This is a genomic window from Luteimonas campi (assembly GCF_051162505.1).
Lineage (GTDB): Bacteria > Pseudomonadota > Gammaproteobacteria > Xanthomonadales > Xanthomonadaceae > Luteimonas.
In genome coordinates, this window is the sequence record NZ_JBNWEM010000006.1 from 57,672 (window position 1) to 172,632 (window position 114,961).

Genomic DNA, 114,961 nt, shown 5'->3' on the forward strand with positions numbered 1-114,961 from the left:
CGAGCATGTCGAAGGCCCGCATGTGTTCCGCCGCGGCGACTGGTACTACCTCACCGCGGCCGAGGGCGGCACCGGCGAGCAGCACGCGCAGATGATCTGGCGCAGCCGCAGCGTCACCGGCCCCTATGAGGCGTGGGACGGCAACCCGACCCTGACCCAGCGCGACCTCGATCCGGCGCGCGCAGGCCCGGTCACCTCCACCGGCCATGCGCAGTTCGTCGAACTGGCCGACGGCAGCTGGTGGGCGGTGTTCCTGGCCACGCGCCCCTACCGAGGCAACCAGTACAACCTCGGCCGCGAGACCTTCCTGCTGCCGGTAGAGTGGCGCGACAATTGGCCGGTGATCCTGCGGCGCGGCGAGCGCGTGCCGATGGTGGTCGAACGACCCGTGCTGCCGCGCGGCGAACAGCCGCTGCCGACCAGCGGGCCGATGGTCTGGACCGAGAGCTTCCGCACCGACGTGTTGCCGCATGCGTGGGTGCTGCTCGATCCGCCGGCATCCCCATGGTTCTCCACCGGCACCGATGGTCTGCGGATCACGCCTTCGGCCACGCCGCTGGGCGGACACGGTGTCGGTGATGGCCAGCCCGCTTTCGTCGGCCATCGCCTGCAGCACCATCGCGCCAGCTTCGCCGCCACCCTCGATGCGAGCGCGCTCGATGCGGGCGAGCTGGCCGGACTGGCGCTGCTGCAGAACGAGCGCCATCACTACGTGGCCGCGATCGAGCGCCACGGCGACGAGGCATCGCTGGTACTGCTGCGGCGCGCAGGCGAGGATGATCCACCGCACGGGCGCGAGCTGGTGCGCATCGCGCTCGCGTCGCTGCCCGCGCAGCTCTCGCTGCGCATGCGCCTGGACGGCCCGCGCCTGGACGTCGACTACGCGCTGGCGCCCGAGGCCTGGCAGCCGCTGGCCGGACAGCTCGATGCCAGTCTGCTCAGCGTCGAGACCGCCGGCGGATTCATCGGCAACACCTTCGGCCCCTATGCGGTAAAGCGAGACGGCGCGCCGTAGGGATCTGTTCAAGGGGATGGCGGCCGGCGCCGTGGCCGCGCCGCTGGCCAGCCTCGCGTCGCCACCAGATCCCTGCCTCGCGACCGTTCCGCGCTGGGCCAAGGGCGCGCATCGCCGCGACCGATCATCGGCCTGCCCTCCGGGCAGGTCGTTCCTCGCCCGACCATCGGCCGCGTACCCGTTCCCGCCTCCGCTGCGCTACCGGCACTGCGATCGGGCTGATGTGCGCGACAGCGCTTGCAGGGTTTCCATTGCCGTCTGCGCCTGCCCGACTGGAACGAACAGATGATCGTGGCGGACACCAGCCACCATGTTGCAGCTGATTCCGGCCCGTGCGAGCGCCTGCGAAACCGCAGCGGTCAGGCCGACGGCGGCCAGATCCGAGTGGACGGTCAGGGTGATCCAGGCGGCGGTGAATGCGACGGGCCAGCCCCGGGCCAGGGCCAGTTGTTCCGGAACGATGAGCGACAACCCCTCGCGTTCGCGGATCGACGCCACGACCAAGGCCGGGTCGACCGTGGATCCGGCCGGCAGCGTCACGAACGCGTAGCGGCCGGCGTCGAGCTCCGGCCGCAGCTGGACCAGCAGTTCTTCCAGTACCGAGACCGTCTCCATTCTCCCTCCGACGGGGCTGCAGGCAGGCGGCTGCCGCGCTACATCCCGGCGTAGTTCGGCCCGCCGCCGCCCTGCGGCGCCACCCAGACGATGTTCTGGGTCGGGTCCTTGATGTCGCAGGTCTTGCAGTGCACGCAGTTGGCGAAGTTGATCTGCAGGCGCGCCGCGTCGCCTTCGCCCACGAACTCGTACACCGCGGCCGGGCAGTAGCGCGCCTCCGGCCCGGCATATTCCTTCAGGTTCACCTCGACCGGGATCGAGGCGTCCTTCAGCGTCAGGTGGCTGGGCTGGTTCTCGTCGTGGATCGTGCTCGACAGGAACACCGAGCTCAGCCGGTCGAAGCTCAGCACGCCATCGGGTTTCGGATACGGGATGCGCGCATGCTGCGCGGCCGGCTCCAGGCAGGCGTGGTCGGGCTTGTTCCGATGGATCGTCCAGGGTGGATTGCGGATGCCGAGCTTCGGCAGCAGCCACTGCTCGATGCCGGTCATCAGCGTGGCCAGCGTGCGCCCCTTCTTGAACCACTGCTTGAAGTTCTTCGACTGGCGCAGCTCGCCGTAGAGCCAGCTGGCCTCGAAGGCCTGCGGATAGGCGGTTAGCTCGTCCTGCGCGCGGCCCTCGCCGATCGCCGCGAACGCGGCCTCGGCGGCGAGCATGCCGGTCTTGATCGCGGCGTGGCTGCCCTTGATCCGGCTGGCGTTGAGGAAGCCCGCCTCGCAGCCGACCATCGCGCCGCCCGGGAACACGAGTTTGGGCAGCGACAGCAGGCCGCCGGCGGTGATCGCGCGCGCGCCGTAGCCGATGCGCTTGCCGCCTTCCAGGTGCTTGCGGATCGCCGGATGGGTCTTCCAGCGCTGGAACTCCTCGAACGGGCTCAGGTACGGGTTGGCATAGTCCAGCCCGACCACGAAGCCGACCGCGATCTTTCCGTCTTCCGCGTGGTACAGGAACGAGCCGCCGTAGGTGTCGCCGTCCAGCGGCCAGCCGGCCGTGTGCACTACCAGCCCCGGCTGGTGCTTGCCCGGATCGGCCTGCCACAGCTCCTTGATGCCGATGCCGTAGCTCTGCGGGTCGCGGCCCTCGTCGAGCTTGAACTTCGCAATCAGCTGGCGGCCGAGGTGGCCGCGTGAGCCTTCGGCGAAGATCGTGTACTTCGCGTGCAGCTCCATGCCGAGCTGGAACTCGGCCGTGGGCTGGCCGTCCTTGCCCAGGCCCATGTTGCCGGTGGCTACGCCGCGCACCGCGCCGGCCGCGTCGTACAACACTTCATCGGCGGCGAAGCCAGGGAAGATCTCCACGCCCAGCGCTTCGGCCTGCGCGCCGAGCCAGCGCGTCACCGCGCCGAGCGAGACGATGTAGTTGCCGTGGTTGTTGAAGCAGTCGGGCAGGAAGAAGGCCGGTGTGGCCTTGGCCTTGTCCTCGTCCAGGAACAGGAACTCGTCGCGCGAGACCGCCTGCTTCAGCGGCGCGCCGCGCGCCTCCCAGTCGGGGAACAGCTCGGCCAGCGCGCGCGGATCCATGATCGCGCCCGAGAGGATGTGGGCACCTGGTTCGGATCCCTTCTCGAGCACGCAGACCGACACCTCGCGCCCGGCGTCGGCGGCCAGCTGCTTGAGGCGGATGGCAGTGGCCAGGCCGGCAGGACCGGCGCCCACGACCACCACGTCGTATTCCATCGACTCGCGCGGGCCGTACTGTTCCAGCAATTCCTGAGGCGTCATGTCGATCCGGGTCCGTGCCGTCGGGTGGGGACGTTGTGCCGCATTTTAGGCCAAGTCAGCCATCGAGGCCGCCCATGCACAGGTACTTGAGTTCGAGGTAGTCGTCGATGCCGTGACGGGAACCTTCACGCCCCAGCCCCGAGGCCTTGATGCCGCCGAACGGCGCCACCTCGGTCGAGATCAGCCCCTCGTTGATGCCGACGATGCCGTACTCCAGGCGGTCGGCCACCCGCATCACGCGGCCGATGTCGCGGCTGTAGAAGTACGAGGCCAGGCCGAAGGGCGTGTCGTTGGCCAGCGCGATCGCCTCGCCCTCGTCGCGGAAACGGAACAGCGGCGCCACCGGGCCGAAGGTCTCCTCGGCGAAGATCTTCGCTTCGCGCGGCACCTCGCCCAGCACCGTCGGCTGGAAGAAATTCCCGCCCAGCGCGTGCGCGTCGCCACCGGCAAGCACGCGCGCGCCGCGCGCGACGGCGTCCTCGATGTGCTCGCGCGTCTTGGCCACGGCATTGCCGTCGATCAGCGGCCCGATCGTCACCCCCGCCTGCGTGCCATCGCCGACCACCAGCGCCGACACTGCTGCCACCAGCCGCTCGGCGAAGGCGTCGTAGACGCGCTCATGCACCAGGAAACGGTTGGTGCACACGCAGGTCTGTCCCGCATTGCGGAACTTGGAGGCCACCGCGCCCTGCACCGCGGCGTCGAGGTCGGCGTCCTCGAACACGATGAAGGGCGCGTTCCCGCCCAGCTCCATGCTGGTCTTCTTGATGTCCGGCGCGCACTGCGCCAGCAGCTGCGCACCGACCTCGGTGCTGCCGGTGAACGAGAGCTTGCGCACGACCGGACTGGAGGTCATCTCCGCGCCGATCGCGCTCCCCGGACCGGTGATCACGTTGCACACGCCCGGCGGCAGGCCCGCTTCCTCGGCCAGCGCGGCCAGCGCGAGCGCGGAGAACGGCGTCTGGCTGGCGGGGCGGATCACGCCGGTGCAGCCCGCGGCCCAGCCCGCGCCGGCCTTGCGGGTGATCATCGCGGCGGGGAAGTTCCACGGGGTGACCGCGGCGAACACGCCGACCGGCTCGCGCAGCACGATCAGCCGGCGGCCCGGCAGCGGCGCCGGGATGGTTTCGCCGTAGACGCGCTTGCCTTCCTCGGCGAACCATTCGATGAAGCTGGCCGCGTAGGCGATTTCGCCGCGTGCCTCGGCCAGCGGCTTGCCCTGCTCGGCGGTCATGATCCGCGCCAGGTCCTCCTGGTGCGCCTGCATCAGCTCGTACAGCCGGCGCAGGACGGCGGCACGCTGCTTCGCGGTCTGCGCGCGCCAGGCCGGCAGCGCGCGCCGCGCCGCATCGATCGCGCGCGCGGCGTCCTCCCGCCCCAATGACGGCACCCGGCCCAGGACGGCGCCAGTGGCCGGGTTGGACACCTCGATGGCCGCGCCGTCGACCGCTTCCCAGCGGCCGTCGATGTAGTTCGCCTCGCGCAACAGCGAGGGCTCGCGCAGGGTGGAGAGGAATGCCGGGTCAGCCATGGATCACCTTGTCTGGGCGGGTGGAGGCGCGCGATCGCGCCTGCATCGACGTCACGCCACCAGCTCCTCAAGCTGGCGCGCGATCACCATGCGCTGCACGTCGCTGGTCCCCTCGTAGATCTGGCACACGCGCACGTCGCGATAGATGCGCTCGACCGGGAACTCGGTGACGTAGCCATAGCCGCCGTGCACCTGCAGCGCGTCCGAACACACCTTCTCGGCCATTTCCGAGGAGAACAGCTTGGCCATCGAGGCCTCGCGCAGGCAGGGCCTGCCCGCATCGCGCAGCGCCGCCGCGTGCAGCACCATCTGCCGCGCGACCTCGATGCGCGTGGCCATGTTGGCCAGGCGGAAGGCGATGGCCTGGTGCTCGATGATCGGCTTGCCGAAGCTCTGGCGCTCGCGCGCGAACGCATGCGCGGCGGCCAGCGCGGCGCGCGCCATGCCCACCGACTGCGCAGCAATGCCGATGCGGCCACCCTCGAGGTTGGACAGCGCGATGCGATAGCCCTGCCCGGGCTCGCCCAGCAGCTGGTCGTCGGCGACGAAACAATCATCGAGCTGGATCTGGGCGGTGTCGGAGGCCGACTGGCCCATCTTGTCCTCGATCCGCGCCACCGCGTAGCCGGGGCTGTCGGTGGGCACGATGAAGGCGCTGATGCCCTTCTTGCCGGCCGCCGGATCGGTGACCGCGAACACGATCGCCACGCCGGCATGGCGGCCGGAGGTGATGAACTGCTTGGTGCCGTCCAGGCGCCAGCCGCCATCGACGCGCCTGGCGCGGCAGCGCAGCGCGGATGCGTCCGACCCGGCCTGCGGCTCGGTCAGGCAGAAAGCGGCCAGCATCTCGCCGCGTGCCATCGGGCGCAGGAAGCGCTGCTTCTGCGCGTCGCTGCCGTACTTGAGCACGGGCATGCAGCCGACCGAATTGTGCACGCTCATGATGGTGCTGATCGCGCCGTCCCCGGCCGCGATCTCCTCGATCGCGAGCGCGTACGAGACGTGGTCGACCCCGGCGCCGTCCCATTCGGCCGGCACCAGCATGCCCAGCAGGCCCAGGCCACCCATCTGCTGCAGCGCATCGGCCGGAAACCGGTGCTCGCGCGCCCAGTGCGCGGCGTGCGGCACGATCTCCTGGCGCGCGAACTCGCGGGCCAGGCCGCGGATCATCTCCTGCTCTTCGCTCAACAGCATCGCGCTCTCCTCGGACAGGGCCAGGCCGCGCTCACGGGCGGAACCGGAAGCCGGAGCCGGCGGCCTGCAGCAGCCGGGCCGGCGGCGTGAAGCGCGCGCCGAGCGTCTGCGCCAATTGCTCGAGCCGCGCCACGAAGCGCTGGCTCCCGATCGCATCAATCTCGGCCGCCGGGCCACCGAGATGGGCCGGGAAGGCCCAGCCCAGATGCGCACCCAGGTCGATCTCGTCGGCGTGCGCGATCACGTCCTCGGCCCAGCAGCGCGCCGCCTCGAGCAGCTGTACGTACAGCAGGCGTTCGCGCAGCTGCGCATCGTCGGGCTGCGGTTGCGTTGCGTCCGGTGCCACGAGGCCCGCCAGGGTGGTGGCGTCCAGGTGCTTGGGCGCGCCTTCGGGATAGGCGTAGAAGCCCGCCCCGCTCTTCCTGCCGCGCCGACCCTGCGCGACGAGCGCGTCGATGATGCCGTTGACCGGCCGATGACGGTCCTCGCCCACCGGACCGGGTTCGCGCGCGCGGAAGAAGTGCGCGATGTGCTGGATGACGTCGATGCCCACTTCGTCGGCGAGCGCCAGCGGCCCCACCGGCATGCCGAGCTCGACGCCGGCGCGCTCGATCCGCGCGGGCTCCACGCCATCGGCCAGCATGCGGATGCCTTCGCGGTAATAGGCGTCCACGCAGCGCGTCGTGTAGAAACCGTAGCCGTCGTTGACCACGATCGGCGTCTTGCGGATCTGCCGCACGTAATCGAGCGCGCGCGCCAGGGTCTGCTCCGAGGTGTGCTTGCCGACGATGACCTCGACCAGGGCCATCCGCGGCACCGGCGAGAAGAAGTGCAGGCCGATGAAGTTCTGCGGCCGCACGCTGGCGCGCGCCAGTTCGTCGATCGGCAGGGCCGAGGTGTTGGTGGCGAAGATGCCGTCCCCGCCGAGCACGGCCTCGGTGCGGCCGATCACGTCGGCCTTGATCGCCTCGTCCTCGGCCACCGCCTCGATCACCAGGTCGCAGCCGGCCAGCGCATCGATGTCCTGACCCGCTTCGATCCGCGCCAGCGCCGCATCGCGCGCCGCCGCCGCGAGCCGGCCCTTGTCCACGTCGGCCTGCCAGGCGCGCGCGATCGCCTCGCGGCTGCCGGCCGCGATCTCGGCGCTGCGGTCGACCAGGACCACGTCGATCCCGGCCAGCGCCGAGACCTGGGCGATGCCCGCGCCCATGAAGCCGGCGCCGAGTACGCCGAGGCGTCGCACGCGGCTCGGCGCGATGCCGGCGGGGCGGCGCGAAAGCTTGTCGGCCGCCTGCTTCGCGAAGAAGCCGGTGCGCAGCATGTTGCGCGAGACCGCCCCGCGCAACAGCGGCATGAACGCGTCCAGTTCCACCGCCAGGCCTTCGTCCAGAGGCAACGCAAGCCCGCGCTCGACCGCATCGAGGATCGCCAGCGGTGCCGGCTGGTGTCCGCGCGTGCGCGCCAGCACCCGTTCGCGCTGATGCGCCAGCGCCTGCAGCGCGTCGGCATCGAGCGCTGCATGTGGGCGGCCCTGCATCACCCGGCCGTCATCGATCGCCGCGCGCGCCGCCGCGACCAGGTCCGCAGCCGGGACCACCGCGTCGAGTACGCCCAGGCGGCGCATGGCGGCCACATCCATCGGCTTGCCTTCGAGCAGCAGCGGCAGGCTGCCGGCGACGCCGATCAGCCGCGGCAGGCGCTGGGTGCCACCGGCGCCGGGGAGCAGGCCAAGGCCGACTTCCGGCAGACCGTAGCGCGCCGCTGCATCCTCGCTGGCGATGCGATGGTGGGTGGCCAGCAGCAGCTCCAGGCCGCCACCCAGGGCAGTGCCCGGTGTCGCGCCCACCACCGGCTTGTGGGCGAGTTCGATCCGGCGCAGCAGGGCGCCGATCGCGGCGATCGCCGCCCGCGCGTCCGGCTCGGCCACCTCGGGCGATGCGAGTGTCGCGATCTCGGCCAGGTCGGCACCGGCGACGAAGCTGGGCTTGGCGCTGGTGATGACGATGCCGCGCACCTGCGGGTCGTCCAGCGCCCGGGAGAATTCGGCCTCCAGTGCGGCCAGCAGCCCGGCGTTGAGCACGTTCATGCTGCGCCCGGGCATGTCGATGGACAGCACGGCGATGCCGCCGGCCTGTGTGGTGTTGATCATGTCGATGTCTGTCGCGGGGGGAGAGGACGTACGGCGCGCGCCTATGCGGCCCTGGCGCCTGCGATGCGCGCCAGCGTCGGCTCGCGGCCGCCCGCGGTGGCGAGCAGCAGGCGCGCGCGCTTGAGCAACAGGTGCGGCAGCGCTTCCTCGCTGAAGCCGATGCCGCCATGCACCTGGATGTTGGTGGAGGCGTTGTCCAGCGCGGCGTCGGCTGCCACCAGCAGCGCGCAGTCGACCTGGAATCCCGCATCCGGGCGCGCCTGGTCGACCGCCACCGAGGCAAAGCCGACCTGGTCGCGGGCGTTGCGTGCGGCGATGGCCATGTTGGCGCAGTGGTGCTTGATCGCCTGGAAGCTGCCGATCGGCCGCCCGAACTGGCGTCGCTCGCCGGCATAGGCCACCGCCTGCTCGAGCGCCAGCGCGGCGATTCCGGCCAGCGCCGCGGCATCGTTGAGCCGCAGCCGGGTCAGGCCCGCGGCGTCGAGCCTCGCGACTTCGTTGCCGGGCGCCTGGCTTGCCAGGAGATCGGCATGCCACAGCTCGGTATCGATCGCGTCGCGCAGCGCCGGCAGTTCGTGGACGCTAGCTGTGTCTTCGCCGCGCAGCAGGAGCAGACTCGCATGCGCGTCATGCACCAGGGTCACGCCTGCCTTGCGCCACCATCCTGCGGCGACGCGCACATCGACAAGCGGCGCACTGCCGGCGCGGGGGCGCGCATGCGCCGCGCCGATCGTCGCCAGCACCGAAGGCGACACCAGCCCGCGGCCGAGTTCCATCGCGATCAGCGCCTCTTCCGCAGCGCCCAGGCCGGCGCCGCCTGCGGCTTCCTCGCGACCGATGCCGAACAGGCCGATGCCCTCGAGTTCGGCCCACAGCGCAGCGTCCTCGCAGTGGCGGGCATGCACGCTCTCCAGCGGCAGCAGCCCGTGCAGCGAGTCGGCGAACATCTCGGCCACTGCGCGCTGCTCGAGACAGGGGTGGTAGCGGAGTCCTGGACTCATGCGTCTTCCGGATGACGAGGCTTGAGCCGCATCTTGCGGCCCGGTGGTGGTGGCGCAATGCGGCGACAGCCGAATGACGCACTGCGCAAAGATTGCGTCGCCGCTGGTCAAAGCCACGCGCGGCGTGCCGGGCGCTCCGGGCACCGCACACGCTGGCGCACGGCGCAAACATTGCGTCGCCCGGCATCAATCCCGCGCCTGCGGCGATCCGGGATGCTAGTCCGCACAGGGCGCGACGGCGCCGCCCGGGGGACGGAATCACGTGGAGTTCGGTTGGTCGGCGGAGGAACAGGCGCACCGCGCCAGGGTCCGCGATGTGCTCGGGCGTCTGCTCCCGCCGGACTGGGAGCAACAGTCCGTGCACGGTCCCGGCAGCGACTGGCAGACCGACTACTCGCGCGAGTTCTGCGCTGCACTGGCCGAAATGGGCCTGCTGATCCCTCACTGGCCACAGGAGTTCGGTGGCGAGGACGCCGCGGTGTGGCACCAGTTCATCCTGGGCGAGGAGATGTGGGCTGCGGGAGAGCCGCGTGGTCCGCAGTACATGAACATCAACTGGATCGGGCCGGTGCTGATGCGCTTCGGCACTCCCGACCAGCAGACGCGCTACCTGCCGGCGATCCGCGAGGGGCGCGCGATCTGGTGCCAGGGCTTCTCCGAGCCGTCGGCCGGTTCGGACCTGGCCGCCTTGCGCACGCGCGCGGTGCCGGTGGACGGGGGTTACCGGGTATCGGGCGCCAAGGTCTGGACGTCCTATGCCGGACACGCCGACACCTGTTTCCTGCTCGCGCGCGTACCGGCCGACGAAGGCGGCGCCAGCGGCAAGGCCGGCATCGTCATCCTGCTCACCGACATGGCCTCGCCCGGCATCCAGGTCAAGCAGATCCCGGCCCTGATCGGCGAGGGCGACATCCACGAGGTGTTCTTCGACGAGGTCTTCGTGCCGCAGGCGGACCGCCTCGGCGAGGAAGGCCAGGCCTGGGAGATCATCAACTACGCGCTGCAGAACGAACGCGTGGGCATCGCCCGCTACGAGTTCTCGCGTCGCATGCTCGACCGCGCGGTCGCGCGGCTGAAGGCGCAGGGACGCTGGCAGGACCCGGCCGTACAGGAACGCGCGGGCCGCGCGCTGATGCTGTGCGAAGCCGCGCGCCTGCTGGTCTACCGCATCGTCGACGGCAAGGCGCGCAACCTGCCGGCCGACGCCTTCGGCGCGGTGGCGCGCTGGTCGGTGGTGCTGGCCGACAACGGCGTCAACGAATTCCTCACCGAATTCCTGCCCGAGGGCCTGCTTGACGATCCGGTGCAGGTGGCCCACCACCAGCGCGCGATCGCCGCCGGCATCGCCTCCGGCGCTGCCGAAATCCAGCTCAACCTCATCGCCCGGCGCTGGCTGGACCTGCCCTCGGAGCGCGCGCGCCCATGAAGTTCGCACTCACCGACGATCAGGCCAGCGTGCTCAACGAGCTCGAGCGCATGCTCGAGGGGCTGCCGGCGCACACCGAACCGGTGGTGGCACCCTACAGCGATGCGCTCGATGCGGCACTGTCGGAATCGGGCTTCCTCGACATCGCCCGCGAGGACGGCTTCGGCATGCTGGACGCCGCGCTGCTGGTCGAGCGCCTGGCGCGCGCGCCGCATATCGTCGAGGCGGCGGTGTCGGCCATCGTAGGGCCGGCGATCGGCCTGGAGCCCGGCCTGCGGCCGCTGGCGCTGGTGGTCGGCGATCCCACCCGTCCGACCCGCTTCCTGCCGCGCGCGCGCATGCTGGTGGCCGACATGGGCGACCACGCGCTCGCGATCGACGTCGATCCCGCGCGCGTGCAGCCGGTCGGGAGCCTGTTCGCCTATCCCTATGGCCGTCTCGATTCGATCGAGGGGCTGGCCACGCGCCGCATCGACGATGTCGCGACGCTGCGCCGCCGCTGGCGCATCGCGCTGGCCGCCGAGATCGCCGGCTGCATGGCCGGCGCGCTGGCGCTGGTGGTCGAGCACGTCAAGGCGCGCAATGCCTTCGGCCGACCGCTGGGCAGTTTCCAGGGCATCCAGCATCGCCTGGCCATGGCCGCCGAGAGCGCGGAATCCAGTCGCTGGCTGGCGCTGCGCGCGGCCTGGTCGGACGACGAAGGCGATGCTGCGCAGGCAGCCGGCTTCGCCCAGTCGCGCATCCACGCGCTGAGCTACGACCTGCACCAGTTCAGCGGCGCTATGGGGCTGACGCTGGAGTACCCGCTCCACCTCTGGACCTACCGCTTGCGGGCGTTGGCCGGGGAACTCGGCGGAGCGGGCGCGCAGGCGCGCGCCGCTGCAGCCGCCGCATGGCCGGACCACGCCGCATGACCGAGAGCCACACCGAATTCCGCCGCCGCGCCCGCGCCTGGCTCGAGGCCAATGTCCCGCGCGACCCCGCTCCCCGCGACGGCCTGGCCGCGCGCGAGTTCAGTCTGCGCTGGCAGCGCACCCAGGCCGAGGGCGGCTGGGCGGGCGTGTCCTGGCCGAAGGAGGCCGGCGGCCAGGGGCGTTCGGTAAGCGAACAGATCATCTGGTTCGAAGAGTGCGCCCGTGCCCGCGCCCCGTCGCCGCTGGGGCCGGGCTTCGTCGGCCTCAACCATGCCGGTCCGACGATCAATGCCTGTGGCGACGCCGCACAGAAGGCGTTCCACCTGCCGAAGATCCTCGGTGGCGAAGTGCTGTGGTGCCAGGGCTTCTCCGAGCCCAACTCCGGCTCCGACCTCGGCAGCGTCCGCACCCGCGGGCGGGTCGAGGGCGACGAACTGGTCATCGACGGGCAGAAGCTGTGGTCCAGCTATGCCGACATCGCCGACTGGCAGGAAATGCTGGTGCGCACAGACCCCGATGCGCGGAACTCCGCCGCGCTGTCGTGGGTGATCGTGCCGATGGACGCGCCCGGGATCACCGTGCGTCCGATCCGCACCATGGCCGCGAGCCGCACCTTCTGCGAGGTGTTCTACGACGCGGTCCGGGTGCCGCTGTCGAATATCGTCGGAGGCTTGGGCAACGGCTGGGCGACCGCGATGTCGACGCTGTCGTTCGAGCGCGGCACGGCCACGCTGGCGCTGCTGATCGAGACCGTCTCGCGCGTCGACGACCTGCTGTCCGACTGCCCCGCTTCGCGTCCGGCGATGCGGGCGACGCTTGCGACCCTGCGCGCCGAAGGCCAGGCCATCCTGGCCTCCACCTACCGCTTCGCGCTCGATTCCGAACACGGCACGCCCGACGCCAGCGGCTCGATGATCCGCCTGGCCTTCGCCGAGTTCGCGCAGCGCGTCACCGCAGCTGCCGTGGACCTGTACGGCATCGATGCGCCGCAGGTCGTCGGTGCGCACGGCTGGGGCCACGAGTACCTGCACGCGTTCTCCGAGACCATCGCCGGCGGCACCGCGGAGATCCAGCGCAACATCATCGCCGAGCGGGTGCTGGGACTGCCGAAAGAGCCGCGCTGAGGCCGGCTCGGGGCGCCGCCACGGCGCCCGCCCCTTGGATCCCGTGGCCGACCGCAGGCGCCTGCTCAAACCGACGCGCCCGTGCCGGTACTGGCGACTCAGGAGAGGGTGGATGGTCGCCAGGCGCGAAGCCTGCGCGCGTGCGCTCAGCGGCGCGCGTTCGGATCCGGGTTCCAGCGCGGCTTGCGCTTCTCGGCGAACGCCCTGGGACCTTCCTCGAAGTCGGGATGCGACCAGTGCGATTTCAGCAGCTCCCACCCGCGATCGTGCGCGGCTGGATCCGGCATCTCGGTCGCGCCCCAGATCGCGCGCTTGGTCAGCGCCATCGCCTGCGGCGAGTTCTCCAGCAGCGCCTCGGCGAGTGCGCGCGCCCGGTCCCGCGTCGACGCGGGATCGGGTTCGAGCAGGTCGACCATGCCCAGCTGGTAGGCGCGTTCGGCCGGCATGCGGTAGCCGCGGCCGGCCAAGCCCATCAGCAGCGCCGCGCCGAGGCCGGCCCGCCGCGCGATGCCGACCGACTCCAGGCCCGAGACCTGCCCGACGCTGACATGGCTGTCCATGAACGCCGCAGTGGCGCTGGCCACTACGATGTCGCTGTCGGCGACGAAGTGCAGGCCTCCGCCGTTGGCCAGGCCATTGACCGCGCAGATCACCGGCTTGGTAACGTGGCACATGCGCGGCGAGAAGCGGTTGGCCAGGACATGCGGCTGGTTGTTGAGGCTGCCCTGGCCGACCTCGAGCGCGGACACCGAGGCGCCGGTGCAGAAATGGCGGTCGCCCGCGCCGGTGACGATGGCGACGCGGATGTCGGGGTCGCGTTCCACCTGCGTCCAGGCCTGCTCCAGCGCCAGCAGCATCGCAGGCGTCATCGCATTGCCTTCCTGAGGCCGGTCGAGCGTGAGCAGGGCGATCCCGCCGTCCAGATCAAAACGCAGTGCGTCGGTCATGCCGTCCCCTCGTCTTGGCCTGCAGGCGGCCGCATGTCCTGCGCCCGCGCCGGTCGCGCATTGAGCAAGGTGCCGGCGTGCGCGGCGAAGCCGTCGTGCGTCGCGCAGGCATGGAAGGCATCGCGCTCGGCGCGCAGCTGGCCGTCGAAATCGCGCGCATGCGCGTCGCGCAGCAGCCGCGTCATGCGGCCCAGGGCCGGCGCCGGCATCCGCGCGATGCGCGCGGCCAGGTCCTGCACGTGGGCGTCGAGCGCCTCGGCGTCGACTACCGCGTTCAGAATCCCCAGCCGCAGCGCCTCATCGGCGTCGAAGGTCGGATTGAGCAGGGCCAGCTCCATCGCCTTGCGTGGACCGACCACGCGGGGCAAGGTCCAAGACGCCCCGAGGTCGCTGCTGGCTCCGACGCGCAGGTACGCCATGCTGAAGCGCGAGCCGCGCGCCGCGACCGCCAGGTCGCTGGCCAGCACCAGGCTCAAGCCCGCCCCGGCCGCGCTGCCGTGGACGGCAGCGATCAGCGGCACGTCATGAGCGTGCAGCATCGACAGCCCGCGATGCATGGGATCGATCAGGCGCGGGGCAACCTCATCCGGCGCCTCGGCCAGCATGCGCAGGTCGCCGCCCGCGACGAAGCCGCGGCCCGCGCCGCGCAGCACCACCACGCGCACCTCCGGATCGCGCACGATGGTTTCGCAGGCGCCGATGAAGCGCTGCGCAATTTCCTCGTCGATCGCATTCAGGGCCGCAGGCCGGTTGAAGACGATCGTCGCGACCGGGCCTGTGCGGCTGTACAGCAGGGCGGGTTCGGTATCCATCACGCACGGCTTCCTGCCGGCGAGAGCGTCGTCGCCGGAATGCACCGACCTTGCCACAGCATTCCGGTCATCGATTGACGACAGGCGACAAGTTACGCACGCCCCGCGACCGGCACGGCGCACCATCGAACGGACGCGCCGCGCGCTTCGTGTGAGGTGTCGTCGTTGTCGTGCGCGATCAAGCGCCAGCGCGACCCCGGTTGCTAGCCTGCGATCGACCCCACAGCAAGGCATGCGAGACGGCGGCGCGAAGACATGCGCACGCCATCGCGGACCGATCAGGATCCATACCCGATGAGCCAGGCATACATCGTTCAGGCCCTGCGCACGGCGTCCGGCAGGCGCAAGGGCGCGCTCTCCGGCTGGCATCCGGCCGACCTCGGCGCGCAGATCCTGGATGCACTGGTCGCCCGCAGCGGCATCGATCCGGCGGCGGTGGACGACGTGGTCTTCGGCTGCGTGAGCCAGGTGGGCGAGCAGAGCTTCCACGTAGGCCGCAACGCGGTGCTGGCCTCGCGCCTGCCCGACACGGTGCCGGCGGTCACCATTGACCGGCAGTGCGGATCCTCGCAGCAGGCCCTGCATTTCGCGGCGCAGGCGGTGATGTCCGGCACCCAGGACGTGGTGATCGCGGCGGGCGTGGAGAGCATGACCCGCGTGCCGATGGGCAGCCCCACGCGGCTGGCTGTCGATGCAGGCCTCGGCGGGCCGTGGAGCCAGCGCATCCAGGATCGCTACGGGGTGACCGGCTTCAGCCAGTTCACCGGGGCCAACCTGCTGGCGACCAAATATCGGCTCGACCGCGACGCACTCGATGCCTACGCGCTGCGCAGCCACCAGCGCGCCGCCGCGGCCGCCAACAGCGGCGCGTTCGCGCAGGAGATCCTCGAGGTGGAGGGTGTCGACGGCATCCATCGCGTCGACGAAGGCATCCGCTTCGATGCGTCGCTGGAGGCGATCGGCGCGGTCAAACCGCTCGAGGAAGGAGGCGTCATCACCGCCGCCAATGCCAGCCAGATGGCCGACGGCGCCGCCGGCCTGCTGGTGGTGAGCGAGCGCGCGCTCAAGACCCATCGTCTCACGCCGCTGGCGCGCGTCCACCACATGACCGTGCTCGGCGGCGATCCGGTGATCATGCTCGAAGCGCCGGTTCCCGCGACGCGCCAGGCGCTGCGCCGCGCCGGCCTGTCGCTCGACGACATCGACCTGTACGAGGTCAACGAGGCCTTCGCCTCCGTCGCGCTTGCCTGGCAGCAGGCCCTGCTCGCCGATATGGACCGACTCAACGTCAACGGCGGCGCGATCGCGCTCGGCCATCCCCTGGGCGCCTCGGGCGCCAAGCTCATGGCCACCCTGGTGCACGCGCTGCGCGCGCGCGGCAAGCACTACGGCCTGCAGGCGATGTGCGAGGGCGGCGGCCTGGCCAATGTCACCATCGTCGAGGCGCTCTGACATGGCGATCAGCACTCCGTTCTCACGCCTGCTCGGCATCGAGCATCCCATAGTCCAGGGCGGCATGCAGTGGGTGGGCCGCGCCGAACTGGCCGCGGCGGTCTCCAACGCCGGCGGGCTCGGCATCCTCACCGCGCTGACCCAGCCCACCCCGGACGCGCTGGCCGCGGAAATCGCGCGCTGCCGCACGATGACCGACAAGCCCTTCGGCGTGAACCTCACCATCCTGCCGACGATGACGCCACCGCCCTACGCCGACTACCGGCAGGCGATCATCGACAGCGGCGTGCGCATCGTCGAGACCGCGGGCTCCAAGCCGCAGGAGCACGTCGAGCACTTCAAGGCCAACGGCATCACCGTGATCCACAAATGCACGGCGGTGCGGCACGCGCTGTCGGCGCAGCGCATGGGCGTGGACGTGATCTCCATCGACGGCTTCGAGTGCGCCGGCCATCCGGGCGAAGACGACGTACCTGGCCTGGTGCTGATCCCCGCCGCAGTCGACAGGCTCGACATCCCGGTCATCGCCTCGGGCGGCATCGCCGACGGACGCGGCCTGGCCGCGGCGCTCGCGCTGGGCGCGCAGGGCGTGAACATGGGCACGCGCTTCTGCGCCACGCAGGAAGCGCCGATCCACGACAACGTGAAGCGCTACCTGGTCGCCAACGACGAGCGGGGCACCAACCTCATCTTCCGCAAGCTGCACAACACCGCGCGCGTGGGCAAGAACAGCGTCTCGGACGAGGTGGTGCGGATCCTGCAGGACCCCGAGGCCACCTTCGCCGACGTCGCGCCGCTGGTGCGCGGCGCCAAGGGCCGCGAGCTGCTCGAAACCGGCAACCTCGATGCCGGCCTGGTCTGGGCCAGCCAGTCGCAGGGCCTCATCCACGACATTCCCAGCGTGGCCGAGCTGATCGAGCGCATCGTCGGCGACGCCACCCGCATCATCGAACGCGACCTGCGCGCCCTGCTGGCGTGAACAGGGACGCGGTCCGGTTCCAAGGAGATTCAAGTTCGTGCGCAGGATCCTGGTAGGACTCAAGCGGGTGGTGGACGCCAATGTCCGCATCCGCGTCAAGCCCGACGGCAGCGGCATCGATGCCGACGGCGCCAAGCTCGGCATCAATCCCTTCGACGAGATCGCGCTCGAGGAAGCCCTGCGCATCCGCGAACGGGGCGAGGCCGACGAGGTGGTCGTGGTCAGCATCGGCCCGGACGACGCGCAGCAGCAGCTGCGCAACGGCCTGGCCATGGGCGCCGATCGCGCGATCCTCGTGCAGTCCGGCGACGCGCTCGAGCCGCTGGCCGTTGCGCGCGTCCTGCTGGCGCTGGTGCAGCGCGAGGCCCCGATGCTGGTCCTGCTCGGCAAGCAGGGCATCGATGGCGACCACAACCAGACCGGGCAGATGCTGGCCGCGCTGTGGGACCGGCCGCAGGCCACGTTCGCCTCGAAGATCGAACTGCAGGAAGGCGTGGCGCGCGTCACCCGCGAGGTCGACGCCGGACTCGAAACCCTGGAGATCGACCTGCCCGCCGTGGCCACCGCCGACCTGCGGCTCAACGAGCCGCGCTTCGTCAAGCTGCCCGACATCATGAAAGCCAAGCGCAAGCCGCTCGACGTCCTGCCGCTCGATACGCTCGGCGTCGATACCCGTCCGCGCTTCCGCGCGCTGCGTCACGCGCCGCCCGCGACCCGCGCACGCGGGATCCTGGTCAAGGACGCTGCCGAGCTGGTCTCCGCCCTCGCCGCAAGGGGGGTGCTGTGATGCGCGTGCTCATCGTCGCCGAACACGACGGCCAGCGCCTCAACGCCGCCACCGGCAAGTGCGTCGACTGCGCGCGCGGCATCGAAGGCGCGTCCATCGACGTGCTGGTGCTGGCCGCCGACGCGACCGCTATCGCGGACGCGGCATCCCGCATCGACGGCGTGGACCGGGTGCTGACGCTGGAACATCCGGCCAATGCCGACGCCCTGGCGGCCGTGCTCGCACCGCAGGTGGCGGCGCTCGCCGCGTCCTATAGCCACGTGCTGGCCCCGGCCACCACCTTCGGCAAGGACCTGATGCCGCGCGTGGCCGCATTGCTCGGCGTGGGCCAAGTCAGCGACATCGCGAAGGTCGAGTCCACCCATCGCTTCCAGCGCCCGATCTACGCCGGCAATGCCGTGCTGACGATCGAGGCGCCGGCCGACGAGATCGTCGTCGGGACCGTGCGGACCGCCTCCTACTCCGATCCGGCAAGTGGCAACAACGCACCGGTCGAAGCCGTGACGGTGGAAATCACGCTGCCGGCGCACACCCGGCTCCTCGGACGCTCCGCATCGGCCGCCGACCGCCCGGACCTGCAGTCGGCCAGGCGCGTGGTCTCCGGCGGCCGCGCCCTGGGCAGCGCGGAGAACTTCGGACTCATCGAAGCCCTGGCCGACCGCCTCGGCGCCGCCGTCGGCGCCTCGCGCGCGGCCGTGGACGCCGGCTATGTCGGCAGCGACCTGCAGGTCGGTCAGACCGGCAAGATCATCGCGCCCGAGCTGTATGTCGCCGTCGGCATCTCCGGTGCGATCCAGCACCTGACCGGCATCAAGGACGCACGCACCATCGTCGCGATCAACAAGGATCCCGACGCGCCGATCTTCGAGATCGCGGATATCGGGCTGGTGGGGGATCTGTTCACCACATTGCCGGCGCTGGAAACGGCGCTGGAAGGAGCAACGACGCGATGACTGCGCAGTTCGACGCATGGGTGGGCCGCGAAGAGCGGCGCGAAGACATCATCCATCCCGGCAGGATCGCCGAAATGGCGGCCACGCTCGATCTCGACGCTCCGCCCGGCGATGCCCTGCCCCCGGGCTGGCAATGGCTGTTCTTCAACCCGGCGGTGCGCCGCAGCCAGCTCGGCGTGGATGGACACCCCGCGCGTGGCGGCTTCCTGCCGCCGGTGGAGCTGCCGCGCCGCATGTGGGCCGGCAGCCGCATCCGCTATCTCGCCGATCTCCCCGTCGGTGCGCAAGCCGAGCGCCTGAGCAGGATCCTCAAGGTCGAAAGCAAGACCGGCAAGCGCGGCTCGCTGTGCTTCGTGACCGTGCAGCACCTCACCTCGTATGGCGGCACCACCTGCATCGAGGAAGAACAGGACATCGTCTATCGCGAGGCCACCGCGCCGGGCGGGCCGCCCGCTCCGCCGCCGCCGCGCCACGAAGCGCAGGCCCAGTGGAGCCGCGACGTCGTGCCCGACAGCACCCTGCTGTTCCGCTATTCCGCGTTGACCTTCAATGGCCACCGCATCCATTACGACCTGCCCTATGCCCGTGACGAAGAGGGCTATCCGGGCCTGGTCGTGCACGGGCCGCTGACGGCCACCCTGTTGCAGCAGTTCGCCGTCGAGTGCGCGGACGGACGGCCCTTGGCGGCGTTCGACTTCCGTGGCGTCGCGCCGCTGTTCGCCGGCCGCCGCTTCCAGCTGGAGGCCAGCGCGGACGGCGACGCGATGACGCTGTGGGCGCGCGGTCCCGATGGCGAGCTGGCGATGTCGGCCAGCGCCCGCTTCCGCTGACGTACTTCCTACACCTCTACGAGACTCCACCATGGCCCAACATTCCAGCGGTCCTGCCGACCTCACCGGCCAGGTCGCCTTCATCACCGGCGCCGCGGGCGGCATGGGCAGCGCGATCTCCCGCGCATTCCAGGCCGCCGGCGCGACCGTGGTCGCCACCGACATCGCCGATGCGCACGACGCCGGCCCCGGCATCGAGTACCTGCGTTACGACGTCACCTCCCGCGCCGACACCGATCGCGTCATCGACGAGGTGATCGCGCGCCACGGCAAGGTCGACCTGCTGGTGCTGTGCGCCGGCACCATCGCGCGCACGCCCCTGGCCGACAGCACCGACGAGGAATGGGACGCGATCTTCTCGGTCAACGTGCGCGGCGTGGTCAACCCCGCGCGCAAGCTGTTCCCGCTGATGTGCGCCAACGGGTTCGGCAAGATCCTGGCGGCCGGATCGATCGCGGCCAAGAATGGCGGTGTCTCGTCCGGCCCCGCCTATGTCGCGGCCAAGTCCGCCGTCCACGGCATGGTCCGCTGGATCGCCAAGGCCGGCGCGCCGCACGGCGTCTATGCCAACACCCTGGCGCCGGGCCCGGTGGAAACCGCGATGTGGGCCAAGGTCAACGCGGGCGCGAGCACGCCGGCCGCCAACAGCTCGGTGCCGCTGGGGCGCTGGGGCAACAGCGAAGACATCGCCCAGGCGGCATTGTTCCTGTGCTCGCCGGCATCGAACTGGATCACGGGCACGTCGCTGGATGTCAGCGGCGGCATGTGGATGGACTGAGGACCCCGGCATGACCACAGCAGACCAGCCGGTCATCGGTTTCATCGGCCTCGGCGTCATGGGCGGACCGATGTGCCGCAACATGGCGCTCAAGCATCCGGGCGAGGTGATCGCCTACGACGCGTACGCGGCTGCGTTCGCGGCGCTCGACGATACCGGCGCCGTCCGCGCCGGGTCGGTGGGCGAAGTCGCGGCGCGTGCGGACATCGTCTTCCTGTCGCTGCCGGGCGGCACCCAGGTCGAGGCGGTGTGCACCGGCTCCGGCGGCCTGGCCGAGGGCGAACGCAAGCCGGCGATCGTGGTCGACCTGAGCACGACCTCGGTCGAACAGGCCCTGGCCGTGGCCGCGAAGCTGGCCGCGCACGGGATCGCCTTCGTCGATGCACCGGTGGCGCGCACGCGCGAGGCGGCGCAGCGCGGCGAACTGAGCGTGATGGTGGGTGCACCGGAAGCGCTGTTCGCCCGGGTCGAGCCGCTGCTGCGCTACATCGGCACCGACGTGACCCTGTGCGGCGACACCGGCTGCGGCCAGGTGGTCAAGCTGGTCAACAACGCGCTGGTGTTCGAGAACACCCTGGCGCTGGCGGAGATGATGGTGATCGGCGAGCGCGCAGGCGTGGCGCCAGCCACCCTGCTCGACGCGGTGTCCAAGGGCTCGGGCGACAGCTTCGCCCTGCGCAACCACGGCCGCAAATCGCTGCTGCCGCGCAGCTTTCCGGAAAAATCCTTCCCGCCCGAGTACGCGCTCAAGGACCTGGGCTACGTACTGGAACTCGCCGGTCACGTCGAGGTGGACGCGCGCGTGGCGCGGCTGGCGCAGCGCTACTACGCCTCTGCCGCCGAGCATGGTTGGGCCGGGCGCTACTACCCGGCCGTGATCGAGGTGATCGACCGCGGCCTGCCGGTGGACGTCTCGGCCGATGGTGCGCCGGCATGAGCTTCGCCCTGGCGACGGAGACGATCGAATGAAGCAGCTGCGGCTCGAGGGCGAAGTGATCGCCAGCGGATTGCGCTTCCCCGAAGGCCCCATCGCCCTGCCCGACGGCAGCCTGCTGGTGGTCGAGATCATGGGCGCACGCCTGCTGCGCATCATGCCCCACGGCGGCATCCAGGTCGTGGCGGAGCTCGGGGGCGGGCCCAACGGCGCGGCTATCGGCCCGGACGGCCACTGCTACGTGTGCAACAACGGCGGCTTCTCGTGGCGCACCGACGACGGGTTCTCGCGTCCCACCGGCGCCGCCGCCGACTATCGCGGCGGCTCGATCCAGAAGGTAGACCTGGCGACCTGCACGGTGCGCACCCTCTATACGCACTGCGGCGACACGCCGCTGCATGGGCCGAACGACATCGTGTTCGATGGCGATGGCGGCTTCTGGTTCACCGACTTCGGCAAGAAGCTCGACGACCGGCTGATGACCGGCGCGGTCTATTACGCGCGTACCGACGGCAGCCTGATCAAGCGCGCGGCATCGCACCTGCTGACGCCCAACGGCATCGGCCTGTCGCCGGACAGCCGAACGCTCTACGTCGCCGAGACCGAGACCTCGCGCCTGTGGCGCTATCCAGTCACCGGCCCCGGCGAGCTGGCGCTGGCGCCCTGGCCCTCGCCCAACGGTGGCGAGCTGGTCCACGGATTGCCCGGCTACCAGCGTTTCGACTCGATGGCGCTGGAGGAGAACGGCAACATCTGTGTCGCGACCCTGGTCAACGGGGGCATCAGCGTGTTCTCCTCGGACGGCGAGCTGCTGGAATTCCATGCCGCGCCCGAGGGCTACTGCACCAACCTGTGCTTCGGCGGGCCTGACCTGCGCACCGCCTACGTGACCCTGTCCGGATACGGACAGCTGCTGGCCGTGCCGTGGGCGCGCGCCGGCCTTTCGCTGGCGGGCAAGCCCCGCTCCTGACATCCACCGCGTCGACCGAACGATCCGCGTTGACGTACTCTCGCAGATAATGCATTCTGCATTTCACATCAAACATTGTTCAACGGAGAGCGCACGTGAGTACTGAAGTGAAGGGAGACGTCGGTTCCGCCCCCGTCCAGGGCGTCATCACCGACGAGGCGGTTGCCGCCGCAAAGGCCATGATCGGCCTGCACCTGCGTCCGGAAGGGCCCTACCTGCAGGACGCCACCTCCGACACGCTGCGCAACTGGTGCAACGGCATCGGCGATCTCAACCCGCTGTACCGCGATCCCGGCTACGGCCACAACACCCGCTACGGCACCCAGATCGGCCATCCGATGTTCCCGATGGCGTTCGGTTGGCTGGGCCGCACCCGCTGGGGCCTGCCCGGCGTGCACGGCTTCTACGCCGGCAACGACTGGGAGCTGTTCCGCCACGTCCGCCCGGGCGACCGCATCACCGCGATCGAGCGCGTGGTCGGCGTCGAGGAGAAGCAGAGCAAGTTCTCCGGCCGCCTGGTGCTGCAGTACGTCGAGGCCTGCTACTACAACCAGCGCAGCGAGCTGGTCGCGCGCGCGCTCGGCACCTGCACCCGGCATGAGCGCAAGGCCGCGCGCGAGGCAGGCAAGTACGCCGAGATCACCCAGCACGAATACACCAACGAAGAGCACGACCGTATCGACCAGGCGGTGCTCGACGAGCCCAAGAACATCCGCGGCGCCAATGTGCGCTACTGGGAGGACGTCGAGGTCGGCGAGGAACTGCCGCCGATCGCACGCGGCCCGCTCTCGCTGATGGACACGATGGGCTTCCTGGTCGGCTGCGGCCGCGGCCACACCCACGGCGTGGTCCTGCAGGCGGCGGTCAAGCATCCCGGCCACTTCTTCCGCAACCCGGAAGCCGGCGGCGGCGTGGAGTACACCGGCATCGGCCACCACCGCGAGTCTGTGGCCAAGGAAGTCGGCGTGCCCGGCACCTACGACTACGGCCCGCAGCGCTCGTCCTGGATGTGCTCGCTGGTAACCAACTGGATGGGCGACGCCGGTTTCCTCAAGCGCGTGCGCACCGAGATGCGCCGCTTCAACATCGTCGGCGACACCACCTGGTGCAAGGGCAAGGTCGTGCGCAAGTACGTGAAGGACAAGACCGGCCTGGTGGACATCGAACTGGCGGCCGAGAACCAGCGCGGCGAAGTGACCACGCCCGGCATCGCCACCGTGGCGCTGCCCTCGCGCGACGTGAAGCTGCCCGCCTTCATCGACGGGTCGGCCTGCGACCTGGAACTGCCGATCACCCGCTGATCGGCACGACCAGGACAGCATGATGGATCAACCCGCCTCCGCCACACCGGACCCCGGCCTCGCGCAGCGTCCGCTGCCCCTGCAGGGCTGCCGCGTGGTCGAACGCGCGGGCTCGGTGGCAGGCGCCTATGCAGGGCGCCTGCTGGCCACGCTCGGTGCCGACGTGGTCATGCTCGAGCCTGCCGGCGGATCGCCGCTGCGGTCGCTGCCGCCGATGCTGCCCGGCGACGGCGGCAGCGCACTGTTCGCCTATCTCGGCGCCGGCAAGCGCAGCCTGCAGGCCGCGCTGGACGATCCGCGCGTCGAGGCCCTGCTGGGCGAAGCCGACATCCTGATCGACGACACCCCGCTGGCCCAGCGCGAATCGGAAGGCTGGAGCGAGCAGCAGCTGGGCCAGCGCCATCCCCGCCTGGTCGCGGTGAGCGTGCTGCCGTTCGGCGCGCAGGGGCCCAAGGCGGCCTGGCGTGGCGAGGAGATCAACCTCGTCCACGCCAGCGGCGAGGGCTTCCTGCTGCCCAACGGGCTCTCGCACCAGATGTTTCCCGAGCGGCCTCCGCTGAAGATCTACGGCCATTTCGCCAGCTATCAGGGCGGCTGCGTGGCCGCCCTCGCCGCGCTGGCCGCGTGGTGGGCGAAGCCGGAGCACGGCGGCCAGCGCGTCGACGTCTCGGTCCAGGACGCGATGCTGCTGTGCGGCGCCTTCGCCCTGCAGCGGCTGGGCGACGGTTCGCTCGAACACCGGAGCACGCGCAGCTTCCGCTACGGCGGCGTGTTCCGCGCGCGCGATGGCTATGTCGAACTGCTGACCCTGGAAGATCGCCAGTGGCAGGGGCTGGTGCAGTTGCTGGGCGAGCCGGACTGGGCCCGCGACGAAGCGCTGCGCGACTCGCTCGAGCGCAGCCGGCGCGGCGACGAGATCAACGCCCATATCCGAGAATGGATGCTGGTGCACGACTGCGAATCGATCGTCGCCCGCGCGCAGGCGCTTGGCGTGCCCGCGGCCAAGTACCGCACCCCCACCGATGTGCTCGGCGGGGCCCACGAAGCGGCCAGAGGCCTGTTCGCCACGCGCCATACCGCCGACGGTCGCCCCTACCAGGTGCTGGTCGCGCCCTACCAGTTCCGGCTGTCGCCGCTGCGGCTCGATCCGGCCGGCGAGGCCGTGGCCCGCCACGAAGGAGCCAACGCATGAGCGCCGCCGGTGCGCCCCTGGCCGGGCTTCGCATTGCCGATTTCACCATCCACGCCGCCGGGCCTTTCTGTACCCACGTGCTTTCGCAGCTCGGCGCCGAGTGCATCAAGATCGAGAGCGCGGCCAGGCCCGACGCATTCCGCAAGCCGCATGCCGTCTATGGACGCATGACCGCGGCCACCTTCGACCAGGTGGCGTCCAACAAGCGCTCGGTGCGCATCAACCTCAAGAAGCCCGAAGGCGTGGCGCTTGCCAAGCGCCTGGTCGCCATTTCCGATGCGGCGGCCGAAAGTTTCCGTGCCGGCGTCATGCGGCGCCTCGGCCTGGACTTCGACAGCCTGCTGGCGGTCAAGCCCGACCTGGTGATGCTGTCGCTGTCCTCGAGCGGCCAGGAAGGACCGGACTCGCATTTCGCCGGCTACGCGCCGCTGTTCGGCGCCTGGGGCGGGCTCGGCTGGATGTGCGGCTACAGCGACGGCCCACCGATGGAGATGCGCCACGTCATGGACCATGCGGCCGGCTACCACGCGGCCCTGGCGCTGATGGCGGGCTTGCACCAGCGCCGCGCGACCGGATTGCCGCAATACATCGACATCGCGGCGCGCGACGTGGCGAGCGCGATGATCGGCGACGCGTTGGCGATCGCCAGCCTGGGCATCACGCCCGAGCGCCCCGGCAACCGTCAACCGGGCATGGCGCCGCACGGCACCTACGCCACCGCACAGCCCGACCGCTGGCTGACCATCGCCGTCCGAGACGATGCGCAGTGGCGCGCCCTGCTCGCGGTGCTGGGCCGGGACGATGCGGCCACCGACCCGCGCTTCTCCACGCCTGAAGCTCGCGAGCGACACCAGGATGCGCTCGACGCCATGCTGTCCGGATGGCTGGCCGAGCGCGATGCGGACGCGACGGCGGCGGCGCTGCAGGCGGCCGGCGTCGCGGCGCACGTGTCCTGGAACATGCGCGATGTCGCGGAGGACGCGCACCTGCACGCGCGTGGCACACTCGTGCCGGTACCCGATCCCGCCAATCCGTCTCGCCTCGCGGTGGGCTCTCCCGCGAAGTTCTCCGCAACCGGCGAGGCCGGCATCCGCAGCGGGACGCCTGCCCTCGGCGAGGGCGAGGACTACGTGTACGGCGAGCTGCTCGGGATGGACAGCGCCACCCGCAGCGACCTGCAGCAACGCGAAGTGATTTTCTGACCCCGGGCGGCGCACGGCGTCGCCACAGCCGCAAGGATCCAGCATGAGCAAGTCGATCTACCTCGTCCTCGACATGATGAACGACCTCGTCCACGCCGACGGCCCCAACGGCCAGGCCGCCTATGGCGAGCAGGTGCGCGCGCGCGACATCGTCGCCCGGACGCGGGTGGCCATCGACAAGGCGCGGGCCGCCGGGGTGCCGGTCGGATTCGTGCGCGTGGGCTTCTCGCCCGACTACCGCGAATGCCCGCCCGATTCGCCGATCTTCTCCGGCGCGCGTCGCAACGGCATTTTCAAGCTCGGCGAATGGGGCACGCAGACCCATCCCGACCTTGGACAGCGCGAGGACGACTTCGACATCGTCAAGCACCGGGTCAGCCCGTTCTATGCCACCAGCCTGGAGGCGATCCTGCGCGCGAACGGCATCACCCGGATCTACTGCTCGGGCATTTCCACTAACGCCGTCGTCCAGGCGATGGTGCGCGAGGGCCATGACCGCGACTACGAGATCGTGGTGCTGGAGGACTGCTGCTGTGGTCTGTCGACAGAAGAGCACGAGCTCGCGGTCAAGAGTTTCCAGCGCTTCTGCAAGCTCACCAGTTCTGCCGACGTCGAGTTCGCCTGAGCCCATGACCGTCCTCGCGCTCGCCCAGAGCCTGCTGTTCGTTCCCGGCAGCCGCCCCGACCGCTTCGACAAGGCCGCGGCCAGCGGCGCCCACGCGATCGTGCTCGACCTCGAGGACGCGGTGGCGCTGCCGGACAAGGATGCGGCGCGCGACGCGGTGGCCGCGTGGCTGTCCGCGGGCGGCCAGGCGGTGGTGCGCGTCAACGGCGCCGCGACGCCCTGGTACGAGGCAGACATGGCGATGCTGGCGCGCTTTCCCCGCGTCGCGGTGATGCTGGCCAAGGCCGACGCGGCCTCCACCGCCCGCAGCGTGCGACTGCTGCCGGGGCGTCCGCTGCTGGCGCTGGTGGAGAGCATCGCCGGCGTGCGCGACCTGGCCCAGGTGGCGGCCACGCCGGGCGTGCTCCGGCTTGCGTTCGGCAGCATCGACTTCGGCGCCGAGACGGGCATTTCCGACGTCGGCGAGGCGATGAGCCTGGTCCGCAGCCGGTTCGTGCTCGAGTCGTGCTTTGCGCGCATCGCCGCGCCAATCGACGGCGTGACCACCAGCGTCGACGACACCGGCCTGGTGCTGTCCGACGCCCGGCGGGCGCAACAGTTCGGCTTCGGAGGCAAGCTGTGCATCCACCCGCGACAGGTGGAGCCGGTCCACCAGGGGTTCCGCCCGGATCCGGCCGAGGTCGAGTGGGCCGGACGCGTGCTGGCGGCCAGCGAGGCCAGCGGCGGCGCGGCGACGGCAGTGGACGGCAAGATGGTCGACGCCCCGGTGGTCGAGCAGGCCCGCCGCATCCTGGGAAGGATGCCGACTGCCGCGCACTGAGCCGCGCGCGCGGCGGCCGTAGGGGCCGGCCATGCGCCTGCGTTGGCGCGCCCGAGGGCCGGCGCTACACTGATCCGAGCATCCGACGCGGAACACGCCGTTGCCCACTTTCGCCATGGACCATCGCACCAAGGAAGAGCAGGTCGCCGACTTCCTGCGCGAGGGCATCATCTCGGGCGCCTACCCGCGCGGCTCGCGCCTGAAGCAGGCCGAGCTTGCGGAACAGCTGAGTCTGAGCATCACGCCGGTGCGCGAAGCGCTGAAGATGCTCGAGGCCGAAGGCTACGTGAAACGCGATTCCTATCGCGGCGCGAGCGTGGTGCCCTTCGATCCGGCCGCGTCGGCCGAGATCCTGCAGCTGCGGCTGCTGCTGGAGGCGCAGCTGGTGAAGGCCGCCGTCGAAAAGGCCACCGCGACCGACCTGGCGGAACTGCGCGCACTCCAGAGCGAGTTCGAGCGGGCCTTCGACAGCGGCGACCGCGCCAGCGCGCGTGGCATCAACTACCGTTTCCACCGCCGCCTGTACGACATCGCGGGACTGCCCCACACCCAGCACTTCGTGCAGATCCTGTGGGCGCGCTATCCCTTCGACGTGATCAATGCCGCGCACGAGCGCGGCAAGGATGCTTCGAGCGAGCATCGGGAGATTCTCGATGCGCTGGCCGCGCGCGACACGGCCGCCGCCATCCTCTCGATGCGCCGGCACATCGAATCCGGCTGGAGCGTGCTCAAGTCAGAGACCGCCCAGGACGGCTGAGCGCGTCCGGTCGGGACGCGCATCGCCGACGGACGCAGACGGCTGGAGGGCGGCGCAGGACGCGCCTTGCGGACGCGTTCAAGACGCCGGCGGGAACGCGCGTCGCGGGGGACTCAGGACGCGCGTTGAGGACGCGACCAGACCAGCTGGTCCGGCCCGGCGACGGCGATCGCGCCGGACTCCAGCAGACCCTGCGCCTGTTCGCCGAGGCCCAGCGCGGCCAGCAGCTCCAGGCTGTGTTCGCCCAGGTGCGGCGGCGGCAGGCCGTCGCCGGCGTGGCCGCCGGGAAACTCCGGCACCTCGAACTGCAGCCCGTGGAAGTCCAGCGTGCGCAGCTTGCCGGGATGGCGCGCCTGCGGCGCCTCCAGCACCCGCTCCAGCGGCAGCACCTCGGTATGGCCCACGCCCTCGGCGCGCAGCCGCTCGCAGGCCTGTTCGAAATCCACCCGCGCGACGGCCTGGCGGATCGCCGCCTCGATGCGCGCGCGCTCCCGCTTGCGCTCGCGCAGGCGGTCGAACTGCGGATCGTCGCCCTCGGCGATCGACAGCGCGCGCGCCAGCTTCTTCCAGTGCGCATCGGTGATCACCAGCAGGTACAGCCAGCGTCCGTCCGAGGTCTGGTAGGCGCCGTAACCCGGCATGGCGAACTCGCCGCCGGCTTCCTTTTCCGGGCGGCCCAGCAGCTGGGTCTTGAGCTGGATGCCCGCCAGGTCGCGCCCGGCCACGTGCAGCCCGGTCTCGTACAGGCCGATCTCGATGTAGCGGTCCTCCGCTGCGCGCGGCGCGGGCAGCAGCAGCGCGCCGAGCACGCGGATCACTGCATACGCGCCTGCGAACTGGTCGTGGTACGACGGCCCGAGGCGGCTGGGCCGCCCGTCGATGCGATGGTCGTCCATCACGCCGGTGGAGGCCTCAGCGACCGGGTTGGTGGCCAGGTCCTCATGCTGGGGGCCGGCGGCATAGCCGCGGATATGGCAATACACCAGCTCCGGGTTCGCATCCGCCAGGTCCTCGGCCGTGATCCGCAGCTTGCGCGTCGCGGCGGGCGAGAGGTTGTGGATCACCACGTCGGCGGTGGCCACCAGTCGGCGAAACACGTCCAGTCCCTCGCTCGAGGTCAGGTCGATGGAGAGGCTCTTCTTGCCATGGTTGTAGGCGATGAAGGTGCCGCTCGGCCCGCCGCGCACGAGGGCGCGCGTGGTGTCGCCGGTAGGCGGCTCGACCTTGATCACCTCGGCGCCGAGTTGGGCCAGCAGGTGGGTGGCGAAGGGGGCGGCAATCATGGTGCCCAGTTCCACCACGCGGCGGCCGAGCAGGGGGAGTTGCGACATCGTCAGTCTTCCGGGGAGAGATGGAGCAGGAATTCGCTCAGGCGTGCGCGGGAACGGCGGGCCCGGCGCGCGGGCGGCGCAGGGCAGCCACCGCGAGCATGGCCAGGGCGCAGGCGCCGGCGACGTACAGCAGGGTCCAGTCGAAGGCGCGCGGGCTCGAGTACTGCTGCGCGCTGCCCGGGACCACGATCAGGTCCGAGGTCACGAAGAACGCGACCAGCGACGCGCCCACCGCCTGGAAGATCGACCGCACCACGCTGTTGAGCCCGACAGCCTCGCTCACCCGTTCGGGCGGCGCGTGTTCGATGATCAGGGTGGGAAGCGCGGCATAGGCGATCGGCAGCCCGGGCCCGAGGAACACGGCCGCCAGCGCGACGTGGGCGATGTCGCCGCGCGCGAACAGCAGCAGGCCCCAGCCGACCACCAGCAACGAGCAGCCAAGGAGCGCGGCACGCCCGGCGCCGTAGCGGGCGCTGATCTTGCCCGACAGCGGTCCACCCAGGATCCCGGCCCACAGCACCGGCCCCAGCACCAGCCCGGTCGTGGTGGCCGTCAGGCCAAGGCCGCCGTATGCCACCGGTTGCTGCATGAACAGCGACAGCACGTAGCCGAACTGGAAGGCCCCGAGGCCCAGGAAGCCCATGCACAGGTAGGCCGCGGCGATCTGCGGCACCGCGAACAGCCGCACCTGGATCAGCGGATTGACCTGCCGCCACTGATGGCGCGCCCAGTAGGCGAGAACGAGCGTGCCGGCCAACAGCAGCCAGAGGGTGCGCTGATCGAACAGGCCCCAGGTCCGGGTCTGGCCGATCGCATACATCAGCAGCACGATGCCGGGCGCGAACAGGATGCCCCGCCACACGTCCATGCGCTCGCGGGTGGCGCGCACCACCGCGCGCGGTCGGAGGCACAGGGCGATGGCCAGCATGCCGACGATCGCGAAGCTGCCGCTGGCCAGGAAGATCGCATGCCAGTCGAAACGGTCGACCAGCCAGCCGCCCAGCAGCAGTCCGCCGCCGCCGCCGGCCATCACCGCACCGACGATGATCCCGACCGCGACGGGCACCTTCTCGCGCGGCAGCCGCTCGCTGGCCAGGCCCAGACACAGCGGCAGGATGGTGCCGGACAGGCCCTGGATCGCCGTGCCGATCACGACGCCGGTGAGCGAGGTCGAGAATGCCGAAACGAAGGAGCCGATCGCGCATGCCGCCAGCACGATCAGCAGCACGCGCCGCCGGCCGTGCAGGTCGCCCAGACGGGCGCACAGGGCGGCGGCCACCGACGAGACCAGCAGGCAACCGGTGAGGATCCATCCGGCGGCGAGCGGATCGCCGAACACGCGCACGAAACGCGGCATCGCCGCGAAGATCATCGACACCTCGAAGGCCGAGGTGATCTCGGCCAGCACCAGGGCGGCGATGATGAGCCAGCTTGGCGTGCGGTCGGCCGACATGGACCTCACCACGCGACCCTGCGGTCCACGCCCGTCGCGACCGCCACCTCAGTCCTCGCCTTCCAGGACGAAGGTCTGGAACCTCGCCACCGACTGGCGATGGGGCAGCGCGGCCTGGTAGGCGTCGCTGCGGTACCAGGCCAGCGCCTCGTCGTAGCTGGGGAACTTGAGCAGGGCCACGTTCTCGGCGGCATCGCCCTCCATGACCTCGAACCGCGTCGCGCGCGTGGCGAGGGGCCGGATCCTGTCGAGATTGGGCGCCTGCATCGCCTGCTCGGTGTATTTCTGCAGCGCAGCCGCGTATCCCGCCGGGTCGGTGGTCTGCTCGCGGATGATGATCACGTAGCCTGCCAAGGTCTGCCTCTCTGATAAGTGCCGCTATGGGGGTTGGGCCGCGCCGGGCCGTGCAGCCGGCGCGGCCTCGATCAGAAGCGCCAGGAAAGCCTGGCCCACAGCTCGCGGCCGCGCTCGACGAAGCAGCTGCCCTCGTCCTGGCCGGCAGGTCCGCCCTGCGGCGCGCCCGAGATCTGTCCACCGAGGATGCCGCCGTTCTGGCTGTTGTCGTTGGAGCAGCGGCCGACCACGTGCTCGTCGGTCAGGTTGCGGCCGATCAGGCTGATCTCCCAGCGGTCGTCGCGCCCGCTCAGGCCCAGGTGCATGTCGAAGCGCGCGAACGCGTCCTGCGGAAAGCCGGGCGAGTCGACCAGGGTGGTGGCGTAGTCGGAGGTGTAGTTCACGCCAGCACCGTAGTTCACGCGCTTGCCGTCGGGCAGGTAGACCTCGTGGTCGAAGGAGACGAAGCCGCTCAGGTCCGGCGACCGGACCAGCCGGCGGCCCGACAGGTCCTGTGCGGAATAGCGGCCGGTCGTCGGATTCAGCAGCTGGTCGCAGCCCTGCGCGATGGTCTGGCCGTTGCCGCAGGGCGCGTTGGGGAAGCTGTCGTAGCGTGCGCGGTTGTAGTTCAGCGCCGCGTTGATCACCATCCCGGGCACCGCGTCGGGCAGGTAGCTCAGGTCGAATTCGACGCCGCGCGTCGTCGCCGAGGCGGCGTTGAGCGTGCGGGTAAAGACCAGGTAGCTGCCGTTGCCGACGTCGGCCAGCTCCAGCGCACCGACCTGCAGGTCACTGTACTTGTAGTTGTACAGCGCGACGCCGCCGGAGAGTTTGCGGTCGAAGGCGCGGAACTTGATTCCCGCCTCCGCACCTTCGGCCTCTTCCTCGCCGAACGAGGCGGGCCGGTTGGGCGCGGTGTAGTTGATGCCCATGAACGAACCCGACTTGAAGCCGGTGCGGTACGAGCCGAACACGGTCAGATCCTCGTTCGCCTTGTAGGCGATGGACAGTTCCGGGGACACGTTGGAGGCGTTGATCTTCGGATCCAGGCGATCGACCTGACCAATGGCGCCCAGGCTGGCGTTGAGGTTGTACAGCTCGTGGTGGCGCGTCTCGTCCGTCCAGCGCGCGCCGCCCGAGAGCTCGAGCTTGTCGGTGACGTCCCAGATCGCCTGCCCAAACACCGAAACCGCCTCGATGTCGACCACGTTGAGCACGTTCTGCATGTTGCGGCCCAGGCCGAGCAGGATGTTGCCGCCGATGTCGACCTCGTTGCGCAGCTCGCCCTTCTGGTAGAAGGCGCCGAGCATGAAGTTCACCGGACGGTCCGCGTAGTCGGAGAACAGCCTGAGCTCCTGGGTGAACTGGCGGTTGTCGAACTGGTAGGTCTGCGCCATCAGCTGCGCGACCGGCGAGGTGCTGCCGGCGAACAGCGAGCGGTAGTCGTTGCTGTAGTGGCCGGTGACCGAAGTCAGCGTCAGGGCCTCGCCCAGGCCGAAGTTCATCTCCAGCGTCCCGAACAGCTGGGTGCTGTCCTCGAAGGGAATCCCGTCGTTCTCGGTGGCGTCGGGGAACGCCGCGAAGTCGAACCAGGGGCGACGGATGATGCGATCGGCCTTGCAGTCCTCGCCTTCAAGGAAGGAGATGTTCAGCGGCGGCACGCCGCCGGTGCCCTCGGGGCAGTACACAGTCTGGAAGCCAGACGCGCCGCCGTCCATCCGGTAGTCGCTGTAGTTGAGCTTGAGGCGCGCATTGAAGCGGTCGCTGGGCTCGAATAGCGCGGTACCGCGCAGCAGCACTTCTTCGACGGGCGCGTAGTTGCGGAACGTGGGCGTCCTGCCGCCCAGGCCCGGGACCGCCACCGCCTCGTTGCGGAAATAGCCTTCCTGGTCCGAGACGCGCGCGGCCAGGCGCAGCTTGAGCATGTCGTTCACCGGGCCGGACAGGATCAGCTCGCCGGTCTTTTCCTGGGCCTCGGTCTCGTAGCCGATGCGTACGATGCGCTCGACCTGGTCGGTCGGATCGGCACTGCGCAGCGAGATCACGCCCGCGGTGTTGTTCTTGCCGAAGAACAGCGACTGCGGGCCTTTGAGCACCTCCACTTGCCCGACGTCGAACATGCCGAGCCCATAGGCCGCGCCCTGGCTGAGCGAGAGCCCGTCGATGTTGAGCGAGACGGAGTTGTCCATGGTCGGGTTGATCGCGGTGGTGCCGATGCCGCGCAGCGAGACCTGGGTGCCGCTCGAGGTCACGCCGTTGCCCAGCAGCAGGCTGGGCACGCGCGTGGCCACCGAATAGAGGTCGTCGACCTTGGTCTTTTCCAGCGTCTCCTGGGTCATGACGTTGGCCACGACCGGCACTTCGAACACCGATTCCTTGCGCTTGCGTGCGGTGACAGTCACCGCGTCCAGGCTGACGGCGTCGGCGGCCCCGTCGCGGTCGGCGTCGGCCGGCGCAGCGGACTCCTGCGCCGCGATGGACGTCGCCTGCGCCGCGAGCGCGGCGGCGATGGTCAGAACCAGGGTGCGTTTAGCGAGCATGGCGATATCCGGTTGGGAGCATTGTGGGCACTTTTGGTGCCCAATGTATGATGCATTCTGCAGAATGTGTCACGTGGCGTTGCAGCACGATCGCGGGCGGGAATCAGTGAAGCGAGGCCAGGGAGGGACGACCCGCCTTCAGGTCGTAGGCTTCCTGGGCCGACGTCAGGGCCTTGAGGGCAGGACCGACCACCGGGTGCTCCTGCATGCGCCTGCGGTAGGCCACGACGGCAGGCTGGCTGTCGACCGGGTCCGCGGCCAGCCCCAGCATCAGGCTGATCCGCCGACTCAGGTGCAACGCCGGCGGCACGACGCAGTCCACGAAGGACGCGGCCGCCTGCACCTGCGGCAGGGGACCGCGCAGCCAGTGATCGAGCAGGCCTAGGCCGTGCTTCCACCGCTCCACTTCGGACGCCACGACGCCAGCGTCGCGCGTCGACGCCGCCAGCTGCGGGAACAGCCGGACCACCGGCTCCATCACGTAGGTGTCGACCAGGGCCGCGATGGCATTCATTCGCGCCCTGCCCTCGGCATCGCCGGGAAACAGCGAGGGCGCGGGGTGGCGATCCTCCAGATAGCGCAGGATCACCGTCGACTCGGGCAGGGCCAGGCTGCCGGTGTCGAGCACCGGGATCTTGCCTGCCGGATTGAGCGCCAGGAACTGCGCCGAACGCAGGCCGCCCTCCGGCAGCGGGGCCTGCGCCAGATCCAGGCCCTTGGCCCGGGCGGCGATCGATACCCGGGTCGCAAACGGCGAGTTGGCCGAGCCGTACAGGCGCATCGGTCGGGACTCAGTAGCTGCCGCGGGGGTCGCCGAGGTTGTCGCCCGCCTCGCCGTACCAGGTGCGGAACTCACCGATGCCCGGCAGGTTGGGCATGTCCCAGTTCGCCTCGTGGTCGATCTCCACATGCACGACGGCAGGCTTGCCGGAGGCCAGCGCGCGCTCGACCGCGGGAGCGATCTCTTCCGCACGCGTCACATACTCGCCATGGGCGCCGAAAGCCTCGGCCGCGCGGTCGAGGCGGACGGTCTTGCCCCACTGCGCTTCTCCGACGAAGGCATCCTTGCCCAGCCCTGCGCGATAGGACGCCACCTCGATGCCCCAGGCATGGTCGACCCAGACCACGCTCACGACCGGAAGGTTCTTTCGCACCGCCGTTTCCAGTTCGGTGAGATGGAACATGAAGGACGAGTCGCCGGTCAGCAGCACGACGCGGCGCGTGTCGCCCACCGCCACCTGGGCGCCCACCGCATACGGCAGGCCGGGACCGATGCTGCCGTAGTTCTGGTTCCAGAAGTAGTCGCGCGGCCGGAACTGCATGTACGGCGACATGAACAGGCTGGACGAACCGCCGTCACGCACGATCACCGCGTTCTTCGGCAGCACGCGCGTGGCCTCGACCGCGAGGCGGGCCGGATGGATCGGCTGCGAGGTGGTCGGCACCGCGGCCGTTGCCTCCTCGAACTGGCGCGTCTGTTCGGCCGCCCATGCCGGCAGACGCTCGCAGCGGCGCGAGACCTCGCCCTTCACTGCGGCGGTGAGCTGCGGCACCACCGCCCGCAGGTCGCCCACCAGGGGCACGTCGATGGGCCGGTTCACGCCGATCGCCGAGGCGTCCTGCTCGATGTAGAGCCACTTGCGGTCGGTGCGGCCCTTCGACCAGTGATGGCCGCGCCCGTAGTGCAGCGGCTCACCCAGCTCGGTGCCGATCGCCACCACCACATCGGACTCGCCGACGATCTCGTTGGCCACCGGGGTGCCGTAGAGGAAGGTGCGGTCGTCCATCCCTTCGATCACGCTGGGTGCGCCGGTGGTCTGGATGATCGGGCAGTCCAGGGCCAGGGCCAGCGCGCCGACCGCCGCCTGCGCGCGGCTCACGTGCGCGCCCTGCCCCACCAGCAGGATCGGCGACGTCGCCGCCTTGAGCGCTTGCACCGCCTGCGCGATCGCATCGGTCCCTGCCTGCTGGCCGACCAGCCGGTACTGCGACGGCGCAAGCTTCGGCGCGTCCTTCAACTCGACGCCAAGGACGTTCTGCGGGAAGTCGATGTAGACCGGGCCCGGCGTCCCGTCGAGCGCGCGTCGGATCGCCTCGCGCACGATCTCGTCGGTCTGCTCCGGGTACTCGATCACGCCGACGTACTTCATCGCCGGCTCGAACAGGCGCGGCTGGCTCAGGTACTGCATCTTGCCGCGACGCACGCGCTGCTCGTACAGGCGATGGCGCTGACCACCGATGTAGATCGTCGGCGTGTTCTCCTTGGCCGCGTGCACCGCGCCCGAGAGCAGGTTGGCCACGCCCGGGCCCTTGTTGCCGATCACGACAGCCGGCTTGCCGCTCATGCGCCACGCCGCTTCGGCCATGAACGAGGCCGCTTCTTCATGGTGCGGGGCGACGACGTTCCAGCCGCGCGCCTCGGCGTGGATGAACATCGAGAAGAAGCTCGGGTCCGGGATGCCGAACAGGTTGTTGATGCCTTCGGCTTCGAACAGCTCGATGATGCGCTCGTGGATCTTCATGTGGTACTCCAGTGAAATGGGGGCAGGCGCCGATCGTTGTCAGACGGCCTGTGCAAGCTGCTGGCGGTGCCGTTGTCTGGACGGCGCCAGCAGGACCAGGCACGCCAGGACCGCGCCCATCGCCGCCATGAGGTAGAACGCCGTCTGGTAGCTGCCCATGCGATCGAACGCCAGGCCGGTGAGGAAGGGGCTGACCGCGGCGAAGGCGTTGCTGAAAGGCATCTGCGATCCCAGCACCGTGGGGAAAGCGCGCGGGCCGAAATAGTGCGCCACGGTCGAGTGCCAGCACGTCAGCGCGCCGCCCGCACCGACGCCGAGCGTGCAGGCGAATGCGATCATCATCGGGAGGCTATGGGCCAGCGTCGCGAGCACGACCGAGGCCGAGAGCACCAGGATGAAGCAGGTCCACATGTAGCGCGGCTCGAAACGGTCGCATAGCCAGCCGGCGGCGAGCTTCCCGGCCACGCTGGCGAGGGCGAACATGCTGATCGCGCCTGCGGCCACTTCCGGCGAATGGCCGAGGTCGCGCAGGTGCGGGACGCCATGCGCCAGCACGGCGCTGCTGGGAACCGTCTCGCCCACGGCGGCCACGGTGATCAGCCAGTATGCGCGGCTGCCCATTGCCTGCCGCAAGGTCATCGCCGGCGCGTCCGTGGCTGCCGCATCGGTGTCGGCGTGCTCGCCGACCGGCCGGCCGTCCGGGGTCTGCCCGATGTCCTCGGGACGGTCACGCACCAGCCACAGTGCCAGCAGCCCGGAGACGCATGCAGCCGCGAACACGCAGTACCAGCCTCCGCGCCAGTCGCCGCCGTTCCATTCGATGGCCTGGTTGATCAGCGGCGCCGCCACCGAACCCGCGACGCCGCTTCCGGCCAGCACGATGGCCAGCCCGAACGAGCGGCGCTTGACGAACCAGTTGGCGACGCAGCTCTGCGCCGGAATCAGCGCGCCAAGCCCGCTGCCCATCGCCACTACGCCGCCATAGACCGCAATGTAGCTCCAGCCGCTATCCACCACGATCGTGAGCAGCAGCGCCCCGACCGCAACCAGCGCGGAGCCGGCGGCGAGCGTGCGCCGCGGCCCGTAGCGCGCCACCAGCCTGGCGCTCACCGGCGCGCTGCAGCCCACCATCAGCACGAACGCGGTGAAGCCCAGGCCGAGCATGCCGCGGGTCAGTTCCATCTCCGTGGCCATGGCGGCATTGGTGACGCTCGCGCCGGTGTAGCAGAAGCCGAAGTTGATACCGACGATGGCCGCAAGTACCACCACGAGCAACCATCCGTAAAAGGGCCGCCGTGCACTCAACACTCACCTCCTGCGCGGCGGCGCGCCGCCATCCACCACTGGCACTGGCGGCGCGGATGACTCATGCGTCTTTGCGGAAGCCGAAGTCGAACTCGGTCTTCGTGGCATTGATGATCATCGCCCAGAAGGACCACCAGGCCACGCCCACGGTGAGGGCCAGCGTGTCGCGCTCGTCGAAGTGCGCGGCAACCCGCTGATAGAGCTCGTCCGGCACCGAGCCTTCGACCACCGCCACTGTGTACTCGATCACCAGGCGCTGCTCATCGTTGAAGGCGTTGGACGTCTTCCAGAACGGGATCTGCGTCTGCAGCTCCAGGCTGATCCCGGCCGCTGCCGCGGGCGCGATGTGCGACTGGAATGAGAAGTCGCAGCCAAGCTTCCAGTTGAGCGCCTGCACCATCAGCTGCTGCAGGTCGCGGCGGGTGCTGGTAAACGGCATCTCGCGCACGACGTAGTCGCTGAGCTTGACCAGCAACAGCGCCAGCTTCGGATCGTTGGCGACGGTGCCGAAAGCGGCGGATTTTCCAGGGATCTCCGGGTTCTCGACGCCGGGGAACATGTGGTCAAACAGAGCCTTCGCCGCCGCCCGGGTGGCGTCGTCAGCACCGGCAGGGTAGTCGGAAGGCTTCAGCATCGGCTTGATACGGGACATAGTGCTTCCTCCTGGATCCATCAGAACCAGCGGTACTCGAACTGCGCGGCGATCTCGCGGGGACGGGCGAACGTGCCGGTGTGCTGGGTAGCGGGGCCGCCCGGCGACGAGGCCGACGCCACCATGTAGTACTCGTCGGTCAGGTTCCGGCCGATCAGCGAGAAGCGGTAGCGCTCGTCCGCCGGGGTCAGGTGGACCGCCGCATTGAGACGCCAGAACGACTCCTGCATGGCGCCGGGATGATTGTCCGGCTGGGTCTGGTAGGACGAGCTGTAAGAGCCGCCCAGCGAGAAGTCCGCGAACCAGCTGCCCACGTACGCGCGGTAGTCAACGCCAAGGTTAGCGGTCAGCTTCGGCGCGCGCACCAGATACTCACCGCTGAGGTCCTGCACGCCGCCAATGCAGCCCGCGGTCGTAGTTTGGCCCGAATAGCACTGCGCGTTACGGTAGTCGGTATAGCGCGAGCGGTTGTAACCGATGTTGCCGTTGAACGACAGCCGGTCGGTCGCCAGCCACTGGAGCGAGCCGCCAACGCCCTCGGTGCGCGCCTCGGCCGCATTCCCGATGGTGAAGCTGATGGTGTTCTGGTTGAAGGTGGCGACCTGCAGGCCCTCGTAGTCGTAGCGATAGGCCGACACGTCCAGGCGCAGCGTGTTATCGAGCAGCGTAGCCTTGTAGCCCACCTCGAAGCCGGCCGCTTCCTCGGCATCGAACTCCAGGTTCGACTGGTCGGCGGTGGCGTTGAGGATCGCGCCGTTCGACAACCCACCGGCCTTGTAGCCGGTCTTGTAGCCGAAGTAGAAGGTCTGGTCGCGATCGGGCTTCCAGCGCAGCGTCATTTCGGGCGATACGTTGCTGGCTGAGAATTTTGCACGGGCTACCTGCCCGACCGGGTACAGATTCATCCCGGAAACGCCGATGGACTCGTTCCAGAACTCGCCGTCTTTGTCGTCGCGCGTGTAGCGCGCACCGCCGGAAAGCTCCCAGTTCTCGTTGAAGTTCCACTGCAGCTGGGCGAAGCCGGACAGGCTTTCGGATTCCACAGAGGCTGCGGTCTCGAAGGTCGTCCAGTTCTGGGCCTGGGTGTTGAAGCCGCCGTGGAACAGGTCGGCCGCATTGAACCAGTCGCGGCTGCTCTTCTCGTAGAACAGGCCGACCTGGTAGTTGAACGGGCCGTCGAAGACCGAACTCAGCCGGAACTCCTGAGTGAAGAGACGGTAGTCCTCCTGCTGGCTGCTCCACAGCAGCGCGAACTCGGTGTAGTCGGCGTTGTTGCTACCGACGATCTCCTGGCTGTACAGGCCGGTGGTTGACACCAGGCTATGGTTGGAGAAGTCCTTGGTGATGCCTAGGCTTCCCAACGTGTACTCGGACCGGTAATCCGGTACGCCGCCGTTGCCATAGGGCCAGTTGACCGCGTACTCGGCCGGCAGGCCGCCCTCGGCCTTGCGCCTGTTCTTCTCGCAGTCCGCCTGCGGCATCGGAATGCCCGCGATCGAGGGCTGGGTCTGGTCACCGGAGCAGTACAGCTCCACGTACGCGTTCATCGCGTTCATGGTCTGCACGTCGTGGGTCAGCTTGAGGTTGGCGGTGAAGTCGTCGGCCGGCTGCCACAGCAGGGTCAGCCGCGCCGCGACGTTGTCGCCGTCAGGCCCAGTGCTGCCGGAGTTAGCGCCTCGCACCGTGTAGTCGGGCCGGATCGGATCGGCAATCGGCTCAGCCACATTCTCGATCCAGCCGTCCATGCTCGCCGCGCGCACGGCGATGCGGCCTTTGAGGGTCGACGTGAGCGGGCCGGACACCGCTGCCTCCAGGTAACGTTCGGCCGCCTCGGCCTCGTAACCGATCCGGGCGTAGCCCTCGAAAACGTCCGTCGGATCCTTGGTTCGCAGCGAAATCGCCCCGGCCGGCGAGTTCTTGCCGAAGAACAGCGCCTGCGGCCCGGACAGGACCTCGACCTGCGCGAGATCGTAGACGGTCGAGTTGATCACGCGACCGCGCGACATCGGCACGCCGTCGACGCTGACCGACACGCTCTGGTCGAGGCCGGCGTCGGACGTCGCGGAACTGATGCCGCGGATGGTCAGGAAACCGCCGGTGCCGTTTGACGCGCGGCCGATGATGACCTGTGGCGCCACCTCGCCGATCTTGGCGAGGTCGGTGGCCATGTTCTTCTCAAGCTGCTCTGGCGTCAGCGAGGTGATGGCGACCGGCACGTCCTGGATCGACTCACTCCGCTTGCGGGCAGTGACGTTGACTGCGTCTAGGGTCGTAGCCTGGGCCTGGCCTGCCGCGGTGTCCGCCGCGTCCGGGCCAGCTTCGGCGGCCGCAGTCTGCATGGCCACGATCGAAGCAGTACTGCACAACAGCGACAACAAGGTTCTGCGCATCGCGTTCCCTCCCAAGAATGGCGACACAGGATTTATTGATTCCTGTAGAACCGTCCTTGCAAGGTAACGGTCATCAGGTGATTCGACGTTAGCAACGCGTCCGGCGACGCCGATTGACCGGGGACGACAACACGCACGCAGCGGGCGACGCGGCACAGGCTGCGGCGGTCGGCGGCGCTTGCCCATGCCGGGGCGCGCCAGCAGCGCGGGCATAGCGGCTGCCTGATGCGCGGACGCAGCACAGCGATGGCCAGGCTAGGCGCCAGCGGCCGCCTCCCGCTGGCCTGGCGCATAGCCCACGTACGCGATCTCCTCCAGGAACGCGTCGAATCCATACGCCCCCCACTCGCGCCCGTTGCCCGACATCTTGCAGCCGCCGAACGGCGAGTGCGGATCGAGCAGATCGAGGTCGCCGTTGAGGTTGATCTGCCCGGCGCGGATCCGTGAGCCTACCCGGCGCGCGCGCTCAATACTGGCCGAGTGCACGTAGGCCGCCAGCCCGTAGGGCGTGTCGTTGGCGATCCGTACCGCGTCGTCCTCGCCGTCGTACGGCATGATCGACAGTACGGGCCCGAAGATCTCCTCCTTCGCGATGGTCATGCTGCCGTCCACGTCGGCGAAGATCGTGGGCCTGCAGTAGTAGCCCTGCTCCAGCCCGGGTGGCTTGCCGACGCCGCCAAAGACCAGGCGCGCGCCCTCGCGGATGCCGCTTTCGATCAGGCCCTGTACCTTCTCCCATTGCGCGGCGTTGATCAGGGGACCGACGAACGCGCCGCTGTCGGGCGCGCCCACGGCCAACGATTCCGCCGTCGCCACCGCGATCGACACCGCCTCGTCCATGCGTTCGCGCGGTACCAGCATCCGCGAAGGCACCGAGCAGGTCTGGCCCGAGTTGAGGAAGATGTAGCGCACGCCGGCTGCGACGGCCTTGTCGAAGTCGGCGTCGTCGAGGATGACGTTGGGGCTCTTGCCGCCCAGTTCCTGGTGCACGCGCTTGACCGTGGGCGCGGCGTTACGCGCGACCTCGATGCCGGCACGCGTCGATCCGGTGATCGAGACCGCATCCACCTCGGGATGGCTCGACAGCGCGGCGCCCACTACGGGGCCGTCGCCGAAGACCAGGTTGAATACGCCCGGCGGCACCTCGGCCTCGTGCAGGATCTCGGCCAGCACCTGCGCCGAGTACGGCGCGAATTCCGACGGTTTGAGCACCACCGTGCACCCCATCGCCAGGGCGGGCACGAGCTTGGAGACGACCAGCGACAGCGGCCAGTTCCAGGGCGTGATCAGGCCGCACACGCCCACCGGCTGCTTGCGGACGAGCGTGATGCCGCGCTGCGTCTCAAAGGCGTAGTCCCGCAGCGTGTCGATCGCGACCTGGATATGCGTGGCTGGCAGTGGCACCTGCGCCTGCTCGGCGAGCCACGTCGGGCAGCCCAGCTCGGCCACCACGGCGGCGCACAGATCCGGCTTGCGCGCCTCGAAACGGGCGGCGATGCGTTCGAGCAGGGCGATGCGCTGTTCGCGGCTGGTCGCCGAATAGCTGTCGAAGGCGCGGCGCGCGGCCTGTACCGCGCGGTCCACATCGATCTCGCTGCCCATGGCCACGCGACCGGAAGGCGCTTCGGTGGTGGGATCCACGACGGTGTGGATTCCTGTCCCCACCGGCTCCACCCACTGTCCATCGATGTAGAACTTCAGACACTCACGCATGGCGATCTCCGGTAGACAGGGCTGATGGCCGGCGATGGGTTGCGCTCATTCGCCCGCCGCGGTCCAGGTCGAGGTCCGTCCGAACTCGGACAGGTACTTGGTCGTACTCCAGCCACCGTCGACGACGATGGTCTGGCCATTGATGAAGCTGCCGCCCGGCGAGCACAGGAAGGCGATGGTGCTGGCGATGTCTTCCACCCGCCCCAGGCGCGTGTGCGGTGTGACCTCTGTATTCATGCGGCGGAACACCGGGTCTTCGAGACGATGCTCGACCATCGGCGTGACCGTGACGCCGGGCGCCACGGAGTTGGCGCGGATTCCCTGCGCGCCGTACTGGCAGGCGATATGGCGCGTCAGCCCGTCCAGGCCCGCCTTTGCGGCCGAGTAGGCGCCGCCGCGCAGTCCGCCGACCACGGCGAAGATCGAGGAGACGTTGATGATCGCCCCGCCCGGCTGCAGCCGCGTCACCGCCTCGCGCGCGAGCCGGAACGGCGCACGCAGCATCACGTCGAGGAAGTGGTCGAGGTTCTCGTCGTCGGTCTCGTGCAGCGGCTTCGGGCTGCCCAGGCCAGCATTGTTGATCAGGTAGTCCACCCGCCCCCAGCGCGCGAGCGCCGCGCCGAGGATCCTCGCGGGCGCCTCGTCGCAGGTGATGTCGATGGCGAGCGTACCCACCCGCTCCGGCGCGTCGATGCGACGCGCCATCTCGGCGAGCTTGTCCGGATCGCGCCCCACGCCGAGCACACGCATGCCCATGTCGGCCAGCTTGACGGCGGTGCCCAGGCCGATGCCGCTGCCTGCCCCGGTGACGATGGCGACGGGTGCGTCGCCTGCGCGATCGGTCGATTCTGTACTCATGCTCGGGCTCCGGCATCGGGCGCCTGCGCGCCGTCGAGCAGCGCGGCGCGGATCACGTGTTTGAGGACCTTGCCGGTATCGTTGCGGGGCAGCGACGGCCAGGCTTCCACCTGCTCGGGGAACTTGAACGGCGCGACGCCATGCGCGGCGAGGTAGCTGGCGAGGCTCGGCACGTCGGGCGCGGGCTGCCCCGCCGCAGGCACCACGACCGCGCAGGCGCGCTCGCCCGTGCGCGGGTCGGGCAGGCCGACGATCGCAACCTCGCCGACCTGCGGATGGGCGAGCAGCAGGTCTTCGACTTCCTTCGGCGCGATGTTCTCGCCGTGGCGGATGATGATGTCCTTGCTGCGGCCGGTGATGACCAGGCAATCGCCCCGCCAGTGGCCGAGGTCGCCGGTGCGGTAGTAGCCGTCCTCGTCGAATACCGCATCCTCGCCTTCAGGATGCAGGTAGCCGACCAGCATCTGCGGGCCGCGCACGCGGATCTCGCCATCGGCGCTGCCCGGCTCGCCCGCGATCCTGACCTGGGCGATGCCAGCGCGGCCGTCGGTTTCTGCAGCCTGCGCCAGATCTTCCCGGTGGGGGCATCCCACCGTCGTGACCGGCACTTCCGTGGAGCCGTAGACGCGCGTGATCGCCGCCGAGGTGAAGTGTTCTGCCGCGCGGCGGATCAGATCGGGCGGAACCGAGGCGCCGCCGCAGACGAAGACCTTGAGCGAGGGCAGGCTGGTGCCCAGGCGGCGCGCGGCTTCCAGCAGCTGCTCCAGGAACGGCGTTGCGCCGCAGATGTGGCTGCAGCCTTCGCGTTCGGCCAGCCAGAGTCCGGCATCGGCCTCCCAGCGTTCCATCAGCACCGCGCGCGACCCGAGCAGCAGCGGCGCCTCGAAGGCGTAGATCGATCCGCCGATATGGCTGATCGGAGAAGGCACCAGGAAGGTGTCGCCGGGGTCGATGCGCCAGCTTTGCCCGAGTTGCCGCATCAGCGCGTGCAAGGTGTTGTGGGTGTGCAGCACGCCCTTGGAACGCCCGGTCGTCCCGGACGTGTACATGATCAGTCGCACCGCATCGGGGTCAATCTCCGGCAAGGGCCGGAGCTCCCCGGTGTCGCAGAACATGTCCGGATAGGCCGTATGCCGTCCCGATGCGCCCCGCAGCACCACGACCTCGGGTCCCGGAGCCATGCCCTCGAGCACGCGCCCGAGCATCTCGACGTAATCCAGACGCCGGAACTGTGCGGGGATGAAGAGCAGCTGCGAGTTCGCGTCCTGCAGCTGGAAGTGCAGCTCGCTGTCGCGCAGCGAGGGCAGGACCGGGTGCGCGACCATACCGGCCAGGGTGATGCCGAGGTAGATTTCCACGGCCTCGTGCCAGTTCGGCAGCATGAACGACACCACGCTGCCGGGCGCCATGCGCGACAGCAGCGCCTGTGCCAGCGCGTGCGCGCGCCAGTGCGCCTGGCGGCAGTCGAGCCTGACCTCGCCGTCCACCACCAGCACCCGCTCCGGGGTCTGCGCTGCCGCCTGGGCGAGCGCATCGGCCAGGGTCGAGTCGACCCAGTGGCCATCGCGATAGGCGGCCTCGGCGAAACCCGCATCCCACCGCAGGGAGAACGCGCCCTTGCGTACGCGTCCCGACACTTTGCTGACAGCGCTCAAACGCACCTTCCAGGCCCTCGTGTGCTTCGCCCACCGCGCGCGTCCTCCGCGACCGGGGCCTGCACGGCGATGGCGTGCTGCGCCGGCCCGGCCGCGGCGGCCGTCGGTGCAACAGGATGATGTCGAAGCCCGTCCACGCGCGTCTTGATGCCAGGCGACAGGCGGCGCACCGGGGACGACGCAGGGCCGTCACCCGCAACAACGCCTGGAAGCCGTCTGCAGTCGGGTCGCTAGAGCCCTGCCGCGCAGGGGCCGACCGGGGCCTGGCGCGCGCGCCGCTGCGTGCGCAGTTCGCTGGGGCTGACCGAGAACCAGCGGAAGCAGCTGCGCGAGAGCACCGAGGTTTCCGCATAGCCGAGCCTTTCGGCCACGCGCTTGAGCGGCATGTCGCCGTTCTGGATGTAGCGCAGCGCCAGATCCCGGCGGATCTCGTCCTTGATGTCCTCGAACGAGGTGCCCTCGGCGCGCAGCCGGCGCTGCAGGGTGCGCGGATGCATGCAGAACTCCGCCGCGATGCGTTCGTTGGTGCAGTCCTTGCTGCCGATGTACTGCTCGACCAGGCTGCGCACGCGCGACTGGATGGAGGCCTCGGCGTACGGGAAGCGCGACTCGATGAAGGTGGTCGCCATTTCGTAGACCCGGGAATCGGGGTCCACCACGGGGCACAGCAGGTCGTCTTCGGTCAGGATCAGGCCGTCGACCTTCTCGCCGAAGACGACATCGCAGTTGAAGTACTGGCGGTACAGACGGGTCGAGGCCTGCGGCTCGTGCGTGAACAGCACCTTGCGTACGCGCGCGCCGCCGCCGGTCAGCTCGCGCATGTTGAGGCTGGCCAGCATCAGGGCGTGCTCCACCGCCTGTCGCCGATCGGGTGCACGTTCAAGCAGGATCTCCAGCTTGACCAGAAGGCGGTGGTTGGGGCGATCGGGCTCGAACCGCACGCGCGTCGCCAGGCTGTAGGCATGGATGTTCTTGGCGCAGTAGCCGATCGCCTGGCCCAGCGTGGTCGAGTTCTTCATCACCACGCCGATCGGCCCGATGCTCTTGTTGCCGCCCTGGGCCACCGCCAGGCGCAGCCCGAAGTCAGGGCAGTCGAGCGCTTCGGCGGCGATCTGCATCGCATTGAGCAGCGCGCGGTATTCGATGCTGCCGCCCTGCGCCTCGAGCAGGGCCGGATCGATCTGCGCGGAGCGCAGGATCAGTTCGGGGTCGCCGCCAAGCTGGCGTACGAGTTCCGGGAAGCCACGCAGGCTGTCGACATCCACTGTCTCCGGCGAAGCCCTGTATCTGGTCTCGGTCCACTCGACATGGTCTTTGCCGACACTGTCCAGCATATGCGCTCCCACAGCGTCGCCCTCAAAAATCCTGCTTGCAGCGACGCGACTACGTATCGACGCATTCCGCGCCGACGGGCTTTGACACGTGTCCCGCGAGGGGACGTCCCGATGCTAGCCCGCGCGACTTCGCAGGGTCAATTGGCCTGACGCACACACCGCGCCGTCGCAGTGCGCTGCGCGGCGGGATGCCGTCCGCACGCCCGGGGAAGGCGCCGACAGCACGCGACAACCCCATTGCAACTGGCGACACGGGAGGCGCGACGGAACTCGGGCGGCCATGCGAACATTCGCGCATGGACATCTTCAAGAGCTTCACCCTGGAGGCCGCCCACCGGCTGCCGAACGTACCGGCCGGGCACAAGTGCGCGCGCCTGCACGGGCACTCGTTCGGGGTGGAACTGCACGTCAGCGGGGAGCCCGGGGCCGACACCGGCTGGGTGATGGATTTCGCCGACATCAAGGCGGCCTTCAAGCCCCTGTACGAGCAACTCGACCACCACTACCTCAACGACATTCCCGGCCTGGAGAATCCGACCAGCGAGCGCCTGGCCGCCTGGATCTGGGAGCGGCTGAAGCCCGCGCTGCCCCAGCTGAGCGCGGTGGTGATCCGCGAGACCTGCACCTCCGGTTGCCGCTACACCGGTTGACGCAGCGGGCGGCTACGCGGACGCAGCGTCGCTCCAACCAATTGATTTCATTGAAAGATGAACGGCAGTTTGCCGTTCGTCGGCCAAATGTTGCATCGCAACATGGACCCGCATATGCTGCACCGCACAAACCGGCATTCCGCGCCGGCCACTGTACGCAGGAGATTCCCATGAACTACCAGTACAACGAGCAGTTCGCCGCCGCGACGCGTCAGTTCGCCGACACCGCCGCGCGCATCAGCCAGCTCAGCCTCGACAACGCGCAGAAGGCGTTCGGCCTGCAGCTGGCCACGCTGGAAGAGAACGCCAGCGCCGCCTTCTCGTTCTTCGGCGAAGCTGCCGACGTGCGCGATTTCGACGGCTTCAAGACCCTGCTGCCCAAGGGCGTGCAGATCGCCCGCGAGAACGTCGAGCGCACCATCAGCGCCGGCCAGGAAGTCTTCGGCGCCACCGTGAAGACCAACGAAGCCATCGCCCAGCTCGCCAAGGCCCAGCTCGAGACCGCCACGGCCAAGGCCCAGGCCGCCGCCGAGACCGCGACCGCGCAGGCCACCAAGTCGGCCAAGCGTCGCTGATCCAGGCGTTCCCCTAGCCGGCGCGATCTCTCCCCTCTCGCGCCGACGCAACCCGGCAGCTCCGGCTGCCGGGTTTTTTTGTGGCTGCGCGAGGCGCTCCGGCCAGTCCCAGCACCTCGTCGCCCGGCGACGGCACCGGCATGCCAGGCGATCGGGCAGCCCACCCCCGCCGCTGGACACGCCGATCGCGGTGACGAGCCCTCGCCGCGTCCACCGAACGCCTCGACGGCCACGCCATCCGGCATCTCAACCGGCGGCGCAACGCCTTCCTGCGGCGCAGGCCGGCACGAAAAGAGGTTCTTCTTCCTTTCGAGGGAGCTCGGACTTGGATGTCGGGCGAGTCCAGGGGCTTGCGGGGCGAGGCTCTCCCGTTCGGGGCTTGCTTCCCGCCTCGGTCAGCCATCCATGGCTGACTCGCCGCCGCAGCGCATCCATGCGCTGCTATCCGCAAGCCCCGGGCCGGAACGGCCACGCTCTTCGCTGTCGTCGCTTCGATCACCGAAAGCGCCAAGCCTTCGTCGATCGGAGCGCCGAACCGCGAACCAGTGAGCTGCGTCCTGACGTCTGGCGCGGCGAGCAAAGCCTCGACGCCTCGCGCGCAAGTCAGGACACGGTGAGCCAGATGGCTCGCGCGCCGCGCCGCGCATCCACGGGGGCGCCCGGCACGCTGCGCTGGGCCGACCGCGCAGCGGGCCTGACTGAGGCAAGAGCGCCCGGGGCCGGCAGGCAGCGACGTCCGGAGGCCGGACCTGCGTGCCCGGCCAAGCTCCCCTCCATTGGGAGAAGAAACGAAAAACCCGCCCCTGTCGCCAGGGGGGGGTCCGTCATCCAGGCCCGAGCCGTCAGCCCTGCGCCTGCGGCAGCTGCTTCTGCGGCAGCGGCTCGTCCATCTTGTCGCCCAGCATCCTGCGTACCGCGACGAAGAACACCGGGATCAGCAGCAGGCCGAGGAAGGTGGCGAACAGCATGCCGCCGATCACGCCGGTGCCGATCGCATGGCGCGCATTGGCGCCGGCGCCGGTTGAGATCGCCATCGGCACCACGCCCATGATGAAGGCCAGCGAGGTCATCAGGATCGGGCGGAAGCGCAGGCGCGCGGCCTCGATCGTCGCCTCGCGCAGGGTCTTGCCCGCGGCGCGCTCGAGCACCGCGAACTCCACGATCAGGATCGCGTTCTTCGCCGCCAGGCCGATCACCGTCACCAGGCCAATCATGAAGAAGATGTCGTTCGACAACCCGCGCAGCGCCGTGAACACCACCGCGCCGAGGATGCCCAGCGGCACCACCAGCAGCACCGACACCGGGATCGACCAGCTTTCGTACAGCGCCGCCAGGCACAGGAACACCACCAGCACCGACAGCACCAGCAGCAGGGTCGCGGTATTGCCGGCGATGATTTCCTGGTAGGACATGCCGGTCCAGTCCGAACCGATGCCGGCCGGCAACTGCTCGGCGACGATGCTCTCCATCGCGGCCATCGCCTCGCCCGAGCTGCGGCCCGGCGCCGGCGAGCCGTTGATGTTGACCGCCGAATAGCCGTTGTAGCGCGTCAGCGACGGCGTGTTCATGCCCCACTCCGAACGCACCACGTTGCTCAGCGGAATCATCGCCGGCGTCCCGTCGGGATTCTTCTCGCTCGAGGGCGAATAGAAACGCGACAGCGATTCCTCGCCGGTGCGGAACGGCGCGTCGGCGCGCATCACCACGCGCTTGATGCGGCCTTCGGAGAAGTAGTCGTTGACGTAGACCGGCGCCAGCATCAGCTGGATCGCGTTGTACACATCGCCGGTCGACAGGCCCATGGCCTCCGCCTGCGCGCGGTCGACCTCGAGCTGCAGCTGCGGTGCGTCCGCCAGGGTGTTCGGGCGCACGCCCGCCAGCAGGTCGGGCTGCTGCGCCGCGGCCCCGAGCAGGGTGCCCTGCGCCTGGGCCAGCGCCTCACGGCCCAGGCCCGCGCGGTCCTGCAGGTACATGTCGAAGCCGCCGAACTGACCCAGGCCCTGGATCGTGGGCAGGTTGACCACGAAGATCGACGCGTCGCGGATGCCGTGCAGCGCGCCATTGGCCTGCTGGATGAACTCGGGCACGGTGATGTCGCGGTCGGCCCAGTCCTGGAGCTTGATGAAGGCCATGCCGACGTTCTCGCCCTGGCCGACGAAGCTGAAGCCGGCGATCTGCATCATGCCTTCGTAGCCGTCCAGCCCTTCCAGCGTGCCGCGCACCTGCTCGAACACCTTCTGCGTGCGCTGCAGGGTCGCGCCCGGCGGCAGCTGCACGATCGCCATCGCGTAGCCCTGGTCCTCCTCGGGCACGAAGCTGCCCGGCAGGCGCGTCAGCATCACGCCGCAGGCCACCGCCAGCACCACGAACACCACCATCCAGCGCGGCGTATGCCGCACGGCGCTGCCGATGTGGCCGACGTAGGTATTGGAGACGCGATCGTAGAGGCGGTTGAAGCCGCGCACGAAGCGGTTCTCCCTTTTCTCCCCCGGCGCCGCATGCTGCTTGAGGAAGGTCGCGCACAGCGCCGGGGTGAAGCCCAGCGCGAGGAACGCGGAGAAGCCCATCGCCACGGCGATGGTGATCGCGAACTGCTTGTAGATCTCGCCCGAGGCGCCGCCCTGCAGCGCGCTGGGAATGAACACCGCCGCCAGCACCACGGTGATCGCGACCACCGCGCCGGTGATCTGGTCCATCGCCTTCTCGGTCGCCTCCAGCGGTGGCAGGTGCTCCTCGGCCATGATCCGCTCGACGTTCTCGATCACCACGATCGCGTCGTCGACCACGATGCCGATCGCCAGCACCATCGCGAACATGGTCAGCTGGTTGACGGTGAAGCCGATCAGGCTGAGGGTCAGGAAGGTGCCCAGCAGCGCGACCGGGATGACCAGGGTCGGGATGATCGTGGCGCGCAGGTTCTGCAGGAACAGCAGCATCACCAGGAACACCAGGATCATCGCCTCGATCAGGGTCTTGACCACTTCGTTGATCGACAGACGCACGAAGGTCGTGCTGTCGAAGGGCGAGAACCATTCCACGCCGGGCGGGAACGAGGCCTGCAGCTCGTCCATGCGCGCGGTGACCGCTTCGGCCACGCCAAGCGCATTGGCGCCGGGCTGCAGCATGATCGCGACCGCACCCGTGGGCTGGCCGTTGAACTGCGCATCGAAGCCATAGCCCTGGGCACCGACCTGGACGCGCGCCACATCGCCCAGGCGCACGATCGCGCCATCGGCGTCCGAGCGCAGGATGATGTTGCGGAACTCCTCGGGCGAGCTGAAGCGCCCCTCGGCCGAGACCGTGGCGGTGAAGCCCTGGCCCTCGGGCGCGGGATCCGCGCCGATCGAGCCGGCCGCGAACTGCGCGTTCTGGGCGCGCACGGCCTGCAGCACCTGGGTGGCCGACATGCCGTAGCCCTGCAGCTTGGTCGGATCCAGCCAGATGTTCATGGCGTACTCGGAGCCGAAGTGCTGGGTATTGCCGACGCCCGGCACGCGCGCCAGCGGCTCGAGGATGCGCGAGGCGATCAGGTCGTTGAGCGCATTGCGGTCCATGTCCGGATCGCTGGAACGCAGGCCGACCACCATCAGGAAGCCGCTGTTGGCCTTGGCCACCACCACGCCCTGCTGCACCACCTCGGTGGGCAGGCGCGGCGTGGCCAGCGAGACCTTGTTCTGCACCTGGACCTGGGCGATGTCCGGATCGGTGCCGGTCTCGAAGGTGAGCGTGATCGAGGCGCGGCCCGACGAACTCGAGGTCGAGTTGAAATACAGCAGGTTGTCGATGCCGGTGAGCTGCTGCTCGATGACCTGGGTCACCGCCTGCTCGGCGGTCTGCGCATCGGCACCGGGATAGGTGGCGCCGATGGTGACCTGCGGCGGGGCGACGTTGGGATACGACTCCACGCCCATGTTGAGCACGGCGATCACGCCCGAAAGCGAGATCAGGATCGCAATGACCCAGGCGAAGACCGGGTGGTGGATGAAAAACCTGGACATGGCGGATCAGCCTTCGGCGGAGTCGGTGGCCGCGGGTGCCTTGGCAGCCGGCGCCTGCGGTGCAGGCGCGTCCTCTGCGGCCGGCGCCTGGCCTTCAGCGGCGGGCGCGGCGCCTGCCGGTGCCTGGCCGGCGGCCCCGACCGGCGTCCACGGCGCGGCCTTGGCCGGCGCACCTTCCTGCACCTTCTGCAGGCCCGAGACGATGACCTGCTCGCCATCCTGCAGGCCGGCAGTGACGATCCAGTTGCCGCCCTCGGCGCTGTCGAGGGTGACGTCCCGGCGCACGACGTTGCCGTCGCCGCCCACGACCAGCACGTAGGCGCTCTTCGCGTCGCGCTGCACCGCCGCCTGCGGGATCGCGTACACGCCCTGCATCTGGCCCAGGCGCGCGCGCAGGGTGACGTAGGTGCCGGGCAGCAGGCGACCGTCGGGATTGGGGATCAGCGCGCGCATCGAGATCGCGCCGGTGGACGGATCGACGATGTCGCCGGAGAAATCCAGCGTGCCCGCGTGTTCGTATGCGCTGCCGTCGGCCAGGACCACCTCGACCGTGGACTCGGTGTCCGCCGCCGCCCGCGCACGCCGGATCTGCTCCAGTTCGCCCACGCCGATGGAGAAGTTGGCGTACAGCGGGTCGACCTGGTCGACGGTGGTCAGCAGCGTCGCCGTGCCCTGTCCGACCAGCGCGCCCTCGGTGACCTGCTGCTTGCCGGCGCGGCCGCTGATCGGGGCGCGCACGGTGGCATAGCCGAGGTTGATGCGGGCCGACTCCACCGCGGCCCGGCCCGCCTGCACCGAGGCCTCGGCGCTGCGTTCGGTGGCCAGGGCGTTGTCCAGGTCGGAACGCGAGATGAACTCGGTCGGCGCCAGCCGGCGCGCGCGGTCGGCGTTGGCCTTGGCATTGGCGAAGTTGGCCTGGGCCTGCGCCAGCGAGGCCTGGGCGGTGCCCAGCGCCGCCTGCAGGGGAGCCGGGTCGATCAGGAACAGCACATCGCCTTCCTTCACGTCGCTGCCCTCTTCGTACACGCGCTTCTGCAGCACGCCCGGGACCCGTGCACGCACGTCGGCGCTGCGAAAGCCGGCCAGACGGCCGCCGATCTCGCGGGTCAGCGGCAGGTTGGCGGCCCGGGCCTCGATCACGCCCACTTCGGGCGGCGGCGGCTGTGCGGGCGCCTCTTCCCCACCGCAGGCGGCGAGCAGGCACAGGGAAAGGACGAGCGGCAAGGCGGCGGCGTTGCGGAGGTTCATCGGGGGAGGACCTGTCAGGGCCTGCGCGCAGCAGGCGGCGGCGACGTAATTTCTGAACCCGGCAGTATACTTGGGCGCTGGATGAACAGAACCCTGCCATAGGTCAGGTTCGGGCCGGGTGTTCGCATGACCGGCTTTACAACACTGGACCGGGATGCGGATATTGGATCACGATCCGAATCTGGTTCACAATCGCGCCCCCTCCTCCTCTCCGCCACGCGCTCGCCATGGCCACCACCGACCGACGCCAGCGCGAATTCGCCCAGCGCGAGGCGCTGCTGCTCGATACCGCCCAGGCGCTGATCCAGCGCGAGGGCCTGCTCAACCTGCAGATGGCGCGGATCGCCGAGGAGTGCGAGCACGCGATCGGCACCCTGTACCGGCACTTCGCCAGCAAGGAGGACCTGCTGGTGGCGCTGGCCACGCGCAGTTGCCTGGAACGGGTCGAACTGTTCGAACGCGCCGCGCGCTGGCAGGGCCCCACCCGCGACCGCATCGTCGCGGTCGCGCTCGCCGACCTGCTCATGCTGCGCCAGCAGCCCGAGCATTTCCGCCTCGCCCAGTTCGTCTGGACCGACGTGGTCTGGGACGCGGCGTCGGAGGCCAGCCGCCAGCGCGCGCTCGCGGCCTGCGAGCCGCTGGCGTCCCTGGTCGACGGCATCGCCGCCGAGGCACGCGCCAACGGCGAGCTTCCGGCGGGCCTGCCCATGACGGACGAAGGGCTGACGATCGGCCCATGGATCCTGTGCCTGGGCATGCATACTCTGGCCCAGCAGCAGGGCCTGCTGGACCCGGCCATCGGCGAGCCCTACCGGCTGCTGTTCAAGCACCTGCACTACCTGCTCAACGGCTACGGCTGGCAGCCGCTGTTCGATCCCGGCGACGACGAGGCGCTCGACCGGTCGGTCGAACGCCTGTGCCGCGACGTGTTCGATGCCCCCTGCCCGTATCCGTCCCACTGACGTTTCCACGGAAGACTCCGCCATGTCCACCGCTCCCACGAAGCGCAAGCCGCGGTTCGCGCTGCGCCTGATCCTGATGCTGCTCGGCACCGCGCTGGTGTTCGGCGGCGTGTTCGCCGTCAAGGCGATGATCGGCGCACAGACCAACAAGTTCTTCGACAACATGCCGCAGCCGGCGGCAGCGGTGAGCGCGGCCACCGCGACGACCGAGCGCTGGAGCGACGACGGCGAGGCGGTCGGGACCCTGGTCGCGGTCAACGGCACCGACGTCACCACCGAAGCCGGCGGCGTGGTGCGCGCGATCGAGTTCGAGGCCGGGCAACCGGTCAAGGCGGGCGAGGTGCTGGTGCGCCTGAACACCGACAACGAGCTGGCCACGCTCAAGTCGCTGGAGACGGCGGCCAAACTGGCCGACGTGCAGGCCGAACGCTGGCAGCAGCTGGGCCGCGACCAGCTGGTCTCGCTCGACGAAATGCAGCAGCGCGTGGCTTCGGCCGCCAGTGCGCGCGCCCAGGCCGACGCGCAGCGCGCGCTGATCGCGCAGAAGACCATCCGCGCACCCTTCAGCGGCGAACTCGGCATCCGCCGGGTCAACCTCGGCCAGTTCGTCTCGCCGGGCGACCCGATCGTGAGCCTGCAGCAGCTCGACCCGATCTACCTGGACTTCAGCCTTCCCGAACAGCGCATCGACACGCTGAAGCCCGGCACCCGCATCCGCGCCACCGTCGACGCGCTGCCGGGCAAGGTCTTCGAAGGCGAGGTGACGGCGGTCGAGCCGCGGGTCGATCCGAACACGCGCAACTTCACCGCCCAGGCCACGCTGGCCAATCCGGACGGCGTGCTGCGTCCGGGCGCGTTCGCGCGGGTGGGCTTCTCGCTGGGCGGCGAGCGCGAGGTGGTGGTGATCCCGCAGACCGCGGTCAGCTTCAACCCCTACGGCAACGCGGTGTTCGTGATCAGCGAAGTGCCGCGCAAGGAAGGGGAGACCGACATGCAGGGCAACCCGCTCACCGGCAACAAGTTCGTGGTCAACCAGCGCTTCATCCGCACTGGCGCCACCCGGGGCGACCTGATCACGGTGATCGAGGGCCTGAAGCCCGGCGAACAGGTTGCCACCAGCGGCCTGCTGAAGCTGCGCAACGAGGCCGAGGTGACCATCAACAACAAGATCCAGCCGACGGCCGAGGCGGCCCCGGACGCGCAGAACCGGTAGCGCTGCGGCCGGCTGCCTTCCTGCGCGTGGACGGCAACGCTCCGGCCGACACATGGGCAGAGCCTCGGCCCATGTCCCAGCCGTCCCCGCGTGCGGGGGCGGAGCTTGAATCCCAGCCCTCCCCGCCAGCGGGGAGGGAGCCTTGATTCCCGGCCCTCTCGCGAGCGCGGAAGGGAAAGGACGAACGATGAAATTCACGGACATCTTCATCAACAAGCCGGTGCTGGCGATGGTGGTCAGCCTGTTCATCCTGATCTTCGGGCTGCGCGCGTTCACCGAACTCAACGTGCGCCAGTACCCTGAGCTGCGCAACGCGGTGGTGAACGTCAGCACCGTCTACTACGGCGCCGACGCCGACCTGATCCAGGGCTTCATCACCACGCCGCTGGAGCGCGAGATCGCCAGCGCCGAGGGCATCGACTACCTGTCCTCGACCAGCTCGGCGGGCGTGAGCACGATCCAGGCCTACATCCGCCTGGACCACGACCCCAACGAGGCGCTCACCCAGATCGCGGCCAAGGTCAACAAGATGCGCGGCCAGCTGCCGCCCGAGTCCGAGGACCCGGTGATCGACCTGCAGCAGGGCCAGCAGATCGCGGCGATGTACGTGTCCTTCGCCAGCGAGACGCTCGACAACAACCAGATCACCGACTACCTCACCCGCGTGGTCCAGCCCAAGCTGGTGACGGTGGCCGGCGTGCAGCGCGCCGACATCCTCGGCGCCGGCACCTTCGCCATGCGCGTATGGCTGAAACCCGACCGCATGGCCGCGCTGCAGGTGACCGCCAGCGACGTGTCCAACGCGCTGCAGTCCAACAACGTGCTTTCGGCGGTGGGCTCGACCAAGGGCCAGATGGTCGCGATCGACATGACCGCGCGCACCGACCTGCGCAGCGCGGAAGAGTTCCGCGAGCTGGTAATCCGCGAGGAAGGCGGCGCGATCGTGCGCCTGGGCGACGTGGCCGACGTGGTGCTGGGGTCGGAGAACTACGGCACCTCGGTGCGCATCAACGGCGAAGCGGCGACGTTCATGGGTATCTTCGTCTCGCCCGACGCCAATTCGCTGGACGTGATCGGCGAAGTCCGCGCGCTGTGGGACGGCGAGATCGTGCCGCAGCTGCCCGAGGGCATCATCGCCACCATCCCCTACGACAGCACCGAAGCGATCCAGGACGCGATCAACGAGGTGGTGAGCACGATCGTCGAGGCGGTGATCATCGTGATCGTGGTGATCTACCTGTTCCTCGGTTCGCTGCGCAGCGTGCTGATCCCGGCGGTGACGGTGCCGCTGTCGCTGGTCGGCGCGCTGTTCCTGATGCTGTTGATGGGCTTCACCATCAACCTGCTGACCCTGCTGGCGATGGTGCTGGCAATCGGCATCGTGGTGGACGACGCGATCATCGTGCTGGAGAACATCCACCGCCACATCGAGGAGGGCATGTCGCCCTTTGATGCCGCGATCAAGGGCGCGCGCGAGCTGGCCTGGCCGGTGGTGGCCATGACCACCACCCTGGTCGCGGTGTACCTGCCGATCGGTTTCCAGGGCGGCCTGACCGGCATCCTGTTCACCGAGTTCGCCTTCACCCTGGCCGGCAGCGTGCTGCTGTCGGGCGTGATCGCGCTGACGCTCACGCCGATGATGAGCTCCAAGATCCTCAAGCCCCACGGCGAGGGCAGCAAGGGCCGGCTGGAGGCGTGGCTGGACCGGCGCTTCGACAAGATCCAGAACGGCTACCAGCGGCGCCTGCATGGTGCGCTGGAGACCAAATCGGTGATCGCGATCTTCGGCGGGATCGTGCTGGTCTCGTGCGTGTTCCTGTACATGACCGCGCCCAAGGAGCCGGCGCCGCTCGAGGACGAGGGCTTCGTGTTCGCGATCTCGCAGGCCGATCCGACCGCGACGCTCGACTACGTGGAGAGCTATACCGAGGAGATGTCGGCGATCGCCCAGGCGATTCCCGAGGTGCAGGACTACTTCCTGTTCAACGGCGGCTTCGGCGGCAGCGGCGGCGGCGCCAGCCCGATGGCGATGGCCGGCTTCGTGCTCAAGCCCTGGAGCGAACGCGACCGCTCGACCAAGCAGGTGCTCGAGCAGGAACTGCAGCCGAAGATCGGCGAGGTCACCGGCCTCAACACCTTCGCCCTGGTGCCGCCTTCGTTGCCCAGCGCCGGCGGCGACGGCGGCGGCGAGTTCATCATCGGCGGCGTGGGCGAGCTGGCCCAGCTGAGCGAATTGGCCGACGAGATTCTCGGCCGGGCGATGGCCAGCAAGCGCTTCATCTTCCTCGACAAGGACCTGAAGATCGACAAGCCGCGCATCGAGGTGCACATCGACCGCGACAAGGCCGCCTCGCTGGGCATCGACATGCGCACGCTCGCGGCCGACATGGCGGCGATGCTTTCGGGCGGCTACACCAACCGCTTCGCGATGCAGAACCGTTCCTACCTGGTGATCCCGCAGGTGCAGCGCAGCGACCGGCTCAATGCCTCGGACCTGCAGAACTACTACACCCGCACCCGCGACGGCGACCTGATCCCGCTCTCGACCCTGGTGACGCTGCGGGAGAGCGCGCAGCCGCAGTCGCTCAAGCGCTTCCAGCAGCTGAACTCGGTGTCGATCACCTTCGCCCCGCGTCCCGGCGTGAGCAAGGGCGAAGCGCTGGAGATCCTCGACCAGGCCGCGCGCGAGGTGCTTCCGCAGGGGTACACGGTCGACTACGCGGGCGAGTCGCGCCAGTTCAAGCAGGAAGGCGCGGCGATGCTGCTGACCCTGGGACTGGCGCTGATCGTGATCTTCCTGGTGCTGGCCGCGCAGTTCGAAAGCTTCCGCGACGCCACGATCATGCTGCTGACCGTGCCGATGGCGATCTGCGGCGCGCTGCTCACGCTCAACGTGCTGGCGATCGTGGGCGGCATCCTCGGCTTCGCCGGGATCGAGGCCTTCCCCGGCATGAGCATCAACATCTACACCCAGGTCGGCCTGGTGACCCTGGTGGGCGTGATCTCCAAGCACGGCATCCTGATCGTGGAGTTCGCCAACAAGCTGCAGGAGCAGGGGATGTCCAAGCGCGAGGCGATCGAACAGGCCGCCGCGATCCGCCTGCGCCCGGTGCTGATGACCACCGCCGCACTGGTGTTCGCGATGATCCCGCTGTTGATCGCCAAGGGCCCGGGCGCGGCCTCGCGCTTCTCGATGGGCACGGTGATCGCGTCGGGCATGACCATCGGCACGCTGTTCACCCTGTTCGTGCTGCCGGCGTTCTACCTGTATCTGGCGCGCGACCATGCGCACGACGGGGCGCGCGCGCGGGCGGCCGGCAGCGACGGGACGGCGGCGGTACGGCCGCAGCACGGCTGAGCCGGAAGGCGTGGCCCGGTACGCCGGGCCACGCCCATGACGCCGCGGGGCCGCTGCTCAGGCGGGCCGGTCGCCGGGCAGGCGCAGCGAGGCGGCTGCTACGCCCATGTCCACGCCGTGGCCAAGTACACCGAGGCAGGGCGTGGGCAGGGCGTCGCCAAGCAGCTGCAGGTAATCGTCGACCCGGTCGAAGGCCGGATCGACGCGGTTGCCGATCCACCCCGCCAGCCGGCAGCCGTCGGCCGCGATGGCGCGGGCGCTCAACCGCGCATGGCTCAGGCAGCCCAGCCGCAACCCGACCACCAGCAGCACCTCGCCGCCCAGCGCGCGCGCCATCGCCGACTGCTCCAGACCGTCGCCCATCGGCGCCAGCCAGCCACCGGCGCCTTCCACCACTACCGCCTCGGCGCTGGCCGACAGCCGGTCGAACGCCGCCAGCAGCGGCGGCAACGCCACCACGACGCCGGCATCGCGCGCGGCCAGCTGCGGCGCGGTGGGCACCGGCAGCGCGAAGGGGTTGACGTCGGCATAGGCCGGTACCGGATCGCTCGCCGACTGCAGCGCCAGCGCGTCCTCGTTGTACCAGCCGTCGGCGCCCGGTTCGCAGCCGCTGGCCACCGGCTTCATCCCGACCGCGCGCAGGCCGCGTTCGCGCAGCGCGTGCAGCAGCGCCACCGAGGCGAAGGTCTTGCCCACGCCGGTATCGGTGCCGGTGACGAACCAGGCGCGCGTCATGCGGTCGCGTCCAGGGGCGGCGACACGGCCTGTCGTTGCCGCTCGCGCCGCAGGTGGTACCAGGGCATCCACAGCCCGAGCGTGGCGTAGCACCACATCGGCAGGCCCCCCAGCGCGCGCATCGGTCCGCGCAGCGCGGGATCGCGCACGTAAAGCGACAAGGCCAGCAGGAAGGCCGCGAGCGACACGGTGGCGAGGATCGCGTGCGAGCCGACCTCGGTGCGCAGCTGGTGGCGCTCGTTGGCGTCCAGGCCGAGCGCGTCGGCCTGACGCAGGGCATGGGCATTGAGCCGCCACAGCAGCCAGGCCAGCAGGCCGAAGCCCAGGCTGTAGACGATGAAGGTGGTCTGCAGGTCGCGCATCGCGCGCGCCGGCTCAAAGCCCAGCTCGTTGGGCAGCCAGCCGCCGGTGAGCAGGGACAGGAAGCTCGAGGTCACCATCCGCAGGGGATAGACGTACACCATCACCACCAGCACCAGCGCCAGGCTGAGCACGGTCGCGGTCGCGTCCTCCAGGCCGACGCGCCGGCTCCAGCGGTTGTGCGCGGCCCAGAACATCGTCAGCACCGCGAAGCAGGCGACGAAGGTGGGCACCTTGCGCAGCGCCGCGTGCAGCTCGGCGGCGGTCTGCGGCAGGTCGCTGGTGACGATCACCAGCAGTGTCAGCGAGAACGCGAAAGCCGCATCGACGAAGGTCTCCAGGCGCGTGACCTGCACGCCGCGCAGCCGGAAGCCGGAAGCGTCGCGTGGCAACTGCTGCAGGTGGTCCATCCATCCTCCGGAGCGCGCGGCATGCGCTGCTACACTGGCCGCATGTTCACTGCAGCCAGTCTAAGCGGCGACAAGCCGCAGCAGTATGCCCAGCTCGCCGAGCAGGCGCGCGCGCTGCTGTACGGCGAGCGCGACCGCATCGCCAACGCCGCCAACCTCTCGGCGCTGGTCTACCACGCGCTGCCGCGGCTGAACTGGGCCGGATTCTATTTCTTCGACGGCACCGAGCTCGTGGTCGGGCCGTTCCAGGGTCTTCCGGCCTGCGTGCGGATCCCGCTCGATCGCGGGGTCTGCGGCGCGGCCGCACGCAGTCGCCAGACCCAGCGGGTCGAGGACGTGCACGCGTTCCCGGGGCACATCGCCTGCGACGCGGCGTCGCGCTCGGAGCTGGTGGTGCCGCTGGTGCAGGGCGACAGCCTCGTCGGCGTGTTCGACCTGGACAGTCCTGACCCGGCCCGTTTCGACGTTCAAGACCAGGAGGGGCTGGAAGCCATCGCCCGCATCTACGTCCAATCGCTGCCATGAATGCACCGCTGAAGATGCGCAACATCGGCCCGAAGTCCGCCGCCTGGCTGCGCCAGGTCGGCCTTCGGACCAACGAGGACCTCGTCGCCGCCGGGCCGGTGGACGCGTTCATGCGGGTCAAGCGCGCCGGCTTCAAGCCAAGCCTGAACATGCTCTACGCGCTGGAAGGCGCGATGCAGGACTGCCACTGGCAGGACGTGCCCGAGGCGCGACGCGCCGAACTGGTGGCCGCGGTGGAGGCGGCCACCGCCGAGCTGCCGCCGCCACGCGGACGCCCCGCGGCCGCGCCGGTGACCACCACCCATCACCAGGACGAGGCGCCGTCCGCATCGTTCGGTTTCCTCGACGAACCCGCGGGCGACGAACGCGACTGATCGCGTTGGCCGCCCGTGCCGGGCTCCGCGCCGGACGCGCGCGGAAAGCCCGCCGCCGTCCATATCGCCCGTTCCGTACCCGGTCCGCAGCGCGCTCCCGTACAATGCGCGCTGCTCCAGGGTGGCCCGCGGACGTTCGTCCAAGGGCTGAAACGGGAAGCCGGTGACGCCGGCGTCGCCACACGCGACGCAGCCATTCCGGCACTGCCCCCGCAACGGTAAGCGAGTACGGCCGCCGCATCCGCCACTGTGCACTGCATGGGAAGGCGCGACGGCCGGGGCGACAACACGCCCCACCCGCGAGTCCGGAGACCGGCCCTGGAGCCCACTGGTTGCGATGCGGAGGGCGTCGCGGCGTGCCGTGCGCGTCGCGTGCCCGTCCGCCGTCCTCCCGCGCAACTCCATGCCATGCAAGGCGCGCGGGGCGCGCGATGGAGCCGTTGCGATGTTGAGCCGTAGTCTGCTTTCCCTGTCCCTGGCCACGGCGTTTGCCGCGGCCCTGCCCGCGGCGTCGGCCGCGCAATCGGCCGTCGACCTGGACGAAGTGGTCGTCACCGGCACCCGTACCCAGGTGCGCCTGTCCGAGAGCCTGGTTCCGGCCGAGGTGATCGACCGCGACCAGATCGAGCGCAGCCAGGCGCGCGACCTGATCGACCTGCTGCGCGGGCGTGCCGGCGTGGATGTCGGCAACACCGGCGGCCGCGGCAAGCTCAGCAGCCTGTACCTGCGCGGCGCCGAATCCGACCACGTGCTGGTCCTGCTCGACGGGATCAAGATCAACTCGGCCACCGCCGGCATGCCGGCGATCCAGGACCTGCCGCTGGCGCAGATCGAGCGCATCGAGATCATCCGCGGGCCACGCTCGAGCCTGTACGGATCGGAGGCGATCGGCGGCGTGGTGCAGATCTTCACCCGGCGCGCGGCCGCCCCCGGCCTGTCGCCGCAGCTGAGCCTGGGCCTCGGCAGCCACCGCAGCCGCGAGGTCAGCGCCGGCTTCGACCTGCGCGGCGAGCGCGGCTGGCTGGGGGTGCATGGCGCCTACGACTCGACCGACGGCTTCAACGCCTGCCGCGGCTCCGGCGCGCTGTTCCAGGGCTGCTTTGCCGACGAACCCGACGACGACGGCGCTCGCAACGTGTCGTTGGGCCTGCGCGGCGGCCTGCGCCTGGGCGACAGCGCCGATGTCGAGGGACACTTCCTGCAGGCCGATGGCGAGACCGAGTTCGACGGATCCTGGACCAACCGCTCCAGGGTGCGGCAGCAGGTTTCCGGGCTGAAGTTCCGGCACGCGCCACAGGACGGCCGGCTGGCGCTGACCGCCGCGCTCGGACGCAACCAGGACCGCTCCGACGACTACCAGGGCGAAGCGCTGCGCAGCGTCTTCGTCACCCGCCGCGACAGCGCATCGCTGCAGGCCGACCTGCGCCTGAAGCCGCAGCACCTGCTCAGCGTCGGTCTCGACCATCTCCACGACCGGGTCGACAGCCTGGTGCCCTACACCGTGGACGACCGCGACAACACGGGCCTGTTCCTGGCTTACGACGGCCGGATCGGCACGCAGCGCCTCCAGGCCAGCCTGCGCAACGACGACAATGCGCAGTTCGGCAACCACCTCACCGGCGGCCTCGGCTGGGGCAAGACCCTGGGCGGCGGCCTGCAGCTGTCGGCTAATGCGGCAACCGGGTTCAAGGCCCCGACCTTCAACGATCTGTACTACCCGGGCTCCGAGAGCCCCGGCCTGCAGCCGGAGACCTCGCGCAGCTTCAACCTCGGTCTTTCGCGGACCACCGCCAGCCACCGCTGGTCGCTGGATGTCTTCGAGAGCCGCATCGACGATCTGATCGTGTTCGTGTATCCGCCGCCGGATTTCCTGGGCGTGGGCAGCAACATCGACCAGGCCCGGATCCGGGGTGCGGAACTCGGTCTGGATACCCGCCTCGCCGGTTTCGAGCTGTCCGCCCAGCTCAGCCATGCCGACCCCCGCGACCGCAGCGGCGGCGTCCACCACGACCGCATCCTGGCGCGGCGCGCGCGTAATACCGGCCGCATCGAACTTGACCGCGGGTTTGGGCCGGTGCGGGCGGGGATCACCGTGCGCGGCGCCGGCGCGCGCTACGACGACGCGGCCAACAGCGTCCGCCTCGGCGGTTACGCGACCACCGACCTGCGCCTGGAATACGCCTTCCATCGCGACTGGACCCTGCTCGCCCGCGCCAGCAACGTCTTCGACCGCGAGTACGAGACCGTCGCCTGGTACCACCAGCCCGGCCGCGAATACCAGCTGACGCTGCGCTGGCGGCCGATGCCGCGCTGATCGCAACGCCGTCCGGCGAAGGCGGCGCGGGCGCCCTGGTGTCCGCGCCGCCTTTGCTCAGTGGAGCAGCGCGCCCGCCGGCGACAGCACCCGCGCTGCGGCCGGCCCGCCACGCACGCCGCGCAATACCGAGACCAGGTCGCGATAGCTGTCGGCCAGCCGCGCGAACAGGTCGGCATAGGCGTCGCGTCCGGCATCGGCCACGCCCTGGTAGGCGCCGCGGCCCAGGTCCACGAAGTAGTCCACGCTTACCCGGCGCCGCCGGGCCAGCGCCGGGAACAGCCCGGCCACCAGCAGGCAGCGGTCGCCCACGTCGCGCAGCGCGTCGGCGCGCACGCTTCCGGCCTGCTGCTGCGCGTCGAGCCATTCCAGTGCCTGGATGCGCGCCAGCAGGCGCGCATCGCGCTGGTGGCGCAGCAGGACGAAGACCAGGTAGCTCTCCTGCGCTTCATCGAGTTCCGGCCAGCCTTCGCGGCAGGCTTCACGGATCGCCGATTGCCACAGCTCGGCTGCGGCCCCCTGTCGGATCGTGCCCATGCATCTCCTCCGGTGACACGCCTGCGAGCCTAGCGCCGTCCCGGGTGGAGGTGTTGTCAGCAGCCTGGCGCACCTGCTGACAGCGCCGCGGCCTCAGCCCTCGAACAGCGCGCGCAGGTCGGCGACCACGCGCCAGGCGCCGGCCGCTTCGAGATCGAAGTCGCGGCGGTAGCCGTAGTCCACCAGGGCCAGCGGCATGGCCGCCGCGGCCGCGGCATCGGCGTCGGTGCGCGAATCGCCGACCATCAGGCACGCGCGCGCCTCCAGCCCGAATCCTTCGGCGATGTGCAGCAAGGGGCGCGCCTCCGGCTTGCGCTCCGGCAGGCTGTCGCCACCGACGATCGCCTCGAAGCTGTCCTGCCAGCCCAGCGCATCGAGCAGCGGGGCGATGAAGCGTTCGGGCTTGTTGGTGCAAAGCGCGATCCGCACGCCCCGCGCCTGCAGCCCGCGCATCGCCTCGGCCGCGCCCGGGTAGGCTACCGCCTGGCGCGGCAGCGAATCGCCGTAGTGGCGCATCAGCAAGGCGTAGGCGCGCTCGAAGGCGTCGCCCTCGGGCACGGCGGCGCCGGCGTGTTCCAGCGCGCGCCGCAGCAGCAGGCGCGCCCCATCCCCGATCCAGCCACGCACGGTGGCCTCGTCCTGGGTGGCGTGGCCCAGGTCGGCCAGGGTGCGGTTCACCGCCTCGGCGATGCCGCCTGCGCTGTCGATCAGGGTGCCATCGAGGTCGAACAGGACGGCGTGGAAGGGGAACGTCATGCGCTAGGCACCGGCGGCCGGCGGACCAGTGTATTCGCCCGGCGCGGGCCGGTCAGGCGCTGGAGGCGGCCTCGAACAGCCGGGCCTGGACCGCGTACTCCGCCGGATCCTGGAAGTTGGACAGGCCCACGCCCACCAGGCGGTAGCGCGTGGCCTCGGGCAGCGCCACGCGGCCGAGCAGGGACAGGGCGATCGTGCTGAACTCGTCCAGCGACGCCGGCGGCGCATCCGGCGTGAGGCTGCGGCTCAGGATGCGGAACTGCGCGGTCTTGAGCTTGAGCACCACGGTACGGCCCACGCGCGGGGTCTTGCGCGTGGCGGTCCAGGCCTTCTCGGCCATCCGCCGCACGTGCGGCGCCAGTTCGTGCAGCGGCAGGTCCTGGGCGAAGGTGTCCTCAGCGGAGATCGACTGCACCGGCTGGTCGGGTTCGACCGGGCGCTCGTCGATGCCGCGCGCCCGCCGGTACAGGGAGCCGCCGTAACTGCCGAAGCGCGCCTGCAGCGCCTCCAGCGGCAGCGTGCGCAGGTCGCCCACCGTGCGCACGCCCAGTTCCTCCAGCTTGCCCTGCATCACCTTGCCCACGCCCGGGATCCGGCCCACCGGCAGCGGCGTCAGGAACGCTTCCACCCGCTCGGGCCGCACCACGAACAGGCCATCGGGCTTGTTCCAGTCCGAGGCGATCTTGGCGATGAACTTGTTCGGCGCCACCCCCGCCGAGGCGGTCAGCTGCGTTTCCTCGCGGATGCGCGCACGGATCGCCTGCGCCGTGGCGGTGGCGCTGGCCGAGTCGATCTTCGGGACGGTGACGTCCAGATAGGCCTCGTCCAGCGACAGCGGTTCGACCAGGTCGGTGTGTTCCAGGAAGATCGCGCGCACCTGGCGCGACACCGCCTTGTAGCGCGGGAAGTCCGGCGGCACGAATACCGCATCCGGGCACAGCCGCTCGGCGCGCATCGCGGGCATCGCCGAGCGCACGCCGTAGCGACGCGCCTCGTAGGACGCGGCGCACACCACCGAGCGCGCGCCACGCCAGGCCACGACCACGGGCCGGCCGCGCAGCGAGGGATCGTCGCGCTGTTCCACCGACGCGTAGAACGCGTCCATGTCGATGTGCAGGATCTTGCGCACGGCCGCGACATTCTATTCGCCGGGCCTGGGGCCGCGGGTCCCGGCAGGCTGTCTCGCGTGGTCCGGAAATGGCCGTCCTGCCCCGACGGCGACCGCAGGTGGAACGCCACGATCTGCAATCCGCCGCGCGCGCCCGTCCCGACCTTGCGGGCCGCAGGCCGCGGAGGGCGAGCCTGCGTGGCGCAGGTCTACGCGACGTGACGCAGGCTTGCAGCGCGCGCCGCGCAGCGGATCGCGCGGATCGCGTTCAGTCCCACCGGCAACGCCTGCACTCGGGCGACCCATCGCCGACGCGCCCCGCGGCCGCATCGAGGCCGTCCTGGCTCAGCCTTGTCGGCAGACGCGCATAAAAAAGCCCCGCAGGCAGGGGGGGCCGGCGGGGCTCGGGGAACGGGACTCGGGGAGAAGTCTTACGTTCCGGATCTGCTCCAGGGGATGGGAGGAGATCAGCGACAGACCTTGCATCTGTCGCGAACTATATGACCACCACGAACATTGAGAGTTCGTGAAGATAGCGCTACCCCTCCGGAAGAATTCAGCCCGCGTTTACCTCGTCGCGAACACGCCGAAAAGCGGATTGGTGGCGCCTGTCACGGAAACCGGTCAACTGGAGCACAAGCGGCGATCAATGCGCCTCGTCCCAGTCGGCGCCGATGCCCGAATCGACCACCAGCGGAACACGCAGTTCCGCTGCTGCGGACATTCTCGCCGGCACTTCCCGCAGCAAGGTGTCGGCGAAACCCTGGTCCACCTCGAACACCAGTTCGTCGTGCACCTGCAGGATCATCTGCGCCGCGCCGCCCTGCCCGGCCAGCCAGCCGTCGATGTCGATCATCGCCCGCTTGATGATGTCTGCCGCGGTGCCCTGCATCGGCGCGTTGATCGCAGCGCGTTCGGCGCCCGCCCGCTGGGCCTGGTTGCCCCGCTGGATGTATTCCAGGTACAGCCGCCGGCCGAACACCGTTTCCACGTAGCCCTGTTCGCGCGCCTGCTGGCGGGTGCGTTCCATGAAATCGCGCACGCCCGGATAGCGCGAGAAGTAGGTGGCGATGTATTCCTGCGCCTCGCCGCGACCGATCCCCAGGTTGCGGGCCAGGCCGAAGGCGCCCATGCCGTACATCAGGCCGAAGTTGATCGCCTTGGCCGCGCGCCGCTCGTTCGCGCTCACTTCCTCGAGGCGGCGGCCGAACACCTCGGCGGCCGTGGCGCGATGGATGTCGGCGTCGGCCGAGAACGCCTCCAGCAACCCGGCGTCGCCCGAGAGGTGGGCCATGATCCGCAGCTCGATCTGCGAGTAGTCGCAGGCCACCAGGCGCCGCCCGGGGGGGGCAACGAAGGCCTTGCGGATGCGGCGCCCGTCCTCGGTGCGGATCGGGATGTTCTGCAGGTTCGGATCGCTCGAGGCCAGGCGGCCGGTGGCGGCGCCGGCCTGGTGATAGCTGGTGTGCACCCGGCCGGTATCCGGATTGATCATCTCCGGCAGCTTCTCGGTATAGGTGCTGCGCAGCTTGGCCAGACCCCGGTATTCCAGGATCAGCCGCGGCAGCTCGTGCTGGTCGGCGATGGCCTCCAGCGCCTCCTCGTTGGTGCTGGGCTGGCCCTTGGGCGTCTTCACCAGCGCCGGCAGGCCAAGCTCATCGAACAGCAGCGCCTGCAGCTGCTTGGGCGAGTCGAGGTTGAAGCTGCGCCCGGCTACCTCGGTGGCCTTCTGCTGGGCGGCGAGCATGCGCCGCGACAGGTCGGCGGTCTGGCGCCGAAGTTCGTCCGCATCGACCATCACCCCGTTGGCCTCGATCCGAGCGAGCACCTGCACCAGCGGCATCTCGATCGCGCGGTAGACCGCCTGCAGCGACGGCGTCGCGTCCAGTTGCGCCGACAGCTGGCCGTGCAGGCGCAGGGTGATGTCGGCATCCTCCGCCGCGTAGCGCGTCGCGTCGTCGATGGCGACGGCGTTGAACGGGATCTGCTTCGCGCCCTTGCCCGCAACCGCCTCGTAAGGGACGGTCTCGTAGCCGAGCAGGCGCCGGGCCATCGAATCCATGTCGTGGCGCTGGCTGGAGTTGAGCACGAAGCTCTCCAGCATCGTGTCCTCGGCGTAGCCGCGCACCTCGATGCCCAGGCGCCGGAAGATGTGCAGGTCGTATTTGCCGTGCTGGCCGATCTTGCGCACGCCGGCGTCCTCGAGCAGCGGGCGCAACGCTTCCAGCGCGGCCTGGCGGTCGATCTGGGCCGGGACGCCGGGGTAGTCGTGGCCCAGCGGCAGGTAGGCCGCGACGCCGGATTCGGCGGCGAAGCTGACGCCGACCAGATTGGCGCGCAGCGGATCGAGCGAATCGGTCTCGGTATCGAGCGCGAAGCAGCCAGCCCGGCGCAGCGACTCGATCCAGGCCGCCAGGCGCTCCATGTCGAGCAGGGCCTCGTGGCGGCCGGGCGCGGCCAGCGATGGATCGGGCGGCGGTGCATCCTCGGGGGCCGGGGCGGCATAGCGGCCGGTGCCGCGCGCGCGGCCAGGCTCCTTCTCCACCGCATCGGCGGCGCTGCCGCCCTCGAGTTCCTTGAGCGCCTGGTTGAAGCCGTAGCGGGCGTAGAGTTCGCGCAGGGCATCGGTATCGCGCTCGCGCAGCGCGAGCGTGCGCGGCGTGACCGGCAGCTCCACATCGGTCCGGATGGTGGCCAGCTGCCGGCTCAGCGGCAGTTGCACCAGCGCCTCGCGCAGGCTTTCGCCGATCTTGCCCTTCACCGCGTCGGCGCCGGCGATCACCGCGTCCAGGCTGCCGTGCTCGGCCAGCCACTTGGCGGCGGTCTTGGGCCCGCATTTGGGGACGCCGGGAATGTTGTCGACGCTGTCGCCCATCAGCGCGAGCATGTCGACGATCTGGTCCGGGCGCACGCCGAACTTCGCCATCACCGCCTCGACGCTGTCCAGGCGGCTGCCTGTCATGGTGTTGACCAATTCCACCAGGCCCTGCCCCGGGGCCGGCTCGCGCACCAGCTGGGCGAAATCCTTGTCGCTGGTGGAAATGGTGACGTCAATACCCTCGGCAGCGCCCTGCAGCGCCAGGGTGCCGATCACGTCGTCGGCCTCCACGCCCGGCTCGCGCAGGATGGTGAAGCCCAGCGCCTCGACGATGCGGCACATCGGCTCGACCTGCGCGCGCAGGTCGTCGGGCATCGGCGGGCGATTGGCCTTGTACAGCGGATACAGCGCCTCGCGGAAGGTCGGGCCGCTGGCATCGACCACGAAGGCGGCGTAGTCCGGCCGCTCCTTGAGCGTGGCGCGCAGCATGTTGACCACGCCGAACAGCGCGCCGGTGGGCTCGCCCTCGCCATTGGTCAGCGGCGGCAGCGCGTGGAAGGCGCGGAACAGGTAGGAGGAACCGTCGATGAGTACGAGTCTGGGCATCGCTGGATTCTACGCGCCGGTCGCCGGGGCCGATTCACGGGAGCGAAGCGCGACCGCGTCCGGGGCGCCGCGTCACCCGCCGGGCGCCCGCATCCGGCCGCGACCGGTCTCGCGCAGGCAAGCGACGCCGTCAGCGAGATGTCGCCCCTCCGCCTGGCCATCGGCGTGGAAGGATCGGCGGCCCGGTGGCGATCGGAGGGCCCGTTCGCGCAGTCGCCATCAGCGCCGCGCATAATGGACCTCCCGCCACACCGGAAGACCGCCATGCACGCCAGCCGCCTGTCCATGCCCGTCCTGCTGTCGGCGCTGCTGGCGCTGGGCGCCTGTGCGACCACCGTCGACCCGGGCGCGGTGGAGATTCCGCCCGGTGCCGAGGAGAACGTGCGCACCGAAGCCAATGGCGACGTGGTCACCGAATACCGCGTGGGCGGCGAGCTGCGCGTGGTCCAGGTGCAGCCTTCGCGCGGCCCGGCCTACTACCTGTACGTGCGCGACGGCCAGGTGCTGTCGACCCGCGAGGGCGACAACCCGCCGCAGACCTATTTCAAGCTGTTCGGCTGGTGAGGCGCCGGCACTGCCGCGCGGCGGGGTTGTCGGCATGACGCGGCCGCTCGATGTCGCCCTGGTCGGTTACGGCTACGCGGGACGGGTGTTCCATGCGCCGCTGATCGTCCATACGCCCGGACTGCGGCTGCATACCGTCGTCTCCAGCGATCCGGCGCGCGTGCATGCCGATCATCCGCAGGCCAGGGTGGTGGCCGACCCTGCCGAGGCCTTCGCCACGTCCGGCATCGATCTGGTGGTCATCGCCGCGCCCAACCAGGTGCATGCGCCGCTGGCGATCGATGCGCTGCGCGCGGGCCGCCACGTGCTGGTCGACAAGCCCTTCGCCACCACGCTGGAGGAGGCGCGCGGCATGGTCGCGGCAGCCGAGTCGGCGGGCCGCATCGCCAGCGTGTTCCAGAACCGCCGCTGGGACGCGGACTTCCTGGCGCTACGCGCCCTGCTCGACTCCGGCGCCCTGGGCGATGTGGCGGAGCTGCATTCGCATTTCGACCGTTTCCGCCCGGAGGTGCCCGACCGCTGGCGCGAACGTCCCGGCCCCGGCGCAGGCCTGTGGTTCGACCTCGGCCCGCACCTGGTCGACCAGGCGCTGCAGCTGTTCGGCCTCCCGCTGTCGGTGCAGGCGGATATCGCCGCCCAGCGTACGGGGGCCCGGGTGGACGACTTCTTCCACGTGCTGCTGCGCTATCCGCGCATGCGCGCGGTCCTGCACGCTGGCGCGCTGGTGCCGGCCGGCACGCTGCGCTTCGCTGTGCACGGCAGCCGCGGCAGTTTCCTCAAGCACGGACTGGACGCGCAGGAGGCCGCGCTGCGCGCCGGCACCGCCCCCGGCGCACCGGGATGGGGACAGGATCCGCGGCCCGGCACCCTGGTGTCGGTCGATGCCGAGGGTCGCAGCGACGAACGCCCGGTTCCGGGCCCGCCCGGCGACTATCGCGCCTGCTACGCGGCGATGCGCGAGGCGATCCTCGGGCACGGCGAGCCGCCGGTCAGCCTGGCCGAGGCACTGGACGTGATGCGCGTGCTCGAGGCGGGCTGCGAGAGCGCCCGCAGCGGCCGCGCGATCCCGCTGCAGGCGGGGCGCTAGCGCACCACCAGCACCGGCAGGTGGCCGCGGCTGACCACGGACTGGGTCTGGCTGCCCAGCAGCAGCTTGCGCAGGCCGCGGTGGCCGTGCGAGGCCATCACGATCAGGTCGGCGCCGCAGCTTTCGGCAGTTTCCAGAATGGCCTCGTCGGCCAGACGTTCGGCCACGTAGCGGGCGGCCAGCTCGACCCCACTGCGCGCCGCGCGCGCCTGCGCGTCGTCGATGACCGCCTGCGCCCGGACCTGCTGCTCCCTGCGACGCTCCTCACGCAATTCCGCGCCCAACGCCAGGCCGGACGGCTCGGCGGCCATCACCGCCTGCCAGGGATCGGACACGGTCACAAGGGTGGCCTTCGCCTTCAGCGCACTGGCCAGGGCCAGCCCCGCGTCGAGACCCTTGCCGGCCAGGGCCGATCCGTCGCTGGCGATCAGGATGTGCCTGTACATGGAACACCTCCGTTGTCATGGGTGCCCCATGGCACCATGCCTCGGACGGACCTGCATTGATCAGGGACAAGGCCGACGCCGATGCCGGGGCGCTCAGCGCGGTTTGACGCCGTGGCCGCCGAAGCCGGCCCGCATCGCCGCCAGCATCCTGTCGGCATAGGCGTTGTCCTGGCGCGAACGCAGGCGTTCGATCAGCGACTGGGTGATCACCGGCGCCGGCACGTCCAGTTCGATCGCCTCGGCCACCGTCCAGCGCCCTTCGCCCGAGTCCGGCACCCAGGGCGCGATCCCGTCCAGCGTCGGATTCTCGGCCAGCGCGGCGGCGGTGATGTCGAGCAGCCACGACCGCACCACGCTGCCGTGCCGCCACAATTCGGCCAGGCCGGCGATGTCGGATACCAGTTCCGGACGGCGCTCCAGGATCGCAAAGCCCTCGGCATAGGCCTGCATCATTCCGTACTCGATGCCGTTGTGGATCATCTTCGCGTAATGGCCGGCGCCACTGGGCCCGACATGCGCCCAGCCCCGCTCGGGCGACGGCGCCAGCGAGCGGAACAGCGGCGCCAGCGCAGTGGCGGCGTCGGCGTCGCCGCCGACCATGAGGCTGTAGCCTTCGTCGAGCCCCCAGATGCCGCCGCTTGTGCCGACGTCGACGTAGGCGATGCCGGCCTCGCGCAGTTCCGCGGCGCGGCGCTGGCTGTCGCGATAGAAGGAATTGCCGCCGTCGATCAGCACATCGCCGGCAGACAGCAACGGGCGCAGCGTGGCGATGGTCGCATCGACCACGGCGCCGGCGGGAACCATCATCCACAGCGCGCGCGGCGTGCCACTGCGCTCGACCAGCAGTTCGGCCGTGTCCTCGGTGGCGATGCCGTCCGCCGCCAGCGCCGCGCGCGCCTCCGGCGACGGATCGAAGCCGGCGACCTCGTGCCCATCGCGATGCAGACGCCTCGCCATGTTCGCGCCCATCCGGCCCAGTCCGATCATGCCCAGTTGCATCGAAAGCTCCTTGCCTGGTGTCAGTGGATGATGATGCACCAGCCGCGGTACGCGGCCTGCGGCATCGCAACGGAGCATCCTGCGCCTTGCGGGTTTCACATAGCGTGCAGGCGTGCACCGCAACACTGCCGGTATGTACGGACGCGAGCGACGCAGGCGCCACGACAAGGATCCGCGCGCGCTGCGCGAAGGTTTGACGGCTGCGCAACTGGAAGCTCTCAGGACCCTGGAACACTTCCACTGGACCCTGGAATTCGTGCGGCGTCCGATGTTCGAGGACCCTATTCCGGTGGTGATCGACCGCTATGGCGAGCGCTATGCAGTGCTGCGGGCCGACGGCAGCCTGGACGAGTCGCCCGGCTTCCGGATCCGCAAGTAACGCGGAGCGGGGCCGCCTCCGCCAAGACCTGGCCAAGTGTCCTCGACCGTGGTGTGCGGAGACCATGTGCCGCAGCCTGTCGCGCCATCGCCTGTCGCCCGGCGGAGATGGCGCCATGGCCGGCGGAGGCCCGCCCACGACGGCGTGTCGTCGCGAGGCAGGCGGGAACCCGCAGCCTCGCCCACGTGTCGCGGGGCGGCTAGGCGGGCGTCAGGTTGGCATACGCCAGCACCAGCCACTTCGACCCCACCTCGTCGAAGTTGACCTGCACGCGCGCGTGCGCGCCGCCGCCCTCCAGATCGGTGACGACACCGCTGCCGAACTTGGCATGCACCACGCTCTGGCCCAGGCGCAGGCCGGGAGACTGGTCCAGCGACGCATGACCCCAGTCGCGGCGCGGCTGCGGGGCGAACGCGGGCCGCGAAACCTGGACGCGCGGGCGCACTTCGTTGAGCAGCGCCGGCGGGATCTCGCGCAGGAAGCGCGAGGGCAGGCCGTACATGTCCTGGCCGTGCAGGCGCCGCGACTCGGCGTAACTGAGCACCAGCTTCTGCCGCGCCCGGGTGATGCCGACATAGGCCAGCCGACGCTCCTCCTCCAGCCGTCCGCTCTCCTCGATCGAGCGCGCGTTGGGGAACAGCCCTTCCTCCATCCCCGCCAGGAACACCAGCGGGAATTCCAGGCCCTTGGCGCTGTGCAGGGTCATCAGCTGCACGCCATCCTCGCCCGCCTGGGCCTGTCCTTCGCCGGCTTCCAGCGATGCGTAGGCGAGGAAGGCCACCAGCTCGCTGAGCTGCGCGGCATCCTCCTCGTCGCCCTTGACGAACCGCGAGGCCACCGACACCAGTTCGTCGAGGTTGTCCACGCGTGAATCGGCCGCGCCCTTGGACTCGTTGGTGTAATGCACGCGCAGCCCCGAACGCAGCAGCACGTGGTCGATCTTGTCCTTGAGCGGCAGCTCGGCCACTTCGGCCTCGAGCGCATCGATGAGCGCATGGAAGCCGGCCAGCGCATTGCGCGCACGCGCCTGCAGTGCGCCCGCCTGCTGCACGCGCAGCGAAGCCTCCCACAGTGCGATGCCGCTGGCGCGGGCCTGGCGCCGCACCTCGTCGAGCGTGCGATCGCCGATCCCCCTGGCGGGCGTGTTCACCGCCCGCTCGAACGCCGCATCATCGGCGCGGTTGGCCACCAGGCGCAGATAGGCCAGCGTGTCCTTGACCTCGGCGCGCTCGAAGAAGCGCACGCCGCCGTACACCCGGTACGGTACCTGCTCGGCCAGCAGGGCCTCTTCGAAGGCGCGCGACTGCGCGTTGCTGCGGTAGAGGATGGCGCAATCGCCGTGGCTGCCGCCGCCCTGCACCCACTGGGCGATGCGCTCGATCACGAAGCGCGACTCGTCGATCTCGTTGTAGGCGGCGTACAGGTCGATCGGCTCGCCCTCGCCGCTGTCGGTCCACAGCTGCTTGCCCAGGCGCTCGGGGTTGTGCGCGATCACCGCGTTGGCCGCGCCCAGGATGTTGGCGCTGGAGCGGTAGTTCTGCTCCAGGCGGATCGTGCGCGCGCCCGGGTAATCGCGCAGGAAACGCTGCATGTTCTCGACCTTGGCGCCGCGCCAGCCGTAGATCGACTGGTCGTCGTCGCCAACCACGAACACCTGGCCCTGGTCGCCCGCCAGCAGTCGCACGAAACCGTACTGGATCGCGTTGGTGTCCTGGAACTCGTCGACCAGCAGCTGGCCGAAGCGCTGGCGGTAGTGCGCCAGCAGCGCGGCGTTGTCGCGCAGCAGCTCGTGCGCGCGTAGCAGGATCTCGGCGAAGTCCACCAGCCCGGCGCGGTCGCAGCGCTCCTGGTAGAGCGCGTAACTCTTGAGCATCACCTCCGACCACTCGTCGCCGCCGGACTGGATGTGCTGCGGGCGCCGCCCCTCGTCCTTCTGCGCATTGATCCACCAGGCGATCTGCCGTGGCGGGAAGCGGGCCTCGTCGAACTCCAGCTGCTGCACCACGCGCTTGACCAGGCGCAGCTGGTCGTCCGAGTCCAGGATCTGGAAGCCTTCCGGCAGCCTCGCGTCCTGCCAGTGCAGGCGCAGCAGGCGGTGGGCCAGGCCGTGGAAGGTGCCGATCCACAGGCCGCGCGCGCCGTTGCGCAGCTGTCCGCCGATGCGGTGACGCATCTCGGCCGCCGCCTTGTTGGTGAAGGTGACGGCGAAGATGCCGTGCACGGGCACGCCCATCACCTCGTGCAGCCAGGCGATGCGGTGGGTGAGCACGCGGGTCTTGCCGCTGCCGGCGCCGGCCAGGACCAGATAATGGCCGGGCGGCGCGGACACGGCTTCGCGCTGGGCCGGGTTCAGCCCATCGAGCAGGTGGGAAACATCCATGTGCCTATTCTAGGCGACCGCAGTCGCAGCCCCTGGAACGGCTGCCCCGGCCGATCAGGAACCGCGTTCAGCCGCGGCCGGGAGCGCTTGCGCGCCTCGGCCGCGATAGAGCAGGGCCAGCAGCGGAGAGGCCATCACCGTCGTCGCCAGGGTCATCGCGAACAGCATCGTGAACAGCTCCGGCCCGATCAGGCCGGCGTCGTAGCCGATCTTGATCACGATCAGTTCCATCAGCCCGCGCGCGTTCATCAGCGACCCCACCGCGATGCTGTCGCGCCAGCCGTAGCCGCTCAGGCGGGCGCCTGCGGCGCAACCAGCCACCTTGCCGGCGATGGCCACCAGCAGGATCAGCGCGAATGCCCCCGGCCCCGCCCCACCGAACGCCTCGGGCGTGGTGTGCTGTCCGGCCAGCACGAACACCACCGGCATCAGCAGGCCGACCGCCAGCGGCTCGATGCCGCGCGTGAACCAGCGCACCAGGCGATCGTCGCGCGGCAGGCAGACCCCGAACAGGAAGGCCCCGAAGATGGCATGCAGGCCGACCCACTCGGCGAACGCGGCGCAGGCCAGCAGCCCAAGCAACACCGGCACGAGCGTCCCCGGCGAAGGGGCTCCTTCAAGCGTGGCCGGACGCAGCAGGCGCGCGCACAGCGGCCTGAGCAGGAGGAAGATGGCAGCGACCAGGGCCGCGGCGCCCACGACAGTCGACCCGACCGCCATGACCGGGCCGCCACCGGCCAGCGCCAGCACCGCGGCCAGGAGGATCCACACACAGCCATCGTCGATCGCCGCCGCGCCCAGGGCCAGGCGTCCGGGCGTCGAGCGCACCATGTCCCGATCCTTGAGGATGCGCGCCAGCACAGGGAACGCGGTGACCGAGATCGCCGCCGCGACGAACAGTGCGAACGGCCAGTAGCGCACACCCTCCGGCGCGAAGTGCCGGTACAGCAAGGGCGCGACCGCCAATCCCAGCGCGAGCGGCACGGCGATGCCGAAACCGCCGACCGACACCGCGGCGCGCACCTGGTGGCGATTTCCCTCGGGCCCGCGCAACTCCACGCCGACGATGAACATGAACAGGGTGACGCCCAGTGTTCCCAGTCCCGACAGGACCGGCAGCGAGGACGCAGGAAACACCGCAGCGTGCGCATCCGGCAGCCACGCGCCGAACACCAGCGGCCCAAGCAGCAGCCCCGCCGCCATCTCGCCGATCACCGGCGGCTGGCCGAGGTGGCGCAGCACAGCACCGCAGAGCCTGGCGGAGGCGAGCACCAGTACCAGCTGGAGCAGAAGCAGCAGCATTGCGCTCACGGCCGGCGCGCCTGCGCCGCGCTGTGCGGCGGGGATCGCGGCCTGTCGCCCGGGCGCTGCGAGCGATGGCGCACGGCGCTCACTCCAGCACGTCGATGAAGCTGTTGATCGAAAGCCGGCCGGCCTGGACGTCGGCCGGCGGCACGCGTGCGCTGTCGATATTGCCCGAATGCAGGGAGTTGCGCCGGTAGACCAGCATGCGGTTGAAGACCCCGTCGACGCTGTGCACCCGCTCGAACAGCGGCGAGTCGCCGTTGATATAGCCCGGCCCGACGGCGTCGGCCTGTTGCGCCTCCTCGCGCAGGCGATCGAAGTACGGGCCGCTGCGCGCCTCGTCCACGACTTCGAAGCCTGTGGCCCGATGCCGGTAGAACGCGGTGCCGCCCCAGTCGCCGCGGAACAGGTAGTGCACGGTGGCCAGGCCGTTGGCCTGGACCGAATCCACGTGCGGCACGCGCTGCAGGAAGTTCAGCCGCTCCGGCGGCAGGCTGACCAGCGAGTAGTGGCACATCGGGAAGGCCAGGCGCGCCTGGCCGGGCAGGCCGAAATGGGCGGCCAGCAGCGGACGCAGCAGCTTTTCCAGGAACACTTCATAGGACAGCGGCGCGCGGATGCGCAGGCCCGGGAACAGCGTGCCCTGCGGCGCAAAATGCCCGCGTCCGGCCTTGCGCACCAGCCGGTCGGGATCGGCCACCGCCTGGTCGATAACCAGCAGCGGCGCGCCTTCGGTGCCGATCCGGTGCGTCTGCATGCGCAGACCGGGATGCGGCTGGATCAGCACTGGCCCGTCACCCGGCCAGCTCGCCGCCGACGCCGGCGATCGTTCCGGTGATGCGCGCATGAGCGCGGGCGCGCTCGTACATCAGTTCCCAGGCCGAGGGCGGTGCCTTGCAATAGCTGTCGAGGAACTGCTGGTGGCTGGGCATGGCCGCCACGGCGCGCTCGATCGGCTGGCGGATGCCGTCGAACAGGCGCTTGAGCGCGTCGTCGGCCAGCGTGCGTGCGATGGGGTGGTGCGACTTCGGAACCACCCCCTGTCCGAGCATGCAATGCGTCCAGGAATCGAGCCGGAACAGCTCGTCCTCGCCCTGCAGCGCATGCGCGCGATCGCGGAACATCTGGATGCGATGGGCGATCTCCGGCGGCAGGCTCATGTGCCGGACCTGCTGCCACATCGGTTCGTCGCGCTGGTTGAGGTGGTAGTGCAGGATGATGAAGTCGCGCACATGTTCCATCTCCGCGCGGCTGATGTCGTTGTAGCGCTGCACCATCGACTCGTCGACGCCCTCGTCCGGGAACAGCTTGAGCAGGCGCGCCACGCCGCTGAGCGTGAGGTGGATACTGGTGGACTCGAGCGGTTCGATGAAACCGCTGGCCAGGCCCAGGGCGATCACGTTCTTGTTCCAGGCCTTGCGTCGGCGGCCGGTGCGGAACGGGATGATCCAGGGATCGCGCAGCGGCCTGGCGGGGTTCTCGGCCAGCAGCTTCGCGGTGGCCTCGTCGTCGGACATGTGCGCGTCGGAGAACACGATCCCGCAGCCGATGCGGTGCTGCAGCGCGATCTTCCAGTGCCAGCCGGCCTCGTGCGCGATGGCGCGGGTGTACGGCACGGCGGGTCCGTCGGCTTCGGTCTGCAGCGCAACAGCGCGATTGCTGGGCAGCCAGTTGTTCCAGTCTTCGTATCCCGTGTGCAGCGCCTGCTCGCTCAGCACGGCGCGGCCGCCGGTGCAGTCGATGAACAGGTCGCCTTCGACCACGCTGCCGTTGTCCAGCACGAGCGCCTCGATGTAGCCGCTCTCCGGATGCTGGCGCACCTGCTGGATCTTGCCCTCGATGCGGCGCAGCCCCTGGCGCTCGGCGCGCTCGCGCATGTAGGCCGCGTACAGCCCCGCGTCGAAATGGTAGGCGTAGTTCACCTCCAGCCGGTCGGGCGACATCGCCTGGTTGGCCCATCGGGTGGACCATTGCTGCCCCCCGCTGTTGTGATGGGTGAGTGCGAACCGGTCGACCCGGGAGGCCACCGTCTCCAGGCAGAAGTCGCCAAGTTCCGTCTTCAGCCCCCGGCGCAGGCTGTCGAGCCAGAAATGATGGAACTCCGCCGCCCAGGAGCCGAGGCCGGTCAGACCGAAAGGATGGAAGTAGCGCGAGCCCGGTCGCAGCCAGTTCTCGAAGGAGATGGACAGCTTGAAGCTCGCCGCCACCGAACTCATGAATTCGCGCTCGTCGATCCCCAGCAGGCGGTGGAAGGTCCGGATCGTCGGAATGGTGGATTCGCCCACGCCCACGGTGCCGATCTGCTCCGACTCCACCAGCGTGACCTGGAGCATGTCGCGGAACTGGTGGGTCAGCGCGCAGGCGGCCACCCAGCCCGCCGTGCCACCGCCGGCGATGACGACGCGCCTGATCCTGCCCTGTGTCATGTTTCCTGCCCCCTTGGCTGCAATGACCGCTGTGAAGATGATCGCTTCCGGTCCGCGACGCCTGTGCGGCGTCGTGGCGGTCGGCGTTTAACGCATGGACGTCGTCACCGGTTCAGACGCGCGATCAGCCAGGCCCGCATGCGCCGGGCCGCCGTGTCGTCGAACGGCGCCAGCCACCCGCGCGCCTGCGCCGGCAGGTGTCCGCCCGCACGCCCGGCCGGGCCGAACACGTAGTACTCGAAAACCTCGCGCCAGGCCTGCTTCTCGCGGTCGGGGCGATCGCGGATCGCCCACATCGCGTGGTGCAGCGCATGCATCGGCGTGGGTGCCCAGGCCGGCATGCTGTTCCACCAGTAGTTGACCAGGACGTTGAACGGCTCAAGCCCCCGCACGTGGTGCCACCACATGCTCGGGATGAAGATCGCATCGCCCGGCTCCAGCTCAACGCTGCGGGCGTGGACAAGCGCGTCGCGGAAGCGGGGGAAGCGCGTGAAGTCCGGGGCCTCGAAGTCGACCAGGCTCACCGCCTGTCCGCCCGGCGTTGGCTCCAGCGGGCCGGGATAGAGGTTGTGGATCTGCTCGGGCGGAAACAGCGTGAAGCAGCGTCGGCCCACCGCGCAGCAGGCGATATTGTCGGGCGCGTCGTAGTGGCAGGAAGCGGTGGTGCGGTTGCCGATCCAGATCGCCGGCGGCGCGTCCACCCCGTGCGCGGCAAAATCCAGGTCGTTGGACGCGCGCAGCCCGGGGAGCACGCCGTCCACCGGCACCGACGCCACGTAGTGGGTCGGTGGTCGGGCGTCGTCCAGGTGTGCGTGGATCTCTTCCAGCACCTGGTCGAGCTGGCCGCGACGCGCCTCGGTATTGAGCTGCGTGTAATCGTGGTTGTAGAACGGGCGCCCTGCCGTCTCCGGCGGCCCCCATGAGTAGGGCAAGGGCCGGCCGTTGTAGTGCGCGAGCAGATGGTCGATAGCGTCCCTCGGAGACTTGCGGCCGGCGACGACCAGGCTCCAGTCGCGTGCAATCCCCCTGAGCACCACCGGTTCGCCACCGGCAAGCAGATCCGCCAGCGGCAGCGCGTCCGGCCTGCAGCCGTCGATCGTGCGTACGCTGGCGGGCGCCGGGTCCATGCTCAGGCGGTCTGCCCCGCCTCGGCCTCGGCGCGCAGGCGACGCTGCTTCTCGGCGATCAGGCGCCGCATGTTGTACAGCGACGACAGCAGCAGGTAGACCCCCTCGAGCAGGCCCGCGCGGTGCAGGCGATGCAACTGTTCGGCATCGAGGGCAGCCAGCCGCTCGCGGTCGATCGCGTACAGCCCGGTCAGCCGCGCGCCGTGCGCCTCGTCGAACTGCAGTTCGAGGCTGGTGGGCTGGAGCAGGCCGAGCCCGTCGAATTCGGCATACATGGCCGCAGCGGCAGCGGCCCCGTCGTTGATGCCGCGCAGCACGGTCGTGACGTGTTCGAGATACGGGCTGTGCCCGCCCTTGGGCAGGAAGACGGCCGTTCCGCTGCCGTCGCGGGAGATTCGCGGGTGTTCAAGGTCGACGTGGATCACCGGTTCGCGAACCAGTTCGCCGCCCACCCGCTGCTCCTGGAAACCGATCAGGAACGGGCCGCGCGCGACGGCGCCCGGCAGGTAGCTGGCGTTCCAGCGGTCGCCCTGGACATAGAGGTTCTCGCCGCCATCGAAGCCGAGCAGGGCGACGGCCTGGAAAGCGCCCTGCTCGTCCTTGCGGAAGAAGATCGGATACTCGCGCTGCGCCTCGGCGAACTCGGTCGGCCAGATCGGGACCAGGCCCGCGGGATCGCCGAGTCCGGCTCCGAAATGGGTCAGGACCCGCAGGTCCTTGTGGGTCAGGTTATCGAGCAACTGATGCGACATTTCAGCTCCGGCGGCGCCGCACCCGTGCCGCGCCGCTTGGTGGACGCGGCCGCACGATGCACGGCCCTCGCCCCAATCATGCCTCTGCCGCGCCGGGAAATCGAGTCGCGCCACAGGCGAAAAAAGGGGCCGTTGCACCAGGCAACGGCCCCACCGTTCACACCCTCTGGGCCTTGGAGAGGTTCGGCGTCAGAAGGTGTAGCGGATCGCTGCCATGTAGCGCGGGCTCTGGTCGAGCAGACGGACCATCTGCTTCTCGGTGCGGGCGCGCCAGCGCACGTCCTCGCCGGTCAGGTTGATCGCCTCGAAGCCCACGGCCCAGTTGTCGCTCAGCTGCTTGCTGACGCTGAAGTCCCACTGGTAGTACTCCTCGACGTAGAACGGGTTCGTGTTGGAACCGTTCTGGTTCGCCGCGAACAGGTACTCGTCGCGCCAGTTCCACGCCAGTCGGGCGGTCCAGCCGTACTTCTCGTACATGAACACGGCGTTCGCGGTGTCGCTCAGGCCGGTGAGCGCGAACTGGTTCACGCCCGGTGCCGCGGCATCGTCGATGCCGACGTCGCCCTTGACGATGGTGTAGTTCGCCTGGACGCCGAAACCGCTGTCGCCGAAGAAGTACTGTCCGCCCAGTTCCCAGCCGTGGATGCGGGCCTTGCGCTGGTTGATCGGGCGGCTGACGTTGAACACGTACAGCGGGTCGGCATCGGTCCCGATCAGCTCGTTGCCCGACTGGCGCACCAGCTGCTCCATCGCGGTCCACTGCGCGTCGGTGCCGTCGTAAGCCGCGAGTCCGCCGGTCACGTCCGCATTGCGATACAGCGCCATCGCCGTGAACAGCGCGATGTTGTTGGCGCCGCAGGCGTTGGGACTGACGTCCGGATTGCCCGCAACTTGCGCGTCGCAGGCACCGCTCGTGAGCCAGTCGAGCACCAGCTGCGCATCCGGACCGGAGGTCGGGTCACGCAGACCGTACATCGATTCCTGGGTCTGCTGGGTGCCGATGAAGTTGTCCACGCGCTTGTCGAAGAACGTCACCGACAGGTAGCTGGCCGGGGCGAAATACCATTCCAGCGCCAGGTCGACGTTGTCCGACTCGAGCGGCAGCAGCGTCGGGTTCTGGTCGTTGGCGCCCGCGCGGAAGCTGGGGCCGATCAGGACGGAGCCGTTCGGGGTGCCGGGCGCGCCGGGACCGGCGTACAGGTTTCCGTAGGGCGCGCGCGCGATGGTCTGGCTGAGCGAGACGCGACCCTTGAGGTTGTTGGTGAAGTCCAGGCTGAAGTCGAGGTTGGGCAACAGGTAGCTGTACTCGGCCTCTTCCGTGTAGAACTCCCGCTGGTCCGACTGCGAGATCGCGAAGTCGTTGTCGCCGTTCCAGTTGACCGAAGCGGGCAGCTGGATGAGCGAGGTGGAGACCAGGTCCGTCTGCTCGTAGCGCGCGCCGACGACCAGCTGTGCCGGCATCGAACCCAGCTCGCCGTCCCAGGTGTACTGCAGGTAGACCGAATCGGTGCGTTCCTCGATCTGGTCGTTGTTCTGCATCTGCGGGTTGTAGGTGGCCGACGTGCCGTAGAAGCCGGTCGCCCACTGTGCCAGCTGGCTGGCGTTGCCCCACCACGCGCCCGACGCGGCGCCCGAGGTGTCGAAGTCCTCGAACATGTCGGTGATGCTGATCGGCTGGATCAGGTCGGCGAACCCGGGCTCTTCGCCGACGTTGTCGACGCCCCAGTTGCCCAGCACCGCCTGCGAGTCGGTGGACCCCATGCGACGCATCGAGACCTTGGAGGAATCGACGCCGAAGTGCAGGCGGCCGTTGTCGAACTCGAAGGTGCCGTCGATACGACCCTGCTCGACCTTGCTCTCCTGGCTCGAGTACCAGATGCGCTGGATCTGCGTGCCGACCTGCTCGATCGGGAAGTCGGGATTCAGCACGCCGTTGGTGCCGGCGTTGGCATCGGCCAGCGTCGGATACCAGGTGCGGGCCATGATCGGCAGGCTGTTGTTGAAGTACAGCTCCTGCGCCCAGTTGCCGCCGCAGTAGGGGCCCGCGCCCGGCGCGCAGGCATTGGTGCCGGCGAACGAGAACGCGGTGACGCTGCCGCCGGTAATCGGGTCGTTCGGCAGGCTCTTCGTTTCCGAACGGTGCACGTCGAAGTTCAGGTTGAGCCGGTCGGTGACCTGCCAGTCGGCGTTGAAGCCGATCGAGTCGAGCTTGTACTTCTGCTCGTTGCGCTGCTGCTCGTAGCCGAAGTCCTTGCCACCGGTCACCTCGCGGATGTACACCGGCACCGCGACCGCACCGCTGGTGTCGAACTCGATGTGGGTAAAGCCGCTGCCCTGGTTGAGCCACTGGGTCTGCTCACCGCGGTCCTCGGCGATCTCATTCGTCGAGTGGGTGTAGTCCAGGGTCAGGGTCAGCGCATCGGTCGGCGCGAACTGCAGCACGCCCTGCGCATTGATGCGCTCGCGCTCGAAGTTCGAGAAGGCGTAGCGCAGATCGTTCGGGATCGAGTAGAGCGAACCGGCCGCCGGCGCGTTCACGACCTCGATGTCGGGCCGGAAGGCGCCATCGCTACCGGTCCAGTTTCGGATGTTCCACTGGTTCTCGGTCGCCTGGGCCTCGCCACCCTTGCGCTTCTGGAAGCTGGTGCTCAGGCTGGCGCCCCAGCGCTTGTCGTCGCTGGCGAAGCTGATCACCGAGGACAGTTCGGGGGTGATGCTGTTGCCGATCGTCTGCGACTGGTCGTTGCCGAGCTTCAGGCCAGTGTTCAACGTGAGCCCGGACGGCAGATCCAGCGGACGCGAGGTCAGGATGTCGATGGTGGCGCCCATGCCGCCGCTGGGGGCGTTGGCGCGGCCGGTCTTGAATACCGTGATGCCGCTGATCGCCTCGGAGGCCAGCTGGGCGAAGTTGAAGCCACGGGTACCCGCGCCGACGCCGCCAGTGACGGAGTCGCCGTTGGAGAACGCGTCCGCGCCCGGGATCTGGCGACCGTTGAGCGTGACCATGTTGTAGCCAGGGCCGAAGCCACGCGCGGTCACCTGGGCGCCTTCGCCGTTGCGCCGCTCGATCGAGATGCCGGTGATGCGCTGCAGCGATTCGGCCAAGTTGGTGTCGGGGAACTTGCCGATGTCCTCGGCGCTGATCGCGTCGACGACACCCGAGGTGTCGCGCTTGATCCCCATCGAGTTCTCGAGACTGTTGCGCAGGCCGGTCACCACGACCGTGTCGAGCGTGGAGGCGTCCTGGGCAGCGGCCTGGGTCTGTTGTGCGACCGGCTGGTTCTGGGCCGGGTCCTGCGCGAATACGGGGTTGATGATCAGCACGCCGCCCACGAAGGTGAACATCGCCGTCGACTTCAGCCCCTTCAACTTCTTGTTGCTCATGGATATGTCCTCAGCACTGGTTTAGAGCGAAGAAAAGCGCGTCGCTGCACACGGCGACCTTGCGGCCACGCCAGTGCCGAACTTCCAGGATTCTGCTCACCCTCATTCGACTGCCCTCCCCGTTGATCATGACTTCAGTAGGTGTTTCGCGTTGCGCCCTTCCTCCGGGCCGCGCGGCCTGGCGGCCGTCGCTTTCAACAGACTTCAATCGACTGCGGGTCTCTGTCCTGCCGACCGCGCCCGTGGCGACCGGCGACCGCGTACTGCCTGTGACTTCATGCTTCCCTGCATGGTGTTTCTTCTTATTGTTAGCGCTAACATAGACGCGCCGATTTGATAACATGACGTTACGCGGGGTGTCACTCTGCGGTGCAACAAGACGGCTGCGGCCCGCATGACAGCGCAGTCGTTGCCCGGGCAACCATCGCCGGGCCTGACTGGATGCGCAGGAAATGACGCGGTCCGGCCGCGTTTTCACCCCGCGACGCCGGATTTTGCGCCCGGGGTCGAGGCGCCGATCGGCTAGCTCGCGACCACACCGTCAGGCCACCGGCCCGCGAGCCATCGCAGGCCAGTGGCGACCGGGCGGACCCTCAGTGCCCGGCGGCGTGCTCGCGCTTGGCGCTGCTGCCGGTCATCAGCTTGTCCGTATAGGCGATGCCGATGGCCGACAGGATGAAGGCGCCGTGGATGATCGACTGCCACATCACCCCCGCCGGGGTGACCTTGGTGCAGCCGGGCGCCGCAATATTGAGACCGCTGCCCAGAGCCTGCGCGTGTGCGCCGAGCGCTGCGATGTACTCGGCCGAACCGCATAGCGGAATGCCGACTTCACCGGCGGCGATGAAGGTCTTGAGTAGGTGGATCGACGAAATGCCGATGATCGCCATCGCCAGCTTGACTTTCAGCACGCTGGCATTGACGTGGCTGAGCCACTCGGGCTGGTCGGGATGATTGTGCAGCCCCAGCCGCGACACGAAGGTTTCGTAGCCACCCACGATCACCATCACCAGCAGGTTGGAGATCATCACCACGTCGATCAGCCCCAGCACCAGCAGCATGATGCCCTGCTCGGTCAGCGCGTTGGCACCCTGCACCAGGTGCAGGAGTTCCTTGAGGAACAGGAACACGTAGACGCACTGGGCCACGATCAGCCCCAGGTAGAGCGGCAGCTGCAGCCAGCGCGAGCCGAAGATCACCCAGGCGAGGGGCGGAAGGCGTGGCACGGAGGAAATGGGGGTTTGCATGGCGGGTGCGGACAAAAGAGGGCGGAGATTAGCGGCGCGCCGGGACGCTGCCAAGGGCCGGAACGGCTGGGCCAGGCACATCCGCTGCAAGGTGGCGGTGTCATGCTGCGTCGCGTCGAAAACAATACGGCTTCAATGACTTGCGGACCGCGTGCGGCGCCTGGGACGGAAACGTTTGACAACGTTGTCACGACCCCGTACAAGCGTTGTGGTCGCCGTGCCCGGCGCGGAGTGCGAGGAGAGGCGCACCTCTGCGACGGTACGTGACTGGCGGTGGCCGGATGGGGAGTCCGGCCACCGCCCTTTGTCTCCCCGCCCTCCACCAAGCAACGGCAGACCCATGACCACACATCAGACCCGCTGGTCGCAGTTCGGCGTGCTCGTCACCGTCTTCTTTTTCTGGGGCTTCGTGGCCGCCAGCAACGAGATCCTGATCCCGGTCTTCAAGAACGCCTTCGACCTGTCGCAGGCGCAGAGCCAGTACGTGGCGGTCGCCTTCTACGTGGCCTACACGGTGGGCTCGATCATCTATTTCGCGGTGTCCAAGCTGATCGGCGCGGACGTGCTCAACCGCATCGGCTACAAGAACGGTATCTCCCTGGGCCTGCTGATCTCGGCCGTGGGCACGCTGCTGTTCTACCCGGCCGCCAACACCGCCTCGTTCGGCCTGATGCTCTCGGGCCTGTTCATAGTCGGACTTGGGTTCTCGCTGCAGCAGATCGCGGCCAACCCGCTGGCGATCATGATGGGCGACCCTGCGACCGGCGCGCAGCGCCTGACCATGGCCGGCGGCGTCAACAACTTCGGCACCACCATCGGCCCGCTGCTGGTGAGCCTGGCGATCTTCGGCAGCGTGGCCGCCGGCGGTACCGAGGCGAGCATCGAATCGGTCAAGACGCCCTACCTCGTGCTCGGTGCCGCGTTCGTGCTGGTCGCGGTGTTCCTGAAGTTCTCCTCGGTTCCCAACCGCATCGACCTGGAAGCCATCGCCGAGGACGAGGCCGAGGATCCGGCCCGCCTGGCGCATCGCAAGTCGGCCTTCGCCTACCCCCAGCTGGCGCTGGGCATGATCGCGATCTTCGTCTATGTCGGGGTCGAGGTGGCGACCATCGCCAACCTGCCCGCCTATCTCAAGCTACCGGTCGAACAGGGTGGGCTGGGGCTGAACACGGCGATGATCGCGCCCTTCGTCTCGCTGTACTGGGCCAGCCTGATGATCGGCCGCTGGGCCGGCGCGGCCGGCGCATTCAACGCCGCGCCCTCGGTGAAGCTGGTGCTGACCCTGCTGCTGCCCTACCTGGCCTTCGGTGTATTCCTGGCCGTGAACACCATTGCCGGATATTCGGTGATGCAGTTCGTGCTGTACGGCGCGGTGATCGTGGTGATGATCGCTGCCACCTTCGCCAGCCGCGGCAACCCGGCGCGGATGCTGCTGTACTTCTCGCTGTGCGGCATCGCCGCCCTGCTGGTGGGCATGGCCACCACCGGCATGACCAGCGTCATCGCCTTCATCAGCGTGGGCCTGTTCTGCAGCACGATGTGGCCGTGCATCTTCGCCCTGGCCATCACCGGCCTGGGCCGCAATACCGGGCAGGGCAGCAGCCTGCTGGTGATGATGATCATGGGCGGCGGCCTGGTCAGCTGGCTTCAGGGCTGGCTGGCCGATACCCAGGGCATCCACCTGAGCTTCCTGGTCGGCGTGGCCTGCTTCGCCTACCTGGCGTTCTATGCCGCGCGGACGCCCGGCATCCTGCGCAGGCAGGGCATCGATCTCGACAGGCTGACCGCGGGCGGGGGACACTGAGCTTCCCAGCCGCGATGCCGCACGGATGAGCCACGCGATCACGACCACCGAGCTGTTCCTGATCGCGATGGCGATCATCTTCGCCGTCCCCTACCTGGTCTGGCGGCTGCTGCGCACCGACTACTGGGCGCCGCTGGTGGTGGTGCAGATCGTCGCCGGGATCCTGCTCGGCCCCGGCGTGCTGGGCCGGGCGATGCCCGAACTGCACGCCACGGTCTTCAACCCGGACGTCATCACCGCGCTCAACGGCCTGGCCTGGTGGGCGGTCATGCTGTTCGTGATGATCGCGGGCATCGAGCTGGACGTGCGCCAGGCCTGGGCCAACCGACGCGAAACCGGCGTGACCGCGGGACTGGCACTGGGCGTTCCGCTGGTGGCCGGCGCGCTGGTCGCGGTAGGCATGCTGGGCTTCGACGGCTGGATCGGGCCTGGCGGACGTCCCTGGCAGTTCGTCGCGGGCGTGGGCATGGCCTGCGCGGTGACCGCACTGCCGATCCTGATCCTGCTGATGGAGAAGCTGCAGCTGCTGCGCTCGCACCTGGGCCAGCGGATCCTGCGCTACGCCAGCCTCGACGACATCGCCATCTGGGGCGTGCTGGCGCTGGTGCTGATGGACTGGGAGCGGATCGGCCGGCAGGTGGCCTTCCTGCTGGCGTTCGCGCTTGCCTGCATCGCGTTCCGGCGCCTGATGCGCGCCATTCCCGCGCGCGATCGCTGGTTCGCCATGCTGATCTGGCTGGCGCTGTGCGCGTTCGGCGCCGACTGGGCCGGGCTGCACTACATGGTCGGCGCGTTCCTGGCCGGCGTGGTGATGGACGCGGACTGGTTCGAGCAGGAGACCCTCGACCTGCTGCGCCACCACGTGCTCCTGGTGATGATGCCGGTGTTCTTCCTGAGCACCGGTCTGCGCACGTCCTGGGAAGTGGGCGGGGCGGCGGTGTTCGTCGCCGCGGGCGCGCTGCTGGTCGCCTCGGTGGTTGGCAAGCTCGCCGGCATCGGGCTGGCGGGCCGTCTGCTGGGATGGAAGCCGGGCGAGGCCTCCATCATCGGCTGGCTGCTGCAGACCAAGGCCCTGATCATGATCATCTTCGCCAACATCCTGGTCGACAAGGCGATCATCACCAGCGCCACCTTCACCGCCCTGCTGCTGATGGCGGTGGCCAGCACGATGCTGACCATCCCGATGGTGGCGCCGAAGTTGCGGGCGCTGCATGCAGCCCGCTCGGCGCTTGGCAAGGGTAGCTCGCGCGTGGCCTGAGGGCCGGCGGCGGCCCGGCATACTCGTGGCGCGGTGGGTCTCCGCTCAGCCTGACCCTGCGGTGCGCCGCCCTCGGCGTGACCGGTGCCTGCAGAGGTCCAGGGGCGGCATCAGGCAGGCTTCGCGGCCGGCGCGTAGCTGCGCATGTAGTCCATGTGCGAGGGCAGGCCTTCGACGTTCCGCAGCGTCTGGTTGCGGATCTCGCCCAGGAAGCGCTCCAGGTCGGGCCTGTCCATCGCGTCGGCGCTGGGATGGTAATGCCGGGGCGTGATCCCCTGCCCCATCATCACCTGGACCCAGGAGTTCTCGCCGAACAATTCCCCGGGGACATGGAAGACGCTGCCCGTCTCGCGGAACAGGTCGATACGATGTTGCAGGCTGGCCGGCAACGCCATGTCCGCCATGTACTGCCAGTACGGCGTGTCGCGACGGTTGCTCAGTGCGTAGTGCAGGACCACGAAGTCGCGCACGTGCTGGAGCTCCGCATCCAGCTGCGCGTTGTACTGGTCGATGGCGCTTCGGGTGATGACCTGCGGGAAGTTCTGAAGAAAGTGGGTAATCCCGCGCTGGATGAGGTGGATCGTGGTCGACTCCAGCGGCTCGACAAAGCTGCCAGCCAGGCCCAGCGCAACGCAGTTCTTTTCCCAGCAGCGCTCTCGCCGTCCGGGCCGGAAACGCACCGGCCAGGGCTGCTTGATGACCTCGCCCTCGATGGTGGCCAGAAAGTGTTCCCGCGCTTCGTCGTCGGTGGTATGGCGGCTGGAATAGACGATTCCGTTGCCGACCCGGTGCTGCAGCGGAATGCGCCACTGCCAGCCGGCGGTCCAGGCGATCGCACGCGTGTAGGGCACTGCGTCGCGCACGGCGGTGGTCTGGGCGGCGAGCGCGCTGTCGTTGAGCAGCCAGCGCGACCAGTCCTCGAAGCCCACTCCAAGCGTCTTGCCGATCAGCAGCGCGCGGAAGCCGGTGCAGTCGAGGAAGAAATCCCCTTCGACAAGCCCGCCGTCTTCCATCTTCAACGCGGTGATGCAGCCGGATTCGGCATCGGTCATCACCTCGGCGATCTTGCCTTCCACCCGGCGCGTGCCGTGGCGTTCGCTCATCTGGCGCAGGTACCTGGCGTACAGGCTGGCGTCCATGTGATAGGCGTAGTTGATGCCGCCGCGCGGCAGGTGGGCGAAGCGGTCCGCCAGTGCCGCTTTCAGCTCGAAACAATAGTCCTCGTAGCCGCTGGCGATGCCCTCCTGCCGCCCGCGCAGCCAGAAGTGCTGGAAACCCGCCGTCCGCTGGTCCCTGCCGCTGAATCCGAACGAGTGGATGTAGCGGTGCCCGACATCCAGCCAGTTTTCGAACGAGATCCCGAGCTTGATGGTGCCCTGTACCGCCGACAAGAAGTCCTGCTCGCCGATGTCGAGCATCTGATGGAAGCTGAGGAGGGTGGGAATGGTGGCTTCGCCGACGCCCACCGTGCCGATCTCCTCCGACTCGACCAGGGTGATCTCCAGCGTCTTGCCGAGGATCCTGGAGACGGCGGCCGCCGCCATCCAGCCCGCGGTCCCGCCGCCGGCGATGACCACGCGCCTGATCGGGCGGTCGTGGATGCCACCGGGTTCATTGCGCATGGAAGGCTCCTGGCAGTTGGGTCAGCGGTTGATGCGTTTGAGCAGGCGCGCGCGCAGGTCCCGCGCGCGTTCCTCGTTCAGCGGGGACAGCACGCGGCGCGCGGGTTCCGGAATATGCCCGGCCGTGCCCGCATCGGCCTCGAACACGTAGTGGCGGAACACCTCCTGCCAGATGTCGCGCTCGTGCGGCGGCAGATCTCGCAGGGTCATCAGCGCGTACATCAGCACGTTCATCGGTGTATCCATCCAGCCGGGCACATCGCGCCACCAGTAGTTGACCAGCACATTGAACGGCTCCAGTCCCTCCATGTGGTGCCACCACATGGAGGGGATGTACACCGCGTCGCCCGGATTCAGTTCGGCGACCTGCGCGTGCCGCATCGCCTCGGCGAAGCGCGGGAAGCGCTGCAGGTCGGGCGCAGTGACGTCCACCAGGCTGATGGCCTGGCCGGCCGGAGTGAAATCCAGCGGGCCGATGTAGAGGTTGCGCAGCTGATCGGGCGGAAACAGGGTGACCCGGCGCCGCCCGGCCACGACGCACGCGACGTTGTCGGGCACGTCCTGGTGTGCGGCGATGCGCGTGCGGTTTCCGATCCAGATGCTCGCCAGCGGTTCGCGGTTGCCCAGCGTGAGAACATTCTCGTCGCGGAAACCCGGCAGCCATGTGTCCAGCGTGGTGGAGGCCACGTAGATCATCGGCGGCGCATCGTGCGCGGCGTACTTGAGCAGCGTGTCGAGCACGGTGCGCAGGCGGATCTGCTCCTGCCGGAAATTGAACCCGCTCAGATCCTCGTTGTAGAACACCCGCCCGCCGATCTCCGGCGGCCCGACGGTCGCGACCACGGGTGGCGCCTCCGGTCGTTCGAGGCGGCGCAAGTAGGCGACCGCCGCCTGCATGGAATCGCGCGCCGCCGCCACCATCGGCCAATGCGCGACGAGGCCACGCAGTACGACCGGTGCGGCCGACGTCAGGACCGCTTCGGACAGGGCATCGGGCGCATCGCCTCGACGCTCCGCGATTGGGCTAGCGCCTGCCAGCACGGCTCCGGTTCATCCTGTCGATCAGGTCGCGGAAGTTGGACACTGAAGCCACCGCCATGAAGACCGGCTCCAGGTGACCCGCGGCATGCAGCTCCCCCAGCGCCCCGGCGTCCAGCGCGCGCAGGCGGTCCTCGTTGATGGTGTGATAGCCCGCAAGCCGGTTGACCGAGCCGTCATCCAGCTCGATGTCCAGCACGAACGATTCCAGCAACTGGTGCGCCTGCAGCGCGTCCACGAATGCCGGCACGCGCTGCAGTCCGTTGTGCAGGGTCAACAGCACCGACGAGACACGATCCAGGTATTCGGTATTGCCGCCGTGCTCGCGGAACAGTGGCTGGCCGGCGTCGCGCCGTACGCGCGGGCTGTCCAGATCGAGGTGCACGGTGATGTCATCGCCGCCACGCCCGATCAGGAACGGGCTGCGCTCGATCGACAGCGGGACGTAGGCCGCGTCCCAACGCTCGCCCTCCAGGAACAGGTTGCGCCCCTCCTCGAAACCGAACAGCGCCAGCGGAGCGAACGTGCCGGTCGCATCGCGCCGAAACACGATCGGATAGTAGGCCTGGATCTCGCGGAACTCGGCCGGAAAGGTGGCGGCATAGGCCACGCCGTCGCCCAGCGCCACGCTGCGCCGGGTATCGATGCGCAGGTCCCGGTGATCGATGTTGTTGAGCTGGACGTGACGGGTCATCGGATCTCGGGCCTGAAACGCGGCATACCGCGCCGACTGACATGATCGGACATCTCGCGACGCTGCGGCAACGCGACCGGAGGTCGCGCTCCGCCCGCCGCGCGAGGACGCTTCCATGGGCATCCTAGCGCCATGCAGCCCGGCGTCGCGATGGGGATGGGGACGCGGGCAGACGGCTAGCGGGGCGGCGCCATGGCCGCCCCGCAACCGATGGATGCAGCCGCCTGTCGCCGGCGGCTGCATCCGTTCGTCACGGTCGCGTCAGTCGAAGTTGTAGCGGAAGCCCACCATGTACCGCGGCCCCGTCTGGGTGCCGTAGAACAGGATGTTCTTGTGGCGCTCGCTCAAGCGCGCGGTTTCATCGGTCAGGTTGATCCCCTCGAGCTGGAGGGTGAGGCGATCGGTAACCTGATACCCCACGCTGAGATCCCACTGCCCGTATTCCTCGACATAAACCGGGTTGTTCTTGGCGTTGTCGGCGGGATCGCCGTCGTACTGGCTGCTGAGGAACTTGTCGCGCCAGTTGTAGGCCAGGCGGACCTGCCACGGACCCTTGTCGTAGAAGCCGACCAGGTTGGCCGAGTCGCTCAGGCCGATCAGCACCTGCTGCGGGCCTTTGGCCGCGTTGTCGTACGACAGACTGTCGCTATCGACGATCGTGTAGTTCGCCGCCACGCCGAAGCCGGTTTCGCCGAACATGTGCTGCACGTTCAGCTCATAGCCGTTCAGGCTGTGGGACCCGGCATTGCCGGGAATCGCGACCCGGTACACCGTCAGCGGATCACCGGGACGGCCGGTGATGACGCCGTTCGAACCCGCCGTGCTGTCGACGCCCGGCTGGCCATCGAAGTTGTCGAAGATGTACTGGCGGATGCAGCCCACGTCCGCGTCGCCGCAACCCGCAGCCAGAGCCGCGTTCCAGTACTCGCCGCCGACTGGCGTGGGCAGGCTGAACAGGGTGTCCTCGAACGAGCCCGCGCCGCTGTCGATGTAGTTGGAGATGTTCTTGCGGTAATAGCCGACCGAGAAATAGCTGGCCTCCCCGTAATACCACTCGTAGGACAGGTCGATGTTCTTGGACAGCAGCGGCTTGAGGTTCGGATTGCCCGCCGCACCGCTGCCGCCATTGACGCGCAGCAGGGGGCTCACGGTCTGCCCGCCCTGGATGTCCTGCCAGCCCGGCCGGCCGATCGAATGGCCGTAGCTGGCGCGAAGCACCATGTCGTCGCGCAGTTCGAAACTGGTATCGACGTTGGGAAGCCAGTAGTCGTACTCGCCGGTCATGGTGGTGAACGACTTCGCGCCCATGTCGGTGAAAAACTCGTTGTCCGCCACCCAGCGCACCAGGACCGGAGTATCCACCTGGGCAGACGACTCGACCTTGGTCTTCTCGTAGCGCACGCCCACCGCCAGATTCACCGGAATCCGGGTCTGGAAGCTGGTGCTGTACTGGAGGTAGGCGCTCCTGGTCTTCTCCGTCGAGAGCAGGTCGGCACGATCGAAATTGTCCGGACGGCGCGCGAGGTCCGGCCTGCCGGTGAACTCGCCCACGGCCTGGCGCAGCCGCTCGAAGTCGAACGTCATGAACTGGCCGCTGAAGCGCGGATCGTTGTGGCCCGGGAAGGCGTCGAAGTAGCGCGACATGTCGTCGACGCTCCAGATGCTGTCGTCCCAGTCCGAAGCCAGGCCGATGCCGCCCCAGTCCGGTGCCTCGTTGATGCCCCAGGCGGTGCGATTCTTGACCTCGGTGGACGCCGCGCCGAACCGGAGGCTGGAGTAGTCGCCGAACTTGAAGTCGCCGCTCAGCTGCCCCTGGTCGACCTCGCCGCGCGAATAGCCATTCACGAACTGGCGGCCGGTCACACGTGCCTGCGAGGGATCCACTCCGCTGACGCCCGGCGCCAGCGCGAAGTTCACGATCGGCAGTTCACCGTCGAAATAGACGGTGGTATCGCCACGGATCCAAGCTGCGGTGCCAATCGCGGCCTGCGAACCCCACTCGCTGTCCGGGGACAGTTCTGCCGTGGAGTGGTGATAGTCGAACGCCAGGTCGAGCGAATCGTTCACTTCCCACTCGACGTTGAAGCCGGTCGACTCGTTGACGGCGCGAGTGGCGCTCTTGCCACCGGCCATCGCCAGGTCGCTGCACCCGGCATAGGTGCCGTCGGGGTTCTGCGTGCCCGTGCACGGGATCAGTTCACGGTAGAACACCGGTCCTGCCGCGGGACCATCGGTCCACGCGCTTTCAACGCCGACGAAGTTGAACCACACCGACATCTCGTTGCGCTGCTGCTGGATCTTGTTTTCCGAGTAGGTGTAATCCAGCGTGGTGGTCACCCGGTCGGTCGGCGCCCACTGCAGGGTCACCTGGCCGTTGGTGCGCTGGCGCTGAATGCTGTTGACGCTGTAGTTGAGGTTCTGGGGCACCGAGTACAGGTCGGTCGGGCCTGGCAGGTTGTCGTTGCCCGGAGTTCCGGGCGCGATCGCGCCCCAGCCGCCCTCGCCACCGAAGTGGGTGCGCCAGCCCGAGGTCACGCCGACCTGGCTGAAGCCACTGTCGCGATCCTGGTAGCTGCCGTTGAGCGCGATGCCGAACTTCCCGTCGGCGAAGGTCTGGCTGTAGATGCCGGACAGCTCGCCGGTGAAGTCGTCACCCTGAATCGATGCGGGCAGGTTGCCGTTGGACGTGTCGTGGACCGTCTTCAGCCCAATATTGGCCAGGCTGCCGACGTCCAGCGGACGCGCGGTCTTGATGTTGATGGTCGCACCGATGCCGCCGGTCGGGTTGGACGCCAGCCCGGTCTTGTAGACCTCCACACCCGACACCGCTTCGGACGCCAGGTTGGCGAAGTCGAAGGCACGCGAGTTGGAGACGGAGAAGCCGTTCAACAGCGCCCCCGGCATCTGTCGGCCGTTGAGCAGCACCAGGTTGTGGTCGGGGCCGATGCCGCGCACGGTGACCTTGGATCCTTCGCCGCTGGCGGTGCGGTCAATCGACACGCCGCTGATGCGCTGCAGCGATTCGGCCAGGTTGGTATCGGGGAACTTGCCGATGTCCTCGGCGACGATGCCGTCGACGACGCCTTGCGCGTCGCGCTTGAGGTTCATCGACGATTCCAGGCTGGCGCGAATGCCCGTGACGACGATCGCCTCGAGTTCGGCAGGTTCCTGGTCTGCTGCCTGCGAGGCCGCGGGCGCGGCGTCCTGGGCAACGGTCTGTGCCGCGAGCGGCGTGGTCAGCGCGAGCAGCAGCGCCGACGTCAACAGGCGCCGCTGGGGCGCTGCTTTGGTGGTTTTCATGAACCTTCCCTCTCCCAAGGTCGTCACGAATCAGGTTGTGAGGCCGGTGCCGGCGTGGCCGGTGGCGGCTGCATTAGGAAGGTGGCTGACAGCGTTGTCAACTCTTGAAATCGCGGCTCCGCGACTGTTAGCGCTACCTTTCGCTGTCTCGCAGCAGACATCGCCGCGCGTGTCGGGTCATGCGCCAACATCGGGCAGGAGGAGCCGGGGTCGGCAATACCGGGAAGCCAGGAAAAGTCTCAGCCGTGTCGTCGTCACGACATGGGAAGGCAAGCCGGATCCGGCTTGCGCAAGCGATTGCATCTGTGGCCGCCGACCATGCGGCGCGCTCCGCTCAGCTCCGGCGCGGACCGGTCGAACGCCGCAGTTGCAGCGTATAGGGCACGGTCACCATGCCGCCCTGCTCGCGGTCGCGGATGGCCTTGAGCAGTTCCACGCCCGCCAGGCGCCCCATCTCGCGGGTGGGCTGGCGCACGGTGGTGAGCGTCGGATAGATATGGCGTGCGATCGGCGTGTCGTCGAAACCGCAGACCGAGATATCGCGCGGCACCGCGAGTCCACGCTCGCAGACCGCGCCGATCGCGCCGGCCGCCATGTCGTCGTTCGCCGCGAAGATGGCGGTCGGCGGGTCGGGTAGATCCAGCAGGCGGTTGGTCGCCGCGAAACCCGAGTCGTAGGAGAACTCGCCATCGGCGATCAGCGTCTCGTCCAGCGGAAGGCCGGCGCGCGCCATCCCTTCGCGGTATCCGGCCAGTCGCCACTTGCTGGCGCCGTGTGCCGGGTGGCCCTTGATGTGCGCGATGCGGCGATGCCCCAGCGAGGCCAGGTGCCCGATCATCTCGGCCACCGCGCTGGGCTCGTCCACGATCACGCCGATGCGACGGTTGCGCTCGGTCGGCGAAATGCTCGCCCAGGGAATATCCAGCTCGTCCAGGCGCGCCAGCAGGGCGGCGTCGTCGGTGATCGGCGGGGTCAGCACCACGCCATCCAGGCGCGACTGCAGCACCAGCGATTCCACCTTGGAGACGATGTCCTTGGCGTCGTACACCAGCGGCGCCAGCATCAGGTTGTAGTGCTGGGCCTGGCAGGCGTCGAGCACGCCCTGCTCGACCTCCATCAGATAGTTGCTCGACGGATTGTCGTAGAGCATCGCCACCAGGTAGGACTTGCGCCCGGCGAGCACGCGCGCGGAAGGGTGCGGGCGGTACTGCAGCCGCTCGACCACCTCGCGTACGCGCTCTCGGGTGCGCTCGGAGACGTTGGGCTCCTCGTTGAGCACGCGCGAGACGGTCTTCATCGACACGCCCGCCTCCGCCGCCACATCCTCGATCCTTACGCGCACCATCGGTTTGCAGGTCCCCGTCGCAAAGCCTGTGGATTCTGCCAGACCGGCGCGACTGCCGGCCGCCTGCCCAGCCACGCCCCTGTCCCCGCCATCCCCGCCAGTGTTCATTCCATTCCCCGCTGGCGCCGCTTGTGCTTTGCAGCAAGCATCGTGGGCGCAGAGCGGGTATGGTGCGCGATCTGACAACGCTGTCATGTCGCGGCGCAGCATCGCGTGCCGCACGTGATGCCTTCAGTCCGGATCCGACAGTCCAGGGGACGACCGCCAATGAGTACACCTCGCACTTCACCCATCGTCTCGCGCCTTGGCGCTGGCCTGGCCGCGGCGCTGCTGCTCGCCGCCTGTGGCGGCGAGCGCGCGGGCGATGCCGCTGCCGCCAACGCGCAACCGGCGGAGGAATCGGCTGCCACGTCCAATGCCGGCGCGATCGATGCGGCGAACTGGCCGCAGCCGCAGTGGCCGTTCGCCGATGATCCGGCACTGGAGAAGAAGGTCGAGGACCTGCTGGCGACGATGACGGTCGAGGAGAAGGTCGGCCAGATCGTGCAGGGCGACATCGGCAGCATCACGCCCGACGACGTGCGCAAGTACCGGCTGGGCTCGATCCTGGCCGGCGGCGGCTCGGACCCGGGCGGCAAGTACAACGCCAAGCCCGAGGAGTGGCTGGCGCTGGCCGACGCGTTCTGGGAAGCCTCGATGGACACCAGCGGCGGCGGCAAGGCGATCCCGGTGATCTGGGGCATCGACGCGATGCATGGCCAGAGCAACATTGTCGGCGCCACCCTGTTCCCCCACAACATCGGCCTGGGCGCCACGCGCAATCCGGAACTGCTGCGCGAGATCGCGCGCATCACCGCGATCGAGACGCGCACCACCGGCATGGAATGGACCTTCGCGCCCACCGTCGCGGTGCCGCAGGACGATCGCTGGGGCCGCGCCTACGAAGGCTATTCGGAAGACCCGGCGCTGGTCGCCAGCTATGCCGGCGTGTTCGTCGAAGGCCTGCAGGGCAAGCCCGGCACGCCCGAGTTCCTCGACGACCACCACGTGATGAGTTCGGTCAAGCACTTCCTCGGCGATGGCGGCACCGCCAACGGCAAGGACCAGGGCGATACCGTGGTCACCGAGGCGAAGCTGCGCGACATCCATGCCGCCGGTTACGTGCCGTCGATCGCGGCGGGCGCGCAGGCGGTGATGGCCTCGTTCAACAGCTTCCACGGCGAGAAGATGCACGGCCACAAGCCGCTGCTCACCGACGTGCTCAAGGAGCGCATGAACTTCGGCGGCTTCATCGTCGGCGACTGGAACGGCCACGGCCAGGTGCGCGGCTGCACCAATACCGACTGCGCGCAGACCTACATCGCCGGCCTGGACATGGCGATGGCGTCCGACAGCTGGAAGGGCATGTACGAATCGACCCTGCGCCACGTCAAGGACGGCACCATCCCGATGCCGCGCCTGGACGATGCGGTGCGCCGCATCCTGCGGGTGAAGTTCCGCGCCAACCTGTTCGAGAAGCCGAAGCCCTCCGAGCGCGCGCTGGGCGGCAAGTTCGAACTGCTCGGCGCGCCGGCGCACCGCGAGGTCGCGCGGCGCGCGGTGCGCGAGTCGCTGGTGCTGCTCAAGAACCAGGGCGGCATCCTGCCGCTGTCGCCCAAGGCCAGGGTACTGGTGGCCGGCGACGGCGCCGACAACCTCGCCAAGCAGTCCGGCGGCTGGACGCTGACCTGGCAGGGCGATGGCACCAAGCGCGAGGATTTCCCCAACGCCGACTCGATCTGGGACGGGCTGAAGGCGCAGATCGATGCGGCCGGCGGCCGCGCCGAGCTGTCGGTCGACGGCAAGTACGACGCCAAGCCCGACGTGGCGGTGGTGGTGTTCGGCGAGGAGCCCTACGCCGAGTTCCAGGGCGACCTGTCGAACCTGATGTTCAAGTCGGGCAAGTCCGGCGACCTCGAACTGATCCAGAAGCTCAAGGCCGACGGCATCCCGGTCGTGGCGGTGTTCCTCAGCGGCCGGCCGCTGTGGCTCAACCGCGAGATCAATGCCGCCGACGCCTTCGTGGCGGCCTGGCTGCCGGGCTCGGAAGGCGGCGGCGTCGCCGACGTGCTGCTGCAGGGCGCCGACGGCAAGCCGCAGCACGACTTCAAGGGCAAGCTCAGCTTCTCCTGGCCGCGTCGCGCCGACCAGTACGACAACAACGTCGGACAGGAAGGCTATGACCCGCTGTTCGCGTTCGGCCACGGCCTGACCTACGCCGACGACGGCAACCTGGCGCCGCTGCCCGAGGATCCGGGCATCGATCCGGATGCCGACGGCGGCAACAGCTGGTTCGTGCGCGGTGCGCCCACCACCGGCCTGACCCTGCGCCTGGTCGGCGCGGACGGCAATGCCATGGACGTGGTGCATCCGGCCGCGAAGACCGCGGACGGCGCGCTGGAGATGAGCGCGATCAACACCGACGTGCAGGAAGGCGCGCGCCTGTTCCAGTGGACCGGCGCGGGCGTGGTGCAGCTGCTGTCCTACCAGCCGATCGACCTGTCGCGCGAAACCAACGGCGACGTGCCCGTCGTGCTCACGCTGCGCGTGGATGCGCTGCCGGCGCAGGCGGACGCGACGCTGTCGGCCGGTTGCGGCGAAGGCTGCAGCGGCGAGGTGGCGATCGGCCCGGCCCTGGCGAAGCTGCCCAAGGGCGAGTGGACGCGCCTGGGCGTGCCGCTCAAGTGCCTGCGCGCCGGCGGTGCCGATACCGGTCGCCTGGTGCTGCCGTTCGCGCTGCGCGCCGCAGCCGGCACGACGCTCGCGCTGAGCGGCGTGTCGGTGAGCACCGAGTTCGATCATCTGGCCGAGTGCGCTACCGAGTAAGGCTTCCTCCGCCGGGACGCGCCGATCCACGATCGGCCGTCCCGGTCTTTTCCCGCGGCATCCGCGGCGGGCGATTCCGGCCCTGCAACACAGCGGTGCGGGCCGGGCTGCACGCGGTCGCGCCGCGCGGGAGCTAGACTCCTCGGCTCCGCCAACGCGAGCGCGCGCCATGATCGACCTCCACTACTGGCCGACCCCGAACGGCCACAAGATCACCCTGCTGCTCGAGGAGCTGGCCGAGGCCGGCGCCGGGCTGGAGTACACCATCCGCCCGGTCAACATCGGCCAGGGCGACCAGTTCCGCGCGGAATTCCTGGCGATCTCGCCCAACAACAAGATGCCGGCCATCGTCGACCACGCGCCGGCCGACGGCGGCGCGCCGCTGAGCGTGTTCGAGTCCGGCGCGATCCTGCTCTACCTGGCCGGGAAGACCGGACGCTTCCTCCCCGCCGACCCGCGTACGCGCACCACCACGCTGGAATGGCTGTTCTGGCAGATGGCCGGACTGGGTCCGATGACCGGGCAGTACGGACACTTCCACGTCTACGCGCCCGAGCAGATCGACTACGCGAAGAAGCGTTATGCCGGCGAGGTGAACCGGCTGCTGGGCGTGCTCGACCACCGGCTCGAGGGACGCCGCTACATCGCCGGCGACGAATACACCATTGCCGACATGGCCGCCTATCCCTGGATCGGCGTGTACGACAAGGCGCCGATCGACCTGTCGCCCTACCCCGAAGTGATGCGCTGGCAGGCCGCCATCGCCGCGCGGCCGGCCACCCGCCGCGCCTATGCGCTGGCGCGCGAGGTCAACCCCGACCTGGGCAAGCCGATGAGCGAGGAACAGAAGCGGGTGCTGTTCGGCCCACGCTGACCTGCCGCGGGGCCTTCGACTGGCCCCGCCGTCCACGGCTCCTACAATAGGGCGGATGTTCCACGGAAGCCGTCCATGCGCCTCACCGCCCTGCTCGCCATGACCCTGATCGCCGCCACCGCCGCGCACGCGACGCCCGACACCGGCGCGCGCCGCCTCACCCTGGAGGCGATCACCGGCGACGCGCCACTGTCCGGTCCGACGCTGATGAAGCCGCAGGTCGCGCCCGACGGCTCGCGGGTAACCTTCCTGCGCGGCAAGGAAGACGACCGCAACCAGCTCGACCTGTGGGAATACGACGTCGCCAGCGGCCAGACCCGCATGCTGGTCGACTCGCGCGTGGTGCTGCCCGGCACCGAAACGCTGAGCGACGAGGAAAAGGCGCGCCGCGAGCGCCAGCGCATCGCCGGGCTCTCGGGCATCGTCGACTACCAGTGGGCGCCGGATGCGCGCCGCCTGCTGTTCCCGCTGGGCGGCGATCTCTATCTCTACGATCTGGACCGCAGCGGCGCGGACGCGGTGCGCAAGCTCACCGACGGCGAAGGCTTCGCCACCGATCCGCGGATCTCGCCGGCGGGCGGGTTCGTGAGCTTCGTGCGCGCGCGCGACCTGTGGGTGATCGACCTGCGCGACGGCGCGCAGGTGCGCCTGACCGCCGACGGCAGCGACACCATCGGCAACGGCGTGGCGGAGTTCGTCGCCGACGAGGAGATGGACCGCCACACCGGCTACTGGTGGGCGCCGGACGACTCGGCCATCGCCTTCGCGCGCATCGACGAATCGCCGGTGCCGCTGGTGCGCCGCTACGAGATGTACGCCGACCGCACCGAAGTGGTCGAGCAGCGCTACCCCGCCGCAGGCGAACGCAACGTGCTGGTGCAGCTGGGCGTGATCGCGCCGCGCGCAGGCGCGAAGCCGCAGTGGATCGACCTCGGCGAGGAACGCGACATCTACCTGGCGCGCGTGGACTGGCGCGACCCGCAGCGGCTGACCTTCCAGCGCCAGTCGCGCGACCAGCAACGCCTCGACCTGGTCGAGACGACGCTGGCCACGGGCGCGCAGCGCGTCCTCGTCACCGAGCCCTCGAAGACCTGGGTGCCGCTGCACAACAGCCTGCGCTTTCTGCCCGATGGCCGCTTCCTGTGGTCGTCCGAGCGCGACGGTTTCGAGCACCTCTACCTGGCCGCCGAGGACGGCGCACGGCTGACCCAGCTCACCCGCGGCGACTGGCCGGTCGACGCCCTGCTGGCGGTGGACCAGGACAAGGGACTGGTCTATTTCAGCGCCGGCATGCGCGTGCCGGCGACCGCAGCCGATGCCGCAGCCGATGCGGCGGCGCCATCGCCCATTGCCGCGCCGACCGAGCGCCACATACACGTGGTCCCGCTCGAAGGCGGCCCGATCGCCACGCTCTCGCGCGAGCCTGGCAGCCACAACGCCAGCTTCGCGGGCAACGCCAGCGTCTATGTCGACAGCTGGTCTAACACCGCGACCCCGCCGCAGATCGAACTCTTCTCCGCCGACGGCACGCGCCTCGCGACCCTGCTGCCCAACGCGCTGGACGACCCCGGGCACCCCTACGCGCCCTACCGCGACGCGCACCAGCCCACCCGTTTCGGCACGCTCACCGCCGCCGACGGCAGCACCCCGCTGCACTACAGCCTGATCACACCGCCCGGCTTCGACCCCGCCCGACGCTATCCGGTGGTGGTCTACGTCTACGGCGGACCGGCCGCGCAGACCGTGCTCGATGCCTGGCCCGGACGCGCCGACGCGTTCTTCAACCAGTACCTCGCGCAGCAGGGCTACGTGGTGTTCTCGCTCGACAATCGCGGCACGCCGCGGCGCGGGCGCGACTTCGGCGGCGCGCTGTACGGCGCGCAGGGCACGGTCGAAGTCGAGGACCAGCGCAAGGGCGTGGAATGGCTGCGCGCGCAGCCCTGGGTCGACGGCGAGCGCATCGGCGTGCATGGCTGGTCCAACGGCGGCTACATGACCCTGATGCTGCTCGGCCGCGCGCCGGACGACTACGCCTGCGGCGTGGCCGGGGCGCCGGTGACCGACTGGGCGCTCTACGACACGCATTACACCGAGCGCTACATGGGCCTGCCCGCGTCCAATCCCGACGGTTATGCGGCCGCGCGCGTGCTGGCGCACTCGGCCAGCATCCGTCCGGGCGCGCTGCTGCTGGTCCACGGCATGGCCGACGACAACGTGCTGTTCAGCAATTCCACCGCGCTGATGAGCGACCTGCAGGGGCGCGGCACGCCATTCGAACTGATGACCTATCCCGGCGCCAAGCACGGGCTGCGCGGCAAGGACGCCCTGCACCGCTACCGGCTGGCCGAATCCTTCCTCGCTCGCTGCCTGCGGCCCTGAGTCGCCTCAGCGCAGCCGCGCAAGCATGCGCTGGTGGCCGATCAGGCGCGCCCAGCGCGCGCCCAGGTCGACCCAGCACACATAGGCCGCCTCGCCGGCCATGCGCCAGAGCGCACTCGGGCGCCAGGACAGCGCGGGTTCGGCCGCGCACAGTTCCCAGCGCAGGCCCAGCTGCCCCGCGAGCAGGGCGCAGCGGGCCAGGTGGTAGCGGCTGCTGAGCAGGGTGACCGGTTCGGCCGGCGCGCCGAGCGGCCACAGCGCGCGGGCATTGCGCAGGTTTTCCAGGGTGTCGCGCGAGCGGTCCTCCAGCACCAGCGACGCATCGGCCGGGATGCCCAGTTCGATCAGCCGGGCCTGCGCCAGCGCGGCCTCGCTGGGCGCACCGGCCGGGCCGCCGCCGAGCAGGAACATGCTGCGCGGCGGCCGCTGCCGCCACAGGCTGGCGGCGCGCTGCAGCCGCGCCTGGAAGTCGGGATCGGGCTGCCCCCGCGGCGCGTGCTTGCCGAACAGCAGCACGGTCTCGCCGCGCGCCGGTTCGCAGGGGGCATTGCGCGCCACCCGGACCACGTGCACCAGGTAGCCCACGTAGACCACGCCGAGGCTGGCCGCGCAGGCCAGCGCGGCCACCGCCAGCGAATGCAGGGCGTCGCGATCGGTCAGCAGCGCCAGCCTGTGCGCGAGTCGCGAGCGGGGCATCGGCGCAGGTCTCCGGGTGACGAGCGCGAAGTCTATCCTCACCAGGCGGTCGCTATACTCGGGCGCCTTTCGCCACCGAGCCGCCGTGCCCGCACCCGACCTGCCCTCACGCATGCCGCCCATCGCCCTGCGCGGCTTCAGCGCGACCACGGCGCTGGGGGCTGGAGTGGCGGCCCAGGCCTCGGCGCTGGCGAACCGTCGCGGCGGCCTGCGCCGCAACGACTTCGGTGACTCGCCCCTGCCCACCTGGATCGGCCGGGTGGACGGCCTGGAAGATGCGCCGTTGCCCGCGCGGTTCGCCGCCTGGGAATGCCGCAACAACCGCCTGGCCTGGCTGGCCCTGCAGCAGGACGGGCTGCCCGACGCACTGCAGGCCCTGGTCGCGCGCCGCGGCGCCGACCGCATCGCCCTCGTGGTCGGCACCTCCACCTCCAGCATCGGTGCCAGCGAGGAAGGCTATGCGCGGGCGCAGGCCGAGGGAGGCGCCAGCTTTCCCCCCGACCTGCAGCGGCCGATCGTGCACACGCCGCATTCGCTGGGCGACTTCCTGCAGCAGGCCACCGGGCTGCGCGGTCCCTGCGTGACCGTGGCCACCGCCTGCTCGTCCAGCGCCAAGGTCTTCGCCCAGGCCGCGCGCCTGATCCACGCCGGCGTGGTCGATGCGGCCCTGGTCGGCGGCGTCGACACGCTGTGCGGCAGCGTGCTGTTCGGCTTCAACGCATTGGGCCTGGTTTCGCAGGAGCCCTGCCGTCCGTTCGATGCCCGTCGCGACGGGCTGTCGCTGGGCGAGGCCGGCGGCTTTGCCCTGCTCGAGCTCGCGGCGCCCGGCGATGACGGCCTGCAGCTGCGCGGCTATGGCGAATCCAGCGACGCCCACCACATGTCCGCGCCGCATCCGGAGGGGCTGGGCGCCACGTTCGCCATGCGCGATGCGCTGGCGCGCGCGGGAATCGAGCCGGGCGAGGTCGGCTATCTGAACCTGCACGGCACCTCCACGCCCGCCAACGACGCGATCGAGGCGCGCGCGGTGGCGGCGCTGTTCCCAGGCCGCCTGCATGCCAGTTCGACCAAGGGGTGGACCGGGCATACCCTGGGGGCGGCCGGCGTCGTCGAATCGGTGGTGGCACTGCTCGCACTGCGCGACGGGGTGCTGCCGGGCATCCTCAACAGCACCACGCCCGACCCGGGCTGCGGACCGCAGATCCGCTTCGACAACGCGCAGCGCGACATCGACTATGCGATGAACAATTCCTTCGGCTTCGGCGGCAACAACTGCTCGCTGGTGTTCGGCCGCGGGGCGACGGCATGAGCACGCTGGCCGCGCGCATCGCCGGTGTCGGCTTCTGGGCCGACGGCCTGCCCGACTGGCAGGCCGCACGCGCCTTCGCCGCTGGCGGCGCCCTGCCGGGCGATGCACCGGGCCGGCCCGCACCCCAGCTGCTGGCGCCCAACGAACGCCGTCGCGCGCCGCCCTCGGTCCTGGTCGCACTCGAAGTCGCGCTGGCCGCCTGCGCCGATGCCGGGCTGGCCGCGGACGGCCTGCCCTCGGTGTTCGCCTCGACCCACGGCGACCTCGGCATCACCGATTACATGTGCGCCACGCTGGCGACCGCGCCCGGCGAGGTCTCGCCCACGAAATTCCACAACTCCGTGCACAACGCCGCCGCCGGCTACTGGACCATCGGCGCCGGCTGCATGCGCACCGCCACGGCCATCAGCGCGCACCGCGCGAGCTTCGCGCAGGGGCTGCTGGAGGCGATGGTGCAGCTGGCCACCGACGCGCCGGCGGTGCTGCTGGTCGGCTACGACACCGCGGCCAGCGGCCTGCTGGGCACGGTGACCCGCAGCGAAGGGCTGCTCGGGGGCGCGCTGGTGCTGGTGCGCGATGGAAACGGGCCGCGGCTCTCGGCGCGGCTCGAGGACGGCGATGCCGGCGAAGGGCCCGGCCCGCTCGCGCGGCACGCGCGCGCCAACGCGATGGCGCCGATGCTGCCGCTGTTCGATGCGCTGGCCAGCGGCGACGACCACGTCGCGCTGCATGCCGGCCCGGGCCGGCGACTGCGGCTGGACATCGGCCATGGCTGAGCAGCCGCATCTGCATCGCGGCAATGTCGCAGCGGTGATCCCCGCGCTCAACGAGGAACTGCGCATCGCCGAGGTGGTCGCCGGCGCGCTCGCGCAATGCGACCTGGTGATCGTGGTCGACGATGGCTCCGACGACGCCACCGCCAGCATCGTGGCATCGACGCCCGCGGTGCTGCTGCGTCACCCGCGGCGCACGGGCAAGGGCGGCGCCCTGCGCGACGGTTTCGCCGAAGCGCTGCGCCGCGGCATGGCCGCGGTGGTGACGATGGATGGCGACGGCCAGCACGACGCGCGCGACATCCCGCGCCTGATCGCGGCAGGCAATGCCCACCCCGGCAACATCGTCAACGGCGCGCGCCTGCGCAAGCGCAGCAGCCAGCCCTGGTACCGGCGCATCGGCAACGACTTCGGCGACTGGGGCATCGCCTGGGGCTGCGGCTTCCAGCTGGTCGACAGCCAGAGCGGGCAGCGGCTGTATCCCGCGCCGGTGCTGGCATTGCGCGACGTGCCGGGCGAAGGCTTCGTGTTCGAGGCGCAGATCCTGATCTCGGCCGCGCGCGAGCTCGGCTTCGGCGTGGTCTCGGTGCCGGTGGAAACCCGGTATGCGGAAGCCGGCAGCCCGCTGCAGTTCCGCAAGAGCCATTTCCGGCTGTTCCGCGACCTCTCGCACATCACCACGCACGTGGTCGGGCAGGTGTTCGCTCACGGCCGCCTGCTGCAGGCCTGGCGGAACAAACGCCGGCGCCCGCCGGTGATCTTCGACCGCGACACCGCCGCGCCCGACGCGCGGCATCCTGAAGCCGGCCGGTGAAGGCGGCCCGCCGCGGCCTGCGCTAGTCTCGCAGTCCCTCCTTCCCCCAGGCCCGCCCATGCCCCAGAGCGACCAGCGCAGCGACGTGATCATCCTCGGCGGCGGACTCGCCGGCCTGACCCTGGCCCTGCAGCTGCGCCAGCGCGCCCCATCGCTCTCGGTCACCGTGATCGAACGGCGTGCGCATCCGGTGCGCGAGGGCGCGTTCAAGGTCGGCGAATCCACGGTGGAGATCGGCGCGCACTATTTCGCCGAGGTGCTGGGCCTGCGCGAGCACCTGGAGACCGAGCAGATCCGCAAGTTCGGCTTCCGCTTCTTCTTCTCCGACGGCAGCCGCGCCATCGACGGCTGCACCGAAGTCGGCGTCAGCCAGCTGCTGCCGACGCCGTCCTGGCAGATCGATCGCGGGCGCTTCGAGAACTTCCTCGGCGAACGCGCCCGCGACGCGGGCGTGGCGTTCCGCGACGGCAGCAGCGTACGCACCTTGGCGCTGGCCGGTGACGACGCCGACCACGTGGTCGGGATCGAACACGATGGGCAGTCGCACGAACTGCGCTGCCGCTGGCTGCTGGACGCGAGCGGCCGCGCCGGCCTGCTCAAGCGCAAGCTCGACCTCGCCAAGCCCAACGACCACGACGCCAACGCGGTGTGGTGGCGGGTGGAAGGCATCCTCGACCCCAACGACTGGTCGCAGGATCCGGCCTGGCTGCAGCGCTGCGATCCGCCCGACCGCTGGCGCTCGACCAACCACATGTGCGGGCCGGGCTACTGGTTCTGGCTGATCCCGCTGTCGTCGGGCGCGCATTCGCTGGGCATCGTGTGCGACGCGAAGATGCATCCGCTCGAGACGATGAACACCCATGCCAAGGCGATGGAGTGGCTGCGCGTCCACCAGCCGCAGGTCGCCGAACGCCTGGACCGCGGCGGGCACGCGGTGCAGGATTTCCTGTTCCTGCGCCACTTCTCCTACAGCGCGCGCCAGGTGTTCTCGGCCCGGCGCTGGGCGCTGACCGGCGAGGCGGGCGTATTCCTCGATCCGTTCTACTCGCCCGGCAGCGACTTCATCGCGATCGCCAACACCTACATCTGCGACCTGGTGGCGCGCGACGCGGCGGGCGAACCGTTCGAGCCCTATGTGGCGCTGTACGAACAGCTGTATTTCTCGTTCTACGAGAACACGCTCACCCTCTACCAGGACCAGTACCCGCTGTTCGGCGACGAGCGGGTGATGCCGGTCAAGGTGATCTGGGACTACACCTACTACTGGGCGCTGCTGGCGCCGCTGTTCTTCGGCGAGCGCCTGACCGACCTGTCGGTGCTCGGGCGGCTGCGGCCGCTGTTCGAGGAGGCCAGCGCGCTCAACCGCGCCATGCAGCCGCTGCTGCGCGAGTGGGGCCTGCGCAACGAAGGGCGCGAAGCGCCGGCGGGACGGCTGCTCGACCAGTTCCGCATCGACTGGTTCCGGCAGATGAACGGCCAGCTCGCGGACAGGCTGGATACGCCGGCCTTCCTGGAACGCATCGCCGACAACGTGGCGCGCATGCGCTGGCTGGCCCTGGAGATCCTGGAACGCGCACGGGCCGACCACCTCGGGATCGACGACCAGGGCCTGGAGACGCTGCTGCAGGCGCACGCCGGCGGTGACCGTTCCCTGCCCGCGACCTGGTACGCCGGGCGCGAGCTCGCCGCCTGAGCGGCGGTCCGATCAGGGCGTTTCCGGCGGGGGATTCTCGACCCAGACCGCGATGCCGCTGGCGTAGGTCTGGGTCGGCGAGATATTGACGCCGACCCCGACGCTGGACGCGCTGCGACCGCCGAACCGGCCGACGCCTCCGCCCACGCTGACCGCGCTGTTGTCCGGCCCCTGGCCGGTGCCCTGCAGCAGCACGCCGTTGGCGCCCAGGCGCGCGGCCTCCTCGCGCAGGTTGCGGATCACCGCATTGGACTTGTTCTGCGCACCGTAGGTGAACGCGCCACTGCGCACGTCCAGGCGCGCGATCTCCTCGTAGCCGCCCGGCGGCGGACCGTAGTAGATCCGCACCTGTGCAGGATCGATGGGCGGACGCGGGGTGCCGGTCAGCACGTGCGAACTGGCGCAGGCGGCCAGCAGGGAGGCGGCGGCGGCGGACAGAAGAAGGGCGGAAAAACGGGCCATGGCGGCGGTTTCCGGTGGGACCGGCGCCAGTCTCCGCTGGCGTCCGTGAACGTTGCGCGACCCCCGCTCAGCTCATGCCGCCGTCGACGCCGATCACCTGGCCGTTGATGTAGCCGGCCTGCTCCGAACACAGGAAAGCCACCAGCGCCGCCACCTCCTGCGGCGTGCCGGCACGCCCGGCCGGCACCATCTGCCTGATCGCAGCGAGGTCGAACACGCCTTCGGTCATGCGCCCGGCAATCACCCCCGGCGCCACCACGTTGACGGTGATGCCGCGCGAGCCCATCTCCCGCGCCAGCGACTTGCTGGCGCCGTGCAGGGCGGCCTTGGCCGCGGCGTAGTTCGCCTGGCCGCGGTTGCCCAGCACCGCCGCCACGCTGGAGACGCTGACGATGCGTCCCCAGCGGGTCCGCGCCATCGGCAGCAGCAGCGGCTGGGTGACGTGGAAGAAGCCGTGCAGCGAGACGTCCACCACCCGTTTCCACTGCGCATCGGACATGCCGGCCATCGGGGCGTCGTCGTGGATGCCGGCGTTGTTGACCACCACCTGCACCGGCCCGGATTCGAGCAATGCATCGATCGCGGCGCGCGTGGCCTCGCCGTCGGCCACGTCGAAGGCCAGCGCCTCGGCGCTGCCGCCGGCGGCGGAGATTGCGGCGACCACCGACTGCGCGCGTGCGAGGTTGCCGTTGGCGTGCACCACCACATGCAGGCCGGCCGCGGCCAGCTGCATGCAGACCGCGCCGCCGAGATCGCCGCTGCCGCCGGTGACGAGGGCCCGTTTCATCGCGTGTCCCGATGGGAATGACCGCCGATTATGCGGACTCGCGCGGGCGGCCGCAGCTGCCGGCGCGCCGCCGTTCGCAGGCCTGCGCCACCGATCAGGGCGCTGCCGGACCCAGCATCACGGTGGCCCGACCCTCGGCCAGCACGCGCCCGGCGTGGACGATGCGGAAGGCGTACAGCTGGCTGTCGTCGCCGGCCGCCACCAGCTGCGCCTCGCACTCGATCGCGCCGGGCAGGTCGTCGATGCGCGCGACGTGCAGCGCCACGTCGCGCAGCGCGACCAGCATGCCCGGGCGCGGCGCGGCGCCGGGGGCGCTGGCCAGCAGGCCGCCGTGCACGGCCATCGCCTGGGCACCGTACTCGCACAGGTGCAGGGCGCGCAGCTGTCCCGCGCTGCGCAGCGGGTGCGCCGGATCGCGATGTCCATCGCTGCGAAGCACGATGCGCTCGGCATTCCAGTCCACCACCTCGTCCCACAGGCACATCGCATGCTTGTGCGGGACCAGCGCCTCGATCCGGTGCCGGTCGATCGTCATGGCGATGGCTCCTGCGCCGAGGGAACCGCTGCGCCGCCGGCCGGTGCACGCGACACCAGCAGCGACAGCACGAAGTTGAACAGCACGCCCAGCGCCACCGTGCTGCCGATCGCGCGCAGCACCGGGATGCTCGACAGCGCGAGCAGGCTGAACACCAGCAGCGTCATCAGACTGCACACGATCACCGCATGCAGGGTGCGCAGCTGGTCGTCGCGCGAATCGCCGGCATGCTCGAAGAACAGCGCGTAGTCCAGGCCCAGCCCTGCGGCCAGGATCAGCGAAATCAGGTGGAACAGGGTCAGTTCGACGCCCGCCGCGCGCAGCACCGCCAGCACCAGCAGCGTGGTCAGGGCCATCGGCAGCAACACCCGCAGCGCGCGGCGCGGACTGCGCAGCGCGATCCAGACCGTCGCCGCGAGCAGCAGCGCGGCCAGCGCCAGGGCGGCGAGGATGCGTCCGCGGTAGTCCGCCACCAGCGATTCGGAGGCCTGCTTCATGTCCAGCAGGCGCGCGCCGCCGACGCAGGCCGCGCGCGCCACTGCCTCCACGTCGCGCAGGCCGCTGAGCGACACCAGCGCGGTCGCGCCGTTGGCGCCCTCCACCAGCAGCCCCTGCACGCTGGACGCCAGCGGTGTGCCGTCCAGGTCGCGCGGCTGCAGCGGTGGGGCGGTGCGCGCGGTCGCCACATCGTCCACGAAGTCCTCGAACGCATCGTCGCGGAACGGCGATCCCTGGAGGGCGCCGGCCAGCGCCGCGCGCAGGGTGTCCGGCGCGGGCAAGGCCTGCTGGCGCGCACGCTGCACCGCGGCGCTGGGCAGGTAGCGGGCCGCCATGTCGTAGCCGTCCAGGGCGCCGGCCGCAACCAGCGCGTCCAGCGCCGGCCGCAGGCGCTCGCTGGCCTGCAGCGCGGACTCGGTCCCGGCCGCATGCACGGTCAGCACGTAGCGCACGTCCGGCGCACCAAGTTCGTCGCGCAGCTGGGCGTCGCGCTCGAGCAGGGGCGCCGGCACCGGCGTCAGCTTGGCCAGGTCGTTCTGCCAGAACGCGCCCGGCCGCCACGCGATCACCGCCAGCGCGACCAAGGCCAGCACCAGCAGCGACCAGCGCGGGCGCGGCAGGCGCTCGATCCGGTTCCACAGGCGATGCAGGCGCGGCGAATCGGCCACGTCGCGACGGGCTGGATCGATCAGCGCCGGCAGCAGGAAGCGCGTGCACAGGGCCGCGGTCGCCAGCGCGGCGATGGTGAACACCGCCAGCTGGCGCAGCCCGTCCACCCCCGAAAACAGGAAGGTGAGGTAGGCGATGCAGGTGGCCACCACGCCCGTGGCCAGGGTCGGCCACAGCGCGCGCACGCTGTGCCAGGGCGACAGGCCCGCGCGCTGCTGGCTGAAGAAGTGGATCGGGTAGTCCTGCACCACGCCGATCAGGGTGAAGCCGAAGGCGATGGTGATGCCGTGAACCCGGTCGCCGAACAGCAGCACCAGGCAGGCCAGCCCGGCGATGCCGGCGCTGGCCAGCGGCAGCGCGCCCAGCAGCGGGATCTTCCAGCTGCGGTAGGCGATCAGCAGCAGCAGTACCAGGCCGATGCTGTCCACGGTGCCGATCCAGCCGGCCTCGCGCGCGGTGCGGCTGCCGATCTCGTCGGCGAACGCGCCCGGGCCGCTGAGCTCGAGCGTGCCCGGGCCATCCCCGCGCGCGTCGGCATGCGCCGCGCGGATCGCTTCCACCGCCTGGCGCTGGCCCTCGGGATCGAATCCGGCCGCGCGCGTTTCCACCAGCAGCAGCGCCTGGGTCCCGCCGCGGTCGAACCAGGCCTCGTGCAGCGTCTGCGGCGCGCGCGCCGGCAGCCAGGCTTCGGCCAGGCGCAGGGTTTCCAGGGTGGGATCGGACGAGAGCAGCGGCTCGACCAGGTCGCCCGCCGGCGAGCCCAGGTCCTGCACGCGCTGGTCGATCTCGGCGCGCAGGAAGTCCGCGTCCAGCGGCTGCGCATCGAGCGTGGACGACAGCAGGTAGCGGTAGGGGCGCAGCCGTTCGGGGATCGCCTCCAGGCCGGCACCCGCGCCGTTGGCCACGAAGCCGAAGCGCGCATCGGCCGACAGCGCCTGCGCCATCGCGTGCGACTGCGCCGCCAGGGTCTGCGCATCGGCGCCGGCGAGCGCGAGCAGCAGCAGGCGCGAGCCCGGGCCTTCGCCCAGTTCGTCGATCAGCAGCTTCTGTTCGGGCGTGCGCGGGTCGGGCAGGAAGCGGCGCAGGTCGCCGCTGAACGACAGCGTCTGCGACAGCCACGCACCGGCCGCGAGCAGCAGCGCCAGCCAGCCCAGCGCCCCGGCCAGGCGTGCGCGGGCACTCATCCGGCGGCGCGGTCGCCGCGGCACAGGGCCGCGATGTCGGCCGCCTCGCCGGCCTCGAGCGCCGCCTGCGCCGCGTCCGCCATCAGCGTGCGCTGCGCCGCGCCCTTGGCCGGGACGGTCTCGATGCAGCGCAGTTCGCCGCCGTCGCCATGCAGGACGATGCCCTGCAGCCGCTCGGCCAGCGCGCGATCGCGCGGGACCAGGCGCAGCGCCCAGTGCGCGGCCGTGCCCTGCGCGTCGACGGTGTAGTGCTGGCGCAACGCCTCGACATCGCCCGACAGCAGCGCGCCGAAGCTGGTCTGCAGCGCCGCCAGCTCCGGCGCGCGCGACAGCGCGAAGCGCCGCTCCGGCTTGCCGGCGCGCGCCAGCACGGCGTGGCCATCGCGGATGGTGGTGGTCTCGGCATAGGGCGCCCGTACCTCGCGCACCAGGGTCTGGGCATCCGGGCGCCGGTACTCTCCGGACAGGCGCAGCGGCGCCTTGAGCATGGGCGACTCGCGCACCTCGACGAACGGGGTGGCGGCGGGCAGCGGACGCGCGAGGCCGCTCAGGATCGCGGCGCTATCGGGGCCGGTCTGCGCCCAGGCCGGCGGCAGCGTCGCCAACAGGGCCAGGCAGGCCGCCAGCCGACGCTCCCGATTGGATGCCCGGCGCGACGGCCTGGGCTGCTTGCTCGTGTTCGTCGACATGCCAGAAATCGTAGAAGTTGAACCAGTTGTAGGGCGCTTGCCGGGCGTGATGTTCCAGCCTCGCCGCGTAACCGGCGATGAGCGTGGCCAGTGCTTCGTCGCGGCGGCCGCGCGGCAGGTCGATGCCGTCGCTGAACTCCTCGAAGGCCAGCCGGTAGCGGTTGCCGCCAAGATACAGGCCGAAGCCCAGCACCACCGGCAGCCGCAGCACCGCCGCCATCTGCCAGGGCGCGAGCGGGAACCGCGCCGGCGCGCCCAGGAAGGGCACCTGCACCGCACGCTGCCCCGGCAGCGTGCGATCGACCAGCAGCGCCACCAGCGCACCTTCGCTGGCGGCCTGCTGGATCTGCAGCATCAGCGCCGGACCGTCCTGGCCGGCGTCGATCACGCCGGCGGCGATCTCCGGCGCCAGCGCGTCGAGCACCTGTGTGATGGCTTTGCTGTGGGCCTTGTCCAGCACCACCCGCAGCTTGAGCCCGGGCCGCTTGCGCGACAGCACGCGCATCACCTCGAAGCTGCCCAGGTGCGAACCGAACAGCAGCACCCCGCGGCCTTCGTCGACCTTGGCCGCCAGCGCCTCCAGGCCGCTGACGTCGATGCTGAAGCGGCTCTCCTTGCCATCGAGCAGGAACAGCCGGTCGAGCGTGACCGAGGCGAAGGCATGCACATGGCGCGCGCCGTCGAACAGCCGGGCCGGACGACCCAGCGCGCGCCCGAGAAAGTCGATCGACGCGCGCCGCTCCGGCCCGCGTCGCAGCAGGAAGTACAGGCTGACCGGATACAGCAGCAGCCGCGCCAGCGGGCGTCCGCCATAGCGGCCCACCGCGCGCATGGTCCAGACGGCGAGCCGTCCGCCGCCCTCCGGGCGCTGTTTCCAGTCCACGCTCATGGCCGCGCCTGCGCCTCCCCCGCGGCGATCTCCCCGCTGGCGATCGTCGTCTCCTCCCGCGAGACGCGGAACCGCCAGCGCGGCGCGGGAGCGGCGGACAGCGGCTCGAGCGCGATCCGCGCCCGCTCGCCGGGCAGCAGCGGCTGCAGGAACTTCACCCGCGGCAGGCGCAGGGCCGGCTGCGGCCCGTGGGCCTGCTCGATGGCCTCCACCACCCGGTCGAGGATCACCACGCCCGGCACCACCGGGCGACCAGGGAAGTGCCCCGGCAGGCAGGGGTGCCCGGGGTCGATCGCGAACTCCAGCACCGCCTACTCCCCGCCGTCGAGCAGCGCCTGGACCCGCGCCTGCGCCTGTCCGGCGAGTGCCTGGCGCGCGACCGGGCGGCCGTCCACGCGGGTCGGCAGCGGCGCACCGAAGGTGACCCGGATCGTGCCCGGTCGCACCCGGAAGAAGCCATCCACCGGCAGCACCTGGCCGGCCCCGTGCAGGGCCACCGGCACCACGTCCACGCCGGCATCGATCGCCGACTGCAGCGAACCGGCCTTGAACGGACCCATGACCCCGTCGCGGCTGCGCGTGCCTTCCGGGAACAGGCACAGGCTCTGGCCGCCGGCCAGCAGCGCGGCGGCCTGGCGGCGGAACAGCGCGCCGGCGCGGGCGCTGTCGCGCACGATGAACAGCATGCCGGTGGCGCAGGCATACCAGCCCACGAACGGAACCCGCTTCATCTCCTGCTTGAGCAGGAAGCGCAGCGGCACCGGGATCGCGCCGAACAGCGCGCAGATGTCGATCACCGACTGGTGGTTGGCGACGAACAGGCAGGGCCGGGAAAAATCGATCCGCTCCCGGCCCTCGACCTGCAGGCGAGCGCCCGCGCCCCACAGCAGCCCGGGTGCCCAACAGCGCGCGGCCATGCGCAGCGGCAGCCGCGCGCCCGGCCCCGACAGCGGCCGCAGCAGCAGCGCCAGGCTGATCCAGCCGGCGGTCCAGGCCAGGGTGAAGGCGAACTGCAGTGCGTTCCAGACGCGCCACGCCGGGCCGTCGCCGCGCGGATCGGGCACGGCCGGGCGTGCCGCCTCGGCGCGGGCGACGGCGGCGAAGCCGGATGCGGAGGCCTCGCGTGCCTCCGCCTGCAGTCCGTGGTCGCTCATGCCATCCATGTCAGCGCAGGAAATCTCGCCAGAACGCGGGACCCAGCCCGCCCAGCCGGCGCAGGAAACCGAGGAAGCCCTGTTCGCGGTCCGGGAAACGGCGTCGCCGGTACTGGAACTCGAGCGCGAAGAAACCGCCCACCAGCCCGTAGTTGAGCAGGTTGGCGAACCACGACCACTGTTCGTGGGTGACCGGCAGCGGCGAGGCGATCCCCGCCTGGGCGAGCAGCCCGCCGGGTTCGGCCAGCAGCGCCAGCACCAGGTTGGCCAGCCCCAGCAGCACCAGCACGCCGGTCCACATCGCGGTCAGCGTGCGCGCGTAGGCGGCCACGTCCGCACGCAACTGCGCCGGAGGCACGCCGTCCAGGCCCGAGACGATGCGGGTGATCAGCGGCACCCGCCCCGCGACGAGGCTGCGGCCGAACACCCAGGCCACCAGCGCCACGAACGCCACCGGCGCGACCAGCAGCGGCAAGGTCGCCAGGCCGGCGCGATACAGCCACCAGCTCCCCGCCGCCAGCGCCAGGCTCACCGGGAATGCCCAGGGCCGCAGCCGCGCCAGCGGCGCGGTCATCACCAGCGCCACCATCACCAGCAGCGCGGCCAGCGCCAGGCGCGCGTCGCCGCCGGCGCTGGCGCCATGCGCCAGCAGCGCGTAAGCCACCGCCAGGACGATCTGGGTTGCGAGGATCAAGTCGTTCGATGTTGCTGGACGTGGTCGGACAGGGCGCGCAGCGAGGCGAAGATGCGCCGGTTCTCGTCCGCATCCGAGCGCAGCTGGAAGCCGTAGCGCTTGCTGATCGCCAGCGCCAGCTCGAGCGCGTCGATCGAATCCAGCCCCAGCCCGGCGTTGAACAGCGGCGCCTCGGGGT

Annotated in this window: 93 protein-coding genes and 1 riboswitch (2 of these 94 only partly in view); of the genes, 38 read left to right on the forward strand and 55 right to left on the reverse strand. The window is 69.8% G+C overall.

The features are described from left to right. A protein-coding gene (locus ACQYVW_RS15705; RefSeq protein ID WP_434947621.1) for a glycoside hydrolase family 43 protein crosses the window boundary here: on the forward strand, nucleotides 1–1,015 show its 3' portion. Its footprint begins 689 nt before the window's first position; only the last 1,015 of its 1,704 coding nucleotides appear in the window; its start codon lies off the left edge, out of view; the stop codon is at nucleotides 1,013–1,015. A gap of 198 nt (nucleotides 1,016–1,213) precedes the next feature. Here ACQYVW_RS15705 and ACQYVW_RS15710 read toward each other — a convergent pair whose 3' ends face one another. The 6 genes from ACQYVW_RS15710 to ACQYVW_RS15735 are packed head-to-tail and all read right to left on the reverse strand — an operon-like array spanning nucleotide 1,214 to nucleotide 9,226. After that, nucleotides 1,214–1,630: an ACT domain-containing protein gene (locus ACQYVW_RS15710; RefSeq protein WP_434932671.1), complete on the reverse strand. Its 417-nt coding sequence runs from the start codon at nucleotides 1,628–1,630 to the stop codon at nucleotides 1,214–1,216. A gap of 38 nt (nucleotides 1,631–1,668) precedes the next feature. Further along, the gene (locus tag ACQYVW_RS15715) at nucleotides 1,669–3,351 is read right to left on the reverse strand and encodes an electron transfer flavoprotein-ubiquinone oxidoreductase (RefSeq protein WP_434932672.1); all 1,683 of its coding nucleotides are present in this window, start codon (nucleotides 3,349–3,351) and stop codon (nucleotides 1,669–1,671) included. Nucleotides 3,352–3,406: 55 nt separating this feature from the next. Next, complete coding sequence (locus tag ACQYVW_RS15720; RefSeq protein ID WP_434947622.1) at nucleotides 3,407–4,882, reverse strand: NAD-dependent succinate-semialdehyde dehydrogenase; 1,476 nt, start codon at nucleotides 4,880–4,882, stop codon at nucleotides 3,407–3,409. A 51-nt stretch (nucleotides 4,883–4,933) separates the two neighbouring features. After that, nucleotides 4,934–6,076: an acyl-CoA dehydrogenase family protein gene (locus ACQYVW_RS15725; RefSeq protein ID WP_434947623.1), complete on the reverse strand. Its 1,143-nt coding sequence runs from the start codon at nucleotides 6,074–6,076 to the stop codon at nucleotides 4,934–4,936. 31 nt (nucleotides 6,077–6,107) lie between these two features. Then, the gene (locus ACQYVW_RS15730) at nucleotides 6,108–8,225 is read right to left on the reverse strand and encodes a 3-hydroxyacyl-CoA dehydrogenase NAD-binding domain-containing protein (RefSeq protein WP_434947624.1); all 2,118 of its coding nucleotides are present in this window, start codon (nucleotides 8,223–8,225) and stop codon (nucleotides 6,108–6,110) included. 41 nt (nucleotides 8,226–8,266) lie between these two features. Then, nucleotides 8,267–9,226 (reverse strand): acyl-CoA dehydrogenase family protein, encoded by a 960-nt coding sequence (locus ACQYVW_RS15735; RefSeq protein WP_434932676.1) that lies wholly within the window; start codon nucleotides 9,224–9,226, stop codon nucleotides 8,267–8,269. 262 nt (nucleotides 9,227–9,488) lie between these two features. On the opposite strand from ACQYVW_RS15735, the gene ACQYVW_RS15740 reads away from it, so the two are divergent. From ACQYVW_RS15740 to ACQYVW_RS15750, 3 genes are read left to right on the forward strand one after another with little or no spacing between them, the layout of a single operon-like run. After that, complete coding sequence (locus tag ACQYVW_RS15740) at nucleotides 9,489–10,652, forward strand: acyl-CoA dehydrogenase family protein (protein WP_434932677.1); 1,164 nt, start codon at nucleotides 9,489–9,491, stop codon at nucleotides 10,650–10,652. After that, nucleotides 10,649–11,566, forward strand: coding sequence for an acyl-CoA dehydrogenase family protein (locus ACQYVW_RS15745; protein WP_434947625.1), 918 nt, complete (start codon nucleotides 10,649–10,651; stop codon nucleotides 11,564–11,566). Before ACQYVW_RS15740 ends, ACQYVW_RS15745 begins: the two co-directional genes overlap by 4 nt. Continuing rightward, complete coding sequence (locus ACQYVW_RS15750) at nucleotides 11,563–12,690, forward strand: acyl-CoA dehydrogenase family protein (protein ID WP_434932679.1); 1,128 nt, start codon at nucleotides 11,563–11,565, stop codon at nucleotides 12,688–12,690. Before ACQYVW_RS15745 ends, ACQYVW_RS15750 begins: the two co-directional genes overlap by 4 nt. A gap of 146 nt (nucleotides 12,691–12,836) precedes the next feature. On the opposite strand, the gene ACQYVW_RS15755 is transcribed toward ACQYVW_RS15750, so the two are convergent. Both ACQYVW_RS15755 and ACQYVW_RS15760 read right to left on the reverse strand, forming a co-directional pair. Continuing rightward, nucleotides 12,837–13,637, reverse strand: coding sequence for an enoyl-CoA hydratase/isomerase family protein (locus ACQYVW_RS15755; protein ID WP_434932680.1), 801 nt, complete (start codon nucleotides 13,635–13,637; stop codon nucleotides 12,837–12,839). Then, on the reverse strand, nucleotides 13,634–14,449 hold the full coding sequence (locus ACQYVW_RS15760) for an enoyl-CoA hydratase/isomerase family protein (RefSeq protein WP_434947626.1): 816 nt from the start codon (nucleotides 14,447–14,449) through the stop codon (nucleotides 13,634–13,636). Before ACQYVW_RS15760 ends, ACQYVW_RS15755 begins: the two co-directional genes overlap by 4 nt. Before the next feature lie 294 nt (nucleotides 14,450–14,743). Between ACQYVW_RS15760 and ACQYVW_RS15765 the strand changes: the two genes are divergently transcribed. The 14 genes from ACQYVW_RS15765 (at nucleotide 14,744) to ACQYVW_RS15830 (ending at nucleotide 28,029) form a co-directional block, all read left to right on the forward strand. Next, entirely contained in the window at nucleotides 14,744–15,901 is a 1,158-nt protein-coding gene (locus tag ACQYVW_RS15765; protein WP_434947627.1) for an acetyl-CoA C-acetyltransferase, read from the forward strand. A gap of 1 nt (nucleotide 15,902) precedes the next feature. Then, on the forward strand, nucleotides 15,903–16,880 hold the full coding sequence (locus ACQYVW_RS15770) for an NAD(P)H-dependent flavin oxidoreductase (protein WP_434932683.1): 978 nt from the start codon (nucleotides 15,903–15,905) through the stop codon (nucleotides 16,878–16,880). A 37-nt stretch (nucleotides 16,881–16,917) separates the two neighbouring features. Next, nucleotides 16,918–17,667, forward strand: a complete 750-nt coding sequence (locus ACQYVW_RS15775; protein ID WP_434932684.1) for an electron transfer flavoprotein subunit beta/FixA family protein — start codon at nucleotides 16,918–16,920, stop codon at nucleotides 17,665–17,667. Then, a complete protein-coding gene (locus tag ACQYVW_RS15780) occupies nucleotides 17,664–18,620 on the forward strand; it encodes an electron transfer flavoprotein subunit alpha/FixB family protein (protein WP_434947628.1) in 957 nt (318 codons plus the stop codon). The genes ACQYVW_RS15775 and ACQYVW_RS15780 overlap by 4 nt, the downstream gene beginning before the upstream one ends. Beyond that, on the forward strand, nucleotides 18,617–19,450 hold the full coding sequence (locus ACQYVW_RS15785) for an HTD2 family dehydratase (RefSeq protein WP_434947629.1): 834 nt from the start codon (nucleotides 18,617–18,619) through the stop codon (nucleotides 19,448–19,450). The genes ACQYVW_RS15780 and ACQYVW_RS15785 overlap by 4 nt, the downstream gene beginning before the upstream one ends. A gap of 31 nt (nucleotides 19,451–19,481) precedes the next feature. Then, a complete protein-coding gene (locus tag ACQYVW_RS15790; RefSeq protein ID WP_434932687.1) occupies nucleotides 19,482–20,228 on the forward strand; it encodes an SDR family NAD(P)-dependent oxidoreductase in 747 nt (248 codons plus the stop codon). 10 nt (nucleotides 20,229–20,238) lie between these two features. Continuing rightward, nucleotides 20,239–21,165, forward strand: coding sequence for an NAD(P)-dependent oxidoreductase (locus ACQYVW_RS15795; protein ID WP_434947630.1), 927 nt, complete (start codon nucleotides 20,239–20,241; stop codon nucleotides 21,163–21,165). Nucleotides 21,166–21,193: 28 nt separating this feature from the next. Next, the gene (locus tag ACQYVW_RS15800) at nucleotides 21,194–22,132 is read left to right on the forward strand and encodes an SMP-30/gluconolactonase/LRE family protein (protein ID WP_434947631.1); all 939 of its coding nucleotides are present in this window, start codon (nucleotides 21,194–21,196) and stop codon (nucleotides 22,130–22,132) included. Between the two features lie 95 nt (nucleotides 22,133–22,227). Further along, entirely contained in the window at nucleotides 22,228–23,433 is a 1,206-nt protein-coding gene (locus ACQYVW_RS15805) for an FAS1-like dehydratase domain-containing protein (RefSeq protein WP_434947632.1), read from the forward strand. Nucleotides 23,434–23,455: 22 nt separating this feature from the next. Further along, nucleotides 23,456–24,625: a CoA transferase gene (locus ACQYVW_RS15810; RefSeq protein WP_434947633.1), complete on the forward strand. Its 1,170-nt coding sequence runs from the start codon at nucleotides 23,456–23,458 to the stop codon at nucleotides 24,623–24,625. Beyond that, nucleotides 24,622–25,827: a CaiB/BaiF CoA transferase family protein gene (locus ACQYVW_RS15815; RefSeq protein WP_434947634.1), complete on the forward strand. Its 1,206-nt coding sequence runs from the start codon at nucleotides 24,622–24,624 to the stop codon at nucleotides 25,825–25,827. The genes ACQYVW_RS15810 and ACQYVW_RS15815 overlap by 4 nt, the downstream gene beginning before the upstream one ends. A 43-nt stretch (nucleotides 25,828–25,870) precedes the next feature. Beyond that, nucleotides 25,871–26,452 (forward strand): cysteine hydrolase family protein, encoded by a 582-nt coding sequence (locus ACQYVW_RS15820; RefSeq protein WP_434947635.1) that lies wholly within the window; start codon nucleotides 25,871–25,873, stop codon nucleotides 26,450–26,452. A gap of 4 nt (nucleotides 26,453–26,456) precedes the next feature. Continuing rightward, nucleotides 26,457–27,272 (forward strand): HpcH/HpaI aldolase/citrate lyase family protein, encoded by an 816-nt coding sequence (locus ACQYVW_RS15825; protein ID WP_434932694.1) that lies wholly within the window; start codon nucleotides 26,457–26,459, stop codon nucleotides 27,270–27,272. 115 nt (nucleotides 27,273–27,387) lie between these two features. Next, on the forward strand, nucleotides 27,388–28,029 hold the full coding sequence (locus tag ACQYVW_RS15830) for a GntR family transcriptional regulator (protein WP_434932695.1): 642 nt from the start codon (nucleotides 27,388–27,390) through the stop codon (nucleotides 28,027–28,029). 113 nt (nucleotides 28,030–28,142) lie between these two features. On the opposite strand, the gene ACQYVW_RS15835 is transcribed toward ACQYVW_RS15830, so the two are convergent. The 13 genes from ACQYVW_RS15835 to ACQYVW_RS15895 all read right to left on the reverse strand — a co-directional run bounded on the left by ACQYVW_RS15835 (nucleotide 28,143) and on the right by ACQYVW_RS15895 (nucleotide 46,115). Next, a complete protein-coding gene (locus ACQYVW_RS15835) occupies nucleotides 28,143–29,360 on the reverse strand; it encodes a CaiB/BaiF CoA transferase family protein (protein WP_434932696.1) in 1,218 nt (405 codons plus the stop codon). 37 nt (nucleotides 29,361–29,397) lie between these two features. After that, entirely contained in the window at nucleotides 29,398–30,813 is a 1,416-nt protein-coding gene (locus ACQYVW_RS15840; RefSeq protein WP_434932697.1) for an MFS transporter, read from the reverse strand. 48 nt (nucleotides 30,814–30,861) lie between these two features. Continuing rightward, nucleotides 30,862–31,167 (reverse strand): DUF1330 domain-containing protein, encoded by a 306-nt coding sequence (locus ACQYVW_RS15845; RefSeq protein WP_434947636.1) that lies wholly within the window; start codon nucleotides 31,165–31,167, stop codon nucleotides 30,862–30,864. 71 nt (nucleotides 31,168–31,238) lie between these two features. Then, the gene (locus ACQYVW_RS15850; protein WP_434947637.1) at nucleotides 31,239–33,686 is read right to left on the reverse strand and encodes a TonB-dependent receptor; all 2,448 of its coding nucleotides are present in this window, start codon (nucleotides 33,684–33,686) and stop codon (nucleotides 31,239–31,241) included. A 103-nt stretch (nucleotides 33,687–33,789) separates the two neighbouring features. Further along, the gene (locus ACQYVW_RS15855; RefSeq protein ID WP_434932700.1) at nucleotides 33,790–34,467 is read right to left on the reverse strand and encodes a glutathione S-transferase family protein; all 678 of its coding nucleotides are present in this window, start codon (nucleotides 34,465–34,467) and stop codon (nucleotides 33,790–33,792) included. Between the two features lie 10 nt (nucleotides 34,468–34,477). Next, complete coding sequence (locus ACQYVW_RS15860; protein ID WP_434932701.1) at nucleotides 34,478–36,208, reverse strand: thiamine pyrophosphate-binding protein; 1,731 nt, start codon at nucleotides 36,206–36,208, stop codon at nucleotides 34,478–34,480. Nucleotides 36,209–36,247: 39 nt separating this feature from the next. Then, the gene (locus ACQYVW_RS15865; protein WP_434947638.1) at nucleotides 36,248–37,477 is read right to left on the reverse strand and encodes an MFS transporter; all 1,230 of its coding nucleotides are present in this window, start codon (nucleotides 37,475–37,477) and stop codon (nucleotides 36,248–36,250) included. Nucleotides 37,478–37,574: 97 nt separating this feature from the next. Then, a complete protein-coding gene (locus ACQYVW_RS15870) occupies nucleotides 37,575–38,165 on the reverse strand; it encodes a carboxymuconolactone decarboxylase family protein (protein ID WP_434932703.1) in 591 nt (196 codons plus the stop codon). Nucleotides 38,166–38,185: 20 nt separating this feature from the next. Next, the gene (locus ACQYVW_RS15875; RefSeq protein ID WP_434947639.1) at nucleotides 38,186–40,555 is read right to left on the reverse strand and encodes a TonB-dependent receptor; all 2,370 of its coding nucleotides are present in this window, start codon (nucleotides 40,553–40,555) and stop codon (nucleotides 38,186–38,188) included. A gap of 255 nt (nucleotides 40,556–40,810) precedes the next feature. Next, the gene (locus tag ACQYVW_RS15880) at nucleotides 40,811–42,268 is read right to left on the reverse strand and encodes an aldehyde dehydrogenase family protein (protein WP_434947640.1); all 1,458 of its coding nucleotides are present in this window, start codon (nucleotides 42,266–42,268) and stop codon (nucleotides 40,811–40,813) included. Nucleotides 42,269–42,313: 45 nt separating this feature from the next. Beyond that, nucleotides 42,314–43,126, reverse strand: coding sequence for an SDR family NAD(P)-dependent oxidoreductase (locus ACQYVW_RS15885; RefSeq protein ID WP_434932706.1), 813 nt, complete (start codon nucleotides 43,124–43,126; stop codon nucleotides 42,314–42,316). Then, complete coding sequence (locus ACQYVW_RS15890; protein WP_434932707.1) at nucleotides 43,123–44,781, reverse strand: AMP-binding protein; 1,659 nt, start codon at nucleotides 44,779–44,781, stop codon at nucleotides 43,123–43,125. Before ACQYVW_RS15890 ends, ACQYVW_RS15885 begins: the two co-directional genes overlap by 4 nt. A gap of 230 nt (nucleotides 44,782–45,011) precedes the next feature. Beyond that, a complete protein-coding gene (locus tag ACQYVW_RS15895; RefSeq protein ID WP_434932708.1) occupies nucleotides 45,012–46,115 on the reverse strand; it encodes an AraC family transcriptional regulator in 1,104 nt (367 codons plus the stop codon). Nucleotides 46,116–46,411: 296 nt separating this feature from the next. Here ACQYVW_RS15895 and queD point away from each other — a divergent pair, with 296 nt between their 5' ends. Beyond that, the gene (gene queD / locus ACQYVW_RS15900) at nucleotides 46,412–46,765 is read left to right on the forward strand and encodes a 6-carboxytetrahydropterin synthase QueD (protein ID WP_434932709.1); all 354 of its coding nucleotides are present in this window, start codon (nucleotides 46,412–46,414) and stop codon (nucleotides 46,763–46,765) included. Nucleotides 46,766–46,935: 170 nt separating this feature from the next. Continuing rightward, the gene (locus tag ACQYVW_RS15905; protein ID WP_434932710.1) at nucleotides 46,936–47,340 is read left to right on the forward strand and encodes a phasin family protein; all 405 of its coding nucleotides are present in this window, start codon (nucleotides 46,936–46,938) and stop codon (nucleotides 47,338–47,340) included. Nucleotides 47,341–48,182: 842 nt separating this feature from the next. On the opposite strand, the gene ACQYVW_RS15910 is transcribed toward ACQYVW_RS15905, so the two are convergent. Next, nucleotides 48,183–51,338, reverse strand: coding sequence for a multidrug efflux RND transporter permease subunit (locus ACQYVW_RS15910; protein ID WP_434947641.1), 3,156 nt, complete (start codon nucleotides 51,336–51,338; stop codon nucleotides 48,183–48,185). A 6-nt stretch (nucleotides 51,339–51,344) separates the two neighbouring features. After that, nucleotides 51,345–52,586, reverse strand: a complete 1,242-nt coding sequence (locus ACQYVW_RS15915) for an efflux RND transporter periplasmic adaptor subunit (protein ID WP_434947642.1) — start codon at nucleotides 52,584–52,586, stop codon at nucleotides 51,345–51,347. Nucleotides 52,587–52,813: 227 nt separating this feature from the next. Between ACQYVW_RS15915 and ACQYVW_RS15920 the strand changes: the two genes are divergently transcribed. From ACQYVW_RS15920 to ACQYVW_RS15930, 3 genes are all read left to right on the forward strand, one after another. After that, nucleotides 52,814–53,548: a TetR/AcrR family transcriptional regulator gene (locus ACQYVW_RS15920; RefSeq protein ID WP_434947643.1), complete on the forward strand. Its 735-nt coding sequence runs from the start codon at nucleotides 52,814–52,816 to the stop codon at nucleotides 53,546–53,548. 22 nt (nucleotides 53,549–53,570) lie between these two features. Continuing rightward, nucleotides 53,571–54,761 carry an efflux RND transporter periplasmic adaptor subunit gene (locus ACQYVW_RS15925; RefSeq protein WP_434932805.1) on the forward strand — a complete coding sequence of 397 codons (1,191 nt, stop codon included), beginning with the start codon at nucleotides 53,571–53,573 and terminating at the stop codon, nucleotides 54,759–54,761. Nucleotides 54,762–54,948: 187 nt separating this feature from the next. Further along, nucleotides 54,949–58,119: an efflux RND transporter permease subunit gene (locus ACQYVW_RS15930; RefSeq protein WP_434947644.1), complete on the forward strand. Its 3,171-nt coding sequence runs from the start codon at nucleotides 54,949–54,951 to the stop codon at nucleotides 58,117–58,119. A 57-nt stretch (nucleotides 58,120–58,176) separates the two neighbouring features. Here ACQYVW_RS15930 and bioD read toward each other — a convergent pair whose 3' ends face one another. Further along, nucleotides 58,177–58,854, reverse strand: coding sequence for a dethiobiotin synthase (gene bioD, locus ACQYVW_RS15935; RefSeq protein ID WP_434947645.1), 678 nt, complete (start codon nucleotides 58,852–58,854; stop codon nucleotides 58,177–58,179). After that, nucleotides 58,851–59,624 carry a TMEM175 family protein gene (locus ACQYVW_RS15940; RefSeq protein ID WP_434947646.1) on the reverse strand — a complete coding sequence of 258 codons (774 nt, stop codon included), beginning with the start codon at nucleotides 59,622–59,624 and terminating at the stop codon, nucleotides 58,851–58,853. Before ACQYVW_RS15940 ends, bioD begins: the two co-directional genes overlap by 4 nt. A gap of 42 nt (nucleotides 59,625–59,666) precedes the next feature. On the opposite strand from ACQYVW_RS15940, the gene ACQYVW_RS15945 reads away from it, so the two are divergent. From ACQYVW_RS15945 to ACQYVW_RS15955, 3 genes are all read left to right on the forward strand, one after another. After that, nucleotides 59,667–60,149: a GAF domain-containing protein gene (locus tag ACQYVW_RS15945; RefSeq protein WP_434947720.1), complete on the forward strand. Its 483-nt coding sequence runs from the start codon at nucleotides 59,667–59,669 to the stop codon at nucleotides 60,147–60,149. Then, nucleotides 60,146–60,523 (forward strand): TfoX/Sxy family protein, encoded by a 378-nt coding sequence (locus ACQYVW_RS15950; RefSeq protein ID WP_434947647.1) that lies wholly within the window; start codon nucleotides 60,146–60,148, stop codon nucleotides 60,521–60,523. The genes ACQYVW_RS15945 and ACQYVW_RS15950 overlap by 4 nt, the downstream gene beginning before the upstream one ends. Before the next feature lie 102 nt (nucleotides 60,524–60,625). Then, nucleotides 60,626–60,858, forward strand: a riboswitch (cobalamin riboswitch). A 110-nt stretch (nucleotides 60,859–60,968) separates the two neighbouring features. After that, on the forward strand, nucleotides 60,969–62,837 hold the full coding sequence (locus tag ACQYVW_RS15955) for a TonB-dependent receptor domain-containing protein (RefSeq protein ID WP_434947648.1): 1,869 nt from the start codon (nucleotides 60,969–60,971) through the stop codon (nucleotides 62,835–62,837). Between the two features lie 57 nt (nucleotides 62,838–62,894). On the opposite strand, the gene ACQYVW_RS15960 is transcribed toward ACQYVW_RS15955, so the two are convergent. The 4 genes from ACQYVW_RS15960 to polA all read right to left on the reverse strand — a co-directional run bounded on the left by ACQYVW_RS15960 (nucleotide 62,895) and on the right by polA (nucleotide 68,662). Continuing rightward, nucleotides 62,895–63,374, reverse strand: coding sequence for a hypothetical protein (locus tag ACQYVW_RS15960; protein ID WP_434947649.1), 480 nt, complete (start codon nucleotides 63,372–63,374; stop codon nucleotides 62,895–62,897). 93 nt (nucleotides 63,375–63,467) lie between these two features. Then, on the reverse strand, nucleotides 63,468–64,130 hold the full coding sequence (gph, locus tag ACQYVW_RS15965) for a phosphoglycolate phosphatase (protein WP_434947650.1): 663 nt from the start codon (nucleotides 64,128–64,130) through the stop codon (nucleotides 63,468–63,470). A gap of 52 nt (nucleotides 64,131–64,182) precedes the next feature. Beyond that, nucleotides 64,183–65,259 carry a DNA polymerase IV gene (gene dinB / locus ACQYVW_RS15970; protein ID WP_434947651.1) on the reverse strand — a complete coding sequence of 359 codons (1,077 nt, stop codon included), beginning with the start codon at nucleotides 65,257–65,259 and terminating at the stop codon, nucleotides 64,183–64,185. Nucleotides 65,260–65,884: 625 nt separating this feature from the next. Further along, nucleotides 65,885–68,662: a DNA polymerase I gene (polA, locus tag ACQYVW_RS15975; RefSeq protein WP_434947652.1), complete on the reverse strand. Its 2,778-nt coding sequence runs from the start codon at nucleotides 68,660–68,662 to the stop codon at nucleotides 65,885–65,887. A gap of 264 nt (nucleotides 68,663–68,926) precedes the next feature. On the opposite strand from polA, the gene ACQYVW_RS15980 reads away from it, so the two are divergent. Then, entirely contained in the window at nucleotides 68,927–69,226 is a 300-nt protein-coding gene (locus tag ACQYVW_RS15980) for a DUF2782 domain-containing protein (RefSeq protein WP_434947653.1), read from the forward strand. Between the two features lie 34 nt (nucleotides 69,227–69,260). Continuing rightward, a complete protein-coding gene (locus tag ACQYVW_RS15985; RefSeq protein WP_434947654.1) occupies nucleotides 69,261–70,313 on the forward strand; it encodes an oxidoreductase in 1,053 nt (350 codons plus the stop codon). Here the strand turns inward: ACQYVW_RS15985 and ACQYVW_RS15990 are convergent. After that, complete coding sequence (locus tag ACQYVW_RS15990; RefSeq protein WP_434947655.1) at nucleotides 70,310–70,759, reverse strand: universal stress protein; 450 nt, start codon at nucleotides 70,757–70,759, stop codon at nucleotides 70,310–70,312. The genes ACQYVW_RS15985 and ACQYVW_RS15990 overlap by 4 nt on opposite strands. 93 nt (nucleotides 70,760–70,852) lie before the next feature. After that, a complete protein-coding gene (gene gnd / locus ACQYVW_RS15995; protein ID WP_434947656.1) occupies nucleotides 70,853–71,758 on the reverse strand; it encodes a phosphogluconate dehydrogenase (NAD(+)-dependent, decarboxylating) in 906 nt (301 codons plus the stop codon). 112 nt (nucleotides 71,759–71,870) lie between these two features. Between gnd and ACQYVW_RS16000 the strand changes: the two genes are divergently transcribed. Next, on the forward strand, nucleotides 71,871–72,137 hold the full coding sequence (locus ACQYVW_RS16000; RefSeq protein ID WP_434932819.1) for a hypothetical protein: 267 nt from the start codon (nucleotides 71,871–71,873) through the stop codon (nucleotides 72,135–72,137). 199 nt (nucleotides 72,138–72,336) lie between these two features. On the opposite strand, the gene uvrD is transcribed toward ACQYVW_RS16000, so the two are convergent. The 8 genes from uvrD to ACQYVW_RS16040 all read right to left on the reverse strand — a co-directional run bounded on the left by uvrD (nucleotide 72,337) and on the right by ACQYVW_RS16040 (nucleotide 84,758). Further along, complete coding sequence (gene uvrD, locus ACQYVW_RS16005) at nucleotides 72,337–74,517, reverse strand: DNA helicase II (RefSeq protein ID WP_434947657.1); 2,181 nt, start codon at nucleotides 74,515–74,517, stop codon at nucleotides 72,337–72,339. Nucleotides 74,518–74,571: 54 nt separating this feature from the next. Then, the gene (locus ACQYVW_RS16010) at nucleotides 74,572–75,828 is read right to left on the reverse strand and encodes a cation:proton antiporter (RefSeq protein WP_434947658.1); all 1,257 of its coding nucleotides are present in this window, start codon (nucleotides 75,826–75,828) and stop codon (nucleotides 74,572–74,574) included. A 79-nt stretch (nucleotides 75,829–75,907) separates the two neighbouring features. After that, entirely contained in the window at nucleotides 75,908–76,579 is a 672-nt protein-coding gene (locus tag ACQYVW_RS16015; RefSeq protein WP_434947659.1) for a DUF6445 family protein, read from the reverse strand. A 37-nt stretch (nucleotides 76,580–76,616) separates the two neighbouring features. Next, complete coding sequence (locus ACQYVW_RS16020; protein ID WP_434947660.1) at nucleotides 76,617–78,248, reverse strand: tryptophan halogenase family protein; 1,632 nt, start codon at nucleotides 78,246–78,248, stop codon at nucleotides 76,617–76,619. Between the two features lie 104 nt (nucleotides 78,249–78,352). After that, nucleotides 78,353–79,375, reverse strand: a complete 1,023-nt coding sequence (locus ACQYVW_RS16025; RefSeq protein WP_434947661.1) for a cupin-like domain-containing protein — start codon at nucleotides 79,373–79,375, stop codon at nucleotides 78,353–78,355. Between the two features lie 2 nt (nucleotides 79,376–79,377). Further along, a complete protein-coding gene (locus ACQYVW_RS16030) occupies nucleotides 79,378–80,127 on the reverse strand; it encodes a SapC family protein (protein WP_434947662.1) in 750 nt (249 codons plus the stop codon). Nucleotides 80,128–80,316: 189 nt separating this feature from the next. Beyond that, nucleotides 80,317–83,511, reverse strand: a complete 3,195-nt coding sequence (locus ACQYVW_RS16035) for a TonB-dependent receptor (RefSeq protein WP_434947663.1) — start codon at nucleotides 83,509–83,511, stop codon at nucleotides 80,317–80,319. 593 nt (nucleotides 83,512–84,104) lie between these two features. Further along, nucleotides 84,105–84,758 carry a TIGR00645 family protein gene (locus ACQYVW_RS16040; protein WP_434932827.1) on the reverse strand — a complete coding sequence of 218 codons (654 nt, stop codon included), beginning with the start codon at nucleotides 84,756–84,758 and terminating at the stop codon, nucleotides 84,105–84,107. 340 nt (nucleotides 84,759–85,098) lie between these two features. On the opposite strand from ACQYVW_RS16040, the gene ACQYVW_RS16045 reads away from it, so the two are divergent. Then, a complete protein-coding gene (locus ACQYVW_RS16045) occupies nucleotides 85,099–86,562 on the forward strand; it encodes an MFS transporter (RefSeq protein WP_434947664.1) in 1,464 nt (487 codons plus the stop codon). Nucleotides 86,563–86,587: 25 nt separating this feature from the next. Continuing rightward, nucleotides 86,588–87,820, forward strand: coding sequence for a cation:proton antiporter (locus tag ACQYVW_RS16050; RefSeq protein WP_434947665.1), 1,233 nt, complete (start codon nucleotides 86,588–86,590; stop codon nucleotides 87,818–87,820). 110 nt (nucleotides 87,821–87,930) lie between these two features. Here the strand turns inward: ACQYVW_RS16050 and ACQYVW_RS16055 are convergent, their stop codons facing one another. The 5 genes from ACQYVW_RS16055 to ACQYVW_RS16075 form a co-directional block, all read right to left on the reverse strand. Beyond that, nucleotides 87,931–89,442 (reverse strand): tryptophan halogenase family protein, encoded by a 1,512-nt coding sequence (locus ACQYVW_RS16055; RefSeq protein WP_434947666.1) that lies wholly within the window; start codon nucleotides 89,440–89,442, stop codon nucleotides 87,931–87,933. Nucleotides 89,443–89,463: 21 nt separating this feature from the next. Beyond that, nucleotides 89,464–90,483 carry a cupin-like domain-containing protein gene (locus ACQYVW_RS16060; protein ID WP_434947667.1) on the reverse strand — a complete coding sequence of 340 codons (1,020 nt, stop codon included), beginning with the start codon at nucleotides 90,481–90,483 and terminating at the stop codon, nucleotides 89,464–89,466. After that, nucleotides 90,467–91,174, reverse strand: a complete 708-nt coding sequence (locus tag ACQYVW_RS16065; protein ID WP_434947668.1) for a SapC family protein — start codon at nucleotides 91,172–91,174, stop codon at nucleotides 90,467–90,469. The genes ACQYVW_RS16060 and ACQYVW_RS16065 overlap by 17 nt, the downstream gene beginning before the upstream one ends. Before the next feature lie 261 nt (nucleotides 91,175–91,435). After that, complete coding sequence (locus ACQYVW_RS16070; RefSeq protein ID WP_434947669.1) at nucleotides 91,436–94,474, reverse strand: TonB-dependent receptor; 3,039 nt, start codon at nucleotides 94,472–94,474, stop codon at nucleotides 91,436–91,438. Between the two features lie 334 nt (nucleotides 94,475–94,808). Further along, nucleotides 94,809–95,771 carry a LacI family DNA-binding transcriptional regulator gene (locus ACQYVW_RS16075; protein WP_434932839.1) on the reverse strand — a complete coding sequence of 321 codons (963 nt, stop codon included), beginning with the start codon at nucleotides 95,769–95,771 and terminating at the stop codon, nucleotides 94,809–94,811. A gap of 315 nt (nucleotides 95,772–96,086) precedes the next feature. Here ACQYVW_RS16075 and ACQYVW_RS16080 point away from each other — a divergent pair, with 315 nt between their 5' ends. From ACQYVW_RS16080 to ACQYVW_RS16090, 3 genes are all read left to right on the forward strand, one after another. Then, nucleotides 96,087–98,684 (forward strand): glycoside hydrolase family 3 protein, encoded by a 2,598-nt coding sequence (locus ACQYVW_RS16080; protein ID WP_434947670.1) that lies wholly within the window; start codon nucleotides 96,087–96,089, stop codon nucleotides 98,682–98,684. A 169-nt stretch (nucleotides 98,685–98,853) separates the two neighbouring features. After that, the gene (locus ACQYVW_RS16085) at nucleotides 98,854–99,558 is read left to right on the forward strand and encodes a glutathione binding-like protein (RefSeq protein WP_434932835.1); all 705 of its coding nucleotides are present in this window, start codon (nucleotides 98,854–98,856) and stop codon (nucleotides 99,556–99,558) included. Between the two features lie 75 nt (nucleotides 99,559–99,633). Next, nucleotides 99,634–101,937 carry a S9 family peptidase gene (locus tag ACQYVW_RS16090; protein WP_434947671.1) on the forward strand — a complete coding sequence of 768 codons (2,304 nt, stop codon included), beginning with the start codon at nucleotides 99,634–99,636 and terminating at the stop codon, nucleotides 101,935–101,937. Nucleotides 101,938–101,943: 6 nt separating this feature from the next. Here the strand turns inward: ACQYVW_RS16090 and ACQYVW_RS16095 are convergent, their stop codons facing one another. Continuing rightward, nucleotides 101,944–102,633 carry a YdcF family protein gene (locus ACQYVW_RS16095; RefSeq protein WP_434947672.1) on the reverse strand — a complete coding sequence of 230 codons (690 nt, stop codon included), beginning with the start codon at nucleotides 102,631–102,633 and terminating at the stop codon, nucleotides 101,944–101,946. Between the two features lie 112 nt (nucleotides 102,634–102,745). On the opposite strand from ACQYVW_RS16095, the gene ACQYVW_RS16100 reads away from it, so the two are divergent. The 4 genes from ACQYVW_RS16100 to ACQYVW_RS16115 are packed head-to-tail and all read left to right on the forward strand — an operon-like array spanning nucleotide 102,746 to nucleotide 107,222. Continuing rightward, entirely contained in the window at nucleotides 102,746–103,942 is a 1,197-nt protein-coding gene (locus ACQYVW_RS16100) for a beta-ketoacyl-[acyl-carrier-protein] synthase family protein (protein WP_434947673.1), read from the forward strand. Continuing rightward, entirely contained in the window at nucleotides 103,939–104,718 is a 780-nt protein-coding gene (locus tag ACQYVW_RS16105; RefSeq protein ID WP_434947674.1) for a beta-ketoacyl synthase chain length factor, read from the forward strand. Before ACQYVW_RS16100 ends, ACQYVW_RS16105 begins: the two co-directional genes overlap by 4 nt. Then, nucleotides 104,711–105,529: a glycosyltransferase family 2 protein gene (locus ACQYVW_RS16110; RefSeq protein ID WP_434947675.1), complete on the forward strand. Its 819-nt coding sequence runs from the start codon at nucleotides 104,711–104,713 to the stop codon at nucleotides 105,527–105,529. Before ACQYVW_RS16105 ends, ACQYVW_RS16110 begins: the two co-directional genes overlap by 8 nt. A gap of 58 nt (nucleotides 105,530–105,587) precedes the next feature. After that, nucleotides 105,588–107,222, forward strand: a complete 1,635-nt coding sequence (locus tag ACQYVW_RS16115) for an NAD(P)/FAD-dependent oxidoreductase (RefSeq protein WP_434947676.1) — start codon at nucleotides 105,588–105,590, stop codon at nucleotides 107,220–107,222. Between the two features lie 12 nt (nucleotides 107,223–107,234). Here the strand turns inward: ACQYVW_RS16115 and ACQYVW_RS16120 are convergent, their stop codons facing one another. The 10 genes from ACQYVW_RS16120 to ACQYVW_RS16165 all read right to left on the reverse strand — a co-directional run. After that, nucleotides 107,235–107,684: a hypothetical protein gene (locus ACQYVW_RS16120; protein WP_434936304.1), complete on the reverse strand. Its 450-nt coding sequence runs from the start codon at nucleotides 107,682–107,684 to the stop codon at nucleotides 107,235–107,237. A 67-nt stretch (nucleotides 107,685–107,751) separates the two neighbouring features. Then, entirely contained in the window at nucleotides 107,752–108,471 is a 720-nt protein-coding gene (fabG, locus tag ACQYVW_RS16125; protein WP_434936306.1) for a 3-oxoacyl-ACP reductase FabG, read from the reverse strand. 94 nt (nucleotides 108,472–108,565) lie between these two features. After that, nucleotides 108,566–109,006: a hotdog family protein gene (locus ACQYVW_RS16130; protein WP_434936307.1), complete on the reverse strand. Its 441-nt coding sequence runs from the start codon at nucleotides 109,004–109,006 to the stop codon at nucleotides 108,566–108,568. Next, nucleotides 109,003–111,357 (reverse strand): MMPL family transporter, encoded by a 2,355-nt coding sequence (locus ACQYVW_RS16135; protein WP_434947677.1) that lies wholly within the window; start codon nucleotides 111,355–111,357, stop codon nucleotides 109,003–109,005. Before ACQYVW_RS16135 ends, ACQYVW_RS16130 begins: the two co-directional genes overlap by 4 nt. Then, entirely contained in the window at nucleotides 111,354–111,962 is a 609-nt protein-coding gene (locus ACQYVW_RS16140; RefSeq protein WP_434947678.1) for a LolA-related protein, read from the reverse strand. The genes ACQYVW_RS16135 and ACQYVW_RS16140 overlap by 4 nt, the downstream gene beginning before the upstream one ends. After that, entirely contained in the window at nucleotides 111,919–112,935 is a 1,017-nt protein-coding gene (locus tag ACQYVW_RS16145; RefSeq protein WP_434947679.1) for a lysophospholipid acyltransferase family protein, read from the reverse strand. The genes ACQYVW_RS16140 and ACQYVW_RS16145 overlap by 44 nt, the downstream gene beginning before the upstream one ends. Further along, entirely contained in the window at nucleotides 112,932–113,240 is a 309-nt protein-coding gene (locus tag ACQYVW_RS16150) for an ApeI family dehydratase (RefSeq protein ID WP_434947721.1), read from the reverse strand. The genes ACQYVW_RS16145 and ACQYVW_RS16150 overlap by 4 nt, the downstream gene beginning before the upstream one ends. A 6-nt stretch (nucleotides 113,241–113,246) precedes the next feature. After that, a complete protein-coding gene (locus ACQYVW_RS16155; protein ID WP_434947680.1) occupies nucleotides 113,247–114,089 on the reverse strand; it encodes a lysophospholipid acyltransferase family protein in 843 nt (280 codons plus the stop codon). A 10-nt stretch (nucleotides 114,090–114,099) separates the two neighbouring features. Next, a complete protein-coding gene (locus ACQYVW_RS16160) occupies nucleotides 114,100–114,783 on the reverse strand; it encodes a COG4648 family protein (RefSeq protein WP_434947681.1) in 684 nt (227 codons plus the stop codon). Further along, nucleotides 114,780–114,961 carry the 3' portion of a phosphopantetheine-binding protein gene (locus ACQYVW_RS16165; RefSeq protein ID WP_434936134.1) on the reverse strand. Its footprint extends 88 nt past the window's final position, so the window shows 182 of its 270 coding nt (coding positions 89–270); its start codon lies off the right edge, out of view — the gene reads right to left on this strand; the stop codon is at nucleotides 114,780–114,782. Before ACQYVW_RS16165 ends, ACQYVW_RS16160 begins: the two co-directional genes overlap by 4 nt.

Bases quoted from the DNA above. Each gene is read 5' to 3' on its own strand.
- ACQYVW_RS15710 (WP_434932671.1), bottom strand. From the start codon at position 1,630: ATGGAGACGGTCTCGGTACTGGAAGAACTGCTGGTCCAGCTGCGGCCG.
- ACQYVW_RS15715 (WP_434932672.1), bottom strand. From the start codon at position 3,351: ATGACGCCTCAGGAATTGCTGGAACAGTACGGCCCGCGCGAGTCGATG.
- ACQYVW_RS15720 (WP_434947622.1), bottom strand. From the start codon at position 4,882: ATGGCTGACCCGGCATTCCTCTCCACCCTGCGCGAGCCCTCGCTGTTG.
- ACQYVW_RS15725 (WP_434947623.1), bottom strand. From the start codon at position 6,076: ATGCTGTTGAGCGAAGAGCAGGAGATGATCCGCGGCCTGGCCCGCGAG.
- ACQYVW_RS15730 (WP_434947624.1), bottom strand. From the start codon at position 8,225: ATGATCAACACCACACAGGCCGGCGGCATCGCCGTGCTGTCCATCGAC.
- ACQYVW_RS15735 (WP_434932676.1), bottom strand. From the start codon at position 9,226: ATGAGTCCAGGACTCCGCTACCACCCCTGTCTCGAGCAGCGCGCAGTG.
- ACQYVW_RS15745 (WP_434947625.1), top strand. From the start codon at position 10,649: ATGAAGTTCGCACTCACCGACGATCAGGCCAGCGTGCTCAACGAGCTC.
- ACQYVW_RS15750 (WP_434932679.1), top strand. From the start codon at position 11,563: ATGACCGAGAGCCACACCGAATTCCGCCGCCGCGCCCGCGCCTGGCTC.
- ACQYVW_RS15755 (WP_434932680.1), bottom strand. From the start codon at position 13,637: ATGACCGACGCACTGCGTTTTGATCTGGACGGCGGGATCGCCCTGCTC.
- ACQYVW_RS15760 (WP_434947626.1), bottom strand. From the start codon at position 14,449: ATGGATACCGAACCCGCCCTGCTGTACAGCCGCACAGGCCCGGTCGCG.
- ACQYVW_RS15765 (WP_434947627.1), top strand. From the start codon at position 14,744: ATGAGCCAGGCATACATCGTTCAGGCCCTGCGCACGGCGTCCGGCAGG.
- ACQYVW_RS15770 (WP_434932683.1), top strand. From the start codon at position 15,903: ATGGCGATCAGCACTCCGTTCTCACGCCTGCTCGGCATCGAGCATCCC.
- ACQYVW_RS15785 (WP_434947629.1), top strand. From the start codon at position 18,617: ATGACTGCGCAGTTCGACGCATGGGTGGGCCGCGAAGAGCGGCGCGAA.
- ACQYVW_RS15790 (WP_434932687.1), top strand. From the start codon at position 19,482: ATGGCCCAACATTCCAGCGGTCCTGCCGACCTCACCGGCCAGGTCGCC.
- ACQYVW_RS15795 (WP_434947630.1), top strand. From the start codon at position 20,239: ATGACCACAGCAGACCAGCCGGTCATCGGTTTCATCGGCCTCGGCGTC.
- ACQYVW_RS15800 (WP_434947631.1), top strand. From the start codon at position 21,194: ATGAAGCAGCTGCGGCTCGAGGGCGAAGTGATCGCCAGCGGATTGCGC.
- ACQYVW_RS15810 (WP_434947633.1), top strand. From the start codon at position 23,456: ATGGATCAACCCGCCTCCGCCACACCGGACCCCGGCCTCGCGCAGCGT.
- ACQYVW_RS15815 (WP_434947634.1), top strand. From the start codon at position 24,622: ATGAGCGCCGCCGGTGCGCCCCTGGCCGGGCTTCGCATTGCCGATTTC.
- ACQYVW_RS15820 (WP_434947635.1), top strand. From the start codon at position 25,871: ATGAGCAAGTCGATCTACCTCGTCCTCGACATGATGAACGACCTCGTC.
- ACQYVW_RS15825 (WP_434932694.1), top strand. From the start codon at position 26,457: ATGACCGTCCTCGCGCTCGCCCAGAGCCTGCTGTTCGTTCCCGGCAGC.
- ACQYVW_RS15830 (WP_434932695.1), top strand. From the start codon at position 27,388: ATGGACCATCGCACCAAGGAAGAGCAGGTCGCCGACTTCCTGCGCGAG.
- ACQYVW_RS15835 (WP_434932696.1), bottom strand. From the start codon at position 29,360: ATGTCGCAACTCCCCCTGCTCGGCCGCCGCGTGGTGGAACTGGGCACC.
- ACQYVW_RS15840 (WP_434932697.1), bottom strand. From the start codon at position 30,813: ATGTCGGCCGACCGCACGCCAAGCTGGCTCATCATCGCCGCCCTGGTG.
- ACQYVW_RS15850 (WP_434947637.1), bottom strand. From the start codon at position 33,686: ATGCTCGCTAAACGCACCCTGGTTCTGACCATCGCCGCCGCGCTCGCG.
- ACQYVW_RS15855 (WP_434932700.1), bottom strand. From the start codon at position 34,467: ATGCGCCTGTACGGCTCGGCCAACTCGCCGTTTGCGACCCGGGTATCG.
- ACQYVW_RS15860 (WP_434932701.1), bottom strand. From the start codon at position 36,208: ATGAAGATCCACGAGCGCATCATCGAGCTGTTCGAAGCCGAAGGCATC.
- ACQYVW_RS15870 (WP_434932703.1), bottom strand. From the start codon at position 38,165: ATGTCCCGTATCAAGCCGATGCTGAAGCCTTCCGACTACCCTGCCGGT.
- ACQYVW_RS15875 (WP_434947639.1), bottom strand. From the start codon at position 40,555: ATGCGCAGAACCTTGTTGTCGCTGTTGTGCAGTACTGCTTCGATCGTG.
- ACQYVW_RS15880 (WP_434947640.1), bottom strand. From the start codon at position 42,268: ATGCGTGAGTGTCTGAAGTTCTACATCGATGGACAGTGGGTGGAGCCG.
- ACQYVW_RS15885 (WP_434932706.1), bottom strand. From the start codon at position 43,126: ATGAGTACAGAATCGACCGATCGCGCAGGCGACGCACCCGTCGCCATC.
- ACQYVW_RS15895 (WP_434932708.1), bottom strand. From the start codon at position 46,115: ATGCTGGACAGTGTCGGCAAAGACCATGTCGAGTGGACCGAGACCAGA.
- queD (WP_434932709.1), top strand. From the start codon at position 46,412: ATGGACATCTTCAAGAGCTTCACCCTGGAGGCCGCCCACCGGCTGCCG.
- ACQYVW_RS15905 (WP_434932710.1), top strand. From the start codon at position 46,936: ATGAACTACCAGTACAACGAGCAGTTCGCCGCCGCGACGCGTCAGTTC.
- ACQYVW_RS15910 (WP_434947641.1), bottom strand. From the start codon at position 51,338: ATGTCCAGGTTTTTCATCCACCACCCGGTCTTCGCCTGGGTCATTGCG.
- ACQYVW_RS15915 (WP_434947642.1), bottom strand. From the start codon at position 52,586: ATGAACCTCCGCAACGCCGCCGCCTTGCCGCTCGTCCTTTCCCTGTGC.
- ACQYVW_RS15920 (WP_434947643.1), top strand. From the start codon at position 52,814: ATGGCCACCACCGACCGACGCCAGCGCGAATTCGCCCAGCGCGAGGCG.
- ACQYVW_RS15925 (WP_434932805.1), top strand. From the start codon at position 53,571: ATGTCCACCGCTCCCACGAAGCGCAAGCCGCGGTTCGCGCTGCGCCTG.
- ACQYVW_RS15930 (WP_434947644.1), top strand. From the start codon at position 54,949: ATGAAATTCACGGACATCTTCATCAACAAGCCGGTGCTGGCGATGGTG.
- bioD (WP_434947645.1), bottom strand. From the start codon at position 58,854: ATGACGCGCGCCTGGTTCGTCACCGGCACCGATACCGGCGTGGGCAAG.
- ACQYVW_RS15940 (WP_434947646.1), bottom strand. From the start codon at position 59,624: ATGGACCACCTGCAGCAGTTGCCACGCGACGCTTCCGGCTTCCGGCTG.
- ACQYVW_RS15945 (WP_434947720.1), top strand. From the start codon at position 59,667: ATGTTCACTGCAGCCAGTCTAAGCGGCGACAAGCCGCAGCAGTATGCC.
- ACQYVW_RS15950 (WP_434947647.1), top strand. From the start codon at position 60,146: ATGAATGCACCGCTGAAGATGCGCAACATCGGCCCGAAGTCCGCCGCC.
- ACQYVW_RS15955 (WP_434947648.1), top strand. From the start codon at position 60,969: ATGTTGAGCCGTAGTCTGCTTTCCCTGTCCCTGGCCACGGCGTTTGCC.
- ACQYVW_RS15960 (WP_434947649.1), bottom strand. From the start codon at position 63,374: ATGGGCACGATCCGACAGGGGGCCGCAGCCGAGCTGTGGCAATCGGCG.
- gph (WP_434947650.1), bottom strand. From the start codon at position 64,130: ATGACGTTCCCCTTCCACGCCGTCCTGTTCGACCTCGATGGCACCCTG.
- polA (WP_434947652.1), bottom strand. From the start codon at position 68,662: ATGCCCAGACTCGTACTCATCGACGGTTCCTCCTACCTGTTCCGCGCC.
- ACQYVW_RS15980 (WP_434947653.1), top strand. From the start codon at position 68,927: ATGCACGCCAGCCGCCTGTCCATGCCCGTCCTGCTGTCGGCGCTGCTG.
- ACQYVW_RS15985 (WP_434947654.1), top strand. From the start codon at position 69,261: ATGACGCGGCCGCTCGATGTCGCCCTGGTCGGTTACGGCTACGCGGGA.
- ACQYVW_RS15990 (WP_434947655.1), bottom strand. From the start codon at position 70,759: ATGTACAGGCACATCCTGATCGCCAGCGACGGATCGGCCCTGGCCGGC.
- gnd (WP_434947656.1), bottom strand. From the start codon at position 71,758: ATGCAACTGGGCATGATCGGACTGGGCCGGATGGGCGCGAACATGGCG.
- uvrD (WP_434947657.1), bottom strand. From the start codon at position 74,517: ATGGATGTTTCCCACCTGCTCGATGGGCTGAACCCGGCCCAGCGCGAA.
- ACQYVW_RS16015 (WP_434947659.1), bottom strand. From the start codon at position 76,579: ATGCAGACGCACCGGATCGGCACCGAAGGCGCGCCGCTGCTGGTTATC.
- ACQYVW_RS16020 (WP_434947660.1), bottom strand. From the start codon at position 78,248: ATGACACAGGGCAGGATCAGGCGCGTCGTCATCGCCGGCGGTGGCACG.
- ACQYVW_RS16025 (WP_434947661.1), bottom strand. From the start codon at position 79,375: ATGGACCCGGCGCCCGCCAGCGTACGCACGATCGACGGCTGCAGGCCG.
- ACQYVW_RS16030 (WP_434947662.1), bottom strand. From the start codon at position 80,127: ATGTCGCATCAGTTGCTCGATAACCTGACCCACAAGGACCTGCGGGTC.
- ACQYVW_RS16035 (WP_434947663.1), bottom strand. From the start codon at position 83,511: ATGAGCAACAAGAAGTTGAAGGGGCTGAAGTCGACGGCGATGTTCACC.
- ACQYVW_RS16040 (WP_434932827.1), bottom strand. From the start codon at position 84,758: ATGCAAACCCCCATTTCCTCCGTGCCACGCCTTCCGCCCCTCGCCTGG.
- ACQYVW_RS16045 (WP_434947664.1), top strand. From the start codon at position 85,099: ATGACCACACATCAGACCCGCTGGTCGCAGTTCGGCGTGCTCGTCACC.
- ACQYVW_RS16050 (WP_434947665.1), top strand. From the start codon at position 86,588: ATGAGCCACGCGATCACGACCACCGAGCTGTTCCTGATCGCGATGGCG.
- ACQYVW_RS16055 (WP_434947666.1), bottom strand. From the start codon at position 89,442: ATGCGCAATGAACCCGGTGGCATCCACGACCGCCCGATCAGGCGCGTG.
- ACQYVW_RS16065 (WP_434947668.1), bottom strand. From the start codon at position 91,174: ATGACCCGTCACGTCCAGCTCAACAACATCGATCACCGGGACCTGCGC.
- ACQYVW_RS16070 (WP_434947669.1), bottom strand. From the start codon at position 94,474: ATGAAAACCACCAAAGCAGCGCCCCAGCGGCGCCTGTTGACGTCGGCG.
- ACQYVW_RS16075 (WP_434932839.1), bottom strand. From the start codon at position 95,771: ATGAAGACCGTCTCGCGCGTGCTCAACGAGGAGCCCAACGTCTCCGAG.
- ACQYVW_RS16080 (WP_434947670.1), top strand. From the start codon at position 96,087: ATGAGTACACCTCGCACTTCACCCATCGTCTCGCGCCTTGGCGCTGGC.
- ACQYVW_RS16085 (WP_434932835.1), top strand. From the start codon at position 98,854: ATGATCGACCTCCACTACTGGCCGACCCCGAACGGCCACAAGATCACC.
- ACQYVW_RS16090 (WP_434947671.1), top strand. From the start codon at position 99,634: ATGCGCCTCACCGCCCTGCTCGCCATGACCCTGATCGCCGCCACCGCC.
- ACQYVW_RS16095 (WP_434947672.1), bottom strand. From the start codon at position 102,633: ATGCCCCGCTCGCGACTCGCGCACAGGCTGGCGCTGCTGACCGATCGC.
- ACQYVW_RS16100 (WP_434947673.1), top strand. From the start codon at position 102,746: ATGCCGCCCATCGCCCTGCGCGGCTTCAGCGCGACCACGGCGCTGGGG.
- ACQYVW_RS16105 (WP_434947674.1), top strand. From the start codon at position 103,939: ATGAGCACGCTGGCCGCGCGCATCGCCGGTGTCGGCTTCTGGGCCGAC.
- ACQYVW_RS16110 (WP_434947675.1), top strand. From the start codon at position 104,711: ATGGCTGAGCAGCCGCATCTGCATCGCGGCAATGTCGCAGCGGTGATC.
- ACQYVW_RS16115 (WP_434947676.1), top strand. From the start codon at position 105,588: ATGCCCCAGAGCGACCAGCGCAGCGACGTGATCATCCTCGGCGGCGGA.
- ACQYVW_RS16120 (WP_434936304.1), bottom strand. From the start codon at position 107,684: ATGGCCCGTTTTTCCGCCCTTCTTCTGTCCGCCGCCGCCGCCTCCCTG.
- fabG (WP_434936306.1), bottom strand. From the start codon at position 108,471: ATGAAACGGGCCCTCGTCACCGGCGGCAGCGGCGATCTCGGCGGCGCG.
- ACQYVW_RS16130 (WP_434936307.1), bottom strand. From the start codon at position 109,006: ATGACGATCGACCGGCACCGGATCGAGGCGCTGGTCCCGCACAAGCAT.
- ACQYVW_RS16135 (WP_434947677.1), bottom strand. From the start codon at position 111,357: ATGAGTGCCCGCGCACGCCTGGCCGGGGCGCTGGGCTGGCTGGCGCTG.
- ACQYVW_RS16145 (WP_434947679.1), bottom strand. From the start codon at position 112,935: ATGAGCGTGGACTGGAAACAGCGCCCGGAGGGCGGCGGACGGCTCGCC.
- ACQYVW_RS16155 (WP_434947680.1), bottom strand. From the start codon at position 114,089: ATGAGCGACCACGGACTGCAGGCGGAGGCACGCGAGGCCTCCGCATCC.